The organism is Aliivibrio friggae, assembly GCF_057368515.1.
On the sequence record NZ_CM170648.1, the window covers coordinates 1,786,923 to 1,902,265 of the forward strand.

General features: G+C 38.5%; 91 protein-coding genes, 17 tRNA genes, 2 pseudogenes and 1 riboswitch (2 of these 111 cut by a window edge). Of the genes and pseudogenes, 48 read left to right on the top strand and 62 right to left on the bottom strand.

The features are described from left to right. Positions 1 to 424: the start of a tetratricopeptide repeat protein gene (locus tag AC2INI_RS08280; RefSeq protein WP_254052599.1), read on the bottom strand. 629 nt of this gene lie to the left of the window's left edge; 424 of the gene's 1,053 nt are visible here — the first part of the coding sequence; it begins with the start codon at positions 422 to 424; the stop codon falls past the left edge of the window. A 210-nt stretch (positions 425 to 634) separates the two neighbouring features. Between AC2INI_RS08280 and AC2INI_RS08285 the strand changes: the two genes are divergently transcribed. The 3 genes from AC2INI_RS08285 (at position 635) to AC2INI_RS08295 (ending at position 4,716) form a co-directional block, all read left to right on the top strand. Next, positions 635 to 3,007, top strand: a complete 2,373-nt coding sequence (locus AC2INI_RS08285) for an ATP-binding protein (RefSeq protein ID WP_486304596.1) — start codon at positions 635 to 637, stop codon at positions 3,005 to 3,007. 1 nt (position 3,008) lies between these two features. Beyond that, entirely contained in the window at positions 3,009 to 3,884 is an 876-nt protein-coding gene (locus AC2INI_RS08290; RefSeq protein WP_486304597.1) for a mechanosensitive ion channel family protein, read from the top strand. A gap of 136 nt (positions 3,885 to 4,020) precedes the next feature. Further along, the gene (locus AC2INI_RS08295) at positions 4,021 to 4,716 is read left to right on the top strand and encodes a tetratricopeptide repeat protein (protein ID WP_122033039.1); all 696 of its coding nucleotides are present in this window, start codon (positions 4,021 to 4,023) and stop codon (positions 4,714 to 4,716) included. Positions 4,717 to 4,791: 75 nt separating this feature from the next. Here the strand turns inward: AC2INI_RS08295 and AC2INI_RS08300 are convergent, their stop codons facing one another. Next, positions 4,792 to 6,267, bottom strand: a complete 1,476-nt coding sequence (locus tag AC2INI_RS08300) for a bifunctional NUDIX hydrolase/phosphatase PAP2 family protein (RefSeq protein ID WP_486304598.1) — start codon at positions 6,265 to 6,267, stop codon at positions 4,792 to 4,794. Next, entirely contained in the window at positions 6,264 to 6,749 is a 486-nt protein-coding gene (locus AC2INI_RS08305) for a GNAT family N-acetyltransferase (protein ID WP_122033041.1), read from the bottom strand. Before AC2INI_RS08305 ends, AC2INI_RS08300 begins: the two co-directional genes overlap by 4 nt. Before the next feature lie 406 nt (positions 6,750 to 7,155). On the opposite strand from AC2INI_RS08305, the gene AC2INI_RS08310 reads away from it, so the two are divergent. Then, positions 7,156 to 7,887: a phosphatase PAP2 family protein gene (locus tag AC2INI_RS08310; protein WP_486304599.1), complete on the top strand. Its 732-nt coding sequence runs from the start codon at positions 7,156 to 7,158 to the stop codon at positions 7,885 to 7,887. On the opposite strand, the gene AC2INI_RS08315 is transcribed toward AC2INI_RS08310, so the two are convergent. Further along, on the bottom strand, positions 7,884 to 8,765 hold the full coding sequence (locus AC2INI_RS08315; RefSeq protein ID WP_486304600.1) for a LysR substrate-binding domain-containing protein: 882 nt from the start codon (positions 8,763 to 8,765) through the stop codon (positions 7,884 to 7,886). The genes AC2INI_RS08310 and AC2INI_RS08315 overlap by 4 nt on opposite strands. Positions 8,766 to 9,056: 291 nt before the next feature. Between AC2INI_RS08315 and cuyB the strand changes: the two genes are divergently transcribed. Further along, positions 9,057 to 9,770: a cysteate racemase gene (gene cuyB, locus AC2INI_RS08320; RefSeq protein WP_486304601.1), complete on the top strand. Its 714-nt coding sequence runs from the start codon at positions 9,057 to 9,059 to the stop codon at positions 9,768 to 9,770. Here the strand turns inward: cuyB and nrfF are convergent. From nrfF to nrfB, 6 genes are all read right to left on the bottom strand, one after another. Further along, positions 9,767 to 10,228 (bottom strand): heme lyase NrfEFG subunit NrfF, encoded by a 462-nt coding sequence (nrfF, locus tag AC2INI_RS08325; protein WP_486304602.1) that lies wholly within the window; start codon positions 10,226 to 10,228, stop codon positions 9,767 to 9,769. The genes cuyB and nrfF overlap by 4 nt on opposite strands. After that, positions 10,228 to 10,770, bottom strand: a complete 543-nt coding sequence (locus tag AC2INI_RS08330; RefSeq protein WP_486304603.1) for a DsbE family thiol:disulfide interchange protein — start codon at positions 10,768 to 10,770, stop codon at positions 10,228 to 10,230. Before AC2INI_RS08330 ends, nrfF begins: the two co-directional genes overlap by 1 nt. 11 nt (positions 10,771 to 10,781) lie before the next feature. Further along, entirely contained in the window at positions 10,782 to 12,671 is a 1,890-nt protein-coding gene (locus tag AC2INI_RS08335; RefSeq protein ID WP_486304604.1) for a heme lyase CcmF/NrfE family subunit, read from the bottom strand. 97 nt (positions 12,672 to 12,768) lie between these two features. Beyond that, a complete protein-coding gene (gene nrfD, locus AC2INI_RS08340) occupies positions 12,769 to 13,725 on the bottom strand; it encodes a cytochrome c nitrite reductase subunit NrfD (protein ID WP_122033048.1) in 957 nt (318 codons plus the stop codon). A 1-nt stretch (position 13,726) separates the two neighbouring features. Next, positions 13,727 to 14,413, bottom strand: coding sequence for a cytochrome c nitrite reductase Fe-S protein (gene nrfC / locus AC2INI_RS08345; RefSeq protein ID WP_486304605.1), 687 nt, complete (start codon positions 14,411 to 14,413; stop codon positions 13,727 to 13,729). A gap of 1 nt (position 14,414) precedes the next feature. Continuing rightward, a complete protein-coding gene (gene nrfB, locus AC2INI_RS08350) occupies positions 14,415 to 15,008 on the bottom strand; it encodes a cytochrome c nitrite reductase pentaheme subunit (RefSeq protein WP_122033050.1) in 594 nt (197 codons plus the stop codon). A gap of 484 nt (positions 15,009 to 15,492) precedes the next feature. Between nrfB and nrfA the strand changes: the two genes are divergently transcribed. Further along, positions 15,493 to 16,932: an ammonia-forming nitrite reductase cytochrome c552 subunit gene (gene nrfA, locus AC2INI_RS08355; protein ID WP_122033051.1), complete on the top strand. Its 1,440-nt coding sequence runs from the start codon at positions 15,493 to 15,495 to the stop codon at positions 16,930 to 16,932. A gap of 124 nt (positions 16,933 to 17,056) precedes the next feature. On the opposite strand, the gene AC2INI_RS08360 is transcribed toward nrfA, so the two are convergent. The 3 genes from AC2INI_RS08360 to AC2INI_RS08370 all read right to left on the bottom strand — a co-directional run bounded on the left by AC2INI_RS08360 (position 17,057) and on the right by AC2INI_RS08370 (position 21,085). Further along, positions 17,057 to 17,701 (bottom strand): TPR domain-containing protein, encoded by a 645-nt coding sequence (locus tag AC2INI_RS08360; RefSeq protein ID WP_486304606.1) that lies wholly within the window; start codon positions 17,699 to 17,701, stop codon positions 17,057 to 17,059. A 185-nt stretch (positions 17,702 to 17,886) separates the two neighbouring features. Then, positions 17,887 to 18,660 carry a phospholipase A gene (locus tag AC2INI_RS08365; RefSeq protein ID WP_486304607.1) on the bottom strand — a complete coding sequence of 258 codons (774 nt, stop codon included), beginning with the start codon at positions 18,658 to 18,660 and terminating at the stop codon, positions 17,887 to 17,889. 79 nt (positions 18,661 to 18,739) lie between these two features. Beyond that, complete coding sequence (locus AC2INI_RS08370) at positions 18,740 to 21,085, bottom strand: helicase-related protein (protein WP_486304608.1); 2,346 nt, start codon at positions 21,083 to 21,085, stop codon at positions 18,740 to 18,742. 154 nt (positions 21,086 to 21,239) lie between these two features. Here AC2INI_RS08370 and AC2INI_RS08375 point away from each other — a divergent pair, with 154 nt between their 5' ends. From AC2INI_RS08375 to AC2INI_RS08385, 3 genes are all read left to right on the top strand, one after another. Continuing rightward, positions 21,240 to 22,928, top strand: coding sequence for an NAD-dependent malic enzyme (locus tag AC2INI_RS08375; protein ID WP_122033055.1), 1,689 nt, complete (start codon positions 21,240 to 21,242; stop codon positions 22,926 to 22,928). A gap of 109 nt (positions 22,929 to 23,037) precedes the next feature. Continuing rightward, a complete protein-coding gene (locus tag AC2INI_RS08380; RefSeq protein ID WP_122033056.1) occupies positions 23,038 to 23,370 on the top strand; it encodes a DUF3392 domain-containing protein in 333 nt (110 codons plus the stop codon). A 26-nt stretch (positions 23,371 to 23,396) separates the two neighbouring features. After that, positions 23,397 to 24,074 (top strand): SanA/YdcF family protein, encoded by a 678-nt coding sequence (locus AC2INI_RS08385; protein ID WP_122033057.1) that lies wholly within the window; start codon positions 23,397 to 23,399, stop codon positions 24,072 to 24,074. 130 nt (positions 24,075 to 24,204) lie between these two features. On the opposite strand, the gene AC2INI_RS08390 is transcribed toward AC2INI_RS08385, so the two are convergent. Further along, complete coding sequence (locus AC2INI_RS08390; RefSeq protein WP_254052600.1) at positions 24,205 to 25,446, bottom strand: GGDEF domain-containing protein; 1,242 nt, start codon at positions 25,444 to 25,446, stop codon at positions 24,205 to 24,207. Between the two features lie 300 nt (positions 25,447 to 25,746). Continuing rightward, positions 25,747 to 27,036 carry a MipA/OmpV family protein gene (locus AC2INI_RS08395; RefSeq protein ID WP_371413431.1) on the bottom strand — a complete coding sequence of 430 codons (1,290 nt, stop codon included), beginning with the start codon at positions 27,034 to 27,036 and terminating at the stop codon, positions 25,747 to 25,749. A gap of 192 nt (positions 27,037 to 27,228) precedes the next feature. On the opposite strand from AC2INI_RS08395, the gene AC2INI_RS08400 reads away from it, so the two are divergent. Next, on the top strand, positions 27,229 to 27,582 hold the full coding sequence (locus tag AC2INI_RS08400; RefSeq protein ID WP_122033060.1) for a VC1380 family protein: 354 nt from the start codon (positions 27,229 to 27,231) through the stop codon (positions 27,580 to 27,582). Positions 27,583 to 27,648: 66 nt separating this feature from the next. Here the strand turns inward: AC2INI_RS08400 and AC2INI_RS08405 are convergent, their stop codons facing one another. From AC2INI_RS08405 to torR, 11 genes are all read right to left on the bottom strand, one after another. Beyond that, positions 27,649 to 28,491: an energy-coupling factor transporter transmembrane component T family protein gene (locus tag AC2INI_RS08405; protein ID WP_122033061.1), complete on the bottom strand. Its 843-nt coding sequence runs from the start codon at positions 28,489 to 28,491 to the stop codon at positions 27,649 to 27,651. Further along, entirely contained in the window at positions 28,481 to 30,190 is a 1,710-nt protein-coding gene (locus AC2INI_RS08410) for an ABC transporter ATP-binding protein (RefSeq protein WP_486304609.1), read from the bottom strand. The genes AC2INI_RS08405 and AC2INI_RS08410 overlap by 11 nt, the downstream gene beginning before the upstream one ends. Before the next feature lie 3 nt (positions 30,191 to 30,193). Then, positions 30,194 to 30,745 carry an ECF-type riboflavin transporter substrate-binding protein gene (locus tag AC2INI_RS08415; protein WP_122033063.1) on the bottom strand — a complete coding sequence of 184 codons (552 nt, stop codon included), beginning with the start codon at positions 30,743 to 30,745 and terminating at the stop codon, positions 30,194 to 30,196. Positions 30,746 to 31,017: 272 nt separating this feature from the next. Then, positions 31,018 to 31,104, bottom strand: a tRNA-Leu gene (locus AC2INI_RS08420). 109 nt (positions 31,105 to 31,213) lie between these two features. Beyond that, positions 31,214 to 31,287, bottom strand: a tRNA-Cys gene (locus tag AC2INI_RS08425). 85 nt (positions 31,288 to 31,372) lie between these two features. After that, positions 31,373 to 31,459 (bottom strand) — tRNA-Leu (locus tag AC2INI_RS08430). Between the two features lie 108 nt (positions 31,460 to 31,567). Next, positions 31,568 to 31,643, bottom strand: a tRNA-Gly gene (locus AC2INI_RS08435). 16 nt (positions 31,644 to 31,659) lie between these two features. Further along, positions 31,660 to 31,733, bottom strand: a tRNA-Cys gene (locus AC2INI_RS08440). A gap of 128 nt (positions 31,734 to 31,861) precedes the next feature. Beyond that, complete coding sequence (gene rluF, locus AC2INI_RS08445; RefSeq protein WP_122033064.1) at positions 31,862 to 32,806, bottom strand: 23S rRNA pseudouridine(2604) synthase RluF; 945 nt, start codon at positions 32,804 to 32,806, stop codon at positions 31,862 to 31,864. Between the two features lie 133 nt (positions 32,807 to 32,939). After that, a complete protein-coding gene (locus tag AC2INI_RS08450) occupies positions 32,940 to 34,397 on the bottom strand; it encodes a hypothetical protein (protein ID WP_486304610.1) in 1,458 nt (485 codons plus the stop codon). A 177-nt stretch (positions 34,398 to 34,574) separates the two neighbouring features. After that, positions 34,575 to 35,273 carry a two-component system response regulator TorR gene (torR, locus tag AC2INI_RS08455; RefSeq protein ID WP_122033066.1) on the bottom strand — a complete coding sequence of 233 codons (699 nt, stop codon included), beginning with the start codon at positions 35,271 to 35,273 and terminating at the stop codon, positions 34,575 to 34,577. A gap of 236 nt (positions 35,274 to 35,509) precedes the next feature. Here torR and torD point away from each other — a divergent pair, with 236 nt between their 5' ends. The 4 genes from torD to AC2INI_RS08475 all read left to right on the top strand — a co-directional run bounded on the left by torD (position 35,510) and on the right by AC2INI_RS08475 (position 40,400). After that, a complete protein-coding gene (torD, locus tag AC2INI_RS08460) occupies positions 35,510 to 36,157 on the top strand; it encodes a molecular chaperone TorD (RefSeq protein WP_486304611.1) in 648 nt (215 codons plus the stop codon). Between the two features lie 294 nt (positions 36,158 to 36,451). Continuing rightward, positions 36,452 to 37,459, top strand: coding sequence for an HTH-type transcriptional repressor PurR (gene purR / locus AC2INI_RS08465; protein ID WP_122033068.1), 1,008 nt, complete (start codon positions 36,452 to 36,454; stop codon positions 37,457 to 37,459). Between the two features lie 160 nt (positions 37,460 to 37,619). Next, a riboswitch (cyclic di-GMP riboswitch) is annotated at positions 37,620 to 37,703 on the top strand. Positions 37,704 to 37,829: 126 nt separating this feature from the next. Further along, positions 37,830 to 38,417, top strand: a complete 588-nt coding sequence (locus tag AC2INI_RS08470; RefSeq protein WP_122033069.1) for a TfoX/Sxy family DNA transformation protein — start codon at positions 37,830 to 37,832, stop codon at positions 38,415 to 38,417. A 267-nt stretch (positions 38,418 to 38,684) separates the two neighbouring features. After that, positions 38,685 to 40,400 (top strand): sensor domain-containing diguanylate cyclase, encoded by a 1,716-nt coding sequence (locus tag AC2INI_RS08475; RefSeq protein ID WP_486304612.1) that lies wholly within the window; start codon positions 38,685 to 38,687, stop codon positions 40,398 to 40,400. A gap of 21 nt (positions 40,401 to 40,421) precedes the next feature. Here the strand turns inward: AC2INI_RS08475 and AC2INI_RS08480 are convergent, their stop codons facing one another. Then, complete coding sequence (locus tag AC2INI_RS08480) at positions 40,422 to 41,159, bottom strand: VP0952 family biofilm-associated protein (RefSeq protein WP_122033070.1); 738 nt, start codon at positions 41,157 to 41,159, stop codon at positions 40,422 to 40,424. A gap of 113 nt (positions 41,160 to 41,272) precedes the next feature. On the opposite strand from AC2INI_RS08480, the gene AC2INI_RS08485 reads away from it, so the two are divergent. Continuing rightward, complete coding sequence (locus AC2INI_RS08485; RefSeq protein WP_122033071.1) at positions 41,273 to 41,575, top strand: MGMT family protein; 303 nt, start codon at positions 41,273 to 41,275, stop codon at positions 41,573 to 41,575. Positions 41,576 to 41,610: 35 nt separating this feature from the next. Here the strand turns inward: AC2INI_RS08485 and AC2INI_RS08490 are convergent, their stop codons facing one another. Next, complete coding sequence (locus AC2INI_RS08490) at positions 41,611 to 42,114, bottom strand: YbaY family lipoprotein (protein WP_122033072.1); 504 nt, start codon at positions 42,112 to 42,114, stop codon at positions 41,611 to 41,613. A 235-nt stretch (positions 42,115 to 42,349) separates the two neighbouring features. Here AC2INI_RS08490 and tesB point away from each other — a divergent pair, with 235 nt between their 5' ends. Next, positions 42,350 to 43,213, top strand: a complete 864-nt coding sequence (gene tesB, locus AC2INI_RS08495; protein WP_486304613.1) for an acyl-CoA thioesterase II — start codon at positions 42,350 to 42,352, stop codon at positions 43,211 to 43,213. Positions 43,214 to 43,292: 79 nt separating this feature from the next. On the opposite strand, the gene AC2INI_RS08500 is transcribed toward tesB, so the two are convergent. Next, on the bottom strand, positions 43,293 to 43,760 hold the full coding sequence (locus tag AC2INI_RS08500; protein ID WP_122033074.1) for an Lrp/AsnC family transcriptional regulator: 468 nt from the start codon (positions 43,758 to 43,760) through the stop codon (positions 43,293 to 43,295). 136 nt (positions 43,761 to 43,896) lie between these two features. Between AC2INI_RS08500 and AC2INI_RS08505 the strand changes: the two genes are divergently transcribed. Next, positions 43,897 to 44,961 (top strand): PLP-dependent cysteine synthase family protein, encoded by a 1,065-nt coding sequence (locus tag AC2INI_RS08505; RefSeq protein WP_486304614.1) that lies wholly within the window; start codon positions 43,897 to 43,899, stop codon positions 44,959 to 44,961. Between the two features lie 126 nt (positions 44,962 to 45,087). Continuing rightward, on the top strand, positions 45,088 to 45,771 hold the full coding sequence (queC, locus tag AC2INI_RS08510; RefSeq protein ID WP_122033076.1) for a 7-cyano-7-deazaguanine synthase QueC: 684 nt from the start codon (positions 45,088 to 45,090) through the stop codon (positions 45,769 to 45,771). 81 nt (positions 45,772 to 45,852) lie between these two features. On the opposite strand, the gene vexH is transcribed toward queC, so the two are convergent. Beyond that, entirely contained in the window at positions 45,853 to 48,963 is a 3,111-nt protein-coding gene (gene vexH, locus AC2INI_RS08515) for a vibriobactin export RND transporter permease subunit VexH (RefSeq protein WP_486317269.1), read from the bottom strand. Between the two features lie 2 nt (positions 48,964 to 48,965). Continuing rightward, positions 48,966 to 50,021: an efflux RND transporter periplasmic adaptor subunit gene (locus AC2INI_RS08520; protein ID WP_486304615.1), complete on the bottom strand. Its 1,056-nt coding sequence runs from the start codon at positions 50,019 to 50,021 to the stop codon at positions 48,966 to 48,968. A 306-nt stretch (positions 50,022 to 50,327) separates the two neighbouring features. Here AC2INI_RS08520 and AC2INI_RS08525 point away from each other — a divergent pair. The 8 genes from AC2INI_RS08525 to grxB all read left to right on the top strand — a co-directional run bounded on the left by AC2INI_RS08525 (position 50,328) and on the right by grxB (position 53,205). Next, positions 50,328 to 50,411: transfer RNA gene (locus AC2INI_RS08525), tRNA-Tyr, on the top strand. A gap of 84 nt (positions 50,412 to 50,495) precedes the next feature. Next, a tRNA-Tyr gene (locus tag AC2INI_RS08530) sits at positions 50,496 to 50,579 on the top strand. Positions 50,580 to 50,663: 84 nt separating this feature from the next. Beyond that, a tRNA-Tyr gene (locus tag AC2INI_RS08535) sits at positions 50,664 to 50,747 on the top strand. A gap of 84 nt (positions 50,748 to 50,831) precedes the next feature. Beyond that, a tRNA-Tyr gene (locus AC2INI_RS08540) sits at positions 50,832 to 50,915 on the top strand. Between the two features lie 84 nt (positions 50,916 to 50,999). After that, positions 51,000 to 51,083, top strand: a tRNA-Tyr gene (locus tag AC2INI_RS08545). 84 nt (positions 51,084 to 51,167) lie between these two features. Further along, positions 51,168 to 51,251 (top strand) — tRNA-Tyr (locus AC2INI_RS08550). A 440-nt stretch (positions 51,252 to 51,691) separates the two neighbouring features. Further along, entirely contained in the window at positions 51,692 to 52,498 is an 807-nt protein-coding gene (xthA, locus tag AC2INI_RS08555) for an exodeoxyribonuclease III (RefSeq protein ID WP_122033080.1), read from the top strand. Positions 52,499 to 52,554: 56 nt separating this feature from the next. Further along, entirely contained in the window at positions 52,555 to 53,205 is a 651-nt protein-coding gene (grxB, locus tag AC2INI_RS08560; RefSeq protein ID WP_486304616.1) for a glutaredoxin 2, read from the top strand. A gap of 453 nt (positions 53,206 to 53,658) precedes the next feature. On the opposite strand, the gene AC2INI_RS08565 is transcribed toward grxB, so the two are convergent. The 4 genes from AC2INI_RS08565 to AC2INI_RS08580 form a co-directional block, all read right to left on the bottom strand. Then, positions 53,659 to 54,336, bottom strand: coding sequence for an ABC transporter permease (locus AC2INI_RS08565; protein ID WP_486304617.1), 678 nt, complete (start codon positions 54,334 to 54,336; stop codon positions 53,659 to 53,661). Between the two features lie 2 nt (positions 54,337 to 54,338). Continuing rightward, on the bottom strand, positions 54,339 to 55,079 hold the full coding sequence (locus AC2INI_RS08570; RefSeq protein ID WP_122033083.1) for an ABC transporter permease: 741 nt from the start codon (positions 55,077 to 55,079) through the stop codon (positions 54,339 to 54,341). Between the two features lie 132 nt (positions 55,080 to 55,211). Next, the gene (locus tag AC2INI_RS08575; protein ID WP_122033084.1) at positions 55,212 to 55,988 is read right to left on the bottom strand and encodes an ABC transporter substrate-binding protein; all 777 of its coding nucleotides are present in this window, start codon (positions 55,986 to 55,988) and stop codon (positions 55,212 to 55,214) included. Positions 55,989 to 56,068: 80 nt separating this feature from the next. Further along, positions 56,069 to 56,839, bottom strand: coding sequence for an ABC transporter ATP-binding protein (locus AC2INI_RS08580; RefSeq protein ID WP_045102369.1), 771 nt, complete (start codon positions 56,837 to 56,839; stop codon positions 56,069 to 56,071). 612 nt (positions 56,840 to 57,451) lie between these two features. Between AC2INI_RS08580 and AC2INI_RS08585 the strand changes: the two genes are divergently transcribed. From AC2INI_RS08585 to AC2INI_RS08600, 4 genes are all read left to right on the top strand, one after another. Continuing rightward, complete coding sequence (locus AC2INI_RS08585; protein WP_122033086.1) at positions 57,452 to 58,960, top strand: DUF3360 family protein; 1,509 nt, start codon at positions 57,452 to 57,454, stop codon at positions 58,958 to 58,960. Positions 58,961 to 59,261: 301 nt separating this feature from the next. Next, on the top strand, positions 59,262 to 61,538 hold the full coding sequence (gene pflB / locus AC2INI_RS08590; RefSeq protein ID WP_122033087.1) for a formate C-acetyltransferase: 2,277 nt from the start codon (positions 59,262 to 59,264) through the stop codon (positions 61,536 to 61,538). A 161-nt stretch (positions 61,539 to 61,699) separates the two neighbouring features. After that, on the top strand, positions 61,700 to 62,437 hold the full coding sequence (gene pflA / locus AC2INI_RS08595; protein ID WP_122033088.1) for a pyruvate formate lyase 1-activating protein: 738 nt from the start codon (positions 61,700 to 61,702) through the stop codon (positions 62,435 to 62,437). Positions 62,438 to 62,502: 65 nt separating this feature from the next. Continuing rightward, on the top strand, positions 62,503 to 63,672 hold the full coding sequence (locus AC2INI_RS08600; protein ID WP_122033089.1) for a cupin domain-containing protein: 1,170 nt from the start codon (positions 62,503 to 62,505) through the stop codon (positions 63,670 to 63,672). A 110-nt stretch (positions 63,673 to 63,782) separates the two neighbouring features. On the opposite strand, the gene AC2INI_RS08605 is transcribed toward AC2INI_RS08600, so the two are convergent. The 6 genes from AC2INI_RS08605 to AC2INI_RS08630 all read right to left on the bottom strand — a co-directional run bounded on the left by AC2INI_RS08605 (position 63,783) and on the right by AC2INI_RS08630 (position 71,746). Further along, positions 63,783 to 65,918 (bottom strand): methyl-accepting chemotaxis protein, encoded by a 2,136-nt coding sequence (locus AC2INI_RS08605; protein WP_486304618.1) that lies wholly within the window; start codon positions 65,916 to 65,918, stop codon positions 63,783 to 63,785. Positions 65,919 to 66,127: 209 nt separating this feature from the next. Continuing rightward, on the bottom strand, positions 66,128 to 67,123 hold the full coding sequence (gene oppF / locus AC2INI_RS08610; protein ID WP_122033091.1) for a murein tripeptide/oligopeptide ABC transporter ATP binding protein OppF: 996 nt from the start codon (positions 67,121 to 67,123) through the stop codon (positions 66,128 to 66,130). After that, positions 67,123 to 68,088: an ABC transporter ATP-binding protein gene (oppD, locus tag AC2INI_RS08615; RefSeq protein ID WP_045102376.1), complete on the bottom strand. Its 966-nt coding sequence runs from the start codon at positions 68,086 to 68,088 to the stop codon at positions 67,123 to 67,125. The genes oppF and oppD overlap by 1 nt, the downstream gene beginning before the upstream one ends. A 50-nt stretch (positions 68,089 to 68,138) precedes the next feature. Then, entirely contained in the window at positions 68,139 to 69,041 is a 903-nt protein-coding gene (gene oppC, locus AC2INI_RS08620) for an oligopeptide ABC transporter permease OppC (protein ID WP_122033092.1), read from the bottom strand. Positions 69,042 to 69,055: 14 nt separating this feature from the next. Then, on the bottom strand, positions 69,056 to 69,976 hold the full coding sequence (gene oppB / locus AC2INI_RS08625) for an oligopeptide ABC transporter permease OppB (protein ID WP_045102378.1): 921 nt from the start codon (positions 69,974 to 69,976) through the stop codon (positions 69,056 to 69,058). Between the two features lie 105 nt (positions 69,977 to 70,081). Further along, the gene (locus tag AC2INI_RS08630) at positions 70,082 to 71,746 is read right to left on the bottom strand and encodes an ABC transporter substrate-binding protein (RefSeq protein WP_486304619.1); all 1,665 of its coding nucleotides are present in this window, start codon (positions 71,744 to 71,746) and stop codon (positions 70,082 to 70,084) included. A gap of 620 nt (positions 71,747 to 72,366) precedes the next feature. On the opposite strand from AC2INI_RS08630, the gene AC2INI_RS08635 reads away from it, so the two are divergent. Next, positions 72,367 to 74,904 carry a glycosyl hydrolase family 18 protein gene (locus tag AC2INI_RS08635; protein ID WP_122033095.1) on the top strand — a complete coding sequence of 846 codons (2,538 nt, stop codon included), beginning with the start codon at positions 72,367 to 72,369 and terminating at the stop codon, positions 74,902 to 74,904. A gap of 98 nt (positions 74,905 to 75,002) precedes the next feature. Here AC2INI_RS08635 and AC2INI_RS08640 read toward each other — a convergent pair whose 3' ends face one another. Beyond that, positions 75,003 to 75,581, bottom strand: coding sequence for a thymidine kinase (locus tag AC2INI_RS08640; protein WP_122033096.1), 579 nt, complete (start codon positions 75,579 to 75,581; stop codon positions 75,003 to 75,005). Positions 75,582 to 75,670: 89 nt separating this feature from the next. Then, a complete protein-coding gene (cysS, locus tag AC2INI_RS08645; protein ID WP_122033097.1) occupies positions 75,671 to 77,059 on the bottom strand; it encodes a cysteine--tRNA ligase in 1,389 nt (462 codons plus the stop codon). A 147-nt stretch (positions 77,060 to 77,206) separates the two neighbouring features. Here cysS and AC2INI_RS08650 point away from each other — a divergent pair, with 147 nt between their 5' ends. The 4 genes from AC2INI_RS08650 (at position 77,207) to AC2INI_RS08665 (ending at position 80,217) form a co-directional block, all read left to right on the top strand. Continuing rightward, positions 77,207 to 77,704 carry a peptidylprolyl isomerase gene (locus tag AC2INI_RS08650; protein ID WP_486304620.1) on the top strand — a complete coding sequence of 166 codons (498 nt, stop codon included), beginning with the start codon at positions 77,207 to 77,209 and terminating at the stop codon, positions 77,702 to 77,704. Positions 77,705 to 77,760: 56 nt separating this feature from the next. Further along, positions 77,761 to 78,486, top strand: a complete 726-nt coding sequence (gene lpxH / locus AC2INI_RS08655; RefSeq protein WP_122033099.1) for a UDP-2,3-diacylglucosamine diphosphatase — start codon at positions 77,761 to 77,763, stop codon at positions 78,484 to 78,486. Between the two features lie 114 nt (positions 78,487 to 78,600). Further along, the gene (locus AC2INI_RS08660; protein ID WP_486304621.1) at positions 78,601 to 79,803 is read left to right on the top strand and encodes an EAL and HDOD domain-containing protein; all 1,203 of its coding nucleotides are present in this window, start codon (positions 78,601 to 78,603) and stop codon (positions 79,801 to 79,803) included. A gap of 15 nt (positions 79,804 to 79,818) precedes the next feature. Continuing rightward, positions 79,819 to 80,217, top strand: coding sequence for a YchJ family protein (locus AC2INI_RS08665; RefSeq protein WP_122033101.1), 399 nt, complete (start codon positions 79,819 to 79,821; stop codon positions 80,215 to 80,217). Between the two features lie 207 nt (positions 80,218 to 80,424). On the opposite strand, the gene AC2INI_RS08670 is transcribed toward AC2INI_RS08665, so the two are convergent. Then, positions 80,425 to 81,849, bottom strand: coding sequence for a sodium-dependent transporter (locus AC2INI_RS08670; protein ID WP_122033188.1), 1,425 nt, complete (start codon positions 81,847 to 81,849; stop codon positions 80,425 to 80,427). Positions 81,850 to 82,164: 315 nt separating this feature from the next. On the opposite strand from AC2INI_RS08670, the gene cls reads away from it, so the two are divergent. Beyond that, positions 82,165 to 83,619 carry a cardiolipin synthase gene (gene cls / locus AC2INI_RS08675; RefSeq protein ID WP_122033102.1) on the top strand — a complete coding sequence of 485 codons (1,455 nt, stop codon included), beginning with the start codon at positions 82,165 to 82,167 and terminating at the stop codon, positions 83,617 to 83,619. A gap of 109 nt (positions 83,620 to 83,728) precedes the next feature. Here cls and folE read toward each other — a convergent pair whose 3' ends face one another. Beyond that, a complete protein-coding gene (gene folE, locus AC2INI_RS08680) occupies positions 83,729 to 84,382 on the bottom strand; it encodes a GTP cyclohydrolase I FolE (protein WP_486304622.1) in 654 nt (217 codons plus the stop codon). Between the two features lie 153 nt (positions 84,383 to 84,535). On the opposite strand from folE, the gene moeA reads away from it, so the two are divergent. From moeA to pstB, 6 genes are all read left to right on the top strand, one after another. After that, complete coding sequence (gene moeA / locus AC2INI_RS08685; protein ID WP_486305714.1) at positions 84,536 to 85,780, top strand: molybdopterin molybdotransferase MoeA; 1,245 nt, start codon at positions 84,536 to 84,538, stop codon at positions 85,778 to 85,780. 11 nt (positions 85,781 to 85,791) lie between these two features. Next, the gene (gene moeB, locus AC2INI_RS08690) at positions 85,792 to 86,541 is read left to right on the top strand and encodes a molybdopterin-synthase adenylyltransferase MoeB (RefSeq protein ID WP_122033105.1); all 750 of its coding nucleotides are present in this window, start codon (positions 85,792 to 85,794) and stop codon (positions 86,539 to 86,541) included. A gap of 243 nt (positions 86,542 to 86,784) precedes the next feature. After that, on the top strand, positions 86,785 to 87,606 hold the full coding sequence (locus AC2INI_RS08695) for a phosphate ABC transporter substrate-binding protein (protein ID WP_122033106.1): 822 nt from the start codon (positions 86,785 to 86,787) through the stop codon (positions 87,604 to 87,606). Positions 87,607 to 87,681: 75 nt separating this feature from the next. Continuing rightward, complete coding sequence (gene pstC / locus AC2INI_RS08700) at positions 87,682 to 88,608, top strand: phosphate ABC transporter permease subunit PstC (protein ID WP_045102395.1); 927 nt, start codon at positions 87,682 to 87,684, stop codon at positions 88,606 to 88,608. 4 nt (positions 88,609 to 88,612) lie between these two features. Beyond that, positions 88,613 to 89,470 (top strand): phosphate ABC transporter permease PstA, encoded by an 858-nt coding sequence (gene pstA / locus AC2INI_RS08705; RefSeq protein ID WP_486304623.1) that lies wholly within the window; start codon positions 88,613 to 88,615, stop codon positions 89,468 to 89,470. 78 nt (positions 89,471 to 89,548) lie between these two features. Beyond that, a complete protein-coding gene (pstB, locus tag AC2INI_RS08710) occupies positions 89,549 to 90,298 on the top strand; it encodes a phosphate ABC transporter ATP-binding protein PstB (protein ID WP_045102397.1) in 750 nt (249 codons plus the stop codon). Between the two features lie 75 nt (positions 90,299 to 90,373). Here pstB and lplA read toward each other — a convergent pair. Then, positions 90,374 to 91,390 (bottom strand): annotated as a pseudogene (gene lplA / locus AC2INI_RS08715) (lipoate--protein ligase). 179 nt (positions 91,391 to 91,569) lie between these two features. Here lplA and AC2INI_RS08720 point away from each other — a divergent pair. Beyond that, complete coding sequence (locus AC2INI_RS08720; RefSeq protein ID WP_122033108.1) at positions 91,570 to 92,160, top strand: porin family protein; 591 nt, start codon at positions 91,570 to 91,572, stop codon at positions 92,158 to 92,160. Positions 92,161 to 92,232: 72 nt separating this feature from the next. Continuing rightward, positions 92,233 to 92,865, top strand: coding sequence for a YccT family protein (locus tag AC2INI_RS08725; RefSeq protein WP_486304624.1), 633 nt, complete (start codon positions 92,233 to 92,235; stop codon positions 92,863 to 92,865). A gap of 103 nt (positions 92,866 to 92,968) precedes the next feature. On the opposite strand, the gene AC2INI_RS08730 is transcribed toward AC2INI_RS08725, so the two are convergent. Further along, the gene (locus tag AC2INI_RS08730) at positions 92,969 to 94,609 is read right to left on the bottom strand and encodes a methyl-accepting chemotaxis protein (protein WP_486304625.1); all 1,641 of its coding nucleotides are present in this window, start codon (positions 94,607 to 94,609) and stop codon (positions 92,969 to 92,971) included. A 127-nt stretch (positions 94,610 to 94,736) separates the two neighbouring features. Then, the gene (gene torS / locus AC2INI_RS08735) at positions 94,737 to 97,616 is read right to left on the bottom strand and encodes a TMAO reductase system sensor histidine kinase/response regulator TorS (protein ID WP_486304626.1); all 2,880 of its coding nucleotides are present in this window, start codon (positions 97,614 to 97,616) and stop codon (positions 94,737 to 94,739) included. A 74-nt stretch (positions 97,617 to 97,690) separates the two neighbouring features. On the opposite strand from torS, the gene torT reads away from it, so the two are divergent. Together torT and AC2INI_RS08745 are read left to right on the top strand one after the other, a co-directional pair. Continuing rightward, a complete protein-coding gene (gene torT / locus AC2INI_RS08740; RefSeq protein ID WP_486304627.1) occupies positions 97,691 to 98,686 on the top strand; it encodes a TMAO reductase system periplasmic protein TorT in 996 nt (331 codons plus the stop codon). Between the two features lie 67 nt (positions 98,687 to 98,753). Beyond that, complete coding sequence (locus AC2INI_RS08745) at positions 98,754 to 99,209, top strand: methylglyoxal synthase (protein WP_486304628.1); 456 nt, start codon at positions 98,754 to 98,756, stop codon at positions 99,207 to 99,209. 101 nt (positions 99,210 to 99,310) lie between these two features. Here AC2INI_RS08745 and helD read toward each other — a convergent pair whose 3' ends face one another. After that, entirely contained in the window at positions 99,311 to 101,374 is a 2,064-nt protein-coding gene (helD, locus tag AC2INI_RS08750; protein WP_122033114.1) for a DNA helicase IV, read from the bottom strand. 168 nt (positions 101,375 to 101,542) lie between these two features. Here helD and yccS point away from each other — a divergent pair, with 168 nt between their 5' ends. Together yccS and AC2INI_RS08760 are read left to right on the top strand one after the other, a co-directional pair. Then, on the top strand, positions 101,543 to 103,720 hold the full coding sequence (gene yccS / locus AC2INI_RS08755; protein WP_486304629.1) for a YccS family putative transporter: 2,178 nt from the start codon (positions 101,543 to 101,545) through the stop codon (positions 103,718 to 103,720). Between the two features lie 134 nt (positions 103,721 to 103,854). Further along, on the top strand, positions 103,855 to 104,352 hold the full coding sequence (locus tag AC2INI_RS08760) for a glycine cleavage system transcriptional repressor (RefSeq protein ID WP_486304630.1): 498 nt from the start codon (positions 103,855 to 103,857) through the stop codon (positions 104,350 to 104,352). 74 nt (positions 104,353 to 104,426) lie between these two features. Here the strand turns inward: AC2INI_RS08760 and nspC are convergent, their stop codons facing one another. From nspC to AC2INI_RS08825, 13 genes and pseudogenes are all read right to left on the bottom strand, one after another. Beyond that, on the bottom strand, positions 104,427 to 105,560 hold the full coding sequence (gene nspC, locus AC2INI_RS08765) for a carboxynorspermidine decarboxylase (RefSeq protein WP_486305715.1): 1,134 nt from the start codon (positions 105,558 to 105,560) through the stop codon (positions 104,427 to 104,429). A 103-nt stretch (positions 105,561 to 105,663) separates the two neighbouring features. Further along, on the bottom strand, positions 105,664 to 106,908 hold the full coding sequence (locus AC2INI_RS08770) for a carboxynorspermidine synthase (protein ID WP_486304631.1): 1,245 nt from the start codon (positions 106,906 to 106,908) through the stop codon (positions 105,664 to 105,666). Next, positions 106,908 to 108,407: pseudogene (locus tag AC2INI_RS08775) on the bottom strand (pyridoxal phosphate-dependent decarboxylase family protein); the annotation flags it as partial. The pseudogene AC2INI_RS08775 and the gene AC2INI_RS08770, both read right to left, overlap by 1 nt. A 761-nt stretch (positions 108,408 to 109,168) precedes the next feature. Then, positions 109,169 to 109,244: transfer RNA gene (locus AC2INI_RS08780), tRNA-Gly, on the bottom strand. A gap of 32 nt (positions 109,245 to 109,276) precedes the next feature. Further along, positions 109,277 to 109,363, bottom strand: a tRNA-Leu gene (locus tag AC2INI_RS08785). Positions 109,364 to 109,470: 107 nt separating this feature from the next. After that, positions 109,471 to 109,546 (bottom strand) — tRNA-Gly (locus AC2INI_RS08790). A 32-nt stretch (positions 109,547 to 109,578) separates the two neighbouring features. Next, a tRNA-Leu gene (locus AC2INI_RS08795) sits at positions 109,579 to 109,665 on the bottom strand. A 108-nt stretch (positions 109,666 to 109,773) separates the two neighbouring features. Continuing rightward, positions 109,774 to 109,849: transfer RNA gene (locus tag AC2INI_RS08800), tRNA-Gly, on the bottom strand. Positions 109,850 to 109,871: 22 nt separating this feature from the next. Next, positions 109,872 to 109,945: transfer RNA gene (locus tag AC2INI_RS08805), tRNA-Cys, on the bottom strand. 316 nt (positions 109,946 to 110,261) lie between these two features. Further along, entirely contained in the window at positions 110,262 to 110,816 is a 555-nt protein-coding gene (gene pgsA, locus AC2INI_RS08810; RefSeq protein WP_486304632.1) for a CDP-diacylglycerol--glycerol-3-phosphate 3-phosphatidyltransferase, read from the bottom strand. A 45-nt stretch (positions 110,817 to 110,861) separates the two neighbouring features. Beyond that, entirely contained in the window at positions 110,862 to 112,688 is a 1,827-nt protein-coding gene (gene uvrC / locus AC2INI_RS08815) for an excinuclease ABC subunit UvrC (RefSeq protein ID WP_122033121.1), read from the bottom strand. Further along, a complete protein-coding gene (gene uvrY / locus AC2INI_RS08820) occupies positions 112,688 to 113,332 on the bottom strand; it encodes a UvrY/SirA/GacA family response regulator transcription factor (protein WP_122033122.1) in 645 nt (214 codons plus the stop codon). Before uvrY ends, uvrC begins: the two co-directional genes overlap by 1 nt. A gap of 243 nt (positions 113,333 to 113,575) precedes the next feature. Continuing rightward, positions 113,576 to 115,343, bottom strand: partial view of a DNA polymerase II gene (locus AC2INI_RS08825; protein ID WP_486304633.1) — the 3' portion only. The gene runs 602 nt beyond the window's last position; only the last 1,768 of its 2,370 coding nucleotides appear in the window; its start codon lies off the right edge, out of view; the stop codon is at positions 113,576 to 113,578.

Genomic DNA, 115,343 nt, shown 5'->3' on the forward strand with positions numbered 1-115,343 from the left:
TCTGCTTGCCTTTTGAATCGCCTAATCGAGCAGCCCAATATTTGGATTTTTCGCTCGATTCAGGATCATCATAGTTATCATCATAAAGACGAACGAGTGCATAAAAAGCTTGTTGACTATTTTGCTCTGCCGCTTTGAGATACCATTTAATGGCTCCGTTTTGGTCGACTAATTCTAGATCTGCCCCTAAGGCAAGCTGAGCGGTGATATTGCCTTTATTTGCACGCTCAATTTTATCTTTTCTGTCTGTTTCATCATCAAAAACGACGATAGGAGAAGAAGGCGAATAATTGCTTCTTCGTTGCGCCGCTAACACTTTTTTCTTTTCAACTGATTGAAAGTGCAAAATCATAACAATTAAGCAAATTACGCCAGTAAAAAATAAGAACCAATACATATAAATATCATCAAAAGAGGAATACATTTTTATCCCTCTATTCTAGTTCCTTTCCCTACCAATTAGAATTAATACCTTTTGCAAAATAGGCTTATCTTTATATTTTTAATCAAAAAAGAGAGAAATAAATAGAATGATAAGCCATATCTATATTTTCATCTCCATTCCTAGCTTTGTTACTGGTTTTTTTCAAAAAATTCGCTAAGGTAATATTAAATTACTCTGTATTTGGTCTATATGAAAAAGCTCTCTCGTTATTTTTTATTTATGCTTCTTTTCACTTTATCTCAAGCTTGTTATGCAAGTTGGGGGCTTTCTGATGAACAGCCAATAGAGATCTCGCCACAAGCACAAAAAATTGAGCAAAATATTCAGGCTCTACCAGAGCAGCACTTTTTCTCTAAAAACGATTACTCTCAGGTAAAGCGTCTATTATCGACGACAATTACTCAGCAAAAAAAGCATGCCGAAGGTCTTGAAAAAGCATTGGTTGATTATCGAGATAATAGTGATGAAGCTCATTGGTTAGTCGTTGAAGCGGATCACCAATCACTAAACTCTCTTAATCTTAGTAAGCAGCTATTGCTACAATTAACTGACCAAACAACTAGAGATCAGTTAACAGGATTTGGTCCCTATGGCGTAACTCAATTCTATTCTGAGCTGTCAATCACTCGATTGAACATTGAGTATTATTTGCATTATCAAATTCGAAGTTTCAAAAATTTATTACGCGATTTACAAATTTCACCGGTACCTATTATCAGTGTTATTTTCAAAGTATTGTGTGTCTTTTTTATATTCAGTTGGTGGTTAAAAAATAGCGCTCGTTTAATCAATGACTTTAAAAAATCAAATCTAGAAGGCTCGACAAAACCCAATATCATTATTAGGGCTATTTGGTACCTTACTCGTGCCCATAAAGCGATAGCTTGGTTACTATTAATTACTGTAACATTACGAATTATCTCGACACTTCCAAGCCTACAACATCTTATTTTCCTTGAGATCTTTACCTGGTGGATTTTAGGTGGCTCTATTGCCGTAAGCTTCATTCTAGAGTTTATTTACCGTAACAGTAAACATAATAAGAAAGAGGTTATTGCTCGTCGATTAGCCACTATTCGTCACTATGTTTGGGGAGGAATTGTTGCCGGTGTTATTTTACAGATTTCATCTCGCACTCTTGGTGAAGGTACAATTTACGCATGGATCAATTCATTAGTTTATCTATTTTTTGTCCTTCTAACGGTTTATACCCTAAAGCAATGGAAAGAAACGGTCTTTGAAAAGATTCATCTCCTAGATCCATTGCCAGTATCTATTCAATGGGCAGTAAGAAATCAAAATACATTTCTGATCTCTATCGCAGCGACGGCTAGTGGTGCGGTTTGGCTCTCTTGGCGATCAATCCAACACAATATTATTAGCGTACTGTCCCAATATACCGCGTTTAGTCATGCTCTCGCGTATTTATTTAGAATTGAAGTCGCAAAACAAACAGAAGTCTCACGTGTACAATCTAACCTAGTTCGAATCAAAGGCTCTGCCGCTTTTGATTATATTTCTCCAGGCTCAGAAGAATCAACATTAATTGAAGAGTATGCAAAAGAAGAAATGACGGCGCTTTCTCGTTACTTATTAACAGATAATCCTGCCGTATGTGTTCTTTCAGGAGAACGAGGCGTTGGTACAACCACTCTACTTAATCGAATTATAAATAAAGTTAAAAATGCACAGCCACTGTATTTAAATTGCCCTTATGACGGCTACTCTGCTTTATTACCAGAATTTGCTAAACAGTTAGGGTTACCTGAAGAATCGACTGAAAGAGATATTCTTCAGCACTTACGAAATAGTGAAACTTGTTACCTATTGGCTTTTGATAATGCACAGCGCTTAGTTAAGCCTAAAGTAAATGGTTTAGCGGATTTAATGAAACTGACCAACTTATTGCGTCGCGCTCGTAAAAGTCATCGCGTTGTTTTAGCTATTGAAAAATCGAGCTGGCGTTTTATCGATCGAGCTCGTGGAGAGCGTTTGCTATTTGATCTGGTTACCTTCATGCCTAAATGGGGGGAAAAACAGATAGCCCAACTGCTTGAGTCTCGTATTACCACCACACAAAATCCAGAAACTAATGAAACGGTGCCTTCTATTTCATTTGATGGCTTAATTCTGCCAAGACAATGGGATGAGGAAAATTTAACGGAAGAAGAGCGAGCTAGAAATGGCTTTTATCGTATTTTATGGGATTACTCGGATGGTAACCCTACGGTTGCATTACGCTTTTTCCGATTATCTTTACATCGTGATAAAGACACTGAAGCAGTGCTGGTTCGCTTATTTAAAGCCCCTCATTCAGATGACTTAGAGACAATGCCTAAGCCAATGCTTGCAGTACTTCGTTCGATTGTACAACTGGAGATTGCCTCTCCTGCTGATGTCTGTGAATGCAGTCGTTTAAGCATAGCTGAAGTGATCAGTACATTACGATACTTTCAAAGTCGTGGATACATTGAATGGAACGAAGAAAAAGCTCGTATTTCCGATCACTGGTTCCGTCACATTACTAATGTTTTACATCGTCAACACTTACTGGTGAAATAATATGTTTCGATTATTTGTCTTTCTTTTTGCATTCAGCTTTGGACATACCGCATTAGCGGAAGATCCTCAATCAATTGATAATCTCCATCAATTCGCAAGTTTGATCCGCTGGAGTGGTGTCGCATTTTCATTCATCATTGTATTTGTTGCATGGTTATTGCTCCGCTTTACACAATCTATTGTTGATGGGATCAGTAGCCAGTTTGCTCAGCGTCGAATGTTGATGCAAAAGCTGCAATCTTTCTTTCAATTCTTTATTTATATGTCGACGGGTATGGCGGTATTCATGCTTAGTTTTCGAGTCGATGAAAGAGTATTAGCGTTGATAGGGGGTACTCTCGCCGTCTCTGTTGGTTTTGCATTAAAAGACCTTACTGCTTCTTTCATTGCGGGTTTAACCATCATGATTGACCGACCTTTTCAGGTTGGGGATAGAGTGACATTCGAAGGACATTATGGGGACATTATTGCCATTGGTTTACGTTCAGTCCGTATGCAAACATTAAACGACGATATCATTACAATCCCAAACAATAAATTCTTAAATGAAGTCGCGATGAGTGGAAACTACGGCGCACTAGATATGCAAGTCGTTATTCCTTTTTACATTGGAATGGATCAAGACATAAATACGGCTCGTGATATTATTCAAGAAGCAGCATCATCAAGTCGTTATATCCATTTACCAAAGCCTGTCGTCGTACTTGTAAAGCAGACAATAACGGATAATTACTTAGCTATACAATTGACGTGTAAAGCCTATGTCGTTGATATTAAATTTGAAAAGTTATTTGAGACGGATATTACACTGCGTGTGATGCAAGAGTTTAGAAAATCAGATATCTATCCGCCAGCGATTGCGATACAAAGTAAGTAATGATTGAAAAGGCACTCTATAATTAATAAAGTGCCTTTTAAAATATAGAATCAAGCCCCTATTAATTTATCTCTCGCTGTCACCATACTTTATTGATAAAATGGCATTCTATATTGGCTAACTTCTTGGTTCTGTAATGAAATTAATGTTAAAAACCCTAATCTTATCGGCGTCATTATTCTCCTCTCTAGCCTTAGCTAATACTGAAGCTCACAATGATTATCTAAAAGGTACTGCTTATTTAAACCAAGATAATTATAAAGAAGCCATCACTTGGTTAACAAGTGCCGCAAATAATGGCTCTATCGAAGCACAAAATAAAATAGGTGTAATTTACGCGAAAGGCATTGGTACTGACGTTAATACACACTTAGCCATTCAATATTTTACTAAAGCTGCAGCAAATGAAAGCTCCATGGCCTACTACAATCTTGGTAAGATTTATGAAAGCCAAGAGAAGTTCTCAATCGCTATTGACTGGTATAATAAAGCCATTGAAATGAATAATAGCAATGCTATGAATAACTTAGCTGATTTATATCTTAATGGTAAAGACTTAGTTCAAAGTACGCATCAAGCTGAATTGCTTTATATACAAGCGGCAGAAGCTGGAAACCCAACCGCAATGCGTAATTTGGGCTTTTTATACTTTAAAGGTTCTGAAGTTAAACAGGATATGGGAAAAGCCTATTTTTGGTTTAATTTAGCCGCTGCAAAAGCCTACCCTAATGCGGATAAATATCGTGACTTTTCTGGCAAGAAGCTAAACAAAACAAAAAGAGTGCTAATCCAAAATGAAGCATTAGAGTGGTTAGAAAAGCATTCAAAATAAACCAATCATTTACTTCCTATTCCAGTACGTTACCGAGTAGCCTTCCACATAAATAAGGCTACTCAGTCTCTCTTTCTATTTATTTTTCTTTTTATGATTTAATCCGCGTGGCAACCAAGCAGATATGGTAAGGATCATAAGTATTAGCGATAAATTCGCGATCGATTTTACTGTTAGAACTGTTACTGAACTGGCTTCTAATGAATCTAATAGTAAACCCGTACCAAAACGCGCACTAACTACCATAATCAATAAAACAAACAAGGTAATCAAACGATCTTTAATAGTTAGAATGGGCTGCTCTTTTGATAACAGAATAGCTAAAATGACACCCCAGCATAGTGACGCCATATATAAATAATTCATATATTGCATAGTAAAAGCAATACCACTTGTGACTAAAGCTATGATTACCCAAAACGGTAAACTTGCCATAACGCGATACAACAAATCACCATGCTTACGCTGTAAGCTCGAAAAGTGAACGATAACCATCGCGCCTAATGCTATACCCACAATTGCATCACTCAAAAAGTGAATACCAAGCCAAATTCGAGCAATTGATTGAGTTATAATCAATCCAATAAAGAATAGACCAAATCGATGCAATGTTATTGATGAAATCTGCTTTCTCTTTAGTGAAAGATAAAATACCCCATAAATAACCGTGGCTAACATGGCATTCATACTTGGTAATCCAAAACCATTTGCTTGAGTTAACTGTAATTGAGGAACATAAACAAATGGTCGAGGTAACCCTAACCCTTGCTTAGCTAGCTCGGCAAATACAATGGTTAAAATAATGCCAAATAGTAAGGTGAGCGCGCTTTCACGGCCAAAATAAACAAGAGCAACAATAAATAGAAAATAGAAAAAAGCTTCAGTCCCTGTTTCATTAATTACCGTAAAAAACATTTTAATACTGATATTAATAATTGCAGGTAAACTATCTATACTTGCTCGTAATGACGTCAATAACTGTAATTCAACTTGATGGATATCAGAGGCTTGATCAACTAAATTATTCACCCATGTGATTTTATTATCACTCTCTAACGGCTTAGCAAACCAATGTTTAAGTTGCTCTAACTGTTCTGGATAACGATATTTATCTGACTTTATTTTGTAAGGTTCTGTTAAATATACAGCTTCAGTCTCTACACCATAATGTGGTGCAAACCATGATGGGATCCGATACAAACCATTACTGGTCTCCAAATCAAATACGATAATGTCCGAGTCACTACTACAACGGTAAATTATCGCTTTTTCGTCTTGATGCAGTATCTCTTTTGCGGTAACAACTAAGCCTGCTTCTTCCCACGTTTCTCTTTCAGCCGCTTGTTGTGGAGTTTCTCCCTCATCAATTAAGCCTCCAGGCAGTGATAATTTTCCCGTAATTAACTCTTCAATGAGAACAACACGAAAACCATCATCCACCACGCACACAGCGCCCTTTGAGATAGGGGCTTCATTCGCGATCGTTGAAGTCGAAAATAGGGTTGAAAGGCATGTTGTAAGCAATAAAGCAAAAGTAAAAAACTTATTCATATCTCACTCTCTTTTAATGCTTTTCGCAAATAGTGAATATGATCTGTCATGCCTTGCTGATGATAGAAATTTATCGCGGTTTGATTAAAATCCCACACTTCAACAAAAATCTCTCTCACACCATAGTCTTTTAGCTCTTGTTCAATTCGTGTCATTAATTGCTCAGCAACACCTTCTCTACGATGTTGTGATTCAACATACAGTTCATCTATTGTTGCCATCATGACAGGTTTACTTACAGTTGAAATCAATTCACAAAAATGCCCTGTCACAAATCCAATAACAACACCTTCAAGTTCTGCCACGTACACCATGCAATCTGGATCATCTAAATAACGAGAGATACTTTTCTCTTCTTCAATTTCAGACGCCGTTTTAAATAATTCAGGGCACTGTTGATGATGCTCATCATGCAACTGATACATCATTGAGTTTAGGCAAAATAGATCGGTTTCTTTTGCTCGACGAATAACTGAAGACATGTTGATACCAAATAATGATTGAACTGTAATTAGACCATGATTTATAAACAAAAAAAAGGCTCCGTATAAGCAGAATCTTTATTCGTAGAGCTATCTATCAGTTTTACCAATAATAGTTATAAACTATGGCTCAGATGAATGAATACAAGGATGGCATCAGTATCCTTTGGGTGGTTAGAGATCCTATAAACACCTATAAAATAATCGAACTCTTTAAATAAAAGAGTGTCTGACGATTTATTCCAATAAAATATCTTATAGATATAGAGCATCTATTTATCATAATAAATTGTTATACTATAGGGGCAAAGAACTATGAAATTAGCGGCCTTCCTTGCTTTATTCTGACTATTAATAAGCGAATAAAGGTAAACTCATCCCACTAAAACCTATTAAATGAATAATTATGTTTTTTTCTTTTTCTCCTAAACATCGCTCTTACGAATTGATCGCTTTTTTTCTGTTTATTTCAGTAATGGGGATAATTTTATTATTGGCCCCTAGACCTGATTTATTCACGCCATTACCACCTTTTGAAAATGATCTCCTTAAATGGTTTAGTCGTTCAGCAGGTGAATACCTATTTATTCTTACCTTAGCTATTCTCTGTTCAATCCCTATTATTCAGCGATTATCTATTAAAAAAATACTCTCTTTATATATGCAATTTGGCATTCTTCTCGTATTGAGTTTTATGCTTAAAAGCGGCGTGAAAGCAATAACTGAGATCCCTCGCCCATATACACAAGCCTTAGTACAAGTTGATCTTGTTGACAGTACTGAAGGTTTTTACTCATTAGATGAAGACAGCAAGCAGGCACTTATTAGCCATGTGGAAAACAAAGTGAGTCCAGCCCGCATTGAACAGTGGCGAGCAAGTACTAACTATTCATTCCCATCGGGGCATACTATATTTGCTGCTATTTGTGTTTTATTCTGGGGGGGATTTTTGCTACGACATAAGCACTACATTTTAACCGCTGCTGTTATTACTTGGGGAGTCGGTGTTGGTTTTAGTCGTATTTGGCTTGGTATGCACTGGCCAACCGACCTGATGGCTTCAATTATAAGCGCATCTATTCTGATCCTATGTGTTCCAACCATTAATTTAGAAAAAGAGCCTATAGGTAAAAACTAAGACTCTATTTCACACAAAATGCTCCAAACCTTCTCGCCTGCTGGATGCAACCTAGCTTGATAGCGGTAAGCATAATACTCAATAGAAAGTCGTAATGTTGGTTCGCCAATAATTGCGACTTTTTTTTGTTTTAACTCTTCTTTAATACTATAAGCCGGTAACCAAGCAATACCTTGACGGTCAAGTACCAACATTTTTAGCATATCTGTCATTGATGATGAGAATATTGGATTTAATTGTACTTGCTCTCGCACTGTTTCAACTTGTCTCCCCATGTATGATGTTGAACTGTAAGCTAACCACGGTAAAGGCTCTCCACTATCAAAATTAAAGATCGCCTTGCCTTGCTCGTTACATGCACTAACTGGTAATAATTCGGTTTTAGACAGTAATTGAGATTGATAAGGCGGCAGTCTTAGGATCTCATCATCAAATGCTAATAAAATATCACACGCGCCCTCTCTTAATTCTTTGGTCGCCTGATCAACATCAATTGCCTCAACACTTAATATCGGTTTGTAATCACTCTCTGGTAACAAGCTTTGTATTGTAGGAATTAAACTTGTAGCTAATGAATGAGCAGCCGCGATTTGTACGACGTTACCTCCTAATCGTGATAAATCTGAAATTTGATTAATACCCGTCATTATTTGATTAACCAATGTTCGTGCCGTGATCCGAAATAGTTTCCCACTGGGCGTTAACTCAATCGGTTTACTTTTTCGATCAATCAATTCAGCACCCACGGTATCTTCTAATAAACGAATTCGTCGACTAAACGCGGGTTGAGTTACATTCCTTAATGCCGCGGCTTGAGAAAAGTTCCGCACTTTTGCTAGCACTAAGAAATCTTCTAGCCACTTACTTTCTACATTCATGTCATTTTCTCACTGTCCTTTAAAGGGACGAACATCACTATTCCTAAAATGCATTATTACGATTTACATAATATTTTTATGCTAGATAACTCTAATAAATCACTTTCAAAGAAAACAATTTCGTCTCAAATGTATATAAATCATCCAAAAAAACGACTTACTGAGACTTAATTCTAATTTTTACGCTTTTAGCTATGCCGATTTGACATACAACTATAATTCTTAGCATTTAACAAAAACCACAACGACTGACATGATTTATTCAACTTCTGCATTAGCAAGATTAATATTATGAATAAAAAACTAGGTATCTTAGGTGGGATGGGGCCATTAGCAACCGTTGAGTTTATGATGAAAATAATAACTCAGACACCAGCACATAATGATCAAGAACACATTCCAATGGTAGTGAGTAGTGTTCCACAAATTCCGGATAGAACGGCATTTATTATGGGCCATGGTGAAGATCCTTACCCTGAATTAAAACACAGCTTTGATCAACTAGAGCAATCAGGAGCTGAGTGCATTGTTATTCCATGTAATACTGCACATTATTGGTATTCACAGTTAAGTGCGACTAGCCATGTTCATACCATTAGTATTATTGATAGCGTTGTACAAGAGACCCAAATACGTAAACATAAAACGGTTGGATTACTTGCAACAACAGCAACAATGAAAGCAAGGATGTATCAACAGAAGCTCAACCAGTATGATATTGATGTGATTGAAACTAATGGCATGCAGCAACAAGCAGTTATGCAAGGTATCTACGAAGTTAAAGCTGGAAACATTGAAAAAGGGAAAGCGTTAATGCTACCTGTATTTAAAGATATGTTATCCCAAGGTGCAGAAGCGATTATTCTTGGTTGCACTGAAATCCCAGTAGCGCTAGCTGAGCAAAATTTACAGTCACCGCATCATTGTTTGGATTCATTAGAAATATTAGCAAAGTATTGTGTTGAATGGTCTTATGAAGCAGAGCCAGCAGCGATAGCAAGCTAGCAAGACTCTTTACGATTCTTCTTCACTGATTTAACCGCCATAATGCCAAAACCAATAAGTAGCAATAACGGCAATAGCCAAAGCACATAGGTTTTCACATTTAATGGCGGTTCATATAAAACAAAATCCCCAAAACGACGCGTCATAAATGCCACCACTTCTTTATCACTCTTACCTGCTTTTATTTGCTGGTAAACTTGCAAACGTAAATCTTTGGCTATTGGCGAATTTGACTCGACTAAATTTTGGTTTTGGCATTGAGGGCAACGCAATTGTTTCGCTAAATCAATAGAGCGTTTCTGCTCTTGTGGTGAATTAAATTCAAACAGCTCGACGCTTTCAATTACCTCTTTATCCGCGCCAACAAACAAGCTTGGGCTATTATCAGAATTGGCCTGAACGGATACCGAGCTAAATATTACAATCATCAAAAACAACAATTCTTTGCATCGTTTCATTATAACTCCTTAAAAAAATGAGCAAATTCACGTTGCCATTTTTTCTCATCTAAAGCGCCAGTAAAGCGATGTAATATCACTCCTTTCTGATCAATTAAAAAAGTCGTCGGCGTACCAAAAACGCCTAAATCCATTGCAAGTGATCCTCTTGGATCGAAAATCACCGCTTGGTATGGTGAACCTGTCTTTTCTAACACTTGTTTAGCTGCTATTCGATCATCTCGATAATCTAAACCAATGATGGTTATGCCCTGCTCTTTTAATTGGTGTAAAAAGTGATGCTCGGTTTTACAAATACCACACCAAGCAGCCCAGACATTTAATAAAGTTAATGGTTGCTGTTGAAATAAAGATTCATTTAATAATACAGACGTATCCATGACTTCTGGCAATTCAAAAGCAGGGACACTCTCACCCACCATCGCTGTTGAGGTGCTTGATTCTTTGGTTTCTAACCCGCTAAGTAATACGATAAAAATACCAATACATACACTAACGGCTAGTCCTATTTTAATTATTGTTTTCTTAGAGCCTGTTTTCATCAAGAGTGCCTTTATGCTTCTTCCGCTTTTTTCTTTTTAATGATGGCGATAATACCACCTAATGCCATTAGGATAGAGCCAAACCATATCCATCTTACGTACGCTTTATATTGTAAGCGAAGCGCGAAGCTACCATCTTTAAGTTTTTCACCCAAGGTGACATAAATATCACCATGCCAAAACCAATGCATAGCGGGTTCACTCATGTTCATCACTCGTACTTGATAATGACGACGCTGTGGCTGAACTGTCGCGATTTCTTTTCCCTTTTCACTGATCACTAAATTGGCTTGTTCTGCGGTATAGTTCGGAGCAACCAATAGATCCGTTTCAGCATACGTAATGTCGTAATCGGCTAGTTTTGCTGTAATACCTGGTTCCATTTTGGCACTGGTTTCAAAAGAGTGAGAGCCATTCATTGCCGCCCCAATCATCACAACGGCAACGCCTATATGTGCCACTGCCATTCCGAGCGCTTTTCCTTTTGATTGTTTTATTGTCCATATTGAACCACCAATAACAGCGATGGCTAATACCCAAATAATCGAGGGTACAATAAACAGCTCTTTGTATTGAAGTCGATAAATAATCAAGCCACTGGTTATCGAACCGAGAACTAATAGTAAGCCGTTTCTTTTGGTCGCTATCTCTGTTTTTTGACCCCATTGAACAAAAATTGAAACTGCCATCATCAACAGCGCTATTATCGCCATAGGCACAAACAGTAGGTTGAAATAGGGAGCACCAACAGAGATATTTCCTAATCCTAAAATTTGAAAAATCATAGGATAAAAAGTGCCTAGCAACACGGTTATTGTCGCTATTGAAAACAGTCCTGATAACAGTAGAAAAAGAAAATCGCGACTCATCAACTCAGTGATCGATTTACTATTTAACTGTTTACTTTTAAGTGCATACAAAGAAAATGAGACCAAAAGCACAGCAAAAAGGATCAATAGCAAAATAATGCCACGAGTAGGATCTACCGCAAAGGCATGAACTGAGGTCAATACACCAGAACGCACCACAAAGGTACCAAGAATGCTCAAACTAAACGAAATCAAGGCCAAAACTGCAGAGGTTTTTAATAACTGTTGCTGCTTATGACTGGCTATCAAGGTGTGTAATAACGCAGTCCCAGTTAACCAAGGTAACAAAGAGGCGTTTTCTACAGGATCCCAAAACCACCAACCACCCCATCCTAATTCATAATATGCCCACCATGAACCTAGGCTGATTCCTGCAGTCAATAAAGCCCATGCCAGTAAGGTCCAATTTCTTGCATAACGAACCCATGCTAATGGAACTTCTTTCATCATTAACGCTGCCAGAGCAAAAGAAAACGTAGCGGCAAAACCGACATATCCTAAATAAAGTAATGGTGGATGAAATATCAATCCAATATCTTGCAACATTGGATTCAGATCTCGGCCTTCTAATGGGATATTTACATAAATAATAAATGGATTTGAAGCGAAAAGAGTAAAAGCGGAAAAAATCACAATCAGTGTATTTAACACCAATAAAACACGAACGACATAAGCCTGTTCAATCCGTTTTCTATTTAGCGTTATAAGCCCTGCCCACAACGTTAAGGTTAATACCCAGAACAATAATGAGCCTTCGTGACCTCCCCAAATAGCGGCAATTTTAAAAAATACAGGTAACGCTGAATTAGAATGTTCAGCAATGTATCGGATCGAAAAATCATCGATATAAAAGCCATAGCCAAGCGCAGAGACCGAAAGAATACAAAAAAAACAGCTCAGTAAAGAAAGAGGAAAAATAGCTATTGACCATTGTTCGTTACTTTTAATAAGGCCATATCCAACCGAGCCCATAGCGACAAATGATAATATCATCGTTGCTATTAACCAAAACTGACCGATTTCAGCAATCATACTGCTCCATTGATTTTCAATAAATTATTTAATAATGATGAAACGCCATATCTGTATTACCCTGATAAACAAGGCTGCACTGATATGGCGTTACACTTTATACGACGGTCATTTGTCCTGCATAGAGTACAAACGTACGCAGCATTAATACACCAATCAAACTTAGTGATGTCACAACAAAAATAAAGCCTTTACCATGAGCGACTTCTTTTGGCGTAAATGCATTAAGAGCTAATGGCGTCAGCATACCTAAGCCAATCACCCCAACCCAGAACCAAGTTCCCCAAAAGCCACTACCAATAGCAGCCCATGCAGCCGCTTCACCTTGACCTCCACTAAAGATTAATCCCGTAAAGAAAGTGATAAGAACAAATAATTCAAACACCACAACTGGACGCTCAAAATTATGAATCCATTTTACCGACGTACTATGACTTGATTCTTTAAATCCAAGTACACCAAACAATAAACACGCCGCCGCACCGGAAGATAAACTTGAGAACAAGAATAAAATCGGCAATACCGGGTTATTTAACATTGGGTAGGTTTGTAAAGCTGATAATAAGAAACCAGTATAAGCCGCCAGCATAACCGCTAGCACCGCTAAGAAAATTTCTAATGCGTTCTCAAACTGTTCAATTTTCAACAAAATCGTGTCGATAAAACCAAACTTTCCTTTTAAGAACCCCATGATATCTTTTCTAAAGATAACCCCTATCCAAGCAAACAGTACGACCATATACACTTGGAACAAGATAACCCCCATCGACATTACTGACGTAGGGTTAAAGAAGATCATAATTTTCCAAAAAGATAACGGTTTAGTTAAGTGGAAAATCAAAATAGTAAGACCGGCAATAATACCAAATGGCGCTAATATTGCCGTCGCTTTGATTATGCCGTTATCTGCAGGGTTTCCTTCAATCACTTTACGTTTTAAGTAAATGGATATCATGACCGCACCAGCAGACATGCCCGCTAAGAAAAGGTAGATCGCAATGATCCAATCCCATACCAAAGAGTCAAAATTAAACGCAGCTTCCCATGCACTCATCTTAAATCTCCCCTTTTTGATGTGGGATCTTATATAGCTTAGGCTTAGTGCCTAGACCCACTTTGTCACGATAAACTGGATTATTATTCAGTACCGCATTAATCTCGCTATTTTTGTCGTTTAAATCACCAAATATTAGTGCTTTTGTGGGACAAGATTCAACACAAGCAGGTTGCTTACCTTGTGCTAAATTAGTCTCACGACAAAAATCACATTTATCCGCAGATTTAGTCACAGGATTAAAGAAACGCACTTGATAAGGACACGCCGCTAAACAATAGCCACAACCCACACATTTTTCATTGTGAACATCCACAATTCCTGTTTTTTCATCTTTGTATGCAGCACCCGTCGGGCACACCATCACACAAGGTGCATTTTCACAGTGTTGGCATGACTTACGCGTAAAACGATAATCTACATCTGGGAACTCACCTTTTGGTTCACTACGAATAATCTCTAATCGAGAAACGCCTTCTGGCACACTGTTCACTTCACGACACGCTTCCGTACACGCCGTACAGCCAATACAAGCTGTCTCGTCATGAACCATACCATAGCGTTTCGCGCCGTCTTCCATCGAATAAGCCAGCGTTTTTTTACTGCTCATTAATGACGTGGTTGCAACTCCGGTAGTAAAGATAACCGCACCAGAACCAGCTAAAAAATTTCGTCTAGAACAACTCATACTATTCTCCTAGCTTATTTTCTTTCTGATTAAAATCAGCGTGGCAATCAACACACATCTTGATCTTCGCAGAGTGGTCAAAAGAAAGCACAGCCTCTTTCTCTCCATGAACGATATGACAAGATGAGCAGGTTAAGTTTTTGGCGTGAACGTCGTGCGTCCAGCTATCATCACGTAATTTTTCTGAGGTATGACAATCAGTACATTGGCTATTAGCTTGTAAAATTTCATCAAACGAGAGGGTCACTTTTTCCGTGCCTTGTTTTGATTGTGCCGCAGAATATTTGGTAACTTGAGATGCGCCGTCTCGGTGATCAGGCCCAATTGATTTATGACACTCAACACAATTCACATCACGCTTAAGAGTCGCGAATGAATTTTCTCCGTGTGAGCCTTTGAGAGTTTCTTTTTCGTCTTTATGACATTGTGTACACGCATAATCGCGGTCACGAATTAATGTCACCTCATGTCGAGTTGATGAGTCAGCCTTAACTTGGGGCGATTCATCTGCTGCAACATTCAGAGACAAACCATAGAGACAAAATGCGAAGGTAAGCTTCAACATTGTGGCTATGGCTAATTTGACTTTGCCCATTGTATATCCTTCCCTTTCTATACTATTTGAATACAGCGAACCGTTAACAAATAAATAGAGGATGAGTGATTATAATAATGAAGATTCCTCTTCATCTTTGATATCAATTCTCATTGGATAGTTTAGCCACAACGCTTAACAAGGGTATTTTATAACTAAATGTGTCTAAATAATACAAGTTGTATCAAATCAAAGCTAACCTTCCACTACTTTTGTGATAGTTGTCAATAAACCAGTATCTTGTTGTATTTTAACGAAAATAATAACCATTCGTAACAAGATGCATTAGAAATACCACTTTAGGGCTACTTGTATTTATTGGTGATATAGATCACCTATGTAACTTGATGTAAATCAACACTAAGTCCGATGAAAAAATCACCAACTTGCATTTACGTTAGACTTGTAGGGTTTCCAATTCTGATTGATAGTCGCTTTCACAACGCTTGGCTAAATTAATTACAAGAATTTGGAGATACCAATAGTGAAAAAGCAATGGACCCGTCGTTCAGCCGCTGCAATTGCCATGGTGACTACGTTATTATTAAGTAGCCACAGCTTTGCTGCATCTGAAAACAGTGAGCGAGTTGACCCTCGCAATGAAGCTTATGCAAAAGAGCATGCCGATCAATATGAATCATGGCGCTCTACCTCTGATAGCGTACAAATTGAAGATGCATTAGCCGAAGATCCAAATATGGTGATCATGTGGGCAGGTTATGGTTTTGCTAAAGACTATAACAAAGCACGTGGCCACTTTTATGCGATTGATGATGTAAGACAAACCCTCCGCACTGCAGGCCCTACCGATGAAAACTCTGGCCCAATGCCAATGGCATGTTGGAGCTGTAAAAGCCCTGATGTTGGCCGTGTAATCGAAGAGAAAGGCGAAGATGGCTATTTCTCTGGTAAATGGGCTCGTCTAGGGAGTGAAATTCAAAACCCGATTGGCTGTGCCGATTGTCATGACACTCGTAGTGAAGGCTTTAAAAATGGCGAACCCGCTTTAGCGATTACTAAACCTCATGTTGAACGTGCAATGGATGCGATTGGTAAACCTTTTGGAGATCAATCTCGTTTAGACCAACAAGCTGCTGTTTGTGGTCAATGTCACGTTGAATACTACTTCACAGGAAAAACCAAAGCCGTCAAATTCCCTTGGGATAAAGGCACCACGGTTGATGAAATGGAAGAGTACTATGACGAAATTGGCTTTAAAGACTGGACGCATAAAGTATCTAAAGCGCCAATGCTAAAAGCACAACATCCAGGTTATGAAACTTGGCGTGATGGTATCCATGGCAAAAACAACGTAACTTGTGTTGATTGTCATATGCCAAAAGTGAAAAAAGAAGATGGCACCGTTTATACTGATCATAAAGTCGGTAACCCATTCGATCGCTTTGAAGATACCTGTGCAAACTGTCATACACAATCTAAAGAAATGCTACAAGGTGTTGTTGCTAGTCGTAAAGCACAAGTACTTAAAATGAAGCTAACCGCTGAACGTCAAATCGTGGCCGCTCACTTTGAAGCTGGAGCTGCATGGGATGCTGGTGCAACTGAAAAAGAAATGGAGCCAATCCTACAAGATATTCGTCATGCACAATGGCGCTGGGATTATGCGATTGCTTCACATGGTGTTCATATGCATGCACCTGAAGTTGCTCTAGAAGTATTAGGGACTGCGGTTGATAAAGCAGCAGATGCTCGTACCAAACTGATCCGTCTACTAGCGAAAAAAGGGATTACGGACCCTATCGCTATACCAGATATTTCAACCAAAGCGGCGGCACAAAAAGCATTGGGTATGGATATGAAAGGTATGGAAGCTGAGAAAAAACACTTCTTAGAAACCGTGGTTCCTCAGTGGGAAAACCAAGCAAAAGAACGTGAATCAACCGATTATGCACCAATAAAATAATCGTCAAATAAAGAGCTAAATCTCATTAGCTAAGTACCAATAAAAAAGCCGACACTTCAACCTTTGAAGTGTCGGCTTTTTCATATCTTTAACTCTTTAACTCTTTAACTCTTTAACTCTTTAACTAGCGACGAGCCTGCATTAATTGCTTCGCTTGGTTAATTGAATTAATAATAGTGACTCTATCTATATCAACTCTTTCTGAATCTAAAATCTTCTGCCAAGCATTAATCGCTTTTTGATAACGGAACGTCACAAAATGATCGGAAGCAATTAAGGTTAATGCCGCTTGGTTATACTCATCAAGCTCTAATGCCTTATTAAGTAAAGTTTGTATCTCTTCATTAATGATTTGAGAATGTGCGTAATACTGAGTTGTTGCTTTTGCAGCGTATTGATTTGCTGTTGGCTCATCAGAGAGGCGCAGTGCATAATCAAAACAAATATTCGCGTTATTAAACTCACCATTTAGTAAGTAGCCTTGACCAATTTCAAACCATAGATCAGAATTATTTGGTGACGCTTTTAATTGATCTTCTAAATATCGCATTTTATCATCATACGATAATGGGCCTAAAGGTTCTGTAATCACTTTATTATTCACAGCAAACTTCTCTGGGCGTAAACCCGAAGAAAAAATAACAATCATGCTGATTACAACAAAAAATATCATCCATACTGGATTTAAAGAGGCCGCTTTATCTCGACTGTAAAACCACCACAATACCGCAGCGATGATTACAAAACTCAACAACATCATTATAATCATATTGTATTCCCTAGAAAAAAACTGGCGCGATCGTAATGCATATTATAAATGATAGCAATGATCGCCATCATAGTATGACAAGCCTCACTTCCCTCTACACATTAACCCGCTAAATATAATAATTAACTTTCATAAAAAAGCCCCGATTTACATCGAGGCTTAATCATTACACATTAATATTTAAATTAATTTGGTGGAATTAACTTCATACCTAAGCCAATTCGGGTTTGATCATGGTCATAATCAATCAAGGTTTCACCATACCCTTTCCATGCCTGAACATACAAACCAACAAATTTATTTAGATACAGGGTATAACCCGCTTCTGCGCCGCCTTTGTTTGTTCCAAAATTATAATGAAAACGCGTGTTAAACTGACCAATATCATTTCCTAACTTAACCCATACATCGTAATCACCTAAGTAATCCGTCATGTCTTCATCTGGCGTTTCTTCTGCAAATACATACCACGCTCTAAAGCCATATTGAACCGGACCATCAATACGCTCTAACGCTCCATACACTCGATCCCAACTGCGAGATAAACTCGCCGTCTGACCATTTGACTCATGTACATAACCAATCTCAGCGTTATTAAATAACAGCATATTTGATTGATGCATTAAAAAAAACTGTGGCTTATAGTTGGTTTCTCTAAAAGGGGATGAAATATCATTGTTTCCCAACTGCCATAATGATTTCTGAGTATAAGCAAACATCACTGACGTGCTTTGATTAATCGGCATAATTGGAACGGCTAACGAAAATTGAAATTTAACTTCAACTTGTTGTAAGCCATCCGCATCTTCAAAACCACCGGCAACATAAGTGTCTTTATTCAGTTCATCAGTATAAGTACCTAATACATAACTGTCTTCATAGCCATGAATACGATTTAATTCTTTTGCTGAGGTTACGAGAGGAATAGCCAATGCAATCAGTAGCATCCATTTTTTCATAATTGACCTTTTGTCAGTAACTTGCCTTTTTGTATTGATAAGCAAAATACATACCGACATTTAACTTTATCTATTTGAATTATTTAACATCAATGCTACGGCTTGCTTTTTTATACTGAATTCGCCAACCTGACCAAGTTGGAAGCTCCCACCGCTTAAGATCCCCTCTTCTATCCCCTTTCATGTAGGTTAATACCACTCGCTTACTTGATGGGAAATATTCGGCAGAGACTGTAATGTCAGGCAATACCACGATTTGAGGGTATTTTTTCATAAAATCAACCAACTCCCACTCAGGAACGCCATCAAAAATAAAGTCATCTTCATCAAACATTGCCATGTCGTCTAGTGAAGTAACGCCAAGCTCTTCTAGCTGTTGGGTAAACCAATATTCAAAAGTCATCGCTGAACTCTGCTTATTGCCGTTTAATTGACAATAAAGCTGCCAAGCGGCAATTTCTGCCTCTCTTTTATCTTTAAATAAGGGCAGAATATGACCTTCAATCACTTGTGAGACGATCGCCGCAATCGCATCCTCTTCTGCCGGTTCAACATAAACCGTTTTCAATAGTCGATTGGCGTAGTAATAATCATGAGCTATTTTAATGTCTTGATTATCATTGATGCATTCACCAACTCGACATTCCGCCAATTCACTTTCAATAATCCAAGAAATATCTATCGGTGCTAATGCCGTTGCAATTGTCAGTGTTTGCTTATTGCCTCTTCCAGGTAAAGAAAACTGATTAAATATAATGGCGGCTTCATAGATAGGTAAAAAATGATTATTTCGTCCAAGAACCACTTCTAAATAACCATTGCCAAAAGCCTCTCTGCGTTTTTCTCTACGAACAAAGACTAATTCAGGTAATTTATTTACCAATTGAAGTAATACCGCTTCTCTTTTCAAACGGCTACTGACAGCTAGCTCTGGTAACCCTAATTCATTGCGGATCTGCTTTGCTAATGCCTGAGCTTCTTTACGCAATTCATCATCAATAATTAATCCATCACAATCATGGCCTCGAACAATAGAGGCTAAAGTCACTAGATCACAGGATTGTGGATTCCAACGCAAAAACTCATCTAATGCCATTTCTGAATTAGCGATTGAGAATAATTTGTTTGAAACAGAAAGCCCCGCCACTAAATCTGCAACGGTTTCTTTTTCAGATCGCCCTTTCACTACCGAAAGCATATGAGAAAAAAGGGTATCAATGGGCAAGGGAAACAATTGCAAGCCATAATCTGTGATAACAAGATCACGGTTTATCGCACCCATTTGTTGTAGTTTTTCTTCGGCTAACGCTAACGATTTTTCTGGTAATGGCTCTAAGAATGTCATCTCTCGTAAAGCTCGAGCACAGCTGGCTGCCGCTAAGACAGCCTCAACTAACTCTTCTCTTTGTAATTCTGGGGGTGTCATTTTTTCTAATGGGGCATGCTCTCCATACAATCTAATCGCTTGCCCCACTTGAGTTCGCCCTGCTCGTCCTGCTCGCTGATCTGCACTCGCTTTAGAAATGGCTTGCAGAGATAGTGTTGTTCGGCCATTTCGCTGGTGCGTTCTTCGCTCTAATCCTGAATCAATAACCACGGTGACATTGGGGATCGTAAGCGAGGTTTCTGCCACATTGGTTGCAAAGATAATTCGTTGTTGGGAAGATTTCGTTAATGCTTGATGCCGATGAGTATCAGAAACGCCTGCAAACAGTGGGATCACTTTACTATCAGGGAATTTTTTCGTCGCAATTTGAGCACATTGCGTGATTTCTTTCTTTCCTGGTAAGAAGACTAAGATATCGCCGGTTTCGCCTTGCTGAATAATACTTTGTAGCATTGAGATCACGTGAAGATCTAAGTCTTTTATCGATGGCATCTGTTGAGGGTGTTCAGCAACATTTGATATATTAACGGCGAATTGTCGACCTTCTGCCGTTAAAACCGTGGCATTCACATAACTCGCTAGTGGCTTACTTTCTATCGTAGCCGAGGTTAAAATAAGACGGTGCTGTTGATGATCACGCAATAAAGCCACTAACAGATCAGTATCCCAGCGACGCTCATGGAATTCATCAATCATAATGAATGGAAATGTGGCTAATTTATCTTCCATAAACCACTTTAATGCGATTCCGGGGGTAACAAATACAATGTTACTGTTTTCGCTATAGTTACTGTCGAGTTTGATCGCATAACCAATATCTTCACCCACAGCCTGACCATTCTGCATTGCTAAATATTCAGCCAATGCCGTACAAGCGATCCTTCTTGGCTCTATAACCAATACACGACCGTACTCTGATGCCCATAAAGGTAAATGAGTCGATTTTCCCGATCCCGTTTCAGATTGAACAACTAAATTTTTATCTAAAATAGAAGCAGAAAAATCAGAACGAATGGCATTAATTGGTAACAAAAACATACAAACCGTAAAATAATAGAATATTTCACTACTCTAGCGGATTTGATTGATAAAAACATGACTGTATTCGCACTTTATTTTCAATCACGCTTTGATATTTAAGTAAAGTAGGCATAGGATCTGTGGTTCATTCTTGATTTGAAGAAGCATAACAATGAATAACAACAAACGTCCCCTATATATCCCTTATGCTGGCCCAGCACTTCTAAGTACCCCTCTGCTAAATAAAGGCAGCGCATTCAGCACTACTGAGCGTAAATATTTTAACTTAGAAGGCTTACTTCCTGAAGCTATCGAAAGCATCGAAGAACAAACTGGTCGAGCTTATAAGCAGTATCAAAGTTTTGAAAATGATATGGATAAACATATCTACCTACGTAATATTCAAGACACGAATGAAACCTTGTTTTATCGCTTAGTTCAAAACCATATCAGTGAAATGATGCCAATTATTTACACGCCTACTGTTGGTGCTGCGTGTGAAAACTTCTCAAACATCTATCGTCGTGGTCGTGGTCTATTTATCTCTTATGAGAACAAAAACCGCATTGATGACCTACTAAATAACGCAGCAAACCAAAACGTAAAAGTAATTGTTGTTACTGATGGTGAGCGTATTCTTGGTCTTGGTGACCAAGGTATCGGCGGTATGGGTATTCCAATTGGTAAATTAGCACTGTATACCGCATGTGGTGGTATTAGTCCTGCGCATACCCTACCTATCGTTCTTGATGTAGGTACTAATAACCCTCAACGTCTTGCAGATCCTATGTACATGGGCTGGCGTCACCCTCGTGTCACTGGTGATGAATACGCTGAGTTTGTTGAAGACTTTATTCAAGCAGTTCAACGTCGTTGGCCTCAAGCTCTTGTTCAATTTGAAGATTTTGCACAAAAAAATGCAATGCCTTTACTTGAGCGTTACAAAAATCGTATCTGTTGTTTTAATGATGATATTCAAGGTACTGCTGCGGTTACTGTTGGTTCACTACTTGCAGCCTGTAAAGCGGCGGGCAGTTCATTAGCACAGCAACGTGTTACCTTCTTAGGTGCAGGCTCTGCGGGTTGTGGTATTGCTGAAGCGATTATTGCTCAAATGGTATCTGAAGGTATTTCTGATGCTCAGGCACGCTCGCAAGTGTACATGGTTGACCGTTGGGGCTTATTACAAGAAGGCATGCCAAACCTACTTGATTTCCAACAACGTTTAGTACAAAAAGCTGAAAATACGAAAGACTGGGTTTCTGAAGAACCTAACTACTCACTTGTAGATGTTATGCGTAATGCAAAACCAACAGTGTTAATTGGTGTATCTGGTGCTCCTGGCTTATTTAGCAAAGAAGTTATCCAAGAGATGCATAAACACTGTGAACGCCCTATTGTGTTCCCATTATCAAACCCAACAAGTCGTGTAGAAGCAACACCAAATGACATTATTCGTTGGACTGATGGACAAGCATTAGTAGCAACAGGTAGTCCGTTTGATCCTGTTACTCATAATGGTCAAACTTACCCAATTGCACAATGTAACAACAGCTTTATTTTCCCTGGTATTGGTCTAGGTGTTTTAGCAATTAAAGCGACTCGTGTTTCTGATGAAATGCTACAAGAATCAAGCCGTGCATTAGCAGAGTGTTCCCCTCTTGCTATTAATGGTTCTGGTGCGCTTCTACCACCATTGGAAGAGATCCACACAGTATCAAAGAAAATTGCCTTTGCTGTTGCTAAAAAAGCGATTGAACAAGGCTATGCTTTAGAAATCACTGACGAAGCATTACATCAAAAAATTGACCAGTACTTCTGGAAACCAGTATATCGTCGCTACAAACGAACTGCGTTTTAATTAAAAATTTCCACCAAAATCAAAACCAGAGAAGATTTCTCTGGTTTTTTTTCAACTATATGTTTCTAATAGCCATTAATTAACCTTACGATATTTAAAGACTCATTATATGAATCACGTTATTTCTTTCTTCAATTCAATGGGAAGCTACTTAACCCCATACTTATCTGATATCTCTGTTGCTATGATCGCTTGCGCATTAGTTATGCTTGGTGGTGACATTAATAGAGCACTTCGTGCTTTTTTATCTGGTAAACATTTTTTAATTCGCACTGTGGCTTTTATCGGTGTTAATGCCTTTGGTTATGGTTTATTGATTGTAAAAGCATCGCCATTTCTCACATCTGCACTGCGCTCTATTGAGCCTGCTTTTATGCTTGCTATTGTTCTTTCTACCTTTATTATTATTGGTATGTGGGCACAAAAAAATCGTCAAGTATAACGCCTAATCTACCAAGTTGAGGTTCAATGAAACTTCCGAATTTACACCAGATAAAAAAATGGTTAAAAATAACAGTGCTGATTATCGGGGTTATTGTATCTGTCGTATTATTAGCAGATGTCACCATATCACTCTCAACAGGATCTCAACTGTATCAAGACATTGAATCGATACCGACCCAAGACACAGCCTTAGTTCTTGGAACGAGTAAATACATTCGACGAACTTTAAACCCGTACTATCAATATCGTATTGATGCGGCGATTGAGTTATATAAAAAGGATAAAGTAACGCATTTTTTATTAAGTGGTGATAATGCTCATCGCTCATATAATGAACCCTGGACGATGAAAAGAGATCTATTAAAAGCAGGGATCCCTGAAGAGAATATTACATTAGATTACGCAGGTTTTAGAACTCTCGACTCTGTACAGCGTGCTAAACAGATTTTTGAAGCTAATAGCCTTACCATTGTGACTCAGAAATTTCATTGCCAACGAGCACTCTTCATTGCTAATCATTTCTCTATGGATACCGTCTGCTTAGTTGTTCCTTCCCCTAGCGGATGGGCAAATACAAAAATAAGAATTAGAGAAGTGCTAGCGAGAACCAAAGCAATACTTGATTTATATATCTTTAATGTACAACCTAAATTTCTTGGTCCCAAAGAACCGATAAACAGAGATTCGATTCCAATTGAATAATACAATTCCAGAAATTATCTAATTAATTATATTGGTACAAAAAAGCCTGATTTCGATAGCTTATCGAAATCAGGCTTTCAACTTCTTTGATTGATTCTCATCTAAATAGAGTTACTTCATATACGCTTCATCACATATAGCGTGAGCTTGTACTTACATTACCCACACTTACACTGGTTATGACTTTATTTCGCCCAGCATTTTTTGCTTTATACAACGCATCATCTGCACGGGCAATAACTTCAGTTATGCGTTCATCTTTCATTTCAGTAACACCCAAACTACAAGTCAGCGATTCATTGTGGCACCATAAATGATGCTCAACCGTTTTACGAATATGCTCTGCTTTTTCTGTTGCCTGTTGCGCGTTATGATTTGGACAGAAAACGACAAACTCTTCTCCTCCCCAACGAACCAAAAAGTCCGTGCTTTTAATCGCACTAGTTACCACCAAAACAAACTCTCTTAAAATATCATCTCCAGTTTGATGACCGAGCTTATCATTGATCTTTTTGAAATAATCAATATCTATATAGATCACTGAAAACGTCTGTTTACCCCAACGAACTTGTTGAGACATTTGATCTAGCCAATCTCGTACTGCATTTCGATTTCGAGCTCCTGTTAATGAGTCTCGATGAGCAAGCTCGGCAAATTCAACATTCTTCTCTTTTAAGCTATCGTTTAATTTACGTAAACGGCTTTCACGATAAGCACTTACTTTGAGGTTTTTATTTAATCTTTTTTGTTCATATAAAATATAGGCAATGATAATAACTAACCATGCATATAAAATAATTTTCAATAATGTATTTTCTTTAATCCATGACCCACGTAGCTCAATACTATTAATGGTCATTTCAAAATCACCACTCTTTACCGTCGATGAAGTTGCTATTTCAATAATAGATATATTCGAAAACTCTGGGGCTGCATGTTCTACAGGGACTTTATAATCCGCTATCCACCAAGTCATAACTTGAAAGTCTGATAACTCAATTTCTTTGGGACCAGCATTAAAACCAGGTTCATACTCTACCCCATTAAATTTTAATGATGCTCCATCATTTCGTTTAGTGTAAATCGGATTACTATTTCTTAAATAAACACGTAAACGCCCGTTTGGATCAGCGCTTTTGTAATCAATATCTAAAATGAGTTTTGAATATGAAGAGAGATCAACACCTTCAAACATACTATCAGAAAAATGAATCGCAACTTCACAATATGGCCATGCATACTTACCTTTTTTCATCGTACAACGCATGGATGGTTTGCCATTTTTTTCAACTAAAATAGCATCACTTATACCACCCACTTTTTTATCATCTGCGGCATAATATTGATATTTTTCTGGGTTAATGGTGAGCATTTTAGTATCACCTTTAAAGTGATACCAAATTAAAGCTCCAATGGAAATAATCAACATTCCTATTGTTATTTTTTGAAATATCCGCATCGTAATCCTTTACTCTAGCCATCAAAATATGATCTTTATTCCAAAAATAATAACTCACTTATTTCGCAGCGCAAAGCAATATTACAAAGATATGACACTAAATATTCACTAGTACAATTACTTGACGACCGTCAAATACATACCGCATTGCACTTAATTAAATGAAAACAAAAAAATCGTTTAAACCATTGATTATAAATACTTTATTTTAAATTAAATATCAAACTGAATATAAATACTATTGTAATTACTGCCACCTTTTATACGTCCATACTGGGATGAATTTTCAAAGATAGCAGATCGGTGGTGAATACTATAACCAAGCCAAACACCATCTAAATCTCGCTGATCAAACAAATCACCTAAGTTGACATCAAAAGAGAAATCTAGATAGTTTAAGAGCTTACTTTCTTTATATCCCTTACTATCCATTTCAGACTGTTCAATGTAGGAAACATGATTTATATACGATAAGCCTTCGGCAACACCAAATCGCCATTTAGTTGGCCATGGAATCGTCGCATAAGCTTTAATCGCTACTACAAACTCTGAACTTAAGTTTTGGACATCTGATTGCCAATGTTGAACATAACCTGGAGTTAGATAAAGATCGATAGGTAATGAAAACAGTTCATCTGTTAGTGGTAAACCATAAAAAACAGACGTCATTTGATTATTGTGTGGATCTTTTTCTGACTCTAAATTAATAATATCGCCAATATTAGATGGTGTAGCCCAGCCATGTGCTATACGTAAATATGGCTTATTTGTTATATCTTTGCGAGAAGAAGTACTGCTATCTGTAAAGAAGCCCACACCTAAAAAGTATTCAAATTCCCAACGATTATCAATATATTGACTACTATAGGCACTGTCATCTAAACGAGATACATAGCTACCACCGAGAAGATATAAATTAGACGTAACATGATAACGAGACATAAACCCCGCTTTTACATCAACTCCAGCGCTTAATGTGTCGTTAGCTTCTTCATTTAAACCATAGTAATAACTATTAAATTCAGCCTCTTTCCAGCGGGCCTCTATACTTGGGTTAAACCACCAATCGCCTGCTTCAATTTCAGCACCCAATCGAAAATTCATATAAGAACGAAATTCGGGATCTACCATAAGCTCAGAGTCAAAGTACCACTCTTTATTAATCTGATAGCGAGCTTGAAAACCAGTATCAACGACATCACCACCCGCCTTATTTTGAGCTTGCTTAGGCAAATCAAAGTAACGTAATCGCATTAACGCACTTAGTTGCCAATCACTCTCTTGATATAAATAGACGCCACCTTCCATTCCATTAATGAACACATAATCATTTTCAAAGAACATCATTGGTATAAATGTTGAAACCGTTTCGGTATCTGTTGTGTATGGGATGCTTGCTGTTCTAACAACTGCAGCAATACCCCAATCTTTTTCTTTTTCAACAGAAGATTTAGTAATGACTTCTTCTTCAGAAGCTACTGCACTATTGAAGAAAAATAAAATTGTCGATAATAATATCGTTGGGGTTACTTTTAAAATGTCTTTATACAAAAGAAATACTCTAAGTGGGATCAATCTAATTGGTTAAAAGGTAAACGCTCTAAGCAATTGAAGTAAAATATAATTTCAATCAACTATAGAATTTAAGTATAGTGTCGTTACAGTAAATAGTAATTCACCTCTTGAGAAAAAATTGTGAAAATTTCTGAATTGATACAAAATTTACAAGATATTCAAACAAGTTATGGTAATGACTTAGAAGTCGTCACGGGCGAAGAATGGTTTCCTGAGCAGTTATTAACCTCAAACGTAAATCATAATATGGCATTTCTACAGTTTGATCGTATGCCAAGTGATATACCTGTCGAGATCGATGCTCGTGGCTTTTTAGAGCACGAAGAGTTACTAATTAAAGAGTTAATCAACAAAGTTATATTCAGTGAATTAGAGCCTGAGGCTATGGTAGAAAAACTAACCTCAATGCTCATTTTTAGCCATGAAAACATTAGCTCTGATGTTATTGAAGAATTTGGACAATCTAAAAAATAAAAAGTAGGTACTATGCCTACTTTTTAATCGTCAATACTCTATAATCAATTCGCTTTGATAGCACGCCTAATTAAATGGATACCAAAATAGCTGACTATCCATGACTCGCTTTGTGATAGCTAAAATAACAATAATGAATAAGCCAAACATGACAGCTTTGTCTGTCTTAGTTATCGCCTTATCACTGAACCACGTTCTGCTTTTCCCACGCCCAAAACCACGTAATACCATCGCGTTTGAAATTTCATCAGCTCTATCTAAGCTTGAAAAGATCAATGGGCCTAATATTTTAGCTATATTACTAATTCGAGTAAAAACGGGAACATTCTTAGATAAATCAACACCACGGGCCTGTTGAGCATGCATTATATTTATAAAGTCACTTTTTACTTCAGGTAAGTATCTTAGTGTTAAACTTACGGCATAAGCGATTTTATAAGGCAGGCCTAATCGATTTAAACTCGCAGCAAACTCTGTTGGGTGAGTCGTAAATACAAAAACCAATGCGATTGGAAACATACTAAAGTACTTAAGTGTCACCGTAATTAGATAAAACAGAGTCTCTTGAGTAATCGCATAACTACCAAAAATAGGCATTAATACCGTTGTTGAGCCTAATAGCTCATTACCTTGATTCGGCGCTAGCAAAAACATAAATACCGCATTCATGCTCAATACTGTCGCAGTGCCAATCAATAATGGTTTATAAGCAGTAAAAGGCACTCTTGTGGCTTTTAATAAATATAAACCTAATAAGATCAATGGAATGATAATACGTAAATCAAATGTAGTCAGAACTACGGTAATCCACGTAATGAACAGCAGAAACTTAGTTACCCCATTTAAATGATGTAACCAAGTGTCCAAATCCACATAATTAATACCAAAACTCTGTTTATTAGTGGACATTCTTTTTACTCTCATGCTCTTCATTAATAAATTGCTGTATAAAACCAGTGATATTTTCTATCTCCAATTTCTCAGCTAATTCATACAAACTTGTTACAGTTAAGTTTGCTTTATTTAATAACTCTGGCTGGCTAAATACCTTGGTTACGTCCTGATCAGCGATGCATTTGCTATCAGCAATGACAATAGATCGTGTCGTGTGTTCAAGAACCAAATGCATATCATGAGAGATAATAATTACGGTTAAACCTAGCTGTTGGTTAAGCTGATTAATAAAACCAAGCATTGAAGTGTAATTCTTGTAATCTTGCCCAGCTGTTGGTTCATCTAAAATCAATAGCTCTGGTTCAAGAACCAAAATAGATGCGATCGTTACACGCTTCTTTTGACCATAACTAAGCGCATCAATCGGCCAGTGACGAAAACGACTTAAACCACATAGCTCTAATGCGTAAAGTACCTTCTCTTCAATTTCTTTTTCAGAGAAGCCGCTATTAACTAAGCCAAACGCTACTTCATCATATATTAGGTGATGCGAGATCATGTGATTTGGGTTTTGTAATACTACCCCAACCTTTTGAGAGCGCTCATAAATAGACAAATCTGCTAGATCTTGATTATTTAATTTAATAGAACCACAATCTGGTTGTAACACTCCCATCACTAACTTAGTAATTGTTGATTTACCCGAGCCATTCTTACCTAGAATAGAAACAAACTCACCTTTATTCACAGTAAAAGAAACGTCTTCTAATGCGTTTATTTCACCATCATACGAATAGGTTAAGTTTTCAATACTTAATAATGCGTCCTGCTTGGCCATCTCTGAACCATTACATTGACTATCATCAAACCAAGCATTCACTGCAGAGTTCAAGCATTCCGCTGGGATCGATGGTAAATGGCTAATATGAGGAATAGCTGAAAGCGCAAGTTGGCATCGTTTAAGTAACGATACGTACAGAGGCTCTCTGATCCCATACTCCATTAATAGTGAAGATTGAATCAACTGATCTGGTGTCATGTCTGCAACAATCTCACCGTGATCCATCAAAATGATACGATCGACAGGGCAATGCAAAACATCTTCTAGACGATGCTCAATAATAACAACGGTTTTGCTTCTGCTTTTATGTAACTCATCAATGATTTCAATAGTCGCTTTGCCCGTTTTAGGGTCAAGGCTCGCTAATGGCTCATCAAATAACAGTAGATCGACGTCGTCAACTAAGATCCCACCTAATGACACTCGCTGTTTTTGACCGCCACTAAGATCATAAGGTGATTTATTAAGCAAGTTCTCAAGATCCACTATTTTTGCAGTATCACGAACAATTGGGTACATTTCAGCTCTTGAAACCATTTGATTTTCAAGGGCAAAAGCAATGTCTTCTCCAACCGTTAAACCGACAAATTGGCTGTCGGTATCTTGAAGAACGGTGCCAACATTTTCTGTGTATTGTTCTATTTTCCAATCAGAAACATCATGTTCATTAAGGCAAAGTTGACCTTCGATCTCGCCTTTAATGGTATGAGGGATTAGGCCATTTAAACACTGACCTAATGTTGATTTACCGCTGCCACTTGGCCCGATAATTAATATCTTTTCGCCTTTTTCTATCCTTAGATTGATATTTTTAAGCGTCGGTTTATCCTGTGACGCATATCGAAAAGAGAAGTTCGAAAAGGTTACGCTCATTAACTATGGCGCCTCTGTTAAGTTTGTGCTTTGTTTCTTACGCTTAGCGAGGTTAGTTAAAATAAAATAACCTACAATAGCAATTAGTACGGTATTACCTGCCGCAATGATGCACAGTTGCATAAATACTTTACTAAACGGTTCTGCGTATAGGATAGTATCTAAAAACGCTGATGTTCCGTAACCAATCACATTACCTGCAAACGCTAACATGACAAAGATGAAGAAATCTTTCTTATCAAAAAGTCCTGACTCTATGCGTTTCTTTGTCAGTATTGGGAACAAACCAATAATCATACCGACAATACCTGAACCTAAAACCCAAGTAAGCCAAACACCCCAACCTGCGAATAAATCCGTTACCCAGTGACCAATAAATCCAACAAGGAACCCTACTATCGGCCCGTACAGTACTGAAAATAAAGCAAGTACAGCCATAGCTGGTTTTAGCGTGGTATTAGCAAAGACTGGGATACCAAACATTGGTAGGCCACCGATACCATATAGAGCGGCACCAATAGCGATAACAACAACGGTTTTAGCAGAAAGGTTCATAATGTTAGCCTTGAAGCATTAATAAGATAAACAACTAGAAAGGCGCGCATTATACAGTAAGTTCGGCGGTTTGGAAATGTTTACATCTAGACGTCTACTAGCAATATAAGTCAGCTACTGCTTTGATAATAATACCAATGTGATTAATTCAATGATCCATTTTTAAGCAAAAAATCACTACAGATAATTATTGAACTTGGGGTTACAGTAGAAAATATGACTTAGCAGAAAGGAAAAAAGGCTCATCATTTCTGATGAGCCTTTTTAATTGATGGTGCCCCGGGCCGGACTTGAACCGGCACAGCGCGAACGCCGAGGGATTTTAAATCCCTTGTGTCTACCAATTCCACCACCAGGGCACGCAATTTCTTGCGATGCTTCTAACCATGTTCTCAATAAATGAGAAGGTTGACACCATCTTTCATCACCGTAATAACAGTAATGTTTAATTCTTATTGTTAAAGTAAGTGGAGGCGCCTCCCGGAGTCGAACCGAGGTCCACGGATTTGCAATCCGCTGCATAGCCACTCTGCCAAGGCGCCATATATACTTTCACACTTATCTTTATTAGTTCGTTAGTGAACTACACTTCTCATCATTCAAATTTACACTTGAATGATAAATAGATGGTGCCCCGGGCCGGACTTGAACCGGCACAGCGCGAACGCCGAGGGATTTTAAATCCCTTGTGTCTACCAATTCCACCACCAGGGCACGCAATTCTTTATTGCGATGCTCCTAACCAATGTGTTCTAAAAAGAACGGTTAGACACCATCTTTAAAACAGTCTGCCAATGTTACGTGACTGCCTTTTACAAAATATGGAGCGACACACGAGGCTCGAACTCGTGACCTCAACCTTGGCAAGGTTGCGCTCTACCAGCTGAGCTAGTGTCGCATAAATCACTAAGAAATGGAGGCGCCTCCCGGAGTCGAACCGAGGTCCACGGATTTGCAATCCGCTGCATAGCCACTCTGCCAAGGCGCCATCTCTCTTACGGGGCTTAATGTAACCGATTTAAAAAAAGTGTCAAACAAAAATTTGCATTTGACACTCTGTTTGTAGACTTTATCGCCAAATAACTTAAAAAACAGTTAAGATGTTGAAAAAACGGTCTATTTCGGACGCCAAACTTTAATTTCTGACTGTGGCTTACCTTGCTCTTTACGATCATTTCTTCGTTTAGGCGCAGAATTACCAAATCGTTCTTCTTTTGCTTTTTCACGACGCTTTTCATTAAACGTATTGTTCGAATGATGATTACGTCCTGAACTTGCTTTTTTAATTACTCGTACTTTGCCATCGATCTCTTGAACTTTACGAGAAGCTTCTTCCGTCTTACTAGATGAACCAATCATATTATTAATTTGGTCCATTTCATCTGCACTCAAGTAACGCCATTCACCTGATGCTAATTTGCCAAGATCAATATTCATAATACGCACACGCTTTAGCTTAAATACTTCATAGTCTAAGTATTCACACATGCGGCGGATCTGACGATTAAGTCCCTGTGTTAAGGTAATACGAAAAACAAAACGAGATTCTTGTTCAATCTTACACGGTAAGGTAACCGTATCTAGAATAGGTACACCCGCCGCCATCTTAGTTAAGAATTCATCAGTGATCGGTTTATCAACGCGTACTACATATTCTTTTTCGTGCGCATTACCTGCACGAAGAATTTTATTTACAATATCGCCATCACTGGTTAAAAAGATCAAGCCATCTGAAGGTTTATCTAAACGACCAATTGGAAAGATACGTTGTTCATGATTAATATAATCAACGATATTGCCTTCAACATGACGCTCAGTCGTACATGTAATCCCTACGGGTTTATTAAATGCAATATAAATACGATCTTGTTTCTCTTTTAATGGTTTTCCATCAACCAGAACTTCATCACCTTCAGCTACTTTTGTTCCCATTTCAGGGACTTTGCCGTTAATTGTAATACGTTGTTGGTCAATAAGCTTATCTGCTTCTCTTCGTGAGCAATAACCCGTGTCACTAATGAATTTATTTAAACGGGTTAATTTAGGTTCTGGTGATGTCATGATGTACCTCAAAAAAGTGAACAGCCGAAGTGTAGCAGAAACGGATAAATATCCAATAAAAAAGCACCCTAAACCAATGCATAGGGTGCTTTCGCTGTCATAGACGCTGACGAACTGTCAGTTATATCTACAATTACTTAGTCTCTACCTTTGCCTCAACAACGTCAGTAGTCACTGGATCCGCTTTAACCAATTCAGTTTTAGCAACAGTAGTCTCTTCTACGATGCTTTCTTGAGCTTCTGCGATAGGTTCAGCAGCTACTGGAGCCTCTTCGACTACTGCCGTTTCTTCTGATGCTTGCTCTTCCGGTTGATTGTTTTCTGCAACTGCCGCTTGTTCCGCATTTTCTTCCGCTGTGGCTGGCTCTGCAGTTATTGCCTCTTTCTTTGCTTTTTCTGCCGCTTCTTTCTCTTTATAAGAAGCAATCACACCATTCAAATTATTAATTAAGTTATCATTTCGCTCAAGTTGTTGTGTCAGTACAACCACTTGTTTTTGAACATTAGCACGATCGCCAGTTTGCTTTTCAACTGTCACTTCCAGTGTTTTGATTTGCACCTGAAGCTCTTTGATTTTATCTTCTAGATCAGCCGTATTATTAATCTCATGCATTTGCTGTACTGAAACCAAAACCGCCTCAGTCTGCATTCTTAATGGTTGGTTACGGTAATCATCACCATTAATTGCTTGTGAAATAGATAATAATTTATTTTCAAACTCTAATACTGGTTGCTCAAATTGGCCATTTTTAACTGCTTTCAGTAATTTCACTTCAGCTGCCATGTTTTTTAAATGATCAAGTTGAAAACGTGTTTTAGCAACAACATCAACAATTAATGCTTTATCACGATTGTTTGCTTGTACTGCTTTTTTAGCTTTATCTAATTCCGCTTTAGCTTGGCCATAGCTAATTGGTGCAATGGCCTTAAATCCCTTACGAGATAAGTCAGAAAACTCTTTTTCCAGTGGCTCAACATGAATTTTTAATGTTGTTTTAATCTCTGTAACTTTTGCATTGGTTAGAAATGATGCTTGCTTAGTTTGAGCTTCAGCAATATCGTTTTCAACCACAGTTACAAAGAGTGCTTTATACTGAGTGTTTAGGCTTGAAAACTCTTGTGAGTAATACTTTTTAGCATCAATCTCAATCAAATATGCCATCTGTGCAATAGCATCAGACAATACGACATCTGCCGTTGCTTTATAACGTTTAAGTTTCGAAAGTTCACTATCGGCAACTGCAACTAAAGACATGTACTTTGCAGCATAAGAACCCGAAGAGAACATTGAGTACTCTTCATTAATTAGCCCTGGCTCTTTTTCAATTTCTAAAAAGATCTCTTTTGCTTCAGCCCACTCTTCCATCATTGTCGCGTATGCGGCTTCTGAATAAATTGAAAAAGAGTCTACAGAATCAAAAGTTGTTTTATCTAATGAATATTGTTTCTGAAGCGCATCAAATGTTGATACTGATTGTACTTTGTCATTTTGCTCAGTTACAGCCACTGCTGACTCACCACCAGTACTCTGACAGCCAACCACACCGACTAACGCAGAGGCAATCATTGCCATTTTAAAAAATTGTTTCATCACTAACCCATAATAATTATTTTTGAATAGACATCACATAACATAGTAGTACAAACAAAAATTAAAGACAGCTTTTCTTATGTATGAGGCGAAATCAGTATTGACATTGATATAACAACAAAAAAAGCCACTCAATTTTGAGTGGCTTTCTGTATTATCTATCGCAGTTTATGAAAATTAATCTCCTGCGAACATATAACCTTCACCGTGTACAGTGACAAAAATTTGAGGATTTTTTGGATCCACTTCCATTTTTGCTCGCATTCTACGGATCAGTACATCAATCGTTCTATCATTTGGGGCATCTACGCGATGACTGATCATATTCAAAATACGTTCACGTGATAGAACCGTATTTGGGTATGAAGACAGAGCAACCAATAATTCATATTCTGCTTTCGTGAGTTTTACTGGCTCGCCATTATTTGACAAAGCACGACGTTGGATATCAAAAGTCCACTCACCAAAGCGAACAATACTCGACTCATCCACTTCAACAGGTTCATTGACTAACGACATACGCCAAAATAAATTTTTCACTCGTACTAATAGCTCACGTAATTCAACAGGCTTAGTAACATAATCATCAGCCCCCATTTCTAGACCAACAATGCGGTCAATACTATCTGTTCGTCCTGTAACAAGAATAATACCAATATTCGACTGACTGCGTAATTCACGCGCCAACAATAAACCATCCTCTCCTGGTAGGTTTATATCAAGCATAATTAAATCAACTTTTTGTTCAGCCAAAATAGTTCGCATTTCTGCCCCTGTTTCAGCCTCGCTCACTTGATATCCCTCGGCTTCAAAATAGCCTACAAGTTTAGAGCGAGTTACCACTTCGTCTTCAACAACTAAAATGTGATAGCTCATAATCTTCTCTTTTTTATGGTTATTAGGATGGTTCTTATCTTATTCTATTCATATTTTGTAATAATGCCAATTCTCAATTGATATTTCTGTATTTTAATTGATTCAAGACAATTCTTAATAAAAATCGAACATTAATCTTTACTCATATATTTATACACCCTGTTAATGAGAGGTGCTATTCCTTTTCATACTTATCCAGTACAATTCTTAAATAAACTTTTTGGAGTAAAAGATAAATGAACGAATTAACAGCATTTAATGAACAACGCGCTGAAATTTACTGGTGGCTTTCAAGCTTATTAGCTAATGAACTAACAACTGAGCAGCTTGAGCAGTACAACAGTTTTGAAGTACGTACTTTTTTAGCAAGCTTGGCTGAAACTCCAACGTTAGCGACATCGATGAATGCTTTAATTGAAAAACTAAATCAATTACAAAGCCGCGAAGACGTGCAACTTGAGCTATCTGCTGATTTCTGTCAAGCCTTTCTAGGCTCGGATAAAAACAGTGCTCTGCCTTACGCGTCGATATATTTAGACAAGGCAGGCATCCTAAATGGCAAGCCAGCTCAAGATATGCGAGATCTACTTTCAAAATATGACATTGCACAAAAGTCTGAGTTTAACGAACCTGCTGACCATATTGCTATTGAATTAGATTTTCTTGGTAACTTAATTGCCATGACAAATCAGCAATCATCTGAAGAAGATTTTGAAACTTACATGAATGCTCAACTAACGTTTATCAACGAACAATTACTTTCATGGGTTCCAAGATTTAGTCAAATATGTAAAGAAAGAGATGAGTTTGGTTTTTATGCTTCTGTTACCGACTTTTTAGTTGCGTTCTTACGATTAGATGCGACTTTCCTTACCGGTGAGTAATATAAATGCTAAAATTGATGCAATAAACTAACAAGTCCGTGATGTAAATCAGATTACAACCAAAATTTATTAAATCAATAATTGTTTGCACTATGCTTTACCTATAAAATGTGAACGCAAACGATAAAATTTGAAAACTAAATGAAAACCGCATTTTTGGCGGTTTTTTTTATTTATACCTTTTTATTTATACCTAGACTTAGGGCCTATTTATCTTCCATCAGTTCTTTACAGATCAAAACTCATTTTTGTTGGAAGATAAATAGCCCCTTAATAATCATTTAAGGCTTTTATATGGCTACTATTAAAGACGTTGCAAAACTTGCTTCGGTTTCAACCACCACGGTATCGCACGTAATTAACAAGACACGCTTTGTCGCAGAAGCAACTCAAAAGCGTGTATGGGAAGCAGTTGAAGAACTTAACTATGCACCAAGTGCTGTTGCTCGTAGTTTAAAGTGCAATACGACACGTACTATTGGTATGCTAGTAACTCAATCATTTAACCCATTTTTTGCTGAAGTAATGCATGGGGTTGAAAACTACTGCTACAAACAAGGTTACACACTATTTATGTGTAATACCGAGGGCGATTTAGATAAACAAAAACATTACCTTCGTATGCTTTCTGAAAAACGAGTAGATGGCTTATTGGTTATGTGTTCAGATCTTAATGAACAATTATTAGCACTACTTGAAAAGAATACCGAGTTACCAATGGTAATTATGGACTGGGGCCCTGATAGTCCACACACAGATAAAATCATTGATAACTCTGAAAAAGGTGGCTATTTAGCAACAAAACATTTGATCGAAAATGGCCATACTCAAATTGCTTGTATTACAGGTCAAGCTGAAAAAACCACATGTAAAGAACGTGTTCATGGTTTTCAACGCGCTCATGAAGAAGCTAACTTGCCATTTAAATCAGAATGGATATTAGAAGGTGACTTTGAATGCGCTTCTGCATCAAAAGCGATTGATAAGCTATTAGCCATGCAAGAGCGTCCAACTGCTTTATTTTGTTTTAACGATATAATGGCTCTGGCTGCAATCAGTCGAATTAAGCAATCTGGTTTGCGAGTGCCTGAAGATATTTCTGTTATTGGCTACGATAATATAGAACTTTCAGCTTACTTCTCACCACCGCTAACGACGATCCACCAACCTAAACGTCGTGTAGGAAAAACTGCGGTAGAGATATTATTAGAGCGAATTAAGGATAAACATCACGAACGTCGTGTTTTTGAAATGCAGCCAGAGGTTGTTTCTCGCAGTAGTGTTCTTAATCGTTTAAAATAATAATTACAATTCTTTTTATATCAAAAACTTATTTATTTCTCTTTTTTATTTAAAACTTGAACAGAGATAACAAAAAAACAACGCCATTATGTGAACCAAGATCACATAATGGCGTTTTTTGCTATAACACACCTTATTGATTGCTATATCATCAATAGTGTCACGAACATGGCAAACTATGCGAAAGTATAGGACGCAAAGCTTCCGGCCTACGTATTATATATAAGGTAGCGGGGTTGCCGACGGCGAGTATTCTGTCAATCGTTGTTAATTTTTACGTTAAAATAACAATGATTTCTTTTAAGCTTGCTACTATTTCCTCGGGCTCAGTTGTTTAGTGACATAGACTTACTAACCGAGAATTATTGCAATGGATAAACCAATACTAAAAGAATCACTTCGTTTACTTTCCTCTCTTGGGAAGATCTCTTCGCGTTCAATGTTTGGTGGCTTTGGTGTCTTTATAGATGACACTATGTTTGCCCTTGTCGTTCAAGACAAACTGCATTTACGATCAAGCGAAGAAACGATTAATTTATTTAAAGAGCAAGGATTTGAACCTTACGTTTATAAAAAACGTGGTTTTCCAGTTGTTACTAAATATTTTGCTCTTCCTGAGGAGTGTTGGAATGAACCAGATTCCATCTTGCTTCAAGCTGTTATAGCTTTAGATGTCGCGAAAAAAGATAAAGAAAAACAGAAAACCGCAGAACCATCACGTATTAAAGATTTACCAAACCTTCGATTAGCTACAGAAAGAATGCTAAAGAAAGCAGGGATTAATACAGTAGAAGAACTACGTAGTACAGGCTCAGTAAATGCTTATAAAGCAATTCAACAAACTCATTCTAGCCATGTTAGTGATGAATTATTATGGTCTCTTGAGGGAGCAATTAAAGGCACACATTGGTCTGTTGTTTCATCGGAAACAAGATGTGAACTAAGAAAGCAATTATAAATTAGCTCACAATAATTCTCCTTCATAATTTCAGATACTGTTCTTAGTTTTAAACTAAAGGCAGTATCTGCATCTCCTCGTTTTAACTTATTTATTTTACAGTTTCAAATTAAAATCATTCAGAACAAAAACTTAACCAACCAACCTTATCAATCACATCGTATTAACTTTATTGTAAATAATCTATTATTTCACCTTTAATTCAGATACCCTATATATGGTATTAAAGCCGATTAATTGGCCTAATGAATTATTGGATATTGTTAGATGAACAAAAACACAATCAGCAAAAAATGGCTCTACCTACCTATCATATGCATGATATTTACCATGTCTCTTGGTTTATTTATTTTTAACTCAACACTTTCTGATTGGCTTGAAAAAAAGGTCGAAGGTGGAATGTCTGAAGAAATCTCACGCGTCATAAAAGAAATAAATGATGACCAAGTTTCTTTTTCTGATTTAAAAGCCTTAGATGTTTATATAAAAACCAAGCTAGAACTAGCTAAAGAAGATCACGTAACAATCATCAAAGCTGATGGTACACCTATCGCAGACAGTGATATCTCTTTAGAAGCCGTATTACGACTTGAAAACCACCTAAATAGAAAAGAAGTTGTTGACGCTAAAAACTTAAATTATGGCACCACGACCCGCTTCAGTACTTCTCGCTTTAAAAATTTACTGTATTCAGCACAATCATTCGATTACCAAGGTCAAACTTATATTGTTAGAGTCGCGACACCATTAACGCGTATAGACGCAATGGTAGAAGAATTGATGAATATCCTAATAATTTTAATGGGGATTAATATTTCACTTGTTATTGGTTCTTCTTTATTAAGTAACAAATTGATTCAGCAGCAAGTACAAAATGAGCAAGATTTACAAGAAGATCGTATTGAGCAGCGTACTCAAGAGATTGAATTATTACATCGCCTTGCTACTATGCTTGCTGCCTGTAATTCAATTAATGAAGCTCAGATGGTGGTTGAAGATATCCTTCCTCGAATTCTTGGTAACGTAAATGGCGTTATTTCATTAATGCGTTCTTCTCGTAACCAATTGCTTGTTAAGCTTGACTGGGGCGGAGTATGGCCAGGAAGCAAAACTTATGCACCAGAAGAGTGCTGGGCGCTGCGTAAAGGTAAATTCCACCTAGCAAACGATAAGTACACAACGTTGCCTTGCTCTCATATGTCAGCAACGGGGGAAGATCAAACACTTTGTATTCCTCTGACTGCCCATGGAAATACTATCGGTATGATGCACATCTACCTTGGTGATAAAGAAGATTTAGAGCCTGATGTACAAAAACTAGCCTTTACGGTTGCAGAACATCTCGGTCTAGCTTTAGCTAACTTAAACTTACAAGAAAAACTGAGAGAACAAGCGATCAGTGATCCATTGACCGGTTTATACAATCGCCGTTACTACGAAGAAACCATCAATCAAGAAATCATGCGTGCGCATAGACATAAACAAGAAATGTCTATTCTTATGCTAGATCTTGACCATTTCAAACGCTTTAATGACAACTACGGCCATGATGCTGGTGACTATGTCCTAAAAACTATTGGTACTTTACTGCTTAATACAATGCGTGGCGAAGATACAATTTGTCGTCTTGGTGGTGAAGAGCTCGCTATTATCTTACCAAGTACCAATGCTGAAGACGCTCTTGCTGTAGCAAACGGGCTATGTGCTTCCGTAAGTGATCTCCACCTTGCAATTAAGGAACTATCATTAGGGAAACTAAGTGTTTCCATTGGTATTTCTACTTACCCTAAAAATGGGCAACAATCAGATGATTTAACCAAACTTGCTGATATTGCGCTGTATGAAGCAAAAGGGCGCGGTCGAGATCAAGCATGCCATTACGATGATTTAATTCAATCTTCTGAAGCCATTAAAGAGGCGATTGAAACTGAGTGCGATAATATAAAAAAGGAAAAAACAACTGTCGTAGCCATTAGCGGTTAATAGTAAATATAGGTGATGAACTTAATCGATAGGTTCATCATCTACTTGCATCATAAAATCAGTAACCCACCCAATCATTAAAATCATTAGCCAAGAAACCATGACCGATGCTGGCACCTCAAACTTAGGGGATATGATTAAAGTTGCAAAAGCAATGACGGGTAAAAGCCACGATAGCATAGAAAGCCAATCTCTATATTTAGATCGTCCAAGACTCTGTAAACATACAATAAGACCAGTAATTGACAAGGCAACAAGTGCCGCGTGTTGTAAGCCCCCTATCCATAATGGAATAACGAGTACCAGAGGCCACCACGCATTTCGATTCACAGGTTTCCAACTTCTCGCCGCTATCCAGACCAAAATAACACTGATTATTTGAACCAATGTTAAAGAGGCACTGCCTTCTAATTTACCTTCATATTGTAAGGCCATGATCCCAGCTTCCATTGCCACCACAACCGCAATAATAAAGGCCACCAGATGAATGCTTTTTCGTCGTGAAAAAATCACCATTAATAAGGGAAATAGAGTCCAAACAGCAATCGAGAGTGATAATGGCTGCTCACTAAGCGTTAAGCCAAACAATGACATTCCAGCAAGTAACACCCATGTAGCAACACCACCTTGAGGAATGAGCCATAACATAGGAATGGCTAAAGCAAGTAAAGGAAGCTCTCCTCCACTAATCCCAAAAGCCAATACGCCAACAACAACAAGTAGGATACTTAATATAATAGACAACACGGTTAATACCATCGCTAGCCCTCCTTGGTACAAAGCGGTTTACTTTGCTACTATTTCAGTTTAGCGGTAATACTTAGCTTTATCACTGACCAATCTCTCTTTTCTAATAGAAGATATTTATTTCAATGGATGAATTTACTCAAAGTATTTATACGAATTTATATTACGTACCGTCAGGCCGAGTCGTCACTTATGGACAGCTTGCAACGTTAGCAGGGTTTCCTAATCACTCACGACACGTGGGAAAAGTGTTAGCTAAACTCCCAGAAGATACACTGTTACCTTGGTATCGAGTTGTCAATGCACAGGGGAAGATTTCATTACTAGGTGATAAATTTGAAAAACAGAGAAGGTTGCTTGAAGAAGAAGGGATATTGATTCGAGAAGATGGGAAAATTTGCCATTTTAAACAAGTCGTCATGCCTTAAGACACAACGGCCTGTTTACATAAAGCCAGTCAATATTATTGACGAACGCCTTTTAACAATAAATCTTGTTGCATTGTTTTTGCTTCATCTGTGATCACAGCGTAGTTTGTGTCTGTTGTGAAACGTAACTTACCATCAACTTTGATTGTTGCACGTACAGAATAGCGATGATTCGCTTGAATATCAGCCGTATCAAATTCTAAAGAATAATCAAATGGTGATGACTTTTCTGCCGCTTCAAAAGTTTGCTCAGCAATCGTTTTTGATGGTGCATCCGCTAAAGACACGTCAGCTAATGTAACAGTAATCACCGCGTTTGCAGGTAAAGCAATGCGCTCACGGTAACCAACACTACCTGTCACTAATTGTGTTTCAGATGCTTCAATTACTTCAGTGCCAGACGCATCTGTTTGAGCCATATCTTCTTGCACTACCACTTCTTGCTTAACCACTTCTTTTTCTGCTTTATCTGTTGAATTGCAGCCAACCATCGTGATCCCTGTCGCTACAGAAAAAGCAATTAATAATGATTTTTTCATGTTTTTCTCTCTTATAATATTATCGTTATCTAACAAACTGACACGAATATAGACCTAATATCTCACCGTGTCTGCTTAACGACTTCATCTTTGACAGAAAACTAACTCAACCAGAGTAAAATTGCACAGTTTTGATACAAATCTGACTCAGTTAACATAGTGTTTAACTTATTGAACTGAACCTGAATCTGACTCACAATAGAGTAATCACGTCAGAGGCATTAAGGCATATAGAATGAATAAACCATTAAATGAATTACTTACACTATTGCAGTTAGAACAATTAGAACAAGGCTTATTTAGAGGTCAAAGTGAAAACCTTGGATTGCCACAAGTGTATGGTGGCCAAGTCATTGGGCAGGCACTTTCTGCTGCTCGTTATACTGTTGATAATGCTAGAACCGTTCACTCTTTCCATAGCTACTTTCTTTATCCTGGCGATCCAGAAAAAGCGATTATTTATGATGTGGAAAATTTAAGAGATGGCAGAAGCTTCAGCACACGTCGCGTTAAAGCGATTCAAAATGGCCGACCTATCTTTTACTTAACCGCTTCTTATCACGGTGATGAGCCGGGCTTTGAGCACCAATCAAGTATGCCTGATATCGCAGGGCCTGAAAATTTCACCTCAGAAACACAACTTGCAGAAGCCATTAAACACGTCCTTCCACCCACGGTTCAAAAAATATTTTGTGGTGAAAAACCAATTGAAGTTCGTCCTGTTAATATTGTTAATCCACTAGCCCCTAAAAAAGCGGCGCCAACACAACATCTGTGGATTAAGGCCAATGGTGAGCTACCAGCCGACCAATTAATCCATCAATACTTATTAGCTTATGCATCTGATTGGGGATTCTTACCAACCGCCCTTCATCCACATGAAGTCAGCTTATTAACGCCAAACTTCCAAGTGGCGACGATTGACCATTCAATGTGGTTCCACCGTCCATTTAAGATGGATGAATGGTTGTTGTACTCTATTGAAAGTACCAATGCGAGTGGTTCTCGTGGCCTAGTTCGTGGGGAAATATTCAATCAAAAAGGTGAACTTGTTGCATCAGCTATGCAGGAAGGCGTGATGAGAATGAAGAAAAAATAAACCCACCTCTTCAATCATATAATTTATCGGTCAGGTAGTTACCACCTGACCTTCTTTTTCACACATAATTACCATATAACTATAACGGTAGCTCTGTTGTATATTTTAGAGGCTCCATCGCAAATGTACTGGTGACATTCGAGATCCCATCAACACTGTTGACTAGTTTTTTATAAAAACCATCGAAGGCTTTCATGTCTGCTGATAACACTTTCATCATGTAATCATACTCTCCCGCCATTCGATAAAATTCCATCACTTCAGGGAAATCCGAAACAGTATCCACAAATTGGTTATACCACTCTTGTGAGTGATTGGATGTTTTTATCAATACAAATGCATTAAAGCTTAACCCTAATTTTTCAGGATTAAGTAAAGCCACTTTCTTTTCAATCACCCCATCTTCTTCTAGACGTTTTAATCGCTTCCAACACGGTGTTGTAGTTAAGTTAACCGCTTCTGCTAAATCATGTAACGAGATGGTGCTGTCTTTTTGCAGTAACGAAAGTAAAGTGGTATCGACCTTATCTAGCTCATGCTTTCCCATAAAAACCCCAAAATAGAAAAATTTTCTCTTTTATGCTTAATTTAAAGTAAATATAGCAAAGTTTTTCTCATTAAGCAGAGGTAAATTATTGGTATAGAAACAATGACTCACATTGACCGTATTTAAGGAAAAGATTATGTGTACAGATCATAACTGGATTAACAACGCTATTCGTAAAATTGAAGCCGACTACCAGCGCTCTGCTGATACACACTTAATCAAGCTTGATTTACCTATGCTTGATGGCATTGATTTGTACCTAAAAGATGAAAGTACGCACCCAACAGGCTCTCTTAAGCATCGCTTAGCTCGTTCTCTTTTCCTTTATGCCATTTCTAATGGTTGGATTGGTCCAAATACGCCAATTATTGAATCTTCATCAGGTAGCACTGCGGTGTCAGAGGCTTACTTTGCCCGCCTACTTGGTTTGCCATTCATTGCTGTTGTTCCTCGTAAAACAGCAAGCAAAAAGATCGAGATGATCAATTTTTACGGTGGCAAAGCACATTTTGTAGAACGTTCTGATGAAATTTATGCTGAATCTCGTCGACTTGCAGAAGAGTTAAATGGTCACTATATGGACCAATTTACTTACGCAGAGCGTGCAACAGATTGGCGTGGAAACAACAACATTGCCGATAGTATTTTTAGTCAAATGCAATTAGAAGATCACCCAGAACCAACGTGGATCGTAATGAACCCAGGTACTGGCGGTACCTCTGCAACCATCGGTCGTTTTATTCGTTACCAAAAATACAATACTAAATTGTGTGTCGTCGACCCTGAAAATTCAGTTTTCCATGAGTTCTATAAAACGGGCAATAAAGAGCTAACATTAGAGTGCGGCAGCAAAATCGAAGGCATTGGCCGTCCTCGTGTAGAGCCAAGCTTTATTCCTGGAGTTATCGATGAAATGCGTACGATTCCAGATGTAGCAAGTGTAGCAACAGCGCGTTGGCTAGAAAGCATCCTCGGCAGAAAAGCGGGTGCCTCTACTGGTACTAACCTATTTGGCGCGTTGCAATTGGCTTGTGAAATGCAACAACGTGGTGAGAAAGGCTCAATCGTGACTTTACTGTGTGATAGCGGCGAGAGATACCTTGATACCTACTATAATGATCAATGGGTGGCTAATAACATTGGCGACTTAACTCCGTTTTTAGCACAACTAAGCCGCTTTGAGAAAACGGGTCAATTATAAAAAACCAATAAAATAATAACGTCCCGTTAGGATTAAACCAATAGGTAATAACAATAAAAGCCATCGATCATCGGTGGCTTTTTTATTACAATACCAATAAATAATCCTACTGAGATTCATTCTATTATGTCTACAGCAATCGTTGTATTTAGTGGCGGTCAAGATTCCACTACCTGTTTAATTCAAGCACTTACTCAATATGATCATGTTCATTGTATTACTTTTGATTATGGCCAACGTCATAATCAGGAAATTGAAGTAGCCAAAAAAGTCGCGCTTGAACTGGGTGCAGCCTCTCACAAAGTGATGGATGTCGGTTTACTTAATGAGCTTGCTGTTAGTTCATTAACTCGCGATAACATTCCTGTCTCTCACGAACTGCAAGAAAATGGCCTACCAAATTCGTTTGTTCCTGGTCGTAATATTCTATTTTTAACCCTTGCTGGTATTTACGCTTATCAATTAGGTGCTGAATCTGTGATCACTGGTGTGTGTGAAACTGATTTTTCTGGCTACCCTGATTGCCGTGATGAGTTTGTAAAATCAATCAACCAATCTCTCGTCTTAGGTATGGATCGTAAACTTCGTATTGATACGCCATTGATGTGGCTAAACAAAGCTGAAACGTGGGCACTGGCTGATAAATACGGAAAGCTAGACTATGTTCGCAACCAAACACTAACCTGCTATAACGGTGTGATTGGTGACGGCTGTGGTGATTGTCCATCGTGTGACTTACGTAGGAATGGTCTAGATGAGTATTTAGAAAATAAAGACGCAGTAATGGCTGATTTAAACGCTAAGCTGTAAGTATAATTATTTAATTAAAAAAAAGGCCATCACTTCAAAGTAAGTAATGGCCTTTCTTTTTATCGAATTATCACTTCAATATTAATGCGAAATACGCCCTGTAATATCATGATCTAATTCTTTATTTAATAACGCTTCCACATGACCTGAAGAGTGCGTCTGTCCTGAAATTAATCGATACATCGCAGGGATAACAAATAACGTTACCAAAGTCGCAAAGGCCATACCAAAGAAGATAACCGTACCTACTGCCACTCGGCTTTCATAACCAGCGCCTGTAGACATGATCAATGGAATAGCACCTGCTAATGTCGTAAATGCTGTCATTAAAATAGGACGTAAACGACGAGCTGATGCATCAATAATCGCTTGTTCTAGCTCTATGCCTTTATCTCGCAACTGGTTCGCAAACTCAACAATCAAGATACCGTTTTTGGTTACCATTCCGATCAACATAATCATACCAATCTGGCTATAAATATTCAGTCCTTGGCCCATAATCACTAGCCCTAAGAAACCACCAAATACCCCCATTGGAACAGTAAACATCACCACCATTGGGTTAATAAAGCTTTCAAATTGTGCCGCAAGAACAAGATAAGCAACGAGCAGCGCCAATCCAAATACTACCAAAATACTTGATTGATTTTCTTTAAAGTCTTTAGACTCGCCGGTATAAGCTACTGAAATATCACTCGGTAACATTTCAATCGCTTTCGCATCCAAATAATCCAGAGCATCACCTAGCGTTGCACCATCTTTTAGGTTGGCACTTAAGGTAATGGATTTCTGTTTATTGGTGTGTGATAGACGAATAGCAGACGCAACTTCATTGATTTTAGTTACCGTATCAAGAGTAACTAATTCCCCAGTCGCCGTTCTCATGTAAATTTGGCTAAGATCCGCAGCATTATTGAAGCTATTTTCATCACCTCGTAAATACACATCGTACTCTTCGCCACGATCCACATACGTTGTTTCACTTTTACCACCAAGCATGATCTCAAGGGTATCTGAAATATCAGAGATCTTAATGCCTAACTCTGCAGCACGGTTGCGATCAACTGACACAACTAACTCTGGTGTTTTTTCAGAATAGTTAATGTCTGCACCTTCCATCAATGGGCTATTATTCGCTTCTGCTTTTAATACATCACCCCATTTTTGTAGCTCTTTGTAATCTGAACCGCCAAGCACAAATTGCACAGGCTCACTTGAACCACCACGGAAGCCTGGCATCATTGGGAATACACGAACATCTGGAATATCGACTAAGGTTTTACGAATTAAGCCTAATCCTTCTTGAGCGGTCAGATCTCTGTCTGCCCAATCTTCTAAGATCATGATAACAAAACCAGTCTGGTCGCCTGCATTACCACCAAATGCAGGTGATTGAATACTGAATGATTTTAAGAATCCTTGACCAAGTAATGGCATCAATCTCTCTTCAACAATATCCATGTTTGAGCTCATTCGGTTATAACTGGTAGCATCAGCACCACGAACAAACGCAAATAATACACCACGGTCTTCTTGCGGTGTTAATTGTGATGGGACTTGCTGCATTAGCCCGTAGCTACCGCCAATACAGGCTAAGATAATCACAGGAGCCAATAGACGCCATGCCACCGCTTTACTAACCGATTTACGATAACCTCTTTCTAAACTAGCGAACAGTTTGTCGACAAAGAGATTAAAACGATTTGGTTTAACATTCGCTTTTAAGATCTTGCTGCCTAACACTGGAGTCAGCGTTAAAGCTATCAAAGAAGAAAATAAGACCGACATCGCAAGCAATACTGAGAACTCAGTAAATAGTAGACCAACCATGCCATCCATAAATGAGATCGGCAAGAATACCATTACCAGAACCAAGGTCGTTGCTATTACAGCAAAACCCACTTCTCTTGTGCCTTTATAGGCGGCTAATAGTGGCGACTCCCCTTTTTCTAAATGATGGAAAATGTTCTCTACGACCACAATGGCATCATCAACCACTAGACCAATCGATAAGATCAGTGCCATTAACGTAATTAAATTAATTGAAAAACCAAAGTAATACGCCGCCATAAAAGACGAAATTAATGAAACAGGTACGGTAACTGCCGGTATTAACGTTGCTCGTGCTTGGCCAATAAAGATATAGAGCACTAAGATAACCAAACCACCCGTAATAAAGAGTGTGCTGTATACCTCAGAAATCGAACGATCAATAAACACGGTAGAGTCATAATCAATGGCTAAACGAGTACCTTCAGGTAGAAACTGTTGGATCTTCTCTACTTCTTCATGAACTAAATTCGCCACATCTAATGGATTCGCATCAGATTGTGGAACAATGCCCATGCTTACGTTAACAACACCATCACTTTTAAAGGTCGAATTTTCGTTTTCTGCACCGATAAACACATCTGCAACGTCTTTTAGATAAATTGATGTTCCATCGCTGGCGGTTTTAACAACAAGATAATTAAAGTCTTCTGCTTGGTTATATAAACGCTCTGTTCTAACCGACATGACAATGGCGTCATTACGAACTTCACCACCCGGGCTTTCGATATTCTCTGAACGAAGTGCTGCAGTAATATCAGAAGCAATAACGCCTCGTCCTGCCATTAAATCAGGCTTGAGCTTTACATACATAACCTTGTAAAGACCACCTGAAATATCAACCGAACTCACACCTGTAATCAAACTAAAACGGTCAACCAATACACGCTCGGTGTAATCGGTAAGCTCAGTTCGATCCATAACGCTTGAACTTAAATTGATATATAAAGACGCTTCGCCACTGCCGTTATTCTTAAAGACAACGGGGTCATCCGCTTCATCAGGCAAACTTCGCTGGGCACGAGCTACCGCATCACGAATATCACTCACACCGGTATTTAAGTCGTAACCTAGATCAAAGGTAATGGTAATACGAGACATGCTGTTACGAGTGGTTGACTCTATTTCATCAATACCACTAATACCTGAAAGCTGATCTTCCAATACAGTCGTGATCTGACTTTCAATAATCGTCGCCGAAGCACCTTCATAACGAGTACTAATAGAAACCACAGGGCTTTCAATATCAGGCATTTCACGTACGGCTAGTTTACTAAACGACACCGCACCAAACACACACAACAACAAACTTAAAACAATGGCAACCACGGGCCTTTTTACTGAGGTATCAGATAACCACATGATTATTGTCCTTTAGCAGCAGGTTGAGTCTCTTGTTCAAGTAACTTAACGGTTACGCCTTCACGCATATTAACTAAGCCTTGAACTACGATATCTTGACCAATCTCTAAACCAGATTCAATCACTACACGGTTTTCAACACGAGCGCCCAGTGCAACTTGAGTACGTGTCACTTTATTATCATCACCGATGACATAAACATAGCGTTTTGTACCTGAGTACTCTAATGCTTGAACTGGAATTATTGGTGCATTAATCGCAGGGAAGTCCAACTCTGCAGCCATCAACATACCCGGTTTCATTTTTAGATCTTTATTTGGAAATTCAATACGGATACGTAAATTCAAGGTTTCAGCATTAATACGAGAATCAATACCTACTACTTTTCCTGAAAATACCGTTTTTCCCCATGCTTGACTCATAGCATCTACTTTCATGCCTGTAGATAACATAGAAAGATAACGCTCTGGTACTTGTAGATCTAACTGCATTAAAGACAAATTATCTAAGGTCAGTAATTCAGCTCCAGCATTAACCATTTTTCCGCGGCTAAAATCGATGAATCCGACCGTGCCAGAAAAAGGAGCTGAAATGTGAAGATCTGATAAATTTGCATTTGCCGCTTCTAAACGTGCTTGGGCAATATCAACGCTGGCTTTTTGGCCATCAATTTCTGTCTGAGTAATGGCGTTCTTTTTCGCTAAACGTTGAAATTCTTTTAGTTTACGTTTTTCATCATTTAAATACGCTTGAGCCTCTTTAATAGCCGCACTGGCTTTATCATCATTTAATTGAATTAAAAGCTGACCTTTTTTGACCTCTTGATTTGCCTTAACCGCAATTCGGTCAATTTTTCCAGAGACCTCAGGAGAGATAATGACAGACTCTGCCGCTTCTAATTTACCGATTAAAGATAATGATTGAGATATTTCATGTGTTGCAACCTCTTCAGAGACAACAGCAACCGATTGATTTCCTCTTGGTTTCTTAGCATAAGAAGGTGTTGATAAAGTGCATGCTAATAAAACAGCAAGAGTAATAGACTTAGTTTGATTCATATTGATACTTATTATTTGAATTATTAAAATTACTTACTGACTCTAGTTTACCAAGTGAAAGCGGTTTTGTTCGTCAATGAATGTAAAGATGGTGCAATAAACTGTAAAAACAATCACTTCCATATGACCCTTTTTTATATTATTTGTTCAAAAATGGTGCTTTTTACCCCTTTTTGACGAAAAACCAATCATTCAAACCAAAAAACAAAGAAAAGTGCTTTACAGAAAAACGAAGTTTGCTATTATTCGCTCCGAACTTGGCAAGGTCGTTGGGAAAACTCTTGTTAAGTATAAAAATATCTCGTTGGGGGGGTTCCCGAGTGGCCAAAGGGAGCAGACTGTAAATCTGCCGCGTAAGCTTCGATGGTTCGAATCCGTCCCCCCCCACCATTATTCTTCTTAATTGTATTTACGATTAAGATAACTTGATTGCTCCGTTGGGAAACGAGTTAGTTAAGTATAAAAATCTCCGTTGGGGGGGTTCCCGAGTGGCCAAAGGGAGCAGACTGTAAATCTGCCGCGTAAGCTTCGATGGTTCGAATCCGTCCCCCCCCACCATTATTCTTCTTAATTGTATTAACGATTAAGATAACTTGATTGCTCTGTTGGGAAACGAGTTTATTAAGTATAAAAATCCTCGTTGGGGGGGTTCCCGAGTGGCCAAAGGGAGCAGACTGTAAATCTGCCGCGTAAGCTTCGATGGTTCGAATCCGTCCCCCCCCACCATTATTCTTCTTAATTGTATTAACGATTAAGATAACTTGATTACTCCGTTGGGAAACGAGTTAGTTAAGTATAAAAATCTCCGTTGGGGGGGTTCCCGAGTGGCCAAAGGGAGCAGACTGTAAATCTGCCGCGTAAGCTTCGATGGTTCGAATCCGTCCCCCCCCACCATTATTCTTCTTAATTGTATTAACGATTAAGGTAACTTGATTACTCCGTTGGGAAACGAGTTAGTTAAGTATAAAAATCTCCGTTGGGGGGGTTCCCGAGTGGCCAAAGGGAGCAGACTGTAAATCTGCCGCGTAAGCTTCGATGGTTCGAATCCGTCCCCCCCCACCATTATTCTTCTTAATTGTATTAACGATTAAGATAACTTGATTACTCCGTTGGGAAACGAGTTAGTTAAGTATAAAAATCCTCGTTGGGGGGGTTCCCGAGTGGCCAAAGGGAGCAGACTGTAAATCTGCCGCGTAAGCTTCGATGGTTCGAATCCGTCCCCCCCCACCATTATTTATCTCGATAGAGATCGAAAAGCCAATTCAGAAATGAGTTGGCTTTTTTTGTGCCTGTAATAAATAAAATGGCAAATTTCCTCTTTTTATTGCTTGCTAAAACCACTGTTCAAATATACAGTTACTTTGTTTTCGATAATATAAAAGAGGCATTAAAATGCACATAGTACAAACTCAAAAGCAGCAAGAACCTTCCCAATGGAAAGTCTGTAGCTTATGTAATAAAGAGGCTTTTTGTAACCCTTCAGCTAGCGTCACGATGGCATGGATAAAAGCTGGCTTTGGGCAGCAGAAATGCACTTGGCGCTGTGAGACTTGTCAGCCTTCTTCCAAGCTAATGAATTAACTTATCACTTAAAATAATGGTAATATCATTGTATTAAAAGATCCTGCCTTCGTTTAGGATTCAAAATAAATACAAGGACTTTAACTATAATGAAAGTAATATCATTCAACATAAATGGCCTTCGTGCTCGCCTTCATCAACTTCAAGCTATTATTGATAAGCACAACCCTGACGTTATTGGTCTACAAGAGATCAAAGTACATAACGAGATGTTTCCTGTCGAAGCTGTTGAAGCTATGGGCTACAAAGTCTACTTCCATGGCCAAAAAGCGCATTACGGTGTTGCTATGTTATGCAAGCAAGAGCCTATCTCTGTTCAGTACGGTTTTGATACTGATACCGAAGAGCATCAAAAACGCATGATCATGACAACACATCAACGTGAAGATGGCTCACAGTTCACTGTTATGAACGGTTATTTCCCACAGGGTGATAGCATCAAGCATGAAACTAAATTCCCGTATAAACGTCAATTCTATAAAGATTTAATGACGCATCTAAATACTCACCACAATAGCGATGAAGAACTCATTATTATGGGTGACATTAATATCAGCCCTATTGATTTAGATATTGGTATTGGTGAACCAAATGCGAAACGTTGGTTAAGAACAGGTAAGTGTTCATTCCAACCAGAAGAACGTGAATGGCTACAAACAGTAAAAGATTGGGGGTTTGAAGATACCTTCCGTAACCTTCACCCTGATGTCACTGATCAGTACTCATGGTTTGATTACCGCTCTAAGGGGTTTGTTGATAACCGCGGTCTTCGCATTGATGTGGTAATGGCGACACCAACACTCGCAGCTAAGTGTACTGAAGCCGGTATTGATTACGAATTACGCGGCATTGAGAAACCATCTGATCACGCGCCAATCTGGTCTACATTTAAATAACGATTTGAGCCTTACTTTATATTCTATAAGTGAGGCTTTTTTAATAAGGAAGTAGTATGAAATTATTCTTATTTGAACATTGCCCATTTTGCATGAAAGCTAAAATGGTGGCAGGTATTAAAAAACTGCCTATTGAATTCATTTATATGCAAAATGATGATGTTGATAGCCGAATCGAAAAAGTCGGTGCCAATATGGTTCCAATTTTAGAGAAAGAAGATGGTAGTTACATGGCTGAAAGCCTTGATATCGCAGAGTTTTTTGATAAACACGATCATCATTCTGTTATTGAGCAAGCGACCCACGCTGATGAAATTTCAGAATGGCTAGATACCGCTCGTCCTTTGTTCTTTAACTTAACATTCCCTCGCTGGACTCAACTAAATTTACAAGAGTTTCAACGCCCTGAAGCTGTCACTTGGTATACTGAGAAAAAAGAAGCCTTCATTGGCATGAGCTTTAAAGAGGCACTTGCTCAAAGTGATGAATACATTAATATGTTAAAGCCTCTTTTGGTTGACATTAATTTCATTACTTTACCATCAGAAAAGGGCAATAAGATCACTTGGGATGACATTAATTTGTTCCCATTCCTTCGTAACCTGACGGTAGTAAAAGGCTTGGATTTTCCTCCACACCTAAAAAATTACTTAGATGAGATCAGTGAACTGACTGACGTTAATTTATTTTTTAATAACGCAGTATAGTCGTCATTTTAATTAATGGTTATAAAATAAAAAAGAGCACATAAAAGTGCTCTTTTTTTATCATTACAATTAGAACCAGCGTTGGTACCAAAGTATTTCACCATGCTCTATGAAATCAAAAACACTTAAAAACAATGCGCAAATCACGACTAATTTTACTAGCCTTATCAATAAAAATGATAAGTTCATAACCATCTCCTCAAGAGCACAATCTGACCATTTACTTGTTCTATTGATATTAATACCAATTCCAGTAATTATCTAATCATTATTACTGGTTAAATCACTTAATAATTGCGTTAAAAATTTTTATTGTAGAATAACTACTTATAATAATTTTCGCCTTATTCTTAAGCGATTTTTCTGCGTAATAAATAGATCATCTAATTAATTACATAGCTATAAAAAAAAGAGCACATTCAGTGCTCTTTTTGATTAGTACTTAAAAAACAGCTAACTTAACGGTCTCATAAATCTCAGCATTCGAGTTTCTAATTGTTTAAATACAAAAATGATAATAAACGTTAAGCACATATAGAATAAACCTGCTGTAATATATGACTCAAACGGCGCATAATAACGAGAATTTACCAATCGAGCTGCACCCGTTAAATCCATCAAGGTCACAATTCCCGCAATAGCAGAGCCATGAAGCATAAAGATAACTTCATTACTGTAAGCTGGAAGTGCTCTACGCAATGCACTTGGTAAAATGATGCGTTTATAGGTTTGAAATTGGCTCATACCATAGGCTTTCGCTGCTTCTATTTCACCTTGTGGTAAACCATTAATTGAACCGCGAACAATCTCAGAAGTGTATGCCCCTGTATTTAGAGCAAAAGCCACTAAAGCACAAAATGATGCGTGCTCCCATAGTGTATCTTTCACTGGGAAGAACTGATCCATACCATAGTAAATAAGGTACAACTGGATTAATAACGGAGTTCCGCGGAAAAAATAAATATAAGCCCAAGCTGGCCCCCAAATTAATGGGTTGTCGCTATTCCTTGCTATCGCAGAAGGTACTGCGATACACAAGCCAATAACGAGAGAAAGTGCCACTAACCAAGCTGTAGTCCAAAGCCCTTCTAAATAAACAGGTAGGCTCTCAATAATAATTGAAAAATCCATGCTTACCTCATATGAATGCTGAATTTGCGTTCAACAAGCTTTAAAGCGCCTGTTGATATAGCAGTGAAAAGTAAAAAGATACATGCGACAGACATATAGAACGTAAATGGCATTTTAGTGGTTCCTGCCGCCATTGAACTGACTCGAACCATATCTTCTAAACCGATAATCGAAACTAACGCGGTTGTTTTTAATAAAACTAACCAATTATTACCAAATCCAGGTAAGGCATGACGGATCATTTGTGGAAATAAAATACGACGAAATGCCATTGCGCCACTCATTCCATAGGCTTTTGCTGCTTCCATCTCACCGCGGTCAACTGCCATGATTGCCCCACGGAAAGTTTCAGCCATGTAAGCACCAAAGATAAACCCAATGGTTAAAACACCGGCGATAAATGGGCTAATTTCAATATAGTCTGGAAGGTAAGAAAACCACTCATGATCTGGATTAGAATTAGTCATCCACTCATTAATCCACTCATTCGTTGCGTACAACCCGTTGTTAAGCAGCATCTGACCGCCAAAAAATAACAACATCATTAACACAAGATCGGGGATACCACGGACAACCGTTGTATAAATAGTTGCGATTCCTCTCGCCCAACGATAAGGCGCCATTTTAGCCAGTGCGCCTAGTAAACCTAGAAACACAGCTAAGATAAGAGACAATAATGCAACTTGTAGCGTCACTATCGCTCCGTCTAAGATGGAGGATTCATATCCTTGTAAATCTAACATACTGCTTCCAAGCTTTCGCTTTAATACCTATTCCAATAAAAATCAGTCGCTATTTATTGGAGTGGATATAACTATTAGAAATAATGAAAGAGACACTAGACGTGCCTCTTCCCTTTTTATACTTACTACTGCTTATTCACCATAAACATCATAGTTGAAGTATTTAGCGGCAATTTCTTGATAAATGCCTTTTTCACGCAGTGATTGAATCGCTGCATTTAGTTGCTTAGTTAAATCTTTATCTTGTTTACGAGTCGCAATCCCAAAACCGTCACCAAACCACTTTGGATCTGTTAATGATGGTCCAACAAACTCATATGCTTTACCACCTGGTTTATTAAGAAGACCTTCTTCTAATGCAGATGCATCACCAAGAACAGTATCGATTCGACCTGCTTTAAGATCTAGATAAGCTTCATCAAATGAACCATAACGTTTTAGATCTACACCTTTACCAAAGTTATCTGTTAGGTATTTATCGTGTGTTGTCGCACGCTGAACACCGACAGTTACATCTTTAAGACCCGCTTTTGTCATTACTAAATCTGTGCCTTTTTTGGCTACAAATTTATTTGGAATTAGTGCGTATTTTTCAGTGAAATCAATTTTCTTTTTACGCTCTTCAGTAATCGACATTGCTGCAATGATTGCATCATATTTACGAGCAAGCAGTGATGGAATAATACCATCCCAATCTTGCGCTACGATCTTACAACGTGCTTCCATCTCTTTACATAGTGCGTTAGCCATATCAACATCAAAGCCTTTAAGCTCACCTGATGGCTCTGTCCAACTAAAAGGAGGGTAAGCCCCTTCAATACCAAATCGAATTTGCTTCCATTCTTTTGCTTGAGCTGCGCCAGTAACGGCTGTAGATGCAACAACTGCTGCTAGTAACCACTTCTTCATTTCCTTGCTCCTGTAACTAACGATTTTTATATTTATACTATTTGTTGTGTTTCTTTTCTTGCTCTGGTATTCATCGACTTCTAATAAATAGATGAAATAAACTGTTTTAAACGTTCAGATTCTGGATTAGTAAAAAGCTTAGCGGGATCACCCTGCTCTTCCACCAAGCCTTGATGTAAGAACATCACATGATTTGATACATCACGAGCAAACGCCATTTCGTGTGTTACCACTAACATTGTGCGCCCCTCTTCAGCAAGATCTCGCATTACTCCGAGAACCTCTCCAACCAACTCAGGGTCAAGCGCTGAGGTCGGCTCATCAAATAACATAACTTCAGGATCAACCGCTAAAGCACGAGCAATGGCTGCACGTTGCTGTTGCCCACCAGATAAATGTCCTGGGTAATAATCTCTACGCTCATACAAGCCTACTTGCTTTAAAATCTGCTCAGCTTTTTCAATCGCTTCTGCTTTAGGGACGCCTAAAACATGTATCGGTGCTTCTATAACATTTTGAAGCACTGTCATATGTGACCATAAGTTAAAGCCTTGAAAAACCATCGCAAGACGTGAGCGAATTCGTTGAACTTGTTTTTCATTCGCAGGAATTGACTCTCCTAAACGATTGTTTTTCATTTCAATCAACTCACCATTAACCCAAATTTCTCCTTGAGTTGGTGTTTCAAGTAAATTGATACAACGTAGGAAAGTACTTTTACCTGAACCAGACGAACCAATAATAGAGATTACATCACCTTTATTGGCTTCTAACGAAATGCCTTTTAAAACTTCATTTTGCCCAAAGTGCTTGTGTAAGTCTTTTACTTCTAGCGCGACAGCATCCTTCATGCGCCATATACTCCTAATTCAATCACACATTAATCGTTTGCTTTTCTCTTTATTCTTAGAATTTAACACTCAAAATTATCACAAGCAACAATTTATTAACCAAACTATGAGGGGAAAACATAAACCAAATTCATAAGGAATTTTAATTCATATAAAAATCAATATTAGTCACTTATTACTTTTACTGTAACATTTCTATGCACAATAAAATTAACAATAATGAAACATTGAATTATGGCAATTTATGTTTAAATATAGCCATTAAGGCACATAAAATGCGTGGTACATGTAAATGAATTACTGCTATTATTTGTTATTTATTAAAAAATATTAACAACTTCAATATTGTTGATATCATTATAGAAATGCATCAAAAACACTGTAGTGGCATGTTTATAAAGGAAAAAGTTATCACTATTTCTATCATTAACATAATAACACCAAAGTATTAACGGTCTCATTTTGTAGTTTTCTTTCATATACAATTATATAGTGATCAAGATCAATCATTGGCTTAATTTTCGTGTGCTACACTCGGCGAAAATAACAAAAACAACATCAATATCTATTTATTGATTTTTAATTACTTAAAATTCTATTTATGAGGATTCTATGTCTATAGACAAAGATCAGAACGAAAAAAGCTATAGCGAGTTACACCGCCCAGCTTCTGAGTTCAATAGCCGTTCAGACTATTTAGATCATGAACTGCAAATAATGAAACCGCGTCGCTTTGGTTTAAACCTACCTGGCCGTGATTTCCGTTTCGAACTTGAAGATCTTGTTCCAGCATTAGCAGGTACTATTGGTATCATCGCGATGTACTCTGCTGTAATGATGTCTTGGGCCGATGGTCTTACACAAGCATGGCCGCACATCAACTTAGGTAAAGAATTTGCCATTGAAGTTGCTCGTGTTGAAATGCTAATCCCTGCGTTTTTATTCTGTATTTTAGCGTCTGGTTTCTTTAACCCTCGCGCTAACCTTGCAGGTAACCACGGCCCAATGATCCCACTTATCGGTGCGATCGCGTTAGCCGGTGCACACCCTCTTGCTCTTGCCATTTTATTAGGTGTATTCGGATTACTATTAAGTTACTTCAAAGGGGGTTCCAAGCTTGTTAACTTGACCTCTGAAGGAGTCGCAGGTGGTCTTCTTGTTTTCTTAGGCTTTAGCGGCGCAATGGGGCAAATTGGTAAAATCCAATCTTGGTCTACTGGCCTTGAAGGTGGTTTAGGCTACATTGGCTTAGTCGTACTTGCAGTAAACATCGTTCTATACGCTTACCTTGCTCGTATTAACAAACGCTGGTTAGCTATTCCTGCTTGTGCATTTGCTGGTTTAGCAGTAGCGCTTGCCCTAGGCGCTGGTTTTGACCTTAAGTTTGAAACTCAGATGGGTATTCCTAACCTAAACCCTGTTTATTGGTGGGGATCTACTACTGAAGGTTGGATGCTAGGTCTTCCAAACCTACAACACTTCTTAGCGTCTTTACCATTTGCAATTCTTGCTGTTGCAATGTGGTCTCCAGATTTCCTTGGTCACCGTATTTTCCAAGAGCTAAACTACCCACGTCGTACTGAAAAAGTATTGATGGATGTTGATGATACAATGACAATGTGTTCTATCCGTCAAATGGTAGGTACTGCTGTTGGTGGTGGTAACATTACATCGTCTTGGGGGACATACATGATCCCAGCGGCTATTGCTAAACGCCCTATTCCAGGCGGTGCTATTCTTCTTGGTATTATTGTAATGACTATTGCGATCCTTGGTTTCCCAATGGATGTTGCGGTATGGCCACCAGTAATGTGTATGGCTCTATTGGTTGGTGTATTCTTACCAATGCTTGAAGCTGGCGTACAAATGGTTAAAGAAAATAAAGATGCACAATCTGCGGGTATCTGTATATTTGCTGCTGCTGTTGCAAACCCTGTATTAGCTTGGGCTATGACAATGCTACTTGATAACAACGGTTTAATCGGTGATAAAGAACGTCCTAAGAACCTTTCTTTTATTGACCGTATCGTTATTCCTGGTGGTGTATTAGTGATTTGTTTAATCGCTATGCTAGCGGTTGGTATGCTTGAAGGCCAGTACGGCATTCCTGCATTTCTGTAACTTAGTATGGTAATCTAGGTTCAGAACTATAATACTTATGGGGTAGCGTCAACAGTTACCCCAACTTTATTAAAAAAATTGAAGATTTATTGATTTAGTTTAAGGTTTACAAAAAAAGTTTAATGTATTCTTGAAAAATCGAACGGTTAGTCGCAATATGAATGCTTATAAGCTAGGTTTTATAATCATCCATATTGTTATTAATATTAGAGTGTACTATTTAACCTCTCTATGGGGATATGAGTAACTCAACTCATTATAAGTAGTACGTATTTTTTCTACTAAGAAAGGTAGGTATATCATGGCAGAGCAATTTGCTAAAGCTTGGACAGGTTTTGCAGACGGTGAGTGGCAAAACGAAGTTAACGTTCGCGATTTCATCCAAAAGAACTATGCACCTTATGAAGGTGACGAAGAATTCCTAGTTTCTGAAGGTACTGAAGCAACTAACAAGCTTTGGGCTAAAGTAATGGAAGGCATCAAACAGGAAAACGCAACTCATGCACCTGTTGATTTTGATACCTCTCTTATCTCTACCATTACAGCCCATGACGCTGGATACATCAACAAAGACCTAGAAACAATCGTTGGTCTTCAAACTGATGCTCCTCTAAAACGTGCAATCATCCCTAACGGTGGCGTACGTATGGTTGAAGGTTCTTGTAAAGCATATGATCGTGAACTTGATCCTATGGTTTCAAAAATCTACTCTGAATACCGCAAAACACACAATGCTGGTGTTTTCGATATCTACACTAAAGACATTCTAAACTGTCGTAAATCAGGTGTTCTAACAGGTCTTCCTGATGCATACGGCCGTGGTCGTATCATTGGTGATTACCGTCGTGTTGCACTTTACGGTATTGATTTCCTAATCAAAGACAAGCTAGCTCAATTCGCTTCTTTACAAGAACGTTTTGAAAAAGGCGAAGATCTAACAGCAACAATGCAACTTCGTGAAGAAATTGCTGAGCAACACCGTGCTCTAGGTCAAATCAAAGTTATGGCAGCTAAATACGGTTGTGATATCTCTGAGCCAGCAACTACAGCTCAAGAAGCTATTCAGTGGACTTACTTCGGCTACCTAGCTGCTGTTAAATCTCAAAATGGTGCTGCAATGTCTCTAGGTCGTACTTCGACTTTCCTAGACATCTACATCCAACGTGATATCGAAGCGGGTCTTCTAACTGAAGAACAAGCTCAAGAAATGATCGATCACTTCGTAATGAAGCTACGTATGGTTCGTTTCCTACGTACTCCTGAATACGATGAATTGTTCTCTGGTGACCCAATCTGGGCTACAGAATCTATGGGTGGTATGGGTATTGACGGTCGTACACTAGTTACACGTACTAACTTCCGTTTCCTAAACAGCCTTTACACTATGGGGCCTTCTCCAGAGCCAAACATCACGGTTCTTTGGTCTGAGCAACTGCCTGTAGGCTTCAAACGTTTCTGTGCAAAAGTATCTATCGATACTTCTTCTATCCAGTACGAAAATGATGACCTAATGCGTCCTGACCTAGGTTCTGACGATTACGCTATCGCTTGTTGTGTATCTCCAATGATCGTTGGTAAGCAAATGCAGTTCTTCGGTGCTCGTGCTAACCTTGCGAAAACAATGCTTTACTCTATCAACGGCGGCGTTGATGAGAAGCTGAAAATCCAAGTTGGTCCTAAAGAAGCGCCAATGACAGATGAAGTTCTTGATTACGCTAAAGTAATGGATCGTCTAGATCACTTCATGGATTGGTTAGCAACTCAATACGTTACAGCATTGAACTCTATCCACTACATGCACGACAAATACAGCTACGAAGCGTCTCTAATGGCTCTTCATGACCGTGACGTTCGTCGTACAATGGCATGTGGTATTGCTGGTCTATCTGTTGCAGCCGATTCACTATCTGCAATCAAATACGCTACAGTTAAACCAATTCGTGACGAAGATGGCATCGCTATCGATTTCGACATCGAAGGTGATTACCCTAAATTTGGTAACAACGACGCTCGCGTTGATGATATCGCATGTGAACTAGTTTCTACGTTCATGGGTAAAATCCGTAAGCTTACTATGTACCGTAATGCTATCCCTACTCAATCTATCCTTACTATTACATCTAACGTTGTATACGGTAAGAAAACTGGTAACACACCAGATGGTCGTCAAGCAGGTGCTCCTTTTGCTCCTGGTGCTAACCCAATGCACGGCCGTGATGAGAAAGGTGCTGTAGCATCACTAACATCAGTAGGTAAACTACCGTTTGCTGATGCACAAGATGGTATCTCTTACACATTCTCTATCGTTCCTAACGCACTAGGTAAAGACGATGACAACCGTCGTTCTAACCTTGCAGGCCTAATGGATGGTTACTTCCACCACGAAGCTAACGTAGAGGGTGGTCAACACCTTAACGTAAACGTTCTTAACCGTGAAACTCTAGAAGACGCAGTTAAGCACCCAGAGAACTACCCACAACTGACTATCCGTGTATCGGGTTACGCTGTGCGTTTTAACTCTCTAACTACTGAACAACAAAAAGACGTAATCGCACGTACTTTCACTGAAACTTTATAATTTCAGCGTTAATTAAGTAGCATTAAGCCCTGCCATTTTGGTGGGGCTTTTTTATTTCCACTTTCCTCATAATTCCCCCTATTTCTCTCTGGTTTACCCTACTTAATTAGCCCAAAGTGTAATAAAATGACTACATAATTATAGTTCGGAGAAATGTCGTCATGTCTGTAGGTCGTATTCACTCTTTTGAATCTTGTGGTACCGTTGATGGTCCAGGTATTCGCTTTATCATCTTTTTACAAGGCTGCTTAATGCGTTGTATGTATTGTCATAACCGCGATACTTGGGATACCCATGAAGGTAAAGAAGTTACCGTAACTGAATTAATTGAAGAAGCTAAAAGCTACCGCCACTTCATGAAAGCGTCTGGCGGCGGTATTACTTGTTCTGGTGGCGAAGCGATGCTTCAACCTGAATTTGTTCGTGATTTCTTCCGTGCAGCACAAGCTGAAGGCATGCATACTTGTCTAGACACAAATGGCTATATTCGTAAGCACACCGATGTAATCGATGAAGTATTAGAAGTATCTGATCTTGTTATGCTTGACCTTAAACAGATGAAAGATGACGTGCATAAAGAACTAATTGGTGTATCGAATACTCGAGTTCTAGATTTTGCGCGTTATTTGCATAAAGTTGGCCAGAAAACATGGATCCGCTACGTTATTGTTCCTGGCTATACTGACGATGAAGAATCAGCACACCTACTTGGTGAATTCATTAAAGACATGGATAATATCGAGAAAATTGAACTACTTCCTTACCACCAATTAGGTGCGCATAAATGGGAAGCGATGGGACTTGAATACCCTCTTGATGGAGTAAACCCTCCTTCTAAAGAAACCATGGAAAAAATGGTAGAGATCCTGAGCCAATACCATAACAACGTGAAATTCTAAGCTCGAACTTCACCCTAAATTTATTCTAAATGCCCGACTATCGGGCATTTTTATTGGAAAAAATCATGTATCAATTAAGCTTTTCACTACAAGAGTTTCTCTCAGAATATTGGCAGAAAAAACCCGTTATCATCAAAGGTGGTTTTGAAAACTTTCAAGATCCAGTAACGCCTGAAGAGTTAGCAGGTTTAACACTAGAAAATGACGTAGATTCTCGCTTTGTTTCTAACTTAAACAACGAATGGAAAGCAGAACACGGTCCATTAAGCGAAGAACTATTCGATACGCTGGGTGAAACCAATTGGTCTATTATCGTTCAAGCCGCGAACCATTGGCACGAAGGTGCTGCTGAGCTATTTAAACCATTCAAACAAATGCCGAACTGGTTATTTGATGACATCATGATCAGCTATTCTGTGCCAGATGGTGGCGTTGGTCCACACATTGATCAATACGATGTTTTCATTATTCAGGGCCAAGGTAAGCGTCACTGGCGTGTGGGTGATATCGGTGAATATCAAGAAGAGCACCGCCATAGTGCATTAAAGCAAATCACTGGGTTTGATCCTATTATCGATCAAATCTTAGAACCTGGTGACATTCTTTATATTCCACCAGGCTTCCCACATGACGGCTATGCATTAGAACCATCAATGAGTTATTCTGCGGGCTTCCGTTCTCCAAAAGAACAAGAGCTAGTGAGTAATTTTGCGGATTTCATTATTGAAAATGAAAAAAGTGATGTGCATTACCACAATCCAGAGCTTAAAGCGCAAACTCACGGAACAGAGATTACAACGCAAAGCTTTGAAGGCTTAAAAACCATGATGTTAAATGCCATGTCTGATGAACAGAGCCTTAAACAATTTATGGGTGAATATTTAAGTAACTCTCGCCATCATTTAAATATCCTTCCTGATTCTGAAAAATGGACAACTGAAGAGTTACTTGGTTACTTACAATCAGGTCAAGCTCTGATCAAAGTTGCAGGTCTTCGTGCTTTCTATCATGAAACAGAAGCTTGTGAAGATAACATGACGCTTTATGTTGATGGCGAAAGCTATGTTTTCCCACTAGCTGTAAAAAATGATGTCATTGCTCTATGTGAAACATCAGAATTTACACTGCTTGATATTGAGAATTTACTGCAAGATCCACACTCAGTATCTAACTTACTGCAGTTTGTTAATATAGGTTACTGGTTCGTAGAATCAGAAGAAGAAGACGAAGAATAGCAATCACTATACTAATCTGATTTTTTACCAATGTAATTAATTGTACAGATTAAACAACAACGCCCATGAGTTTAACTTCATGGGCGTTTTTATTTTCATAGCACAAAGCCTTAGACTTTAAACTGTGACATCAGCTCTTTTTGTTGCGTAGATAAAGAAGACAGTTCTAAACCAACCTCTTCACCTAAGTTCGCTTGCTCTAGCATCTTTTGGCTTGAATCTCTGATATTACTGACACTTTGATTAACTTCATTGGATACCGCTTGTTGCTCTTCTGCTGCTCTTACAATTTGCATATTCATGTCTTGTATCGTTACCACCGCATCACTGATTTGCTGCAAACTTTCTACTGATAATTTAATAGTTGATGCACCATCTAGCGCTATTGTATTTCCTTCTGTTATTGCAGAAACCACGGATTTAGTTCCTGATTGCAACTGCTCAATAACCGTACGTATCTCATCAACAGAATCCCCAGTACGACTTGCAAGTTGACGAACTTCGTCAGCCACAACAGCAAAACCTCGCCCTTGCTCACCTGCTCGTGCTGCTTCAATGGCTGCATTCAATGCTAATAAATTTGTTTGCTCTGAAATACCTTCGATAACCGATAAAATCGTCGTAATATTAATGCTATTACTTTCTAATTCTTGGGCTACGGGAACCGCTTTTTCCATATTAGCGACTAAAGATTGGATCACCGACTCAGTTGTGAGTATTAACTCTTTTCCTTGGTTTGATGCTGATTCTGCTTGTTTAGCCGCATCAGCTGCTAATGTAGAGTGATCAACCACTAAGCTTGCTGTTTGAGTTAACTCCTCAACAGCAGTTGCAACCATATCAACTTCTTTAAATTGAACATCACTACCTTCTTTAGACTCACTTGCAATAACACTCGATCGCGCAGCAACATTAGATAGCTCATCACTACTTTGAGCGACATCTTTAATTGTAAATTGCAGTTTTTCTAAGAAAGCATTAAACCAATGTGCCAGTTGCCCTACTTCATCTTTACTCTGTATAACCAAACGTTGGGTTAAATCCCCTTCACCAGAAGCAATATCTTTTAAGCGTGCCGCGACTAATGAGATAGGTCTAACAATCTGCTTTGTTGCAAACCATAAAGCCATCAAAACTAAAAAGGTCAATCCTAGGCCAACACCAACCTGCATAAATAAAAATTCATTACCTTGTTCTATAAGCAATTGATCTAATTTTTTAGCATCAGAGAAAACAGTTTTTCTATCAACTTCAATAATTACTCCCCAATTTTGCGATTTTAAATTAATAGGTACAAAGACAAATAATTTATCCTGGCTATCCGACCATATTAATTGTGTCGTCCCTTGGGAGACCCAAGAAGGCACAGAGGATAATGTACGATTGTAAGATCCAAGACTCTGACCAAAGGCTGCCTCTTTCTGATCAGATAAGATGAGTTGCCCTTTTCCGTTAACCACATAGATCGCCCCTTCACCATTAAATATCGCTTTATCGGCTTGAGTAATTAATCCCGATAATCGGGCAATATCAAGATCAATACCAACCATACCGATAATTTCATTATCTTTTATTAATGGCGCAGTAATAGAACTAATTAATCTTGTTACGCCATCGCTGTCGTAATAATAAGGGTCCATAATACATAATCGGTTTTCTTTTAAACTACAAGTAAACCAATAATTCGCGGCATCACCATTAGATTTTGCAGCTGTATTAACTAACTCTTTCTCTGTAAATACACGCATTTGAGCGTTATCAGAGGCCGATTTAAACCAGTAAGGAGCAAAGCGCCCTACTTTATTTGAACTGGCATAAGCAGCATCATGATAGTTAAAATCTTCTCCATCTAACATATCAGATAAATAAATACTGTAAGTACCGTAAATATTAGAATATTGCTCAACAGGCCTCTTCATCATCTCACTCAAAGATTGGCGTAAATCACTGCTATCCATAAAAGTATCTTCTGCACTCTTTTGAAAAAACAGCGCACTTTCAGCAAGCATCTCTGCTCGATAAATAGCCTCATCTAAGTAAGTCTGTATTTGCTTCGATTGATTTTTTGCTTCTGCCACTAATAACGTTTGAGTTTGTTGAATAACAGAATCTGATGTTTGTTTTTGAACGATCTTCTGATTCTCAATCGAAGAATAGATTGAGAAACCAATCAATGATGATGCGAGCGTAATAAGTCCAATTGCAGCAGCAATGGTTATCTTCCACTGAAGGGATAACGAATGCATATAATATCCTTTTAATATGAGTTCATTTTTATATCGGCATCAATTAAATAACATTTAACCAATTTTATACATTTATAACATTTGAATTTTAAATATAAAAAAAGCGCGATATAAATTGACTATCGCGCTCAAGCCTGTCACAGGCTGAATACATCTAAACTGTAAATAAACCACCACAATCAATCTTGATAATAGTGGTTATTTTTATATTAAATATCGGTTACTGCCAAACAAGAAACAGCATGTACATCTGTTCCTTTTAGCTCTGGCCTTGTTTGTGCACACGCTTCAGTTGCTTGTGGACAGCGAGTACGAAATACACAACCAGATGGTGGATTAATAGGTGAAGGTAAATCACCTTCTAGCATCTCAATCACTTTTGCTCTCTCAAGCTTTGGATCTGGAATTGGAACCGCAGACATTAGTGCTTTAGTGTATGGGTGCTTAGGATCACTAAACAACGCATCAGACTCGCCAAGTTCAACCTCATTACCCAAATACATAACCAGTACGCGATCAGAGATGTGTTTTACTACTGATAAATCATGGGCAATAAATACTAAACTTAGACCAAGCTCTTTTTGCAGTTCTTTCAGTAGGTTTACTACTTGTGCTTGGATCGATACATCAAGAGCTGATACTGGCTCATCACAAATGATCATTTTTGGTTTTAAGATAAGCGCTCGAGCAATACCGATACGCTGACACTGCCCACCAGAAAATTCATGAGGATAGCGGTTAATTACGTTAGGCAATAAGCCTACCTTCGCCATCATCTCTTTTACTCTATCTTTCACTTCTTCTTTCGTTAACTTCGAGTAAAAGGTTTGCAGTGGCTCAGCAATAATATCGCCAACTGTCATACGTGGATTAAGAGATGCCAATGGATCCTGAAAGATCATTTGGATCTCTTTACGCTTCTGACGTAGAGGCTCATCTTCCAGCTTAGTTAGATCTTGCCCTAACCAAACCACTTCACCCTCTGTTGCTTCTACTAAACCAATAATGGCACGAGCAAATGTTGATTTACCACAGCCAGATTCACCTACAACACCCAGAGTTTCGCCTTCATATAAACGAACGTTAACCCCATCTACGGCTTTCAAATTTGCAGGTTTCGCCCAAGGCCATACTGACTTTGATGGAATGCTAAAGTGAACTTTTAAGTTCTTTATATCTAGTATTAATTTTTTATCTGCTGACATTACCACGTCTCCTGATCAGAAAAACAAGCACGTAAACGACCAGCTGCAAATGGTTGCAGGATCGGAGCTTCTTGCTTACAACGGTCCATTACACGATGGCAACGCTCTTGATAAGGGCAACCTGTAGGTAAACGAAGTAAGTTTGGTGGATTACCAGGGATAGTTGGTAAAATCTCACCTTCTTGATCTAAACGAGGAATAGCTTTTAACAGACCTTCTGCGTATGGGTGGCTTGGTTCATAGAAAATTTCATTCACTGAGCCATATTCCATTGTACGACCTGCGTACATCACCAATACTTTATCACACGAGCCTGCAACCACACCCAAGTCATGGGTAATCATAATGATAGCGGTATTAAATTCACTTTTTAGTTCATTCAATAGCTGCATGATTTGTGCTTGGATAGTTACATCTAGTGCTGTTGTTGGTTCATCCGCAATAAGTAGCTTAGGACGACATAATAATGCCATCGCAATCATTACACGTTGACGCATACCACCTGAAAACTCATGTGGGTACATAGTAATACGCTTACGAGCTTCTGGTATTTTAACCGCTTCTAACATGCGAACTGATTCTTCAAATGCTTCCGCTTTACCCATGCCTTTATGCAGCATTAATACTTCCATTAGCTGCTCGCTAACTTTCATGTATGGGTTAAGTGACGTCATAGGATCTTGAAAAATCATCGCCATTTGCTCAGCACGAATGCTGTTTAACTCTTTTTCAGGAAGGTTAAGAATTTCTTTCCCTTCAAATTTTGCACTACCAGTAATGATACCGTTTTTAGCCAAAAGGCCCATTAATGCAAATACAGTCTGTGATTTACCAGAACCAGATTCGCCTACGATACCCAATGTCTCACCTTGTTGTAGTGAGAAGTTTAAGTCATTTACTGCGGTTACGTTGCCATCTTGAGTTGTAAACTCTACACGCAGATCTTTTACATCTAATAAACTCATAATTCTTTCCTGCTCAAATTTGTTTAATAACTAACTGTCCATACAGAGGGTTATCTGTCTTTTGGATCCAGCGCATCACGTAAACCATCACCTACATAGTTAAAGCAGAATAAGGTAACAACCATAAATAAAGCTGGGAAAGTTAACTGCCAAATCGCCACTTCCATTGTTTGAGCACCTTCTTGAAGCAAAGCACCCCAACTTGTCATTGGCTCTTGAACACCAAGACCTAGGAAAGATAGGAAAGATTCCGTTAAGATCATGCTTGGGATAAGTAGTGTTGAGTAAACAGCAACAATACCTAATACGTTTGGAACGATATGGCGAGTGATGATACCCCACTTGCTCACACCACAAACGTGGGCTGCTTCAATAAATTCTTTACTACGCAAACTAAGCGTTTGACCACGTACAATACGAGCCATATCTAGCCAAGCAATCGCACCAATAGCAACAAAGATAAGTACAATATTACGACCAAAGAAAGTCACTAGTACGATTACTAAGAACATAAATGGAACCGCATATAAAATTTCAATGAAACGCATCATGATTCGGTCAACTTTACCGCCAACAAACCCTGATGTGGCACCATAAAGAGTACCAATAAGTACCGCAACTAATGCGCCTAAGATACCTACCATTAATGAGATACGGCCACCAACCAGAGTACGAACAAATAAGTCACGACCTAAACTATCCGTACCAAAAAGGTGAGCAGCACTTGGAGCTTCGTGCAGTGCATACCAATCCGTATCATCATAAGCGTACTGACTGAACATTGGTAAGAAGATTACCGCTAGTGTCATTACTGTAAGTACACAAAGGCTGATCATTGCTGCTTTGTTTCGCATGAAACGTAGGCGAGCATCCTGCCATAAACTACGACCTTCAATCTCAAGATTTTCTGAGAAAGATTCGATCGCTTCTAAATTTTCTTTTTTAGTTAACATACGTCCGTCCCCTATTAAAAACGAATTTTCGGGTCAATTACAGCTAGTAATACATCAACAATCGCGTTGAATAAGATGAATAGGAAACCAATTAAAATGGTAACCCCCATTACTAACGAATAATCACGGTTAAAAGCTGCGTTTACGAATAACTTACCAATACCTGGTAAACCAAAAATAGTTTCGATAACAACTGAACCGGTGATGATACCTACAAATGCGGGCCCCATATAAGAAACAACAGGCAGCATTGCTGGTTTTAACGCATGTTTTAGAACGATGTAGCGGTAGCTTAACCCTTTTGCACGAGCAGTACGGATAAAGTTACTGTTAAGAGTTTCAATCATGCTACCGCGGGTAATACGAGCAAAAGTTGCAACGTACAGGAATGACATACCCAAGATTGGTAAGAACATGTATTTAAATGAACCATCATGCCAGCCACCTGCTGGGAACCAACCAAGCTCAATAGAAAATAAATAAATAAGAGCAGGTGCCAACACAAAGGATGGCATTACCACCCCGACCATGGCGGTGGACATTATACTGTAATCAAGCCAGGTATTTTGCCTTAATGCGGCTAGCGTACCAATTGATACACCAAGTACTACAGTAAAGATAAAGGCAAAAAAACCTACTTTTGCAGAGACCGGTAATGCCGCTTCAACAAGTTCATTAACTGTATAATCTTGGTATTTAAATGATGGGCCAAAATCACCTTGCAGAATGTTTCCAAGGTAAGTTGTGTATTGTTCAAATACAGGCTTATCTAAACCATATTTTGCATTGATGTTCGCCATTACTTCTGGTGGAAGTGGGCGTTCGGTAGAAAATGGGTTACCAGGGGCGAATCTCATTAAGAAAAATGAGATGGTGATCAATACCAACATAGTTGGGATTGCTTCAAGGATCCGTTTGATAATGAATTGAAACATAATTCACTCTTCCAGTCTGTGACAAAAATAAAATAAAGATAGATCTAGCCACTACACGCTATCCTGCGTGCAGTGGCTTTTTTTTATAGTTTTATTTGCTAATGATTACTTAGCTTTGATATATAGATCTTTTGAGTAGATTTTCTCTTCCGCATTTTCAGCTGGGAAGCCACCTACTTGTGGAGAAAGTAAACGAGAACGAACATACTGATAGATAGGTGCGATTGGCATATCTTTAGCTAGAAGCTGTTCAGCTTGTAGGTAGATAGCGGTACGCTCTTCTTCAGACGTTGATTTTAGGGCTTTTTCGATTAACGCATCGTATTCAGCACTTAGGTAGTGTTTACCACCTGTTGTGTTTTTGCTCACCATTAGAGTAAGGAAAGAAGATGCTTCATTGTAATCACCACACCAGCCAGCACGTGCTACTTCAAATTGACCTTGGTCTTTTGAATCTAGGTAGGTTTTCCACTCTTGGTTTTCTAGAGAAACTTCTAGGCCAAGTGTCTTCTTCCACATAGAACCTGCTGCAACAGCAATTTTCTTATGGTTTTCAGATGTGTTGTATAGAAGAGTAAATTTCAGTGGATTTTCAGGACCAAAACCCGCTTCTGTTAATAAACGTTTTGCTTCTGCATTACGCTCATCTTGAGTCATCTTACCGTAAGCTGGTAGCTCTGGATTGAATCCAGCTGTGATTTCAGGCGTTAGGAAGTAAGCCGGTTTTTGGCCTTGACCTAGGATTGCGCCAGATACGATATCACGATCGATTGCGTAAGAAATTGCTTTACGAACTCGAACATCATCAAATGGTTTCTTTTGAGTATTGAATGAGTAGTAATAAGTACACAGGCTACCTTCAACAGAAACAGACTCTGGGTTCTCTTTCTTTAGACGCTTGAAATGTTCAGTAGGCAGTGTTGATGTAAAGCTGATTTCACCAGAAAGGAAACGGTTCATTTCTGCCACTGGGTTTTCAATTGGTAGGTACGTTACTTTATCAAGTTTTGTATCTTGATTATCCCAGTATTGTTCGTTACGAAGCAGTTCTAAACGCTCATTTACAACCCAGCTATTTACAACAAATGCACCATTACCAACAAAGTTACCTGGTTTAGTCCACTTATCACCGAATTTTTCAACAGTTGCTTGATGCACAGGTTTCACTGTTGTGTGACCCATCATCATTACAAAGTATGGTACTGCTGTGTCAAGTTGAATTTCTAGTGTGTGTGCGTCGACCGCTTTAACACCTAGTTCACTCTTGTCTTTTTTACCAGCAATAATGTCTTTTGCATTTACCATCTTAGTATATTCCATATACCAAGAATATGGTGATGCTGTAGCAGGATCAACAGCACGTTGGAAGCTGTATACAAAGTCATCTGCTGTTACAGGATCACCATTTGACCATTTAGCGTCTTCACGTAAATGGAAAATGAATTTTTTATTATCTGCAGTTTCCCAGCTTTCCGCAACACCAGGGATAGTATTACCATCAGCATCTTGGTTTACAAGACCTTCTAGTAGATCACGAATTACATGAGATTCAGGAACACCTTGAGATTTGTGAGGATCAAGAGTAGCAACTTCAGTACCGTTACCACGTGTAAGTTCTTGAACATCAGCATAAACCACTTCTGTCGACATTGGTTTTTCAGCAGGTTTTGTTTCTTTAACTGGTTGCTCTGCAGTTTTATCTCCACAGCCAGCTAGTGTTAGTGACAGGCCACCAAGCAAGATTGCTTGTGTAATTTTATTCTTATACATGCATTAACTCCAATACATTCTATTTTGCATCCATGACACTCTTCGGGCAGAACGACTTGCCAATCATTTATGATCTAAAAAACGTTAAATACGTCTTAAAAAAAATAAATCCTTCGAAGAATCGTGTGGGACATTAGCAACCATCGAAGCATTTTGCCACATTTTTGTCACAAAACACCTGATAATTTTTAAAATCATCACATTTTACAGCATAAATGACCAGTTATTAGCCTATAGCCGTATTCAAATATATAGAAAACTAGCAAAGACTAGAATTCAATACCGTTAATAACATTTTAGATACAGTTTACAATATAAAAAACCAATATTTACTCAACAAAATAACCGATAATTCATTGATTAATCTGCTCCTTCACCTAAAAAAACATTAATTTCACTCGAAAAATAACTTCACCCAATTACACAACATGTAAAAACAATATTTTCGAGTGAGCCTTCACTTTTTTATACTGGTTACATTTTGAGCATGTTGAATGTATAAGCCTGCTGCCAAACTAAATACAACAACTGGAAATTTATAAAATACATACAAATATAAATAGCAGAGCTGAGTATTTCAGCTGTAATCCAACTGGATTAATCAATCAAGGATGTTATTTATGTTTAAAAATAAACTGGGGCTGTGCTCCGCGGCAATTACTCTTGCCCTCTCAGCCCCAACTTATGCAGCAACGCCAGGACAAGCCATTATTTCTTGGATGGAAACAGATTTTGCTATTATTGAAGTAGATCAAGCTGCTACATCATATAAAGATCTTGTCACGCTAAAAGACTTTGCAGAAGTTCCTGTAACATGGGACCGATGGTCTGGAGAATCAGCGGAAGTATGGCGCGTGCTATTAAATGGGGTTGTTGTTCATGAAGAAGCCGTTTCTCCTGCTGCTTCACAAAAAGCCTCTACCGTTCTTCAAGTTCGTCAAGGTGGCCAATATTCGATGACAGTACAACTTTGTAATGGCGCTGGAGCAACAGAAGAATGTAGCACCAGTGATGCAAAGTCGATTGTCGTTGCTGATACTGATGGTAGTCATTTAGATCCCCTACCAATGAATATTGACCCAACAAACGGAAATTACACAACACCAGAAGGAATGGTATCAGGTGCTTATTTTGTTGAATGGGGCGTCTATGGACGTAAATTTGCAGTTGATCAGATCCCTGCTCAAAACCTCACTCATATCCTCTATGGCTTTGTTCCAATTTGTGGCCCTAACCCCTCTTTAGGTGAGATTGAAAATGGCAATAGTTTAGCTGCTCTTAATCGTGCTTGTGCTGGAACTCCTGATTATGAAGTGGTTATCCATGACCCATGGGCAGCAGTACAAATGCCACAACCTCAATCAGGTCATGTCCACAGCACACCTTATAAAGGGACTTATGGTCAAATGATGGCTCTTAAACAACGCTATCCAGACCTAAAAATTGTTCCTTCTATTGGAGGTTGGACATTATCAGATCCTTTCTATGACTTTGTTGATAAATCTAAACGTGACATCTTTGTTTCTTCTGTTAAGCAATTTCTTAAAACATGGAAGTTTTATGATGGTGTAGATATTGATTGGGAATTCCCTGGCGGCGATGGTGCAAGTGCAACTGGTGGTGATCCTGTAAATGACGGCCCAGCTTATGTAGCCCTAATGCAAGAACTAAGAGCAATGCTCGATGAGCTAAGTGCAGAAACAGGAAAAACCTATGAGTTAACCTCTGCAATCGGTGCTGGCTATGACAAGATTGAAGATGTTGACTATGCTGCTGCATCGCAGTACATGGATTATATTTTTGCTATGACATACGATTTCTTCGGCGGTTGGAACAACGTAGTTGGCCATCAAACTGCATTAAATTGTGGCTCACATATGTCACAAGGTGAATGCGATGGTACTGGTCTTGATGATAAAGGTGAACCGCGTAAAGGCCCAGCATACACCATTACAAATGCGATTGACTTACTACTTGCCCAAGGTGTTGACGCTAAAAAATTAGTCGTAGGTACTGCAATGTATGCTCGTGGTTGGACAGGCGTCACGCGTGAAAGCATGACTGATCCAACAAACCCAATGACTGGTGTTGGTAATGGTAAAGTTGCTGGTTCTTGGGAAGCAGGTGTAATTGACTATAAAGATGTCGTGACTCGCTACGTAGATAAAGTCGGTGTTGAAGTTGGTTATGATGAAGTCGCTCAAGCCGCTTATGCTTATGATCCTAGTAATGGTGATCTTGTTACTTACGATAATAAGAAGTCGGTATTAGCTAAAGGTGAGTATGTTCGTTCACTCGGTTTAGCTGGTTTATTTGCATGGGAAATCGATGCAGATAATGGTGACATTCTAAATGCAATGCAAGAAGGGCTTGCTGGTGACGGTACAGTTACTCCTCCTGCAAACAAAAAACCAGTGGCTAATGCTGGCGTAGATGTTTCAGTTATCGCCCCTGCATCGGTACAGCTTGATGCTTCGTCATCATCTGATAGTGATGGTTCTATTGTTTCTTATGCATGGACGCAAGTCTCTGGATCTAGCGTTACATTAAATGGTGCAGATGCAGTTAATCCAAGCTTTACAACGGATACGTTAACTCAGTCTGAAATACTTCAATTCACGCTAACCGTTACTGATGATAAAGGTGCTACTGCATCTGACTCAGTAGCAGTGTCCGTAAGTGTTGAAGGTACAGGGCCGGTAAATACCCCACCTGTAGCTGTTATCGTTGCTCCAATATCAGTAAACAAAGGCGATGTTGTTACGCTTGATGCATCAACATCAACTGATGCAGACAGTGATCCATTAACCTATTCATGGGTAATCCCTATTGGTATTGATGCTACTGTTGTTGGCTCTCAAGCAACCTTTACAGCAGGCTCTTATACTGTAGATACTCCTTTTACTTTCTCTGTCACAGTGAATGATGGTCAGGCATCAGATACTTCAAACGTTACCCTAACTGTTCTGAAAGATGCGGGAGAACCTCCTATCACTTGTGATAATGCATGGGACTCATCTGCAATCTATAACGGCGGAGACCAAGTTTCACATTCAGGCAGTGTATGGGAAGCTAAATGGTGGACTACAGGCGATAACCCAAGCCAATCTGGTGATTGGGGAGTATGGAAAAGCGTCGGTATTTCTACTTGTAACTAATACCCTTAATAATCCATAAATATAAAAAAGGCCACGTTCGTTTATTTGAACATGGCCTTTCATTTTTTACTCTAAGTATAAGTTACCAAGGTTCTGTATTACTTACCTAGTGCTTCTTTATAATGCAAACGGCAAACTGATACATACAATTCATTACCACCAATAGCAACCTGATCACCGTCAGCAATAGCAACCCCATGTTCGTCAGTACGAATAACCATGTTAGCTTTACGACCACAATGACAAATTGTTTTAAGCTCAACTAATTTATCAGCCCAAGACAATAAATATTTACTTCCTTCAAACAGCTCACCTAAGAAGTCAGTTCTTAAACCATAACATAATGCTGGGATATCTAACTTATCCACGACTTCGGTCAATTGATAAACCTGCTCTTTCGTTAAGAATTGGCATTCATCAATTAACACACAATGAAGTTTCTCTTTTTCATGAAGCGTTTTAATTGCTTCAAATAGGTTCATATCTGTATTAAATAAATGAGCATCAGCATCTAGACCAATACGAGAACTAACTTTACCCACACCGTAACGATCATCAATCGCAGCAGTAAAAATAGCAGGATTCATTCCGCGTTCTTGATAATTAAAAGATGATTGAAGAAGTGTCGTAGATTTACCCGCATTCATTGCTGAGTAATAAAAGTACATTTGAGCCACAAATGTGTCCTCTATTAAAGTTTAAAAAGTTATAAATTTGGCAATAAAAAAGGCTGGAAAACCAGCCCCTTTAATATAATTAGTTAAGATTACTTACGACGCCATGTCGTCCCTTCTGGGCCATCTTCTAAAACAATGTTTAATGCTGCAATCGCATCACGAGCCGCATCAGCAGCTGCCCAATCTTTTGCTGCACGAGCATCATTACGCGCTTTAATTAAAGCTTCAATTTCAGCAACTTCATCGTCACTGCCATTATCACCTTGTAAGAAAGCTTCTGGATCTTGTGATAACAAACCTAATACATCCGCTAGCTCACGCATTAATGCGCCTAATTTCGATGCTGCTTCTATATTTTCTGTTTTTAGGCGGTTTACTTCACGAGCCATTTCAAACAGAACAGAATAAGCTTCTGGTGTATTGAAGTCGTCATTCATCGCCGTAGAGAAACGGGTAACAAACTCTTCTCCGCCTGCAGCCGTAACAGTTAGATCAAGACCACGTAAAGAGGTATATAAACGCTCTAGTGATGAACGAGCTTGATTCAGGTTATCTTCACTGTAGTTTAATTGGCTACGGTAATGACCAGACATTAAGAAGTAACGCACTGTTTCAGAATCGTAATGCGCTAATACATCACGAATAGTAAAGAAGTTACCTAGTGACTTAGACATTTTTTCACGATCAACCATAACCATGCCACTGTGCATCCATGTATTTACATACTTAGAGTCATGAGCACAGCATGATTGTGCAATTTCATTTTCATGATGTGGGAACATCAAATCAGAGCCACCACCATGAATATCAAAATGGTTACCTAAAATTGAAGAGTTCATCGCAGAACATTCAATGTGCCAACCTGGACGACCCGCTCCCCATGGAGATTCCCATGTTGGTTCACCTGGCTTAGACATTTTCCATAAAACAAAGTCCATGCTACTGCGTTTAACACTTGCTTCTTCAATAGAAACACGAGAACCCGCTTGAAGTTGCTCAAGGTCTTGACGCGATAAGCGGCCATATTCATCGTATTTCTTTACTTCAAACATTACGTCACCATTTGACGCAACATAAGCAAAACCACGCTCGATTAGACGCTCAACCAAAGCAACAATTTCAGCAATATATTCAGTTGCTCTTGGCTCAACATCTGGACGTTTCATATTCAACGAATCAAAATCAGCATGCATATCTGCAATTAAACGTTCCGTTAATGCATCACACGTTTCACCGTTTTCAGCAGCACGCTTAATGATTTTGTCATCAATATCAGTAATATTACGAACAAAAGTTAGATCGTAACCTAAGAAACGTAAATAACGAGAAATCACATCAAAAGAGACAAACGTACGACCATGACCAATGTGACACAAGTCGTAAATGGTAACCCCACACACATACATACCGACTTTACCTTCGGTAATTGGTTTGAATTCTTCTTTTTGACGTGTAATTGAGTTATATATTTTCAACATGCTCTTTTTTTACTCATTATTTGTTTAAAGGATATATAAAGGCTATTAAACCTATATTAAGTAATGATAGCAAGAAAATTCCCTGTAGATCCGCGTTAATCTTAGGTAAAATCAAATTCTATTTAATACAATTACAAAGGTAATTCAATGATCATCCTTCACACATCTTTTGGTGACATCACAGTTAAACTTCACGAAGACAAAGCACCGGCTACTTGTGCTAACTTCCTACAATACTGTCAAGAAGGTTTCTACGACAATACTCTATTCCACCGTGTAATTGATGGCTTCATGGTTCAAGGCGGCGGTATGACTTCTGGTCTTGAAGAGAAAACAAGCCGTGCAACAATCAAAAACGAAGCAAACAATGGCCTAAGCAACAAAGTAGGTACATTAGCAATGGCTCGTACTATGGAACCGCATTCTGCAAGTTCTCAATTCTTCATCAACGTAAACGACAACAAATTCCTAGATTTTAAATCTGAGTCTATGGATGGTTGGGGTTACTGTGTATTCGCTGAAGTTGTTGAAGGTATGGACGTAGTTAATACAATTAAAAACGTTGCAACTGGTAACTACGGTTATGTACACCAAGATGTTCCAATTGAAGAAGTATTCATCACTGGTACTACAATTACAGAATAATTCTGTTTTTATGCCAGCTCTCGGGCTGGCATCTTTTTCATGACTAAAAGCATTTTATGACTATTTTATTCATCTCAGATCTCCACCTCTCCCCACTTCGTCCCGATATCACAGATTGTTTTATCGATTTTATGAAGAATGAAGCTATTCACGCAGATAAATTGTATGTCTTAGGCGACTTATTTGAATTCTGGATTGGCGATGATGATAATTCACCATTTAATGTCCTAATTAAAGAAGCGTTTAAAGCCCTAACTCAGCAAGGTGTTGAGTGTTACTTCATTCAAGGTAATCGTGATTTCTTATTAAATAAACGTTTTTGCAAAGAAACAGGCGTTCAACTTTTAGCAGATCACACAGTCATTGAACTCGATGGCGAAAAAGTGCTTATCATGCATGGAGATACTCTGTGTATTGATGATATTAAATATCAAGAGTTTCGCGCTAAAGTGCATCAACCATGGCTGCAATGGGTATTCAATCGCATTCCCCTATTTATACGCCAGCGCATAGTTAAAAATGTTCAAGATAAAATAAAAGCAAAGAAGCAACACAAAACATTGACTATAATGGATGTAACGCAAAGTGAAGTTGAAAGAGTGATGTTAGAAGAAGGGGTAGAAAGACTGATCCACGGTCATACACACCGTCCTAATGTGCATACTTTTAATCACAAGACTAAAGAAATGACCCGTATAGTGCTAGGAGACTGGTATACACAAGGATCTATTCTCGAATATAAGAACAATAAATATACGCTTCATAATAAAAGTTTTAAATAAATCACATTACTGACCCCTCTTTATCTTTGCCATAAGGAGAATCATAGTCTTTTTGTAATAAAGGGATTATGATGACTCAAGTTTCGATTCAACACGCTGTAGAGAATAGTTGTTATGTACTCATATGTTGCCCGTCAGCCAATTTTAGATATAAAGAAAAATACAATTGGTTACGAATTATTGTTCCGTGATGGACCAAAAAATACGTTTCCAGCCGTTGAAGCGGAAGAAGCAACAAGTCGATTATTGTCTGACCACTTTCTTAGCTCACACTGTAATGCAACCAATGATAAATTAGGTTTTGTGAACTTTCCTCAGCAGAGTTTAATCAACCTTGTTCCTGCGCTATTTAATTCTAATAATTTAGTTATTGAAATACTTGAAGATTGCATTCCAAATCAAGAACTTCTTGATGCTGTTAAGACTCTCTCAGAACGTGGGTATAAACTCGCACTGGATGATTTTGAGCCGAGCCCAGACTGGACGCCATTTCTTCCTTATATTGATATCATTAAATTTGATATCCGTGCGATCCCAATATTAAAAGCAAAACTATTTATCCGTCATTGTGATAAATATAAAATTGCGTTTTTAGCTGAAAAAGTAGAAACCTATGAGGAATTTGAACAAGCCAAAGAAGCTGGCTTTACTTATTTTCAAGGATACTTTTTTAGTAAACCAGAAATGCTACAACAACGCGCAATTCAACCTAATCAATTATCAATAATGCAGCTGTATCAAGAAATTTCAGCACCTATTGTTGATTTTAATGCGGTCGAAAAATACTTAGTACAAGATGTATCACTGTCTTATAAATTACTGCGTTTTGTTAATGCCTCTTCTATTATTGACAAACCTATCACCTCTTTTAAACAGGCATTAGTTTATTTAGGCGAAACGAAACTACGTCAATTTGTCTCTTTAGTTGCTGTAGCTCACGCGACACAACACAAACCGCAATCTCTATATACGTTATCCATTCATCGAGCTAAGCTCTGTGAACTTATCGTGACGAAAACAAATATTAACCTTGAACCAAGCCAAGCCTTTTTGGTCGGCTTATTTTCATTGTTAGAACCATTATTAGACCAACCTTTAAATAGCTTAATTCAACACTTGCCTATTTCTACAGAAATAAAACTGGCCCTGACAGAACGTAAAGGAGCCCTTGGTATGCTGATATTGGCAATTGAAAGTTATGAAAAAGCCAATTGGTCGGTCGTATCTAAATGTTGTATAGCATTAAAGATGAGCGAACAAGAATTTACTACCTGCTATAAAGAATCTGCCGAATGGGTAGATGACATAGCAAACTAAGAGTAATACCTATTCATGTCTAAATCGAATCACTGTCCATGTGGCACCAAGAAGAATTATTCAGTGTGTTGTGAGCCAATTCACAACAACCACGTCTTAGCAACAACACCTGAGCTATTAATGCGCTCTCGTTACAGCGCTCATGTAAAACAGCTCACCCAATACATTATTGATACTTATCATCCATCATGTAAAGCGGAAGAATTTAGAGAAGGTATTGAGGATTCAATCCAGCTCAATTGGCGTAAACTAAAAGTGATCTCCGCGCACTTATCTAATCAAACTGACGATGAAGGTTTTGTATCATTCAAAGCTACCTATTCTGAAGATGGTCAACTACATCAATTAAAAGAGCACTCTCGTTTCTTAAAAGAAAATGGTAAGTGGTATTACATTGATGGCGAGATTGAATAAGCTAATTGAACACTAAAATTTAAAATTAAAGCCTGATTATTTATCAGGCTTTTTTATATTTATAACTTTTATGTTTTGTGTATAGCTATACAATTAATGATTAATCAAATAGTACTTGAATTGATATTCCCTAATTTTAGACATAAAAAAACGAGAGCGATGAGACTCTCGTTTTTATTTATCTACTTGCTGCGAGTGCTATCTAGATTAGAATTTCTTCGAGATTAGCGCTGAACCAGCAATGATAGCAACACCTAGTAACATGATAGGACCTTTGCCACCATCAAATCCAGATGAGATACCCATAAATGCAACGATTGCGATTGCAACAGGGATGATGTACTTAACTAGAGCGTACCATAGGCCAAACAATGGGAATTTCACTTCGCCGCCGTTTGTGATCTCATCTTCAAGATCTTCACGCTTCAGTCTCCAACCAGCAAAGATACATACCAACATACCGCCTACCGCTAGGAAGATCTTGTCTGTTAATAAATCAAAGATATCAAATGCACCAGTATCAAACAGAGTTGGCCCTAAGCCGCCTAACGATAAAGAAGCAAATACACATAAAATAGCCATTACAGTACTTGCTGCAATTACGGCTTTCACTCGAGTAAATTTCTTCTCATCAATTAAGTAAGAAACCACAACTTCTAGTAAAGATACTGAAGATGTTAATGCCGCAACACTTAAACCAATGAAGAACATCAGAGCAAGTAAAAGACCAATTACACCGCCCATTTCAGCAAACAGTTGAGGAACAACAACAAACACTAGACCAGGGCCAGCTGTTGGTGCCATACCGAAAGCAAACATTGCAGGGAACATTGCAACACCAGCAAGGATAGCAACACCCGTATCCATCGCAGTAACCATTGCTGTTGTTTGAACTAAGTTCTCTTTCTTCTTCAAGTAAGAACCATAAGTCATCATACAACCCATACCCAGAGACAGAGAGAAGAATGCTTGACCAAGTGCAGCAAGAATAACGTTACTGTCAATCTTAGAGAAATCAGGGCTAAATAGGAATTCAAGACCTGCCATTGCACCAGGAAGCATTAGTCCTTTTACTGAAACAATAACAAGAATCAAAAATAGTAAAGGCATCAATACCTTACCAGCCTTCTCGATACCACCAGAAATACCCTTCATTACGATAACGATATTTAGCAGTAGGTAGAAGCCCATCCACATTAATGGTTGCACTGGATCAGAGATAAACCCACCGAAGCTATCACCAATCGCCTCAGGCGCATCTAAAAGACCTGTACCAACCTTACCGATGTAAGCAATAGCCCAACCACCTACAACAGGGTAAAAGCCCATTATTAATAAACCACTGACAACCCCAATAACACCTGCAAACGTCCAGCGACGATCTGTTGACTTAAATGCGCCAACTGCAGATTTTTGAGTACGACGGCCAATAGCAAATTCGGTTAGCATTACGCTAAAACCAATAAAAATTACAAAGAATAAGTAAATAGCAACAAATGCACCACCACCATTCTCACCAGCTGTATATGGAAATTTCCAAATATTACCAAGACCAACAGCAGATCCTGCTGCAGCCATTACAAATCCTAATTTTGAACCCCAGGTATCACGGGGCTTAGTGGTATTGCTCATAGCTACAAGTTCTCCAATTATTCTATATTGTTGTATATGCACTGTGTTTGTATATGAGCATCAAAGTGGTGTATATAATTATGTACACTCTAAAAAATGTTAAGTAATGCTCAATATTTGCAAGTAAAACAGTTTGAGAATAAAATTGAAACCCCAATAGCTATATTTTTTAACGTATAGCCCTCTTTTTTAACTCAAGTGTTTACAAAACCATCAATACCCTTTATTTTGTAAATATTTTCCTTAATTCCTACTTATTTCTTGCGACTCCTGATTTAATATAGATTCACTTACTATTCTTATTATCGAAGGCTAATGGATAAATTTTATCAAGCGCTTACTCTTATCGGTTTTATCTTATACTGGCTTTTAGTAGCTGGGGTAACCATACGTGTTGTTTTCAAACCAAGACCCGTTGGCGTCTCACTCGCCTGGTTAATGATCATATACATTATCCCTGTTCTTGGGGTAATCGCTTACTTTCTTATTGGTGAGTTAAATTTAGGCCGTACCCGAGGCGAGCGAGCGAAAGCAATGTTTACGCCTTATGAAGAGTGGTTTGCACAAGTTCATCACTGTCAGCATCACCAACCAAACTCGATATCTCATCGAATTTCATCAATACACAACCTTTGTTCTAATAGAGTAGGCATTCCCGCACTCAGTGGGGACACCTTATCTCTACTTAATACCCCCTCAGAAATACTAACCGCGATTGTTCGAGATATTGAAACAGCAGAACATGAAATCAATATGGAGTTTTACATTTGGCATCATGGTGGATTAGCCGATAGTGTTGCCAGTGCATTAATCAAAGCCGCAAAACGAGGAGTAACAGTTAACGTACTTTTAGATTCGGCAGGTAGTATCGATTTTTTCAAAAGTCACTGGCCAAAGCTGCTTAAAGATTCGGGTGTTAACATCGTAGAAGCATTAAGCGTAAGTCCATTTCGTATGTTCTTCCGTCGATTAGATCTACGCCTACATCGTAAGATAGTTATCATTGATAATAAGGTGGCTTACACAGGCTCAATGAACTTGGTTGATCCTCAGTACTTCAAACAAAACTCAGGCGTAGGACAATGGGTAGATGTTATGATTCGTCTTACAGGACCTAACGTCGCCGTGTTAAATACCATTCACGCATGGGATTGGGAAGTAGAAACAGGGATAAGAGAATTACCCGCCCTGCCTGAATGCCCTATTTCAATCGACCCATTTAACCATACAACACAAGTGGTTCCATCTGGGCCTGGTATGCCAGATGATATTATTCAACAAGTTCTAATTACCGCAATAAATCAGGCAAGAAAATCAATCACCATCACTACGCCTTATTTTGTACCAAGCGAAATACTGTTGCATACGTTACGGACTACTGCTCATCGTGGGGTTGAAGTTAAGCTAATTTTGCCTAAAAAGAATGATTCTTTAATGGTTAGCTGGGCCTCAAAATCTTTCTTTGAGACTCTATTAAAAGCAGGCGTTCATATTTATGAATTCAATGGCGGCCTACTACATACCAAATCAGTAGTGATTGATGATAGCTATTGTATTATCGGTACCGTTAATTTAGATATGCGTAGCTTTTGGTTAAATTTTGAAGTCAGTTTAATCGTTGATGATCCTGAATTTACCAAACAACTAGCTTGGGTTTTAAACGGTTATCTAGAACAATCGACCCCTATTGAACTTGCGGTATGGCAACAGCGAAACTTACCGCATAGATTTACTGAACGCTTCTTCTCAATGTTCAGTCCCCTTCTGTAAAAATTAAACGATAAAAAAGCCCGTGACTTATTAAATCACGGGCTTTCTACTGTCTGTTTGTTATCTTTAATCTTTAATCTTTAATCTTTAATCTTTAAATAACTAATATCTAGCGGATACCGCTTAAAAACTCATGTCTTGTTGCTGGATTTCTTTTAAAAATCCCACCAAGCGCTGTTGTTGTCGTGCTGCTTGTTGCATCCATAACACCGCGAGACTTAACACAGTAATGCGTCGCTTCCATCGTAATCGCCACATCATCACTGCCAAGTAAGGTCTGTAATGCCACTAAAATTTGTTGTGTCATACGCTCTTGAACTTGTGGACGCTGCGCAAAGAAACGAACGATACGATTAATTTTTGATAAACCAATGATCTTTTCACGAGGAATGTAAGCAATCGTAGCTTTTCCATCAATAGTGACTAGGTGATGTTCACAAGTACTGGTTAGCGTAATATCGTTTACTCGCACCATTTCATCACAGTTCATTTTATTATCAATTACAGTGATTTTTGGGAAGTTTGTATAATCTAAACCAGAAAAAATTTCATCTACGTACATTTTCGCAATTCGATGAGGTGTTTCTTCTAAACTATCATCAGTAAGATCGAGGCTTAATAACGTTAAGATTTCACGCATGTGTTCTTCTATACGTTCTTTTTTCTCTTCGCGACTAATTCCATTTTCCTTCATTGGCGTCTCAAGACCACGCGCAACGAGAGCGTCACGTACTAATATGGCTGATTCACTGAGTGATGACATCGTATACTCCAAATTCCATAATCAATTGAACTTCGCTAAGGATACCCGCTCTGTGACAGAAATACACCCTGATTTTGCTAGGTCTATTAGATGTTATTAGTCAAAATATGGTAATGTTCTGTCATTATTACTATTAATCTAGAGAGTACCATGATGGATTGCTGCGCAACTCAAGATTTGATCCCAGTAGAAACCGCTTTAGAGACCCTTTTATCTCAAGTTTCTCCTATTTCATCAACAAGCACATTAGCATTAGCTGACGCAATTGGCTTTGTATTGGCTGAAGACATTTGTTCACCAATCAATGTTCCTCCGTTTGCTAACTCTGCAATGGATGGTTATGCCGTTCGTATCTCTGATTTAAAACAATCTTTAACACTACCTCTAGCTGGTAAATCTTTTGCTGGGACTCCTTTTGAAGGTCAATGGCCAGAGAAAACAACCATTCGTATCATGACAGGCGCAAAAATCCCTGAAGGTTGCGATGCTGTTATTATGCAAGAACTGACATCTGATTCAGAAGGCAACATTACCTTTGATCTTACTTTAGCTGATGTAAAACCACAGACCAACATTCGCCCAATTGGTGACGATGTTGCTCAAGGTCAAACTGTATTAGCAAAAGGTCACCGCTTAACACCGCGTGATATTCCCTTAATTGCCTCGTTAGGCATTAATGATATTCCGGTAGTTAATAAACCAAAAGTGGCTTTCTTCTCGACAGGTGATGAGCTTAAACCACTAGGTCAGCCGCTAGAAGATGGTCAGATCTATGACAGTAACCGCTATGGTATCAAAGTACTCATCGAACGCTTTGGTTGTGAAGCCATTGATTTAGGTATCATTCCTGACTGTCCTGAAACACTAAAAGAAGTGTTCTTAAAAGCAGATAAAGAAGCGGATGTCGTTGTTACTTCGGGTGGCGTAAGCGTCGGTGAAGCGGATTATACAAAAGACATTCTAGATGAACTTGGCCAAATTGGTTTCTGGAAGCTAGCAATAAAACCAGGTAAACCTTTCGCATTTGGTAATTTACCAGACTCTTATTTCTGTGGATTACCGGGGAACCCTGTTTCTGCCATGCTAACCATGTACGTATTAGTACAACCAATGCTAGCGAAATTAGCAGGTCATACGCAGTGGGAAGCTCCAAAAGCGATTCCTGCCGTTGCAACGACTCTATTTAAAAAACGTCCAGGTCGTACTGACTACCAACGTGGTATTTACTCTATTAATACTCAAGGTCAGTTTGAAGTAGCAACCACAGGCAACCAAGGCTCAGGCGCGTTTAGTTCAATGAGCATGGCTAACTGCTTTGTGGTACTAGAGCGAGAACGTGGCCGTGTTGAAGCCGGTGAAATGGTCACTATTGAATTGTTTAATTCCTCTCTATATTAAGAGTATTTTCAATGACTGAATTAACCGATCAAGAAATGCTACGTTATAACCGTCAAATCATTTTACGCAACTTTGATTTTGATGGCCAAGAACGCTTAAAAGAGAGCTCAATACTTATTATTGGTGCCGGAGGCTTAGGCTGTGCGTCAAGCCAATACCTAGCAGCCGCAGGGATAGGTAAGATCACACTTGTTGATGACGATACCGTTGAGCTCTCTAATTTACAACGTCAAGTGCTGCATTGTGATGAGACGATTGGTGAGAAAAAAGTCATCTCTGCAAAAATGGCATTAAATCGCATTAACCCTCATTGCCAGATTGATACGTTTGATAAGCGCTTATCTGATGATGAATTGCGTTCACTTATTGCAAGTCATGATCTGGTTTTAGATGGCACAGATAACGTAGATACTCGTAATCAACTTAATCGTTTATGCTTTGAATCTAAAACACCGCTTGTATCTGGTGCTGCGATTCGAATGGAAGGTCAAGTAAGTGTTTATACTTATCAAGCTAACGAGCCGTGCTATCAATGCCTAAGCAGTTTATTTGGTCAACAAGCACTTACCTGTGTAGAAGCGGGAGTGATGTCTCCTGTTGTTGGGATCATTGGTGCTACACAAGCGCTAGAAGCTATTAAAGTATTAGCGAACTATGGTCAGCCATTAATCAGTAAATTGCTAATGTTAGATGCACTTTCTATGAGTTGGCGTGAAATGAAGCTAGCAAAAATGCCTAATTGTTCTATTTGCAGCTACTAAAAACAGTTTTATTCATTTAATTAAAGGCGGTGACCCCATAAGGCTCACCGCCTTTATTTTTATTCGAACAATAAAAATATCTATTAAAAACAAATAGAAATAAAAAAAATCACTTAATAAAAATTCCCACCTCTCCCTTCTGTCATACACTTTTAAGAAAACTGAAATATTACTGTCACATAAATTTTCTAAAGTGGCCTCGTCAACTTAATCCGGCACGTATGCCTCATAAAGGAAATGAAAATGAAAAAGTCAGTTATCGGCGCACTAGCAATTCTGAGTTCAGTAGTAGCATTACCAACATCAGCGAAAGAAACTATTTCTGCCGTTGGTTCAAGCAGCGTGACACCTCTTATGGAAATGTTTTCTGAAACTTACATGAAAGAACATTCAAACGTATACATCGAAGTTCAAGGACCTGGCTCTTCAGCTGGTGTAAAGGCGGCAAAAAATGGCTCTGCTGATTTAGGCATGTCATCACGTAACCTTAAATCATCAGAAAAAGAAGCAACATTAAAAGAACTGATTGTTGCACATGATGGTATTGCGGTTGTCGTTAACCCAAGCAATACACTTAAAGGACTAACATCAGAGCAAGTGACTGCTATCTATAAAGGCGAAGTTAAAAACTGGAAAGAGGTTGGTGGTGAAGATAAGCCAATCGTTGCTATCACTCGTGATACAGCATCAGGTACACGTGGCGCATTTGAAGACATCATGAGCCTTAAGAAGAAAATATCTGGAATGAAAGTTTCTGCTATTTCGCAACGAGCTCAAGTTGCTAATGGTAACGGTGCGCTAAAAACAATGGTTGCAAGTAACCCATATGCCATTGGTTATATCTCTCTAGGCACCGTTGATAACTCAGTTCACGCACTGGCTATTGATAACGTAGAACCAAGTGTTGCTGACATTAAAAATGGCACATACAAAGTATCTCGTCCTTTCCTTGTTCTTTACAAAGAAGGTAAGCCATCTGCTGAAGCTGACAAATTCCTAAACTGGATGACATCAGAAACAGCTCAAAATCTTGTAGAAAAGAAAGGCTACATCTCAGTAAACTAATTATTACCTTTTTGCCTGACCTGCGAAGGTCAGGCATTTTTCCATTTCGAATTTTTCGACATGTGAGTATTTATTATGACCATCGCAATGAATAATCAAAATACACTCAAGCAAGATAAACCGTCTCAAAGTCCATTACGCCAAAAGAAGCGCGTAGATTGGCGAGAGCGTATTTTCCATGCATTATTTCTTAGCTGTGCCGTCATCGGTACGCTATCTTTGGCTACTATTGCCTACTTTATCGTTAAAGAAAGTATCCCTGCATTTCAACAAGCTGGCGTAAGTGGCATTGTCTTAGGACAAGATTGGCTACCACCTGCATTGTATGGTGTCTTCACCATGATTGTAGCGTCAGTAGTTTCTACTCTTGGTGCTGTCGTTGTTGGTGTTCCGGTTGGGATATTAACCGCTATTTTTATCGCTGAAATCGCACCAAAGCGCGTTGCTAATATTATTCGCCCAGCCGTTGAACTACTTGCTGGTATCCCATCCGTTGTTTATGGTTTCTTTGGTCTGGTTATTATTGTTCCATTAATCCAAGACGTATTCCAAGTTCCTGCGGGTAACACCATCCTTGCTGGTATTATCGTACTAGGCGTCATGATTTTACCTACTGTAATTACGGTATCAGAAACATCGATTAGAGCTGTTCCTGCAACGTACAAAGAAGGTTCATTGGCGTTAGGTGCTTCTAAAATATTCACCATCTTCCGTATTCTTCTTCCTGCTGCTCGTTCTGGCATCATGACAGGCGTTATTCTTGGTATCGCTCGTGCTCTTGGTGAAACCATGGCAATCATCATGGTTATGGGTAATGCACCAGCAATGCCTGAAGGTATCTTAGATTCAGCTCGAACGCTAACAGCAAACATCGCGATTGAAATGTCTTATGCAAGTGGTATTCACGCAAGTGCATTGTATGCAACAGGCGTTGTGCTTCTTGTATTTATCATGTCTCTTAATGGCATCCTTCTTTATCTAAATCGTGAAACAGCGAGATAAGACAATGAATAAATTAAAAAAGCAACGTCATATTAAAGACCAAATTGCCGCAGGATTCATTTGGTTATCAGCAGCAGTTACCGTCGGTTTCTTATTTTGGATTATCTGGTACATCCTATCGAATGGCCTACAACACGTAAGCTGGTCATTCATCACAGATAATTATACTCGTACAGGCGAAGAGCACGGCATCTTCCCAATGATTATCGCAACTCTTTATATGGTATTAGCATCGATTGCCGTTGCTGCGCCACTTGGGATCATGACCGCCATTTACTTAACAGAATATGCCAAAGTCGGCAGTAAACTAGTCAAGGTTATCCGTTTTTGTACTGAATCATTAGCTGGTATTCCATCGATTATCTTTGGTTTATTTGGTATGACTTTCTTTGTCGGAATTCTAGGTTTAGGCTTCTCTATCTTATCGGGTGCATTAACACTAAGTATCTTGATTTTGCCTGTAATCATTCGTACCACCGAAGAAGCATTGATGGCAGTACCTCAAACATTTCGTGAAGGCTCATACGGACTAGGCGCATCAAAAATATACACTATCTGGCGTCTGATTTTACCAAGTGCGATGCCTGGTATCATCACTTCTGTTATCTTGAGTATTGGTCGCGTTATTGGTGAGTCGGCTCCTGTATTCTTAACGGCAGGTATGGTTGCTCGTATTCCTGATTCACTGCTTGATTCAGGCCGAACGTTAACGGTTCACCTATACAAGCTAACCACAGAGCTATTTACGATTGAAGAGTGGAACCAAGCTTACGGCACAGCAACAGTATTGATTGTGCTTGTATTAATAATTAACACGCTAACCAAGTTATTGGCTCGAAAAATCAGCAAAGCGTCTTACTAATTTATTAATCAACTTATTAATTATCACTTATTATTCGCTGATTGCACGGCATAAGATGCAGTCAGTAAGGAAACGACAATGAACAAATTTAATATTGAAAATCTAGATCTTTTTTACGGCCAAAACCAAGCACTAAAAAGCATTAACTTACCTATTCCTGCAAAACAAGTGACCGCGTTAATTGGGCCATCTGGTTGTGGTAAATCAACCTTACTTCGTTGTTTGAACCGCATGAATGATTTGATTGAAGGCGTAAAAATTACAGGGCTTGTAAGTCTAGATGGTGACGATATCTACGGTAATATTGATGTTGCCGACCTGCGTATCAAGGTAGGAATGGTTTTCCAAAAAGCGAACCCATTCCCAATGAGTATTTATGAAAATGTTGCGTATGGCTTAAAAGCACAAGGCGTGAAAGATAAGAAAGTATTAGATGCCGTTGTAGAGAAATCATTACGCAGTGCTGCATTATGGGATGAAGTTAAAGATCGTTTAAAATCTCATGCTTTTGGATTATCAGGCGGCCAACAACAACGTCTATGTATTGCACGCACGATTGCAATGGAGCCAGATATTATTCTAATGGATGAACCAACATCGGCACTGGATCCAATAGCTACGCATAAGATTGAAGAGCTAATGGAAACCCTAAAGAAAGATTACACCATTGTGATTGTGACTCACTCAATGCAGCAAGCGCGTCGTATCTCAGATAAAACAGCTTTCTTCTTAATGGGTGAATTAGTTGAACACGATGACACACACGTTATTTTCTCAAACCCTAAAGACGACCGTACTCAAGGTTACGTGAACGGCGACTTTGGTTAATTAAGAAACACATATTATAAGAAAGCGATGGAAACACTTGCCCCTCTAGCTAGGGGCTTTTTTATGTCTCTCTACTTATGCAATAGCCGTTTTTATCCACGCTTTTAGCTCTGCGAGTTCATTTAGATTGTTAGGAAAAACATCACCTACTTGACTAATTACTTGGTTGAACGTTTCAACGTTATAAGGTTGGCCAATCAAGGCGTTTGTTAACATCTCTAATGGTGCAGGGTCAAGGCTGTCAGTAAAGAGTTTTGCATTAACTATCTGGGCTTTTTTTATGTCTAGGTGAAGATCAACGCCACCCCATACAAAACGCTCACTTAATGTTTGAGTGAACTCAGGGCTACGACCAAAGTTCCAATCCCAGCTACTCTGCTGTTCGAAATTAGCGATAAAATTAGGTAAGTCTGGCAATGAATCCAGTGAGATATATTCAGGTTCTACCGTTTCATTATAATAAGAGGAAAAAGCCGATAAAATAGCCTCTGAAACACTTTCATGACTAATATCTGGATTGATTTCACTTAAATTGGTCACGCGAGAACGTACTGAGGTAATGCCTTTTGCTTGAAGTTTTTTAGGGTCTGGATTTAAATAATTCGCTAGTCGGCTTAGATCAGCATTTAATAGCAAAGTTCCATGATGAAAGCCTCTATCCATTGTTTCTCGATACGCTGAGCCTGAAAACTTCCTTTCCCCTTCTTTACTCTCAACTACGAGATCATTTCGCCCCGTCGCTTTTGCTTCTATGTTCAGTGTAGTGAGCGCATCTAAGATAATACGAGTCGACTGTTCTTTATTGTATTCTGGCTTACCTGTCATAAACGTAAAATTAGTATTACCTAAATCATGAAATACAGCCCCACCACCACTTTATCGGCGAGCAAGAGTAATTCCATCGTCTTCCATTTTTCGAGTATTACATTCTTTCCATGGATTTTGAGCTCGGCCTATTACGACACAATCTGTATTGCGCCATAAAAAAAGCACACGTTGATCGTTAGGCATAGAACGAAAGATACTTTCCTCAACGGCTAAGTTAAACCAAGGATCATAAGAAGTAGAAACAAGCACTCGAATCGTTGACATAAAATAATTCCAAACACGTTTATAAAGCGAGGTGAATTCTAATATAACGTATTTTTGTTTTGTGAGTAAATATTACCGAATGTTGTTGAAAACTATGTATGAAAATGTTACCAAATTGTTTAATTCATTCTCAAAACAAACTAAACTAGGTTAAATAAATACTTATCGGTGATATATCTATGCGATTCTATTATTTCTTTTTAATTACTATTTTTTCATTTTCAGTAAAAGCAGACAAATCAGGTTACTACATTACAACCAATATCGAAAACTCTTCCGTCACTTTCTTGGGAGTACAAACTGACTTAGATGGAGGATTTAATTTAAAAGGAGGTTATGACTTCCCGATAAGTGAAACCTTTTATATGTCAGTAGAGCTTGAATATAATAATATGGGGAGTTTTGATTATGATTGGAAAGAAGGTAATGAATACGCTAAAAGCCACATTGACGCACACTTTTTTGGAGCAAATTTAAAATATCGAGCTTATGTTTTTGAATCAGATTTCTTTATTACCAGTATGTTTGGTTATGGTTATTACTATCTAGATATGGATATTGATTTTTACCTAGAAGACAACAACTTAGGCTATATAGGAAAAGGAAGCCAAAGTCGTAGTGCTTTAGGCCTATCTTATGGCTTTGAAGCGGGGTATGACATCAATGAACACTTTAGTCTTACTGCTGGTCATAATATTGCGCGTGCAATAATGGATGGTATTGGTTATGACTTTGGCACAACTTATGCTGGAATTAGCTACAACTTCTAAATCAATATTATCATTCCCTTACACTTATAATCTAAGTACACTTAATCAAATTATTATGATTAGGTGTACTAAATGAAAATCCATTCTCTCTTTGCTGCCAGCCTTTGTATTCTCTCTTCTGTCAGTGCACAAGCTGCGATTCAATTAACCGTTCCTGGTGACGTTGAGCTATTACTGGTTGATAACCAAGAAGTGGAACTTGAAAGTTCTTTTTTCTCAACATCATCTACGCTTGAATTAGAAAATGGCGAGCACCAAATTGCCTTTAGATATAACCCAGTATTTAAGCAAGGAAAAGATAATATCATTGTATCGAGTGACATTATCATTTCTAAATTTTCAGCGTCAGATACTGACGTTACGTTTAAATTCCCAACCTATAATTCACCAGAAAAAGCAGAAGCTTTTAATACTGAGCTGAATTGGAACTTAATTGATAAAAACGAAAAAACAATCCCATTTGCTCAAGCTCAACTCATTCACCATGGTGTTCAAGTCGGTCGAAATATTCAATTTGAATTAGCACAATTTAATACTACAAGTAACCCTGCCGCTTTCAAAGAAGGTATGGTGACCGTTACTCATAAAGAGATCAGAAACGAACAAGGTGAAAATACTGCAGAGCAAATGCTACATTATTGGTATGAAAAAGCGGATAAAGAAACAAAAGAGCGTTTTATTTCATCAGTCTTAGAGACTAAATAACACTCTCTATCATAAGAAAAAAAACAGCCCATAACATATTATGGGCTGCTTTATTTATAACCTTGTCTACCAACTAAAATTAATATAAATATAAATATAAATACTAAACTTTAAATTGCGAGACTAAATTATCTAATCGCTCGCACTGCTCAGATAAAGCAATACAAGCATTCTCAGAGCTACTCACCATAACTACCATTTGCGTACTATTATCTGCAATACGTTGCACGTTAGCATTCACATCACCGCTAACATGATTTTGCTCATTAGCCGCGGCTGCAATGTGAGTATTCATGTCATTCATGATAACAATAGCGCTCGTAATTTGTTGTAATGACTGTGAAGCTTGATTTGCTAATTCAATCGTTTCTTGGCCACTTTGAGTGCTTGATTCCATTGCCGTAACAGCTTCTTTTGCTCCAGCTTGCAAGCGCTCAATCATTTTCTGAATTTCACCAGTGCTGTCTTGAGTTTTACTTGCTAACGCTCTTACCTCATCTGCTACAACAGCGAAACCACGACCTTGTTCGCCGGCACGAGCCGCTTCAATTGCTGCATTTAATGCGAGTAAGTTTGTTTGCTCAGCAATGCCTTTAATAACATCAAGTATTGAGGCAATATTAGATACATCACTATCTAAGGTATGTATGACTGAACCAGCTTGTGTAATCTCATCCGCTAAGCTTTGAATCGAAATAACCGTCTGTTGTAAAATAGTTTCTGTTGTTTCGGCTTCTGATGTTGCACCTAGACTTGCTTGAGCTGCTTCATTTGCACTCTCATTTACAGTACTGCTTGTCACTTGCATTTCATGTACAGCAGCAGCAACAACTTCACTCTCTTGTTGCTGACTCGAAGAAAACTCAGCAATATTTTTTGTTATACCTTGAATATTATCCATTTCAGTTCGAACGGTATTAGATGAAATAATAACATCAGATACAGTGCAATGGATTTTTGAGACAAATAAATTAAATGCTTGCGCTAATTTTCCAATTTCATCCTCAGAAGACACAATAATACGTTGTGTTAGATCCCCATCACCAGAAGCAACATCTGACATTGCTTGTTCAAGAGATTTAATCGGCTTTACAATCCACTTAATTAGTAACCAAATAGTAAATAAAGCAAACAGGATTGCACTTCCTGCACCAACCTCTGCAATAAGCTTTATAGAGTCGATACCTTCACGATTCAACTCTCTTAGCTTAAGTTGCTCAGCCATGATCAAACGACTAATAGACTTTAATTGCTTACGCATAGTCTTAAATTGTTCATCTAACTGCTCACTATTTTGTTGATAGTACTGTTGAGCATTATTTGGGTCAGAAAATAAAGGTTCATATAGTTGAATCCATTTTTCTGCAGCCGTAATTAAAGTAGTCAATTCAAACTGTGTGTTAGAAGGCAAAATATTTGCTTGATAGAGCTCTTGTACTTTCTTCATGCGAGGAAGTGCTTTATATGCATTATCTTTAAATTCAAAAGTATGATGCTCAATTTCTGCTACTGTTGTTGATAACATTAGCCCCTGCACTGCCGCTGTTACTTGATAAAGATCTCGATAAGCATCTTCCAAGTTTTCATTCACAGGTTGAACAAGTTCAACAAGCTTATAGTTAATCTCTTCCTGCTGATTTAATTTTACAACCGTTAAAATAGAAATAATGCTAAATAGAAAAACAATCGCCAATAATGGAATTGCTATTTTATATCCTACCGATAAACGTCCAATTTGTTTCACTAATCTCTCCAAGATAAAAACAACTAATAAATTGAATTATATAAAGAAATAACAATAATTAACTGATAAATATCATGAATACATGAAATTAAATTCATTTTAATATTAAATGTTTTTGAATTTAATTTCACTTGTCGAAAAACTGCTCAATCGCTACCAATGCGTCTTCATAAACTTTATTTAACTCTATTGAATCACAGTCTGAGACATTCCCTTTTTTACCATTATCTTCATAAGCATGGCAAAGAGCATGAAGCTGCATTAGTCCTAAGCTTCCTGCTGAACCTTTCAACTTATGAGCTAACTGATTTACTTGGTACGCCTCTCCACTGTTAATCGCTTCTTGCAATAAAAGGACATTTTCTTTAGATGAGTGTTTAAATAAACCAATGATTTTAAGCATGCGTTCTTCGCCTAATACAGCTAAATCACCTTGAAGTACTTTTTCATTTAATATCATTGAATTCTCTTCTATTATCTCAGTGGCTATTTGGGGCCAATTCTCAGTCTCGATACACTCATTTATACCTTGAGTTTGATACGCCTCACTCAAAAAGCGATTCAACATTTTAATTAATTGATTTTCAACTAAAGGTTTTGCTAAAAAACCATCAAAGCCTGCAGCTAAATAGCTCTCTACATCTTCATCAAATACATGAGCAGAAACAGCAAGTATTGGGGTGTATTCATTGCTACCTTCTTTTTCTTGCTCAATATCTCTTAATCTTTTTTGTAATGTTACGCCATCGGTATCTGGTAAATTAATATCAAGAAGTAACATATCAAATTTCTCTTTTTTCAATGCTTCTTCGGCAAGTAAACCTGTATCAACAGCGGTTACTTTATGCCCTAAACGTTCAAGAAAACCAACTGCAACCATTTGATTTACAGGGTTATCCTCAACTAAAAGTAAATGAGCAGAAGGTACTTCGGGAATAATGCTATCCTCGTTAGGTACAGTAATACAGTGCCCTTCCTCTAATTCTAAAGAGAACCAAAATGTGCTCCCTAACCCTTCTTTAGATTCCACACCGATTTCACCATCCATCGCTTCAATAAGACGCTGACTAATTGCTAACCCTAAACCTGTGCCGCCATACACTTTCTGACCTTCTTCAGCTTGAGTAAAGGCTTCAAATAAGCTGCCAATTTCATGTTTAGCAATTCCAACACCAGTATCTACAACTTCAAATAGCAGTGTGGTATCTAAAATAACGTGTAATTGAATTGTGACACTTCCGGTATGAGTGAATTTAACCGCATTACCAACAAAGTTATTGAGTACTTGTCGAATTCGAGTGCAATCTCCAATCCACCACGCAGGTAAGTCAGCAGGAACATCAAACGCTAAGGTAATACCTTTTTGTTGTGCTCTGGAGCTAAATAGGTGGTGAACATCAGAGATCATTGAATGAATATTAAAATTGACTGCCCGAATAGATAAATGACCGGCTTCTATTTTTGAGTAATCCAAAATATCATTAAGTAAATCAAGAAGGTTTTCACCACTGCGGTTAATGATATCGACATATTGCTTCTGTTGTGCCGTTAAGCCACTACCTCGGAGTAATTCTCCTGTACCGAGCACACCATTAAGAGGTGTTCTAATTTCATGGCTCATGGTTGCTAAGAATGCAGATTTCGCTCGGTTCGCTTGTTCTGCTAAATCTCGTGCTTTGTCATGATTGATAATTTCCACATTCAACAGTTCGTTACTGGATTTTAATTCTTGGGTTCTCTGTGCAATTTGTAATTCCAAACTGTCTTTATAATCTTGAAGCTCTTGTGCTGTATCACGGGCAACTAAGATCGAGCGCCCCATTTGAGCTAGTTCATCATCACCAGAGGTATCTAACTCAATATCCAGTTTTCCATTTGCAACATCGGTAATCGCTTGTTCATATTGGTTTAGTCTCATGATCACGCGAGCATAAACATAGCGCCACATAATATAAATAACTAAACATAGCCCTAATAAGGTGATTGAGATCAGTAGCTGCTGTACCACTTTAAGTACAAAATTCACATCAGCAACCGCTTGCTGAGTTACGTCATTGGCTTGTTCAAGCAACTGAGCTATCGTGAGGTTTAGTTCTTGAAATTGATGTATATTCTCGTCACTTAATGCTTTGAGTTTCTTATTAATATTAACCAATTGGATCAGTTCACTGAAAAGGCGTTCACTTTTGGTAAGATTATTCGCTAGCATTAACATTTGTTGCGTTCGACTCGGATCTTCTACCGCTTGCACACGACGAGTAATAATCGTCATATCACGAGTAAAATCTTGGCGCAGTTTCTCAACTTTAGCGATATTGTGGCTATTTCTTGCATCATCGATAGTATTGACGACTTTAAAGGTCAATAGACGTAATTCATGTAACCGTTCCGCTAAATCAAGATCGATCTCAACCAAAGTATCCAATGCTTTATAAACAGCCTCTTTATCACCATTATCGACTAAATCGTAGATCTTAACGACATTTGCAATCGTAATTGTATTCGAATTCAATACTTGAGAGCGTGATAGCTCTTCTAACTGCAGTGCGGTTTTTGTTAATTTCTGACTTTTTTCTTGAATAAGCTGATGTAAAACGACCTTTTCACCAACGTTATTACCCATTGTTGCTAAATTATCGACGATCTCTTGAACTTGACGATCCAATCGAGTCAGTAGCGCTTTATCAAACGGATAGACCCCTAACCCTTTTAAACGAACGTATAAACTTTCAATCGACGTGAATAACTCTTTACCGTAAGTTTTTCGCTCTTGTTCAGAATCGACTTGGGATAATAACTGAGATGTGGAAATGATCTTAGTGCTCAAGTCCGAGATATAACGAGCTTCAATTACCGCAGGAATAGCAGAATCAATCACCGTTCTTTCGGTTTTTTCAACATATGAGAAGCCAAGAACCCCCACGACAGACCCAAAAGCCATCAGGGCGATCATTACCATGAAAGTAAGAAACAGCTTGCGACCGATCCCTGTAGAAGCAAATAACATAATCTTGAATACACTTTAGAAAAAGAAGTAATGCGAGTATCATATCACCAACCTAAAGTCAGTGCGAAGAGACCATGAAACTTACTTTTAATCCCATAATTATTCTACTATTTTCAATCTTGCTGTCTCCCCTTGCGAACGCAAATGAATCATGGAAGTTATGTGCTATTTACCCACATTTAAAAGATTCCTACTGGCTTTCTGTTAATTACGGCATGGTTGAGGAAGCAAAACTCAATAACGTTGAATTAACCGTCTATGAATCTGGTGGCTACCCAAATGTCGACCGTCAAAAAAAACAAATAAAGCAGTGTGTCTCACTTGGTGCAGATGCGATTATTTTAGGGACGGTTGATCCAATTGCTTATCAAAGTGACTTAAAAGCGCTCACTGGAAACATACCGGTTTTTGCAACCGTAAATCAATTAATCAGTTCGTACCCGCCGAATGCGCCTTATCATCTAGGCGAAGTTGGTGTTGATTGGTATCAAATGGGATTTAAAGCCGGCCAATTTCTCGCCGAGCAGCACCCAAAAGACTCGGGGCTTACCTATGTCGGCTGGCTTCCTGGGCCTAAAACTCGTGGAGGTACAAAGCCTGTAACACAAGGCTTTAATGATGCAATCAAAGAGAGTGACATTATCGTTAGTGCAACCTATTGGGGCGATAACAGTAAAGAGCTGCAACGTAATCTTATTCAAGATGCGCTTCAAAGTGAAAAATTAGACTATTTGGTCGGTGGTGCTGTCGCAATTGAGGTGGCTATCAGCGAATTAGCGAGCCGAAAGATGCAAAACCAAGTAAAACTGGTCTCAACTTATCTAAGCCATGCGGTCTATCGCGGTTTACTTCGTAAACGTGTGTTATTTTCTCCTACCGATAAAATGGTACTACAAGGCCGACTCAGTATTCAGCAAGCTATTGGCTATTTAAATAAGTCTCCATTGCCTTTTAGATTATCGCCAACCATTGAGGTATTAACACCTCAATATTTACCAAAAAATGTATTACTTGATTCTCTTTCTCCGGCGGAATACCGTCCAACGTTTTTTGTGGCAGCACCACAATAATTGCATTGTCATTTGATTGAGATAAAAAAGAATTAGTCTGTAAGAAATTAAAAAATAAGGAACCTTAATGAAAAAGACAACACGGATTATCCCAGCCCATAAAAATATCGCGCTTGTAGCTCATGATCATTACAAGCCAGAACTTCTACGTTGGGTAAAAGAAAACAAGGAAGCATTACAAGGTCATTTTTTATTTGGTACAGGTACTACAGGCAACATGCTTAGCAGAGAAACTGGCCTAGCAATTAAAAGTCTATTAAGTGGGCCTATGGGGGGAGATCAACAATTAGGAGCATTGATTTCAGAAGGTAAAATCGACATGATGATCTTCTTCTGGGATCCCCTCAACGCAGTGCCTCACGACCCTGATGTAAAAGCATTATTACGTATCGCGACAGTTTGGAACGTACCTGTTGCAATGAACCGCTCTAGTGCGAAATTAATGATCACATCACCAAATATGACTAAAGAGCTTGAAATTGAAATCCCTGATTACGAAGCGTATTTAGCAGAACGCCTATAATTACTTTTCTTTCTCTCAAATAAATAAAAAGCCCTTACTTCTATTACTCATAGTCAGCAATAGAAGTAAGGGCTTTTTTATAACTATGATATAGCTACATATTATTCAATGATCACTGGGTAATCTTTATCTACTAATTCCTGAACAAAAGGAGAAGGTTTACCGTGATAAACCACCCACGCTTTTCTTTTTGCTCTGGTTAATGCCACATAAAATAAACGACGCTCTTCCGCATAACTAAACTCTTCTTCGTGAGGAAGTAACGCCCCATCAAGCGACTCTGCTCTTGATTTCATTGGGAACTGCCCCTCTGTCATCTCCACAATAAAGACATAATCCGCTTCGGTTCCTTTACTGGCATGACAGGTTTTATATTCCAAGTTTAGCCCTGGGTAATATTTCAGCCATTCGTCAAAATTATCCGGTTTATGGTTATGATTGCGCCCTAAAATAACGACATTCTCACCTTTACGCGCATTCTTAGATAAAGACAGTAATTCTTTTTCTATTGAACTGTGCTCTATGACTTTAACCGCTTTTCTCTTTTGCTTAGTAAAACTTATCAACTCTTTTTTAAGCTGCATTGGGTTTTCTTGAACAAAGCGATTCGCAACCGCACCAATTTGATCATTAAAGCGATAAGTTGTCGATAACTGAGCTATTTGAGTTGATTGAAAACGCTTTTCAAATCCAGTCGTTAGCGATACATCTGCCCCTGCAAAGCGATAAATAGCTTGCCAATCATCACCAACAGCAAATAACGTCGCTTTAGTATTGTGAGTATTTTCGTTATGACAAATCGCTTCAATTAAATCCAAACGTTGAGGCGAAATATCTTGGTACTCATCAACCATCACAAAAGACCAAGGCAAATCGTATTTTTTGTCATTAATATATTGCTTAGCTTTTGAAATCATCAATTCATAATCAATGGCTTCTTCGTGCTTTAATGTTCGCTCATACGCTTTAAAAAATGGCCAAACGATATTTAATTCACTTTTCAAACGAGCAGAATCCACATGGGTTTCGATTCGTTCAACAATCACTTTCTTATCAAGTTGCAAAGCATTTAATTGGCAAATTTGCTTATACAGCCACTCTTGCAACTTTTCGTTATGTGACTCTTCTTTTAAATCAACATCCCCTCTCAAGTAGGCTATCGGCCACTTTTTAAGGTGCTTTTTCCAACGATTGGTTGCTGTCGCATTTTTCCATTCAGAATCAAGAACATGACTAAACCACTCTTTACGTGACTTAACATCGGTCACTAAACAAGACAGTTTTGGTTGTTGATATTCAACATGACGAATAATATCTAAACCAAGTTGATGAAAGGTCGCTACTTTTACTTTTTGTCCAATATCAGATCCCAGCTTTTCTATAATCCGACCTGACATTTCTTGAGCTGCTTGACGACCAAAAGCAAGTAATAAAATCTCATCAGCTTGGGCTTGGCCACTTTCAATTAAATAGCGTACTCGTGCTACAAGTACACTGGTTTTTCCTGAACCCGCCCCAGCTAATACTAAGGTGTGATCTTCATTTAATAATAATGCACTTTGTTGAGATTCATTTAATGGCTGAGATTCACATTCAGAAAAGAACGCTTTCCATTCTACTTTTTGCGCTTCTAACCATGTTTCATTCAGCTCTTTTAGTTGCTCTTCTGGATCGGTGAGCCAATTTAATACCGGAGCAATACAGTCTGGTTGCAGCTGCTCGGCAAGTGGTATTGAAAGACCTGTTTGCTCAAAAAGATCATACAGCTTTTCAACCATCATTAAGGCTTCAGTTTGTTTAAGAAAACGACGTTGAGAAACAAAACTCTCTACTAAATCTAGCATTTGTGGTTTTAGCTGATTTAACATCGCTATCTTAGATTCTTTCCAATCGGCATAGGCATTTAAAACCGTATTGATAATGGCATCACACTCTTGCCACGGTAAGCCTGAAACTCGCCATGCCACTTTCTCATTACGATTGTAAAAACAAAGAGAACCCCAAACCAACCCTCTTTGAAAAGTCACCTTTCCACTCCATTTATCAAATGGCACCGATACTTGGAATTTATGTGAGGTAAACAACAGCTGCTCTGCTTCTAATTCAAGCTGATAATAGTCACCCTGAACTAACCACTGAGCGAAAGTGGTTGCTTTGATCTGCATGATTCAATACTACCTAAAGATAAGTTAACTCGAAGAGTGCCTAGGATATCAGGTTCTTTTTTTGTTGTCCCAGATCAGTATTAAGACAATGATCTAGTCTCTTATACTTTTTTATCGATAGGACTTTGTTATGATGGATTTTTTCCACTCGATTAGATAATACCTATTGTGACTTATCGCCAAATTTTTCGCCAATACTGGGCCAATAAAACCATCAATTTTAGCGTTCGAGTATTGCTCGCTTTAGTTGGTGCTGTCATTCCTTGTTGGTATTTAGAACAAAACACTGCAATTATCCCTTTAATTCTTGGCATCATTGCTGCCGCTTTAGCTGAAACAGAAGATAAACTTTCAGGCCGACTTAAGGCGCTTTTTTTAACCTTTATCTGTTTTGCTATTGCTGCTTTCTCTATCGAGCTACTTTTTGATACCCCTATTTTATTTGCGATTGGGCTCTTCTGTTCAACAGTTTCCTTTATTATGCTTGGGGCATTGGGGCCTCGTTACGCAAGTATCGCGTTTGGTTCATTACTGATTGCTATTTATACCATGCTGGGGGCTGCTGATAGTCCAAACCTGTGGTATCAACCGATGCTACTGCTAGGAGGTGCCGCTTGGTATTATTCCATCTCACTTATTTGGCAAATTTTCTGGCCTTTGCAGCCTGTTCAACAAAATCTCGCCACCGTATTTGAAACCATGGCAAGATATTTAGATATTAAAAGTGAACTATTTCATCCGGTTACTAACTTAACGCCTCAACCTTACCGTCTTCAAGAAGCCAAAAATAATGCTCAGATGGTAACAGCACTAAATAACAGTAAAACGTCGTTACTCACTCGTGCTCAAGGCGGACATGTTGTGGGAGCCAGTGACCGTTTTTTAAAGATCTATTTCATTGCCCAAGATATTCATGAACGCGTCAGCTCTAGCCATTATCGCTATCAAGATCTTGCGAATACCTTTAATCGTAGCGATATTCTCTTTCGCTTTAAGCATTTGCTTCATAGCCAATCTTTAGCCTGTAAGGAAGTTGCGCGCTGCTTATCGCTTGGCTTACCCTATCAACATGCCCAAACTTCAATTTTTGCTTTAGACGAGTTACAACAATCGTTAATTGCATTAAAAGAACAACAACGACCAGAATGGCGATTGTCTGTTATTCAGCTTGAATATTTGTTTAGTAATCTAGCGACAGTAGAGCGCCAATTTGCCAATATCAGTAACCCTGAACACAGTTTAGAGCTTGAAGAAGACACCGTTTTAGCAGACCAAGTTGCACACACGCCAAAAGCAATGTGGCAGCGTTTAAAAGCAAACATGACAACAGATTCCGTTCTGTTCCGTCATGCAATTAGAATGGCTCTCGCCCTCACTGCTGGGTATGGCATTATTCAAGCCTTTGATTTAGATCGTGGATATTGGATTTTATTAACCACTCTGTTTGTTTGTCAACCAAACTACAGCGCAACAAAAGAAAAACTCGTTGCTCGTGTTGCAGGAACTATTATTGGTTTATTAGCAGGGACCGCACTCTTAGTCTTGTTCCCATCTCTTGATAGTCAACTGGTTCTCATGGTCATCGCTGGAGTATTATTTTTTGCTTTCCGTCTTGCTAACTACGGCTTTGCAACAGCCTTTATCACCATTTTGGTTCTGTTCTGTTTTAACCAATTAGGTGAAGGTTATGCGGTTATTCTACCTCGATTAGGCGATACTATTGTTGGCTGTATTTTAGCCGTAGTTGCTGTAACTTACATCTTACCCGACTGGCAATCTAAGCGTTTACATAAAGTCATGGCTGATACGGTGAATGCCCATCAAGATTATTTATCTAATATAATTTCACAATATCGAGCAGGAAAAAAAGATTCTTTACAGTACCGCTTATCTCGTCGACAAGCTCATAATAATGAAGCGGCACTTAGCTCTGCAATCAGCAATATGCTTATCGAACCCGGTAAGTATCAAACCGCGGTTGATGAATCCTTCCGTTTTCTTTGCTTATGCCATGCGATGTTAAGTTATATTTCAGCTCTTGGTGCTCATCGTACGCGCTTAAAAGATGAAGAAACACATCAGCTAGTCGCAGAGTCTCACCGTATTATTCATGCGCATTTAAATCAAATTCAATGCCAACTCAATAATACGGATTGCAGTGATAGATTAAATATTTTTGCGGAAGAGAGCATTGAAAGGAAGCTTTCTGAATGGCGTGATGAAGATGAAAATTCAGTAAGAATGGTATTGCAACAACTGCATTTAATTCATCAAATTTTACCAGAAATGCACTCTCTTTCAGAAATACTAAGCACGAGAACTAAGAGAGACAAAATAGAACAGTAAACTTTGAAGTTGATCTATTTGAGCGGTTAATATGTTGATGTTTATCAAACATTTTCACAACAAGACGTCTACACTGATACTAATGCTATTACTTATTGAATAGAACAATAATAACCTTAGTTGGAGGCTTCACTATGAAAAGTGTATTTATTGCTGCTTTTGTTGGTATTTCTAGCCCAGACCTAATTAAACGCTTGGCTTCGGTGACTCATGAAGAAGGGGGAAAATGGTTAGTAAGTAAAATCAATTACCTTGATACTCATATTTCTGCAGTCATTAAAATAGAAGTCCCTACGGCTCATAAAAAAACGGTCCAAGACTACTTTGCCTCACAAGATGACTTACTGGTTACTTTTACCGACGCATTAGAAACGATTATTGAAAGTCAACATACTCAATTGAAAGTAGATGCAGAAGACAGAGCCGGTATCGTCAATGACATCAGTAATATACTGCAAAAAGAATCGATTGAATTGATTGATATGGACAGTCATCGTATTGGAGTTCCAGCGAATGGCACCAGTGTATTTACCGCTACATTAAGCTTAAAGTTACCGATATCAACCAATATCAATGACCTAGCAGCAGAAATAGAAGCACTAAGTAATGATATGGTCGTTACCATTATCTAAACTTGGTAAGAGATAATTATAAAATGGCAGCCTAATACACTGCCATTTTTAATATTAATGGCTATAAGTTAGGATTAACTCACCGTCCACTGTGATAATGAACGCTTAAAATCATCATAGCCAAATTGATTTAAAATCTCGATCTCTCCGGTAGTTCTCTCGCAATATACCGAAGGCATTTTTAAGCCATTAAACCAATTCAATTTCACCATCGTATAACCGGCACTGTCCAACAGATGCAGTTTTTGACCAATCACTAATGGCTTTTCAAATTGGGCTTCACAGAACTGATCACCAGCTAGGCATGAACATGAGCCAATAACGTAGTGGTGTTCACCATTTTCTGACGCTTCTAATATTGAGGCCGGCTCATTATAGATTAACGTATCAAGGCGATGCGCTTCAGTTGCAGAGTCAACAATGGCCGTTTTTTTACCATTTTCAACTATATCAACCACGCTTACTACGAGATCCGCGGTTTTAGTGATGATCGCTTCACCCGGCTCAAGATATAACTGAACTTGGTGTTTATCAGCAAAGGCTTTTAGTACTGATGCCAGTTTTTCAACATCATAATCAGGCCAAGTAAAGAAAACACCACCACCTAAACTCACCCACTCTAATTTATCTAGATGTGAACCAAATTTAGTTGAAATAGCATCTAATAGCGATGAAAAGGCATCAACGTCTTTATTCTCACAATTCATGTGAAACATAACGCCATTCAAGCTTTCAAACACAAGAGGATCGAGTTGATCGGCTTGTACACCTAAACGTGAAAACTCACGCGCAGGGTTCGCAAGATCTTGTCCTGCATAGCTTACGCCAGGGTTTAAGCGTAGACCGATCGACGCTTTACCTTCAACAAGATGACGATAAGCAGCTAATTGCGATTGTGAGTTAAAGATCATCTTATCGCAAATATCGACCACTTCTTTTACGTCATCCTCACTGTAACCCACACTGTAAGCGTGCGTTTCACCACCAAAGGTTTCATGGCCTAATTTTACTTCGTATGGACCACTGCTGGTTGAGCCATCAAGATAAGGCTTGATGATGTCAAAAACGCCCCATGTTGAAAAGCATTTCAATGCCAGTACCAATTTAACACCAGAAAGATCTTTCAAGCGCTTTGCTACTTCAAGGTTAACTATCAGCTTGGCTTCATCAATCATGAAATATGGGGTTTTTAACTCATTTTTTTTCAATTGAGTTGTCATGATTCTCTTCTCTATAAATCGAACAAAGCCGATGAATTCATCGGCTTAAAATTAATTCACCATCATTGATAATGACGATAGATATACTCTATTATTTTAGAGTTTTAATGTCTGGTTGTCCTGGTGTTAGCTCTTGAACATGCCAATCTAGGCCAATTTCAGGCATTATTTCTAGGAACGGATCTGGGTCTAACTGCTCCATATTAAATACCCCCGCTTCAGCCCACTTACCATGGAAATATTGCAGAGCGGCAGTAATTGCAGGTACACCTGTAGTATAAGAAATAGCTTGGTGCTCTACATCTTTATAAGCAACTTCGTGATCAGCATTATTGTAGATGAATACGCTGCGATCTTTTCCGTCTTTTTTACCTTGAACCCAAGTACCGATGCACGTTAGTCCAGTATAACCTGGAGCCAGTGAGGTTGGATCAGGTAATAATGCTTTTAATACGTGTAGTGGCTGAACAACAGTACCATCGTGCAAAGTCAATGGTTCTGGGCTTAACAGACCAATATCGCGCATACAATTAAAGTAATTTAAGTATTTGTCACCAAAGCCCATCCAGAACTCAATGCGTTTTGCTGGAATAAATTCTTTCATTGAACGAACTTCATCATGCGCCATTGAATATACTTTATGGCTACCACAATGTGGGAAATCAAATTCTAACATACGAGTATGACATGGTACTTGTTTCCACTCTTCATTTTCCCAGTAGAAAGAATCACCTTGGATCTCTAGCATGTTCGTTTCTGGATCAAAGTTTGTCGCAAACTTTTTACCATGATCACCGTTATTGATGTCCATTACATCAATCGTTTCAATCTCATCAAACAAATGCTTAACCGCATATGCTGCAAAAACACTAACCACACCTGGATCAAAACCCGCACCAAGAATACCGGTAATACCCGCTTCTTTAAACTTCTCACGATAGCCCCACTGCCAATCATAAGCTTCAGGCACTTGTTGGCCTTCTGAACATAAATCAACAGCAACAGACGTATCTAAGTAAGAAACTTGTGCTTGATAACACGCTTCCATGATTGAAATGTTAACCCAAGGAGGGCCAGCATTAATAACAAGATCAGGCTGAACTTCTTTGATAAGAGCAACAAGTGCATCAACATCATCAGCATTAACTGCTTTTGCTTCCAATTTCTTAGTCGTATCTTTCAGGTTATTTTTACCCTTAATCGATTCGATAATTTTTTCACACTTTCCAATAGTGCGAGAAGCAATCGTAATATCACCCAGTGTGTCATTATTTTGTGCTGCTTTATGTGCAACAACCCATCCAACGCCACCAGCGCCAATTTGTAGAATAGACATTATTGTTTTACCCTTATTTGTTCTTGTTCAATTACTAAGTTATCAATTTGTTCCAATAAAGATTCAAAATCTAAAACCTTCAAGCATGGATTTAAGATGGTTAGTTTCAACGCGACATTATGACTAACGACCGTTTCACCTAACACGGCTATACCACGCGTTAACGCTTCTAGCCTGACTGTTTTATTTAGCTTATCTAGATCCTTGATAATTTTACTGTTAGAGCGAAACAATACGGTTGAAAGTGACGGTTCTGCCAGTAATTCAAAACGATCATTGTTTTGAATTAAATCTGCTACTTGCTTAGTTTGTATTAATAAATGGTCGTACATTTTTCCTAATTGCTCTGCCCCTACATTTTGCATTGTCATAAAGACTTTTAAGGCATCAAAACGTTTCGTTGTCGCGCTGGATTTATCGACTAAGTTAGGCAGTTCATCATCTTCACGATTTAAGTAATCGGCATGATGTCTCAAGTAACCAAAATTAGATTTATCTTTAATTAAGATCGCGCCACAACTAACCGTTTGGTAAAACAATTTATGAAAATCAACACTAAGAGAATCAGCATGTTCAATACCAGCTAATCGTTGCTTACTCTCACTTAATATTAATGCGCCACCATAAGCGGCATCAACGTGAAACCACATACCTTCTGCTTGTGCTATAGAGGACAACGCAAATAAATCATCAATGGCTCCGTGATCTGTCGTACCAGCGGTTCCCACTAAAACAAACGGAATTAACCCTTCTGCTTTCAATTCACCAAGTGCTTCCTCTAATGAATTGATATGAATAGTGCCATTTGAGTTTGTCTCAACACAACATACAGAACGCTCGCCTAATCCTAACAAAGATGCTGATTTTTGCACGGTGAAATGTGATTTTTTAGAGCATATTATACGCAATCTACTCGAATACACTGGTAAGCCTAATTTTTGAATCGAATGTTGGCTTACTTTGTCTGCTATCCAATCACGGGCAAGCAATAATCCTATGAGGTTGCTTTGTGTCCCACCGCTGGTAAATACACCATCAGATTTTGCACCTAGTTGGTATTTTTCACATACCCAATCTATTACTTTTTGCTCTACGTAGGTTGCTGATGAGGCTTGATCCCACGAATCCATCGATTGATTAAGCGCAGCAATTATCGCTTCTGCAGCAATAGAGGAAAGTAATGGCGGAGTATGAAGATGGGCAATACAGTTTGGATGCTGAACAAATATTGAGTTTTTAACCACTAGGTCTGTGGTTCTATCAATAACATTGCGCAGATCTGATGGTTCATTATCTAGGTTTACGTTTTGAATGGCTTTTTCAAGTAAGGCTGGTGTAACCCCTGAATACGGAGATCTCACTTGTTCAAATACCGAAGCTAATGCTTGATTGGTATGATTCAACATAGAAAGGAATTGATCACTTCCTCCAGCGCCTGTTTGAATAAAGTGTTGTTTCCATTGTTCTTGTTGGTTGAATTCTTCCTGACTATTTGATTCTACCAATTGAACTGATAACTGAGACATAACAGCATCAGCTCTCTCATCAAAGAGTGCGCTCATTTTTATAACCTTGAAAATTAAGATGTGAAAAATCTATCCATAGCAAAATGCATATAGAAATTAAGCCACGTAATGGCAATTGTTTTTCAAAGATTCAAGGTTCGGTGATGCTGCCTGTTTCTAATACAGGGCACAGTGGAAGTATTAAGCAGATTTGAGTGTGTAATTTAAATGTGTTCAATGTTGGGTTTCCCATAAGCATGACGTTACCGTCACTAGTATCCCTTCTATCAACAAATTGTTGTTGATACCTACCCTACGTATTTATCTTTAAATTTTAGTAAAAATATAAAGTTAAAACGCGTCTCCCCCAGAACTATTCCGAGATTGTGAAGGAAAATAGCACATCTATTAATAATATAACAATAATTTTTCATAATAGAATTATCATTTAAGCTTTCCTATTAATAAGAGCTACTTAAACTAATGATAATTGAGATAACGTACTAAACCCATTTCGCCATTGTATAGACGTCAAAAAGCCCAACCATTTCTGATTGGGCTTCTCGCTTTCTATTTAAAGAAACTGGAGCGACACACGAGGCTCCCGATCTTCGAGGTGCTAGGCGTGACCTCAACCTTGGCAAGGTTACGCTCTACCAGTTGAGTTGATAGTTATTGAGGTCATGAGTCGAGCCTCTTTTTACTCTGCTATAAACGTCAAAAAGCCCAATCATTTCTGATTGGGCTTTTCAATTTGGAGCGACACACGAGGCTCGAACTCGTGACCTCAACCTTGGCAAGGTTGCGCTCTACCAGCTGAGCTAGTGTCGCATGCTATATTTTTCAATATAGACTTTAATAGATGGTGCCCCGGGCCGGACTTGAACCGGCACAGCGCGAACGCCGAGGGATTTTAAATCCCTTGTGTCTACCAATTCCACCACCAGGGCACGCAATTCTTTATTGCGATGCTCCTAACCAATGTGTTCTAAAAAGAACGGTTAGACACCATCTTTAAAACAGTCTGCCAATGTTACGTGACTGCCTTTTACAAATTTGGAGCGACACACGAGGCTCGAACTCGTGACCTCAACCTTGGCAAGGTTGCGCTCTACCAGCTGAGCTAGTGTCGCATGCTACATTTTTCAATGTAGACTTTAATAGATGGTGCCCCGGGCCGGACTTGAACCGGCACAGCGCGAACGCCGAGGGATTTTAAATCCCTTGTGTCTACCAATTCCACCACCAGGGCACGCAATTCTTTATTGCGATGCTCCTAACCAATGTGTTCTAAAAAGAACGGTTAGACACCATCTTTAAAACAGTCTGCCAATGTTACGTGACTGCCTTTTACAAAATCTGGAGCGACACACGAGGCTCGAACTCGTGACCTCAACCTTGGCAAGGTTGCGCTCTACCAGCTGAGCTAGTGTCGCAAAGTCATCTCTAAAAAGAGATTGGAGGCGCCTCCCGGAGTCGAACCGAGGTCCACGGATTTGCAATCCGCTGCATAGCCACTCTGCCAAGGCGCCAACGTATCCTCAATTGGCTAGCTGCTTATTTGCTGCCTTCCTCTTGGGTACGGGATGCATTCTACTGATTCAGCCATTAGAGTCAACACTATTTTTTGGTTTTTGTTTCGTTTGAATAAAATCCAGCCGAAATGAGCATAAAACGAACGAAAACAACCTCTTCACATCAGATTATTGAACACGATAGCTTAAAAACCACCAACAAATAGCAAGAAATAACCAAGGCAAAAGCCTGTAATATCAGTTATCTAAAAATCAGCGGTTTTCAAATATAAAAAAAGCGAACCTAAGTTCGCTTTTCATATAATTAATTCAATCAATCGTCTGCATTAAGCAAGTCATCTTTCGCAGCCGCTAAGTATTGGACCATAGACCAGTAAGTTAGAATTGTCGCAACATAAAGTGCAGTATAACCTACCCAAATCATCCAATCATCATAACGCCAAATCAAAAGCCACAGCGCAAACATTTGTGAAACGGTTTTTACTTTACCAACCCACGATACGGCAACACTTGCACGCTTACCAATCTCGGCCATCCATTCTCTTAATGCAGAGATAATAAGTTCACGACCAATCATGGTGATAGCAGGGATCGTTACCCAAATAGAATGGTAGTGCTCAGTAATTAAAATTAAAGCAGCTGCTACCATCACTTTATCAGCTACGGGATCTAAAAAGGCACCAAAACGAGAAGTTTGACCTAATTTTCTTGCTAATAATCCATCTAACCAATCAGTAAAGCCTGCCACCCAGAAAACCATTGCTGCAGCAACCGCTGACCATTCATAAGGCAAGTAAAAAACAACAACAAACACTGGAATAAGTGCAAGTCGGATAAACGTGAGTATATTTGGTATCGTTAATCGCATAATAATTCTTTAGTTTTGGTCCGCTAGGTCTATGGTGCGCTTTTTTTATCCGTGTTTCAACGCATCCTGTATTTTTTCTGCCAAAGAGAGGCTAATTCCTGGCACTTTGGCTATTTCTTCAACACTTGCACTTTTTAATTCTTGGAGACCACCTAAATACTGTAATAATGCCTGTCTTCTTTTTGGACCAACGCCTTCAATATTTTGCAACGTACTGGTTTTTCTAACTTTAGCACGTTGAGCTCTATGTCCACTGATCGCATGATTATGACTTTCATCTCTAATATGCTGTATTAAATGCAAAGCAGGCGAATCACTTGGCATCGAAAACTCCTCACCAGACACTTTAACTAGGGTTTCTAATCCATGTTTTCGTGTAATCCCTTTCGCTATACCTAACAATAGTGGTTGCTTTGGCCAATCATCCCAGTGCTTAGAGATAACCTCATAAGCGCGGTTTAACTGCCCTTTCCCCCCATCGATAAATACAATATCAGGAATTTTATCTACATCAAGATGCTTACTGTAACGGCGTTCTAAAACTTGAGCCATCGCAGCGTAATCATCGCCGCCCGTAATCCCAGTGATATTATAACGTCTATACTCCGCTTTTACTGGTCCTTCCTGATTGAATACGACACAAGAAGCCACGGTTTTTTCTCCCATGGTATGACTAATATCAAAACATTCCATTCGCTGAATTGAGGCTAAAGACAAGGCTTCTTCTAATTGTTTAAATCGCTGATACATCGTCAGCTTATGATTCGATTTACTTGTAAGCGCAGTCAATGCATTGGTATCGGCTAATTTTAAATAACGCCCTTTTATTCCTTTAGGATTTAATTGAAATTGGACTTTACGCCCAGATAACTCTGTTAATGCATGCTCTAGCCCTTCGCCATCAAACTCAAAACTTGTCACTACACGATTAGGAATAGTACGGCCTTGAGAGTGGTTTAAGTAATACTGAGTTAAAAAGCTTGAGAATACTTCTTCTTTATCCGTCTTCACAGGGATCTTAGGAAAGAAGCTTCGACTACCAAGTATCTTTCCTTGGCGGATCATTAATAAATGTACGCAAGCTAATCCATTTTCGATAGCAAAACCTAATACATCTAAGTCATCACCGCTGTCATCTGAAACGTATTGCTGCTCTTGCATTCGTCTCATTGCTTGAATTTGATCTCGAATAACCGCTGCTTTTTCAAATTTCAGGGAATGGCTTGCCGCTTCCATTTGCTCAACTAACGTCTGAATAACTTGTCTATCTTTACCCTGTAAAAATAAGCGAATAAATTCCGTTTGCTCTTTATATTCATCATCGCTAACAATGCCTTTTACACACGGCGCTAAACAACGACCAATTTGATGCATCAAGCAAGGACGCTGACGATTTGAATAAACCGAATCTTCACATTGACGAATTGGAAACAGTTTTTGGATCAAGTGAAGGCTTTCTCGCACTGCTCCGGAATCTGGATAAGGCCCAAAGTACTCCCCTTTTTTACGCTTCGCCCCACGATGGATAGAGATCCTTGGGTGCTTATGGTTTGAAATGAAAATATAAGGGTAAGATTTATCATCTCGAAGTAATACATTATATTTCGGCAAATATTGCTTAATATAATTATGTTCAAGAATAAGGGCTTCGGTCTCAGTATGAGTCACCGTCACATCAACATGATCAATATGACTGACTAATGCTTTGGTTTTTTCTGATGGGATATTTACACGAAAATAGCTAGATAATCGTTTTTTTAAATCTTTTGCTTTGCCTACATAAATAACCTCAGCCTCAGCGTTATACATACGATAAACGCCGGGCTGATGAGTAACAGATTTTAAGAAAGCTTTTGAATCAAAAGAAGGCACTAAAGCGTCTCAGCATCTAAAATACCATGACGAATAGCTAAGTGAGTTAATTCAACATCTCCACTGATATTCAACTTACTGAATAATCGGTAACGATAGCTATTTACTGTTTTAGGGCTCAAGTTAAGTTGCTCGGAAATATCCGTCACTTTTTCGCCTTTCGTTATCATAATCATGATCTGCAATTCACGCTCTGACAATTCTTTAAATGGATTCTCAGAATCTGGTGTGAACTGGCTTAATGCCATTTGTTGCGCGATCTCTGGTGATAAATAACGTTGCCCACTTTGAACCATACGAATAGCATTCACCATTTCGTCTGGGCCAGCCCCTTTTGTAAGATAGCCAGCAGCACCTGCTTGCATTACCTTTGTTGGGAATGGGTTCTCAGTATGAATCGTTAAAACAATAACTTTCATATCTGGATTAAATCGTAAAATCTTTTTAGTGGCTTCTAATCCACCGATCCCGGGCATATTCATATCCATAAGGACAATATCTGCCTGCTCTGTTCGACACCATTTTACGGCGTCTTCACCGCTGTCAGCTTCCCCTACTACTTTAATTCCACGGACGTCTTCAAGAATACGTCTAATCCCTGTGCGAACCAGCTCATGATCATCTACAAGGAATACTTTAATCACAACTGACACTCCGACTTAAATTTACTGCGCACCTCGACTGAGGCAAATTTTATGGCCTATTTTACCTTAAAAAATAAGGTTGTCGCCTATTGATTATGTGTTTGTACGCAAAGTTTTACTATTTATATAGTATTGACTTTAGTACCTATTTACCTTTTCATGCTGCATCTCTAAAGAAACACCACACGCTTGAAAATAAATAAATTCAATCAACTATTTATCAATATACAATAAAAGCAATCGTTAAAATAGACCTAATTGCGATGCTGATAATTGCATGAAATCCAATCCTATAAAAGGAAGAATACCATCAGCAATCGGTTTTAATTGTTTTTCGACATAATGATCGTAATCGATTGGGCTTTTTAAATACTCTAACGGCTCAGGGCCTGAAGTAGTGATAACATACTCAATCCAGCCCCCATATTTATATTGTGCTGATTTGCCCATTTGTTGGTGATAATAGTCGGCCAATCTCGCGGCTTTCACATGCGGAGGGACATTCTTTTGATAATCATCCAACTTTCTTCTTAATCGCTTACGATAAATAAGTTGGTCATCTAATTTGCCTGAGCGTGTATCATCCACATAATTACGTACGTATTCTTTTACTTCTTGCTGATGAAACACTTTATCAAATAATACCTTTTGAAAGGTTTGAGATAACGGAGTCCAATCTGTACGAACTGTTTCTAATCCTTTAAAAATAATTTCTTCTTTGCCATTTTTTCTAATCAGGCCTGCATAACGTTTTTTAGAACCCGTTTCAGAGCCACGAATAGTCGGCATCAAAAAAGTACGATAATGAGTTTCATATTCAAGTTCTAATGCAGAATCTATGGCGTAGACATCCTGTAAATGTTGTGTCCACCATTGGTTAATATAAGTAATTAACTCTTTGCCTATCTCATCGGCCTTTTCTGAAGACATCTCCTGCCCTAGCGTCACAAAGGTAGAATCTGTATCACCGTAAATGACTTCATAGCCCTTTGATTCAATCAACTCACGGGTGGTTTTCATTATTTCATGTCCACGCATGGTTATTGACGACGCTAATCTGTGATCAAAAAAACGACAGCCAGATGAGCCTAATACGCCATAAAATGAATTCATGATGATTTTTATTGCTTGAGAAAATGCTTTTTCATTATTCTTTTTAGCGACATCTCTGGCAGACCATAAAGATTCAATCAATCCAGGAAGGAAATGATGAGTTCGATGGAACCGCCCACCTCTGAATCCATCGATAGCAAATTCTTCACCTTTTCCTACTTCTAATTTTAACCCTTCAAGCAATCCAAGGGGATCAATCCTAAAAGTTCTAATAATCGATGGATAAAGTGATTTAAAATCTAACACTAATACTGAATCATATAAGCCGGGCTTTGAGTTCATGACATAACCGCCAGGGCTTGCTATCCAATTTTCACTCTCAAGATTAGGGGCAATATAGCCAGAACGATGTAATCGAGGTAAATATAAGTTAGTGAATGCTGCAACCGAACCACCGACACGATCTAATTCAACCCCTGTGAGCTTCGTTCGTTCAATGACAAAATCGATAATGTGGGTATGTTCAAATATACGAGTAACTAATACGCAATCTTGAAGATTATATTTAGCAAGTGATTGCTTGTCCTCGCGATACATTCGGTTAATTTCACCCATACGATCGCTCGGATCATGGATTGATTTACCTTCATTAAGCAACTCTTGTGATACTGACTCTAAAGACCAACTAGAAAAATGATAAGTCGCCGTTTTAAGGGCATCAATCCCATCTAGCACGACTCTTCCAGGGAAAGAGAGAAAGCCTTGTTGACGATTTTTATCTGACTCTCGCCAATATAAAGTGCTATTTCCACGCCCAACTCGAAATGCTAAGTTATGCCATTTTGCTCGTTGAATTAATAAGCGAAAATCAAAATTAATCACGTTCCAACCAATGACAATATCAGGATCAAAGGTTTGAAACCAACGCTCCAGCGCAAGTAATAACGCCTTTTCGTTC

Bases quoted from the DNA above. Each gene is read 5' to 3' on its own strand.
- AC2INI_RS08520 (WP_486304615.1), bottom strand. From the start codon at position 50,021: ATGAATCAAACTAAGTCTATTACTCTTGCTGTTTTATTAGCATGCACT.
- cysS (WP_122033097.1), bottom strand. From the start codon at position 77,059: ATGTTGAAAATATATAACTCAATTACACGTCAAAAAGAAGAATTCAAA.
- AC2INI_RS08330 (WP_486304603.1), bottom strand. From the start codon at position 10,770: ATGAAAACAGGCTCTAAGAAAACAATAATTAAAATAGGACTAGCCGTT.
- vexH (WP_486317269.1), bottom strand. From the start codon at position 48,963: ATGTGGTTATCTGATACCTCAGTAAAAAGGCCCGTGGTTGCCATTGTT.
- AC2INI_RS08370 (WP_486304608.1), bottom strand. From the start codon at position 21,085: ATGTTTTTGTTACCAATTAATGCCATTCGTTCTGATTTTTCTGCTTCT.
- AC2INI_RS08670 (WP_122033188.1), bottom strand. From the start codon at position 81,849: ATGAGCAATACCACTAAGCCCCGTGATACCTGGGGTTCAAAATTAGGA.
- AC2INI_RS08470 (WP_122033069.1), top strand. From the start codon at position 37,830: ATGGATAAACCAATACTAAAAGAATCACTTCGTTTACTTTCCTCTCTT.
- AC2INI_RS08760 (WP_486304630.1), top strand. From the start codon at position 103,855: ATGAAAAGTGTATTTATTGCTGCTTTTGTTGGTATTTCTAGCCCAGAC.
- AC2INI_RS08405 (WP_122033061.1), bottom strand. From the start codon at position 28,491: ATGTCCACTAATAAACAGAGTTTTGGTATTAATTATGTGGATTTGGAC.
- AC2INI_RS08660 (WP_486304621.1), top strand. From the start codon at position 78,601: ATGTACTCATATGTTGCCCGTCAGCCAATTTTAGATATAAAGAAAAAT.
- AC2INI_RS08415 (WP_122033063.1), bottom strand. From the start codon at position 30,745: ATGAACCTTTCTGCTAAAACCGTTGTTGTTATCGCTATTGGTGCCGCT.
- AC2INI_RS08375 (WP_122033055.1), top strand. From the start codon at position 21,240: ATGAATAACAACAAACGTCCCCTATATATCCCTTATGCTGGCCCAGCA.
- AC2INI_RS08485 (WP_122033071.1), top strand. From the start codon at position 41,273: ATGGATGAATTTACTCAAAGTATTTATACGAATTTATATTACGTACCG.
- torT (WP_486304627.1), top strand. From the start codon at position 97,691: ATGAAACTTACTTTTAATCCCATAATTATTCTACTATTTTCAATCTTG.
- folE (WP_486304622.1), bottom strand. From the start codon at position 84,382: ATGTCATCACTCAGTGAATCAGCCATATTAGTACGTGACGCTCTCGTT.
- AC2INI_RS08575 (WP_122033084.1), bottom strand. From the start codon at position 55,988: ATGAAGAAGTGGTTACTAGCAGCAGTTGTTGCATCTACAGCCGTTACT.
- AC2INI_RS08290 (WP_486304597.1), top strand. From the start codon at position 3,009: ATGTTTCGATTATTTGTCTTTCTTTTTGCATTCAGCTTTGGACATACC.
- AC2INI_RS08725 (WP_486304624.1), top strand. From the start codon at position 92,233: ATGAAAATCCATTCTCTCTTTGCTGCCAGCCTTTGTATTCTCTCTTCT.
- AC2INI_RS08600 (WP_122033089.1), top strand. From the start codon at position 62,503: ATGTATCAATTAAGCTTTTCACTACAAGAGTTTCTCTCAGAATATTGG.
- AC2INI_RS08580 (WP_045102369.1), bottom strand. From the start codon at position 56,839: ATGAAGGATGCTGTCGCGCTAGAAGTAAAAGACTTACACAAGCACTTT.
- AC2INI_RS08745 (WP_486304628.1), top strand. From the start codon at position 98,754: ATGAAAAAGACAACACGGATTATCCCAGCCCATAAAAATATCGCGCTT.
- AC2INI_RS08300 (WP_486304598.1), bottom strand. From the start codon at position 6,267: ATGAATAAGTTTTTTACTTTTGCTTTATTGCTTACAACATGCCTTTCA.
- moeB (WP_122033105.1), top strand. From the start codon at position 85,792: ATGACTGAATTAACCGATCAAGAAATGCTACGTTATAACCGTCAAATC.
- purR (WP_122033068.1), top strand. From the start codon at position 36,452: ATGGCTACTATTAAAGACGTTGCAAAACTTGCTTCGGTTTCAACCACC.
- oppD (WP_045102376.1), bottom strand. From the start codon at position 68,088: ATGAGTTTATTAGATGTAAAAGATCTGCGTGTAGAGTTTACAACTCAA.
- oppF (WP_122033091.1), bottom strand. From the start codon at position 67,123: ATGTCAGCAGATAAAAAATTAATACTAGATATAAAGAACTTAAAAGTT.
- AC2INI_RS08310 (WP_486304599.1), top strand. From the start codon at position 7,156: ATGTTTTTTTCTTTTTCTCCTAAACATCGCTCTTACGAATTGATCGCT.
- AC2INI_RS08385 (WP_122033057.1), top strand. From the start codon at position 23,397: ATGAAACTTCCGAATTTACACCAGATAAAAAAATGGTTAAAAATAACA.
- AC2INI_RS08720 (WP_122033108.1), top strand. From the start codon at position 91,570: ATGCGATTCTATTATTTCTTTTTAATTACTATTTTTTCATTTTCAGTA.
- nrfC (WP_486304605.1), bottom strand. From the start codon at position 14,413: ATGAGTTGTTCTAGACGAAATTTTTTAGCTGGTTCTGGTGCGGTTATC.
- AC2INI_RS08365 (WP_486304607.1), bottom strand. From the start codon at position 18,660: ATGAAAAAATGGATGCTACTGATTGCATTGGCTATTCCTCTCGTAACC.
- torR (WP_122033066.1), bottom strand. From the start codon at position 35,273: ATGAGCTATCACATTTTAGTTGTTGAAGACGAAGTGGTAACTCGCTCT.
- AC2INI_RS08285 (WP_486304596.1), top strand. From the start codon at position 635: ATGAAAAAGCTCTCTCGTTATTTTTTATTTATGCTTCTTTTCACTTTA.
- oppC (WP_122033092.1), bottom strand. From the start codon at position 69,041: ATGTTAACTAAAAAAGAAAATTTAGAAGCGATCGAATCTTTCTCAGAA.
- nrfB (WP_122033050.1), bottom strand. From the start codon at position 15,008: ATGGGCAAAGTCAAATTAGCCATAGCCACAATGTTGAAGCTTACCTTC.
- lpxH (WP_122033099.1), top strand. From the start codon at position 77,761: ATGACTATTTTATTCATCTCAGATCTCCACCTCTCCCCACTTCGTCCC.
- AC2INI_RS08360 (WP_486304606.1), bottom strand. From the start codon at position 17,701: ATGATTATAATGATGTTGTTGAGTTTTGTAATCATCGCTGCGGTATTG.
- moeA (WP_486305714.1), top strand. From the start codon at position 84,536: ATGGATTGCTGCGCAACTCAAGATTTGATCCCAGTAGAAACCGCTTTA.
- grxB (WP_486304616.1), top strand. From the start codon at position 52,555: ATGAAATTATTCTTATTTGAACATTGCCCATTTTGCATGAAAGCTAAA.
- AC2INI_RS08295 (WP_122033039.1), top strand. From the start codon at position 4,021: ATGAAATTAATGTTAAAAACCCTAATCTTATCGGCGTCATTATTCTCC.
- AC2INI_RS08475 (WP_486304612.1), top strand. From the start codon at position 38,685: ATGAACAAAAACACAATCAGCAAAAAATGGCTCTACCTACCTATCATA.
- AC2INI_RS08480 (WP_122033070.1), bottom strand. From the start codon at position 41,159: ATGGTATTAACCGTGTTGTCTATTATATTAAGTATCCTACTTGTTGTT.
- AC2INI_RS08635 (WP_122033095.1), top strand. From the start codon at position 72,367: ATGTTTAAAAATAAACTGGGGCTGTGCTCCGCGGCAATTACTCTTGCC.
- helD (WP_122033114.1), bottom strand. From the start codon at position 101,374: ATGCAGATCAAAGCAACCACTTTCGCTCAGTGGTTAGTTCAGGGTGAC.
- torS (WP_486304626.1), bottom strand. From the start codon at position 97,616: ATGTTATTTGCTTCTACAGGGATCGGTCGCAAGCTGTTTCTTACTTTC.
- xthA (WP_122033080.1), top strand. From the start codon at position 51,692: ATGAAAGTAATATCATTCAACATAAATGGCCTTCGTGCTCGCCTTCAT.
- pflA (WP_122033088.1), top strand. From the start codon at position 61,700: ATGTCTGTAGGTCGTATTCACTCTTTTGAATCTTGTGGTACCGTTGAT.
- AC2INI_RS08390 (WP_254052600.1), bottom strand. From the start codon at position 25,446: ATGCTCACCATTAACCCAGAAAAATATCAATATTATGCCGCAGATGAT.
- AC2INI_RS08500 (WP_122033074.1), bottom strand. From the start codon at position 43,760: ATGGGAAAGCATGAGCTAGATAAGGTCGATACCACTTTACTTTCGTTA.
- pgsA (WP_486304632.1), bottom strand. From the start codon at position 110,816: ATGCGATTAACGATACCAAATATACTCACGTTTATCCGACTTGCACTT.
- AC2INI_RS08770 (WP_486304631.1), bottom strand. From the start codon at position 106,908: ATGTCTATTCTACAAATTGGCGCTGGTGGCGTTGGATGGGTTGTTGCA.
- AC2INI_RS08565 (WP_486304617.1), bottom strand. From the start codon at position 54,336: ATGGATTTTTCAATTATTATTGAGAGCCTACCTGTTTATTTAGAAGGG.
- cuyB (WP_486304601.1), top strand. From the start codon at position 9,057: ATGAATAAAAAACTAGGTATCTTAGGTGGGATGGGGCCATTAGCAACC.
- tesB (WP_486304613.1), top strand. From the start codon at position 42,350: ATGAATAAACCATTAAATGAATTACTTACACTATTGCAGTTAGAACAA.
- pflB (WP_122033087.1), top strand. From the start codon at position 59,262: ATGGCAGAGCAATTTGCTAAAGCTTGGACAGGTTTTGCAGACGGTGAG.
- AC2INI_RS08665 (WP_122033101.1), top strand. From the start codon at position 79,819: ATGTCTAAATCGAATCACTGTCCATGTGGCACCAAGAAGAATTATTCA.
- AC2INI_RS08410 (WP_486304609.1), bottom strand. From the start codon at position 30,190: ATGAGCGTAACCTTTTCGAACTTCTCTTTTCGATATGCGTCACAGGAT.
- pstC (WP_045102395.1), top strand. From the start codon at position 87,682: ATGACCATCGCAATGAATAATCAAAATACACTCAAGCAAGATAAACCG.
- queC (WP_122033076.1), top strand. From the start codon at position 45,088: ATGTCTACAGCAATCGTTGTATTTAGTGGCGGTCAAGATTCCACTACC.
- AC2INI_RS08450 (WP_486304610.1), bottom strand. From the start codon at position 34,397: ATGAAACAATTTTTTAAAATGGCAATGATTGCCTCTGCGTTAGTCGGT.
- pstA (WP_486304623.1), top strand. From the start codon at position 88,613: ATGAATAAATTAAAAAAGCAACGTCATATTAAAGACCAAATTGCCGCA.
- AC2INI_RS08605 (WP_486304618.1), bottom strand. From the start codon at position 65,918: ATGCATTCGTTATCCCTTCAGTGGAAGATAACCATTGCTGCTGCAATT.
- oppB (WP_045102378.1), bottom strand. From the start codon at position 69,976: ATGTTTCAATTCATTATCAAACGGATCCTTGAAGCAATCCCAACTATG.
- AC2INI_RS08570 (WP_122033083.1), bottom strand. From the start codon at position 55,079: ATGTTAGATTTACAAGGATATGAATCCTCCATCTTAGACGGAGCGATA.
- AC2INI_RS08490 (WP_122033072.1), bottom strand. From the start codon at position 42,114: ATGAAAAAATCATTATTAATTGCTTTTTCTGTAGCGACAGGGATCACG.
- AC2INI_RS08315 (WP_486304600.1), bottom strand. From the start codon at position 8,765: ATGAATGTAGAAAGTAAGTGGCTAGAAGATTTCTTAGTGCTAGCAAAA.
- rluF (WP_122033064.1), bottom strand. From the start codon at position 32,806: ATGACATCACCAGAACCTAAATTAACCCGTTTAAATAAATTCATTAGT.
- AC2INI_RS08585 (WP_122033086.1), top strand. From the start codon at position 57,452: ATGTCTATAGACAAAGATCAGAACGAAAAAAGCTATAGCGAGTTACAC.
- nrfD (WP_122033048.1), bottom strand. From the start codon at position 13,725: ATGAGTGCATGGGAAGCTGCGTTTAATTTTGACTCTTTGGTATGGGAT.
- AC2INI_RS08305 (WP_122033041.1), bottom strand. From the start codon at position 6,749: ATGTCTTCAGTTATTCGTCGAGCAAAAGAAACCGATCTATTTTGCCTA.
- pstB (WP_045102397.1), top strand. From the start codon at position 89,549: ATGAACAAATTTAATATTGAAAATCTAGATCTTTTTTACGGCCAAAAC.
- AC2INI_RS08630 (WP_486304619.1), bottom strand. From the start codon at position 71,746: ATGTATAAGAATAAAATTACACAAGCAATCTTGCTTGGTGGCCTGTCA.
- nrfF (WP_486304602.1), bottom strand. From the start codon at position 10,228: ATGAAACGATGCAAAGAATTGTTGTTTTTGATGATTGTAATATTTAGC.
- cls (WP_122033102.1), top strand. From the start codon at position 82,165: ATGGATAAATTTTATCAAGCGCTTACTCTTATCGGTTTTATCTTATAC.
- AC2INI_RS08650 (WP_486304620.1), top strand. From the start codon at position 77,207: ATGATCATCCTTCACACATCTTTTGGTGACATCACAGTTAAACTTCAC.
- AC2INI_RS08695 (WP_122033106.1), top strand. From the start codon at position 86,785: ATGAAAAAGTCAGTTATCGGCGCACTAGCAATTCTGAGTTCAGTAGTA.
- AC2INI_RS08380 (WP_122033056.1), top strand. From the start codon at position 23,038: ATGAATCACGTTATTTCTTTCTTCAATTCAATGGGAAGCTACTTAACC.
- AC2INI_RS08505 (WP_486304614.1), top strand. From the start codon at position 43,897: ATGTGTACAGATCATAACTGGATTAACAACGCTATTCGTAAAATTGAA.
- AC2INI_RS08335 (WP_486304604.1), bottom strand. From the start codon at position 12,671: ATGATTGCTGAAATCGGTCAGTTTTGGTTAATAGCAACGATGATATTA.
- torD (WP_486304611.1), top strand. From the start codon at position 35,510: ATGAACGAATTAACAGCATTTAATGAACAACGCGCTGAAATTTACTGG.